Here is a 115,343-nt window from a genome sequence, read left to right on the forward strand (position 1 = left end):
CATCCCGAACGGCTTTTTGAAGCAGGTGACTCATCGGCCTTATCTCGCTCTTCCTACTCTTATTCTAATATTCTTTCACTATTTTGGGTTCAATCGCAATGTACGATGACTCATGTTTATTATTCCCCGTATTATCCGGACCTTTTGCTTTGGCCCCGATAGCGGGATCAGTAGGTCAGTTGCTGGATCTTTCCGCAGACGTCCGTGCAGGTGCTGATCTCCGTGACGAAGGACAGGGACCGCAAAGCCGCTTCCTGGGAAGCAATGGAGAAAGAGCCGCTACCGTCCTGGAGCAGTATCGTTTTGAAACTGCGGTTTTGTGCGTCGCGCAGCGAACTGGCCAGACCTTCGTTGGTCATCAGACCGCCAAATATCAGGGTATCGACCCCCAGTTTGCGAAGCAGCCATTCCAAGTGGGTCATATGAAAACAGGATTCACTGATCTTATTGATAGCGTAATCCGCGGGAGCGAGTTCTTCGACCAACTGGTGCCCCCAGCGACCGATCTGAAAATCACCGCGCGTGAGAAAGGGACAATCCTGTTTCAGTTCTTCGGAGATCAGGGGTTTGTTGTCCTTGTCGCAGATCAGGGAGAAATTTACCGTGATGATCTTTCCGCCGTTTTCCCGGAATGCATTCGTTACTTTGATCAGTTGCTCGATCACGGCCCGGTTGTTCGGCAACCGGATATGAGCCCTTCCGTAAGCACCGTCGGCATGCAGATAGTCGTTTTGCATTTCCGAAAGTATTAAAGCCGTCTTTCTGATGTTCATCAAGTTCTCGTTTTCTCTGTATTGTGAATATAGTAGATGTTGATCAATTGGAATCCCGGGAAGCTGAATAATTTGCAACTCCCCGGAAATCCAGGTCATTTACTTTTCAATACTTGTAGCTGCCTGCGCCTAAAATCCGGGCAGGATCATTACGGCGTTCTGCATCATCCGCGAAGGTCCACGCCAGAACATCCGATACTGGGTATTATCCGTCAGAAATACCACTTTGCCCTGCCCTACCGACATCACACCGGCAAAGGTATTACCGGCCAGATGTTTGAGGTTCTCTTCCGTTGCGTAGCCGGCCGCCAGCAGATCTTCCGCCGCCCGGTGGTAGTAGCCGACGGTTTGCAGGCCGGTACTCGGTTTCAGTGCATCGACACCGAACTTCAGGCTGTACAGCTCCGGTTTCAAACCAAATGCCAGGGGGTGACTAATATCAATATTAGCCCGCAGGGCAGAACCGGGAATTCTTTTTTTCCCGTAATAGTCTTGTCTTTCTTTGTAAGGTAGGTAAAGAGCAGTTTCACTGGAATCTTTCGGGGCTTCCGCCATTTTTACGTCGGTGATCTTTGATGCCTTGGCGGTGAAAAAATCAACAGCATCTTCGGTTGCGACCACTACTCCACCACTTCTAATCCAGGTTTTTAGTTGGTTGATCTCTTCTTTTCCGAAAACTTCCTTCAGGCTGTTTCCACCGCCGGGAAGGATGAGTACATCGTAATCGTTGAGATCCGCCAGGCCGTAGCGCTGGCCAAATTTAGGGACTGCTGTTTGCTGCAGTACTGATGTGCGTATACGTTGTACGGGCAATTTGGTTTCCCAATCGAAGAGAAAATATATCTGACCGGCCGTATAAGTGTCAAATGGCGGTTCTACCATGAGGGCAACCCGCGGCTGCTGGATGGGCCGGTTCCGGGAACTGGCCAGGTCGTAACCTTCCTGCATCCGGCCGGTATCATAGCCAACGATCTCGATCTGCTGATCTCCGGCCAGCGCGCGCATGTCCGCAACGATCTCGTCGGCTTTTTCCAAATTGCGTCCCCGTAAAATAACCAAGGTTCCCGCCGGGAACTCACGGCCTTCATCATCGGTAAAACCCTCGGTGGCCGACCGTACGCGGTACCCTTTCTCCCAAAGTGCGGCCAGAGCGGCGGGTGCACGCCGCTGACTCCAGTCGATCACGTAGGCATAATTGGCATCAGCCTTGGTAATGTTTTCCGCTGCATCCGCCGCAGTCAGCGGCTCGGAGGCCACATTGACCGCCAGTTCCGATGAATAGGCATCCAGATTGTACGCCAGAGGTGCCGACCAGGTGGCCATATCGTACATTACGGAATCTTCGATCTCCAGCGCCGGTTCCATGATCGCGTGGACGAGCAGGTGTAGCGGCTGATCGGCCGAAACGAGCAGATCGCCGGCCTTAAAATCCTGTCGGCCGGTGCGGCCCGTCCGGTAGTCCATGGCCGATACCGAAAAGTCGGCCGTCGCTCGTTCTACGGCAATGCCCTGACGCTGAAAAATGGCCAGTACATCTTCCAGATATCCGCCCTGCTCCGCGGGCAGAATGTAGGTTTTCACCCGGGACTTGGAACTGCCGGAATTCCAGGCATTGACGCTGTATTTCAGCAATTCCTGCCGACGGGCCGCCGAAGCTTTGATGGTCGCCAGCGAGGTGATGTAATGATCAAAGACCCGTTGGCGCAACAACAGTACATAGCCGTCATTGGTCTCGATCGCCCGGCCGGCACCAATACCGCCCTGCTCGGTAAGCATCCCAATCGCTCCCATTACGCTGGGATAACTGGACCCGTAGCCGGGGTAGAAAAAATCAAATGCATCCCGCGTGAAATAATTGATCCGGTGCTTGTTGAACTGCTCAATATTCGCCCGACCGAAATAATCCGCGTAGGGTTCGTAATCATCCGGCAGGAGCAAATTGCGGGGAGTGGTGCCGGGCGTGGTGAAATAGTTGCTGTTGTAGCCCTGCTCGTGGTAATCCACGTGCACTTGGGGCATCCATTTGCGATACTCCGCTACCTGCCCGCGGGATTCCGGATGCACGCCCCAGACCCAGTCCCGGTTGAGGTCGAACCAGTAGTGATTCGTCCGGCCGTTGGGCCAGGGAGCGTAGTGTTCGAGATCGCGGGGCTCCAGTCCGACCTGGCTGCGGACCATGCTATTGTACCAGTAGGTATAACGATCCCGCCCGTCCGGATTGATGCAGACGAACATAATGATCACCGACTGTTCCAGGACTTCGGCAATCTCCTGGTCCTGACCGGCGGCCAGGCGGTAGGCTACCTGCATGGCCGCTTCCGTCGAAGAAGCTTCATTACCGTGGATGTTGTAGCTAAAGGAGGTGAAAACCGGCATTTCTTCCACCATATCGTCAACCTGCGAAGTGCTCATGCCATCTGTATCCATCAGTTTATAATGGTCTTCGAGAATAGCATCCATCCGGTCGTGATTGGCCGGAGCTGTCACCACCAGATTGATCAGCGGTTTCCCTTCGTAGGTGGCTCCATATTGATTGATCGCAATGCGGTCACTGGCTGCGGCCAGCGCCCGGAAATAGGCTACTGCATTCGCGTACAGCGTAAACTGATCCCCCAGTTCGTAGCCCAGAAATGATTCCGGAGTAGGTATGGAGGCATCATAGGTAATATCGGGATCAAAATCGAAACGTTCGGGGGTAAGGTCCACCTGGGCCGAGAGGCTTCCACCCGCCATTAGCACCAGGCAAAGGAGTAGTTGAAATGTATTTTTCATGTCTTTGATTTAGAAATATGGGCCAGACCCGGGAGCTCCGGGAATAGGGAAATTATAAGCTAAGCATGATCAGCCTGTACCCTGATCTTCGGCAGAACCAAAGATCGCGGCATTTTGAGGTCTTATCTTCTGGGAATCAGCGTTTTGGGATAGACCACCAGACTTTCATTGCCGTCCTTACCTACGGAAGCGATGCCAAACAGATAGTTATCGATCACAATGTGCTCCAGTACCGTTTCGGTAGCATCTTTGCCGACGAACCGGCTGTACTGCCACTGCGGTGCCGTTGTATCGCGCCAGTAGATGCGGTAGCCCAGCAGGTCGGCGTCCTCTACCCCATCCCAGCGCAGCCGCGTGGACGGACTTACCGCTCCGCCGATCATTACATTCTGGGGCGGCGGGGGCGCTGCCGCCAGGCCGGCGAGGGTGATCGCATTTACGCCGGTCAGTTTGGCCGCGTATTCAAAATTTACACCTTCGATCACATCACCGTACTCGATGCCGTCCTCGGTACGCAGGTCCTGGTGCTGGCGATTGTAGTTCTCGTGGGTCTCCATGATCCGTACCCCGGCGAATCCTTCGTCGTTGAACGGCCGGTGGTGGCCACCGCGACCGAAACGGTCCAGGCGGTAGATCATGATCGCATCCAGATTGGTGGTATAGGTTTCGGTCAGGCGGTCTACATAACGGGCCAGCTGACGAGAAGGACCATCGACCTCACCGCCGTAGAAGCGGCGCCAGATGCGATCCCTTTCGTTCTCCCCTACCGGTACCGGTTCGGAAAACACCCGGAAAGTGGTATTGTCGATCACACCGTCGATCCCGTGGATATTGCCGATCATATCATTATTCAGAATACCGATGATGTCCCAGTTTTCTTCTTTTGCTTTCTTCGCCATGATGCGCCCACCGAAAAGGCCCTGCTCTTCACCGGACAGACCGGTGTAAATGATGCTGGTCGGGAATTCGTATTTACTGAGTATGCGGGCTGCTTCCAGCGTACCGGCGATCCCGGAGGCATTGTCGTTGGCACCGGGAGAATCGTCCGTAGCGTTCATCACGTCCGATACCCGGGAGTCAATATCTCCGGACATAATGATATAGCGATCGGGATAACGCGTACCACGCTGAATGGCTACTACATTGACGAGCCAGGTATCTTCCGGAATCCGGCGATTGCCTTCAGCCGGTACCAGTTCGCTCTGGAAAAACACCTCCAGGCAACCGTTACAATCTTCGGAGATCCGGTCGAACTCGGCCTTGATCCAGCGACGGGCCGCACCGATGCCGCGGGTTTCGGAAGTAGTGTCGGAAAGGGTATGACGGGTCCCAAAGCTGACGAGTTTTCGGATATCGGCCTCAATTCGTTCCGGAGAAGGTGCCGCGGCGATGTCGTACAGTCGCGGATCGGTTTCCGGCGGACTCTCCTGAGCGAATGCGGGAAAGCCGGCCAGCATTAAAATAAGCATAAAAAAGAGATGGCCAATGCGGAGGGGCCCGCAAGGCACAAGCTGCGAAAGGCGGTTATTCATACTAGTTGAGTGCTTGGTGATAAAATTGCAAGATAATAAACCTGAATCTTTCCAAAAGCAACAATAGATGAAATGCAAAATTTAAGCGGGCGGAATTGGATCGGATGCGACGATCACGGAGAGACACTATAGTGGAAAAAGAGGGTTATACCAACTTGCACCAACCATTGCGCATTGATAGGTGCAGCGCACCGTCATAGCTACCGAATAAAACGAGGCCGATGTTTTCAGGTGCAGCGCATCGTCCTGATGATTTCCATATCGGTTGATCAGGTCGCTACGCTGTAGCTCTAGATATTTCCATCCCTTTGGGCTGAAAATAGTACGGTGCGCTGCACCTACCCAGGTAATCAGTAGAAGGAGATGTGTCATAAGAATCAGCAGGGATTCAATGTGGAGGAAATGTGTCTTTAGGCACAAAATGTAGGTAGCCAAATGTCCATTTCCCGGCTTAGCATGCCGTAGGTATGCCATGTAAAAACAAATTGCGTATCGACAGCACGCAAATCTCCCAAATTATTGGACGGGCTACCTATAGTTCGTCCCTACGGGACTTTCCCCCCTGATTCACTTGTATCATATCAACTTGCACCAACCATTACGCATTTACTAGGTGCAGCGCACCGTCAGAGCTACAAAATAGAATGAGGCAGATGTTTTCAGGTACAGCCCACCGTCCTGATGATCTTCCATATCGGTTGATCAGGTCGCTACGCTGTAGCTCTAGATATTTTCATCCCTTTGGGCTGAAAATAGTACGGTGCGCTGCACCTACCCGGGCAATCAGTAGAAGAAGATGTGTCATAAGAATCAGCGGTTCAATGTGGAGGAAATGTGTCTTTAGGCACAAAATGTAGGTAGCCAAATGTCCATTTCCCGGCTTAGCATGCCGTAGGTATGCCATGTAAAAACAAATTGCGTATCGACAGCACGCAAATCTCCCAAATTATTGGACGGGCTACCTATAGTTCGTCCCTACGGGACGTGATGTCAAAAAAGGTAATAATCTTGTATTCAGCTAGTTACGTTTTGTTAGTGCATTTTTGCACGAAAAGTTGCACGAAGAATTTCAGCGTGAGGAGCATATCTCAAGATACAAATTAAGGTAATGCCTATGAGTTAAGTTGGCTACCCACGACCTGCGAAACAAAATCTGCTTAAGCGTTAAATTTTATTTAAACCTTGGAATTGAGGCCCTAAGATAATGACCTGGCCCGTTAGAATACTTCCCAAAAACAAAACTCTTTGACAATGAAATATTTACTAAAATCCTTACTAATAATAATTATGAGCTCCTTCGGCCTTTCTTTGGTGGCTCAGCCTCCTCATGTAGAGGAGATGAAACGACGGAAGGAGGCATTCAAAAAGGAGCAGGAGTACTACCGGGAAATGGATAAAGCAGATCGGGAATATTACCGGGAAATGCGGAAGGCCGAAGATGAGTACTACCGGGAGATGCTAAAAGCGGAGGAAGAATATTATCGCGAATTACTGAAAGCCGATGCGGAAGTCTATCGCGAATACATGAAGGCTCGGAAAGAAGCAATTAAAGAAGGCCGCCCGATCCCACCACCGCCTCCAGCTTATGGTCCTCCTTTTTCTCGGGAACGCTACGAAGAAGAGTATTATGAGGATTATGAATACGATGATGAATATGGAGATGGCGGATATGAGAGGCCCCGCAGACGACCAACCAACAGAAGGAGTAATGGAGAGATCGTGATCGAAGGAGAAGTAAAAATAAAGGGCAGAAAACGTATACCTCTTCCCGTTAACAGAAGGGGCGGTGGATATTGAGCATGGAGATCGCTATGCAATTAAATAAAAAATGGCATTTACCTTGAAAAGCGGTAAGTGCCATTTTTTACAAGAATCTTTTGTCAAGGCAGAAATTAGTTCAGTACATCGGTAGGACTTGAGCTGCTCCCTGGGTTCTGAACTCCGATAGGTCGGGATCTCCCCGGTACCAAAGTAGCGACTCACCTTCTCCTTTCCCGGAAAGCCGGTCGATCGCCCAGACCATAGCCTCCGAAGTACCCTCCAACTTGATGTTCAGATCGACCACCGGAGCAAACAGGGCATTTAAATAGGTCTTACCTTCCGTTTTAAAATCGGCCTGGGAAATGAAATAATATCTTTTTATGAAATCGCCGTAGACCGTCCAGTTCAAAGGACCAGTGCCTTCCAGGGCTATACTTTCGCCAATGATCAAAGAAGAATCATCAACCAGCAGAGTGGTATCATTTACCATAACCGCGTTTTCTTCAGGAATGATCAACGCTTCCTCGATCACTTCAAACCAGTTTTCCAGATGGAAGGTCGATTCAGCCTCCTGGACGGAAACCAGGTTGTCTACCCGTAGGCAGGCCAATTTTAATTCGCTGAATCCTTCTGTGACGACCCTTAAGTTTTCCTGGTCAAAAAAGCCAATAAGCTCCGCTTTTTGATTGCTCTGTAGGCGGATCTCATCTATTTCTAAAGCATTTAGATTGATAGTGACCTCATCCTCAAAAACGACATCCTCACCTACCGTAATGGTCAGTACGCCATCCTCATTGACGATCGTTATGTCTTTTCTTTGTTCTTCGGTAGAAGTAATTTCAACATAGTACTCATCCGGGCCAGTTTCTTTGTTAAAGAAGATCTTAACTTGTCCGTCAATTTTTATTTTAGAATATGGCTCAACGGCAAATTCCATAGGGAGCATGAAGTCGTCCGCATTATCACAGCCGGATCCCAGAAAGAGGATCGTACCGATCACAAATAGTAGGTAACTACTTTTCATATTAATTGAAGTTTTTAACGGATTAGCTCCGTTCATTCATCAAATTTACCTAAATGTGAATGGATGTTTTAAACTGCTGAGGCTATTGGTCTACATTGGAGGTAAATGAGGAGAGAAAATTATGGAAAGAACGTATGGGAGTTGATGGTTATTTTAATTCGATGTAAGAAACAATTGTGACAGAGCTAGTAGAAAATAGAAGAGGTCTTAATTGGAATTGTACAAATATTGCACGAAAAATCTTTGTGCAAATTTTATTTGCCTTTGTAATTAACTGCAAGTCAATTGTTTACATATGTGGCATTAAATCAAAAACCTTGTAAGTAATTGACTTACAAGGTTTTACATTTTTCAGCGGTCCGGACGGGACTTCCCCCCCTGATTCGCTTGTGTCATCCCAAATTGCACCAACCATTGCGCAGTGATAGGTGCAGCGCACCGTCATAGCTACAGAATAGATTGAGGCAGATGTTTTCAGGTGCAGCGCACCGTTCTGATGATCTTCCATATCGTTTGATCAGGTCGCTACGCTGTAGCTCTACACATTTTAGGATACTCCCTGGAAAAAGAAATGCCAGTCAGGAATTGAATTAATCCCCGACTGGCACATTATCAGGTTCGGTTAAGATCCTGCTACCGAAGGTAAAGCAGCATTACAGCCACTGTACCAGATTCAGGTCCTGACGGTGGGCCAGGAGCTCATTTTTCGGGAACAGGCGGAAACCGTATTCGTATACTCCGGATACTTGGGGGTCAACCTTACAGGCAAAGGTGGCCGTATGACCGTTCACCTTTTTAACCTCCAGTTCTTTAGTCAGTTGCGGTACCAGTTCATCTTCGCTTTTGCGCTTGAAGAATACCACTTCAATGCCTACATCCTCCGCCGAAAGACTACCCAGAAACAACTTGAAGGAAGCTTCGAAGGGTTTTCCGGTAGGCAGCGGATGGTTGTCCGTATCCATTACCTGGGAGTCGAGTACTTCGATCGCGTCCCAGGCGTGGATCACTTTCTCGCGCCATTTGTTCAGTTCGACGGTAGCGGCGTACTGCTTACTTCTCAGTTTCTGTCCACGTTCGTGCACTTTAACGTAGAAGCGGTCGTAGTAATCGTGCAACATACGCTGCATGGTGAACTCCGGAGCCACCTCGGCAATGATCTGCTTGATGTATTCCACCCAGCTGGTAGAGATCCCCCCGGCATCCCTATCGAAATAGGTCGGGATGATGCTCTGCTCCATGATATTGTAAATGCTCTCGGAATCAAGTTCATCCTGCATATTCTGTTCGGCGAAGGTCCGTTCTTCGGGCAGGGCCCAACCCGCGTTGTCGCGGAAACCTTCGGCCCACCAGCCGTCCAGTACGCTGAAGTTCATCACCCCGTTCATCGCTGCTTTCATACCACTGGTACCGGATGCCTCCTGCGGACGGGTCGGCGTATTCAGCCAGATATCCACGCCCTGAACCAAAGTTTTGGCCATTTCCATATTGTAATTCTGCAGGAAGATGATCTTACCCTGGAATTCCGGTTCCTTGGAAATGTTCACGATGTGGCGGATCAATCCCTGTCCGCCGCCATCAGCGGGGTGCGCCTTACCGGCAAACAGGAAGATAACCGGACGATCGGGATTATTCACCAGAGCCGCCAGACGCTCCTTGTTGGAGAACAGCAGGTGAGCCCGCTTATAAGTGGCAAAACGACGGGCGAAACCAAACACGAGCGCATCGTCGTTCAGTTTATTGGTGATGTCAAAGATGGTCCGTGGGCTCTCGCCGCGTTTGGTGAAATCCCGTTGGATCGTTTCGCGAACGTAATCCAGCAGTCGCTTTTTCAGCACCTTCCGGATCTCCATGATTTCCTGCGCGGGTACCTGGTGGATCTTGCGCCAATAGGTTTTATTGGCCTGATCTCGCAGGAATTTTGTACCGAAAGTCTTGGTATACAGGTCGTGCCACTCATCGGCGATCCAGGTCGGATAGTGTACACTGTTGGTAACGTAGCCGATATGTAGTTCCTGGGAGGTATAGCCCGGGAATAGTCCGTTAAACATTTTCTGGGAAACCAGACCGTGCAGTTTACTTACCCCGTTCACTTCCTGTGACAGCCGGATGGCCAGGTGGCTCATCGAAAACTGTTCGTGGTGATTCTCTTTATCTTTCCGCCCCAAGGCGATAAATTGATCCCAGGGGATTCCCAGTTCGGCGATGTAAGCGTACAGGTAAGGCCGCATCAGCTCTTCCGTGAAGTAATCGTGCCCGGCCGGTACCGGCGTGTGGGTGGTAAACAGCGAAGTAGCACGTACCATTTCCAGGGCTTCCGGATAGGAAAGGTTTTCCTGGTGGATATAATCACCGAGGCGTTCCAGACCGTTGAAGGCCGCGTGACCTTCATTACAGTGGTAGACATCCGCTTTGATGCCCAGTGCATTGAGCACGCGCACCCCACCGATCCCCAACAGGATCTCCTGTTTCAGGCGGTGTTCGTTATCGCCTCCGTACAGGTGGTGCGTCAGCGTACGATCCTCCCAGTTGTTTTCGTCGAAATCCGTGTCCAGCAGATAGAGGTCGATCCGGCCTACGGGCAGTTTCCAGACCTTGGCCTGGACGGTCCGTCCCGGCATATTGACGGAAATTTTCAACCAATCACCGGAACTGGTACGAACGGGTTCGATCGGAAGTTTGGTGAATTCCTGGGGTGGGTAGTTGTTGATCTGCTCGCCGTGCATGGAAATGCCCTGGGTAAAGTACCCGTAGCGGTACAGCAAACCAACCGCCGAGAGGTTGGAATTTTCGTCACTGGCCTCTTTGAGGTAGTCACCGGCCAGCACGCCCAGACCACCGGAGTACAACTTCAGCGAGATGTGCAGTCCGTACTCCATACTGAAGTAGGCGATGGAAGTTCCCTTTTGGGAGGACTTCTTGTCCATGTAGCGATCAAAATCCTGCACCACCTTTTTCAGTTTGGACATAAATCCCTTGTCCTCAAGCAGGCGCTGGCTCGTTGTAGCGTCGATCTCTTTCACCAGTGCTACCGGATTGTAATTCAGTTCCACGAACCGTTTCGGGTCAATGGATTCGATCAGATCAGTAGCATCCTTGTTCCAACTCCACCAGATATTATGGGCCAGCTTGTTGAGTGGCTCCAGAGCAGCAGGTAGTTTAGGCTCAATGAAGATCCGTTTTAGCTTGATGTTTGTATCCTTTAATTCTCCGATCATAGCTTTTTTCATTTAGTTAATATAGTCGTCCAATAAGTCTCCAAAGCCTATTCCAGCAATTGGCTAAATAGGCGCAAATTTAGAATAATTCTTAATCTGGCTAGGAAAAGATGAATTAAATAATGTCTAATTCTTCCATTAAGGAGTGGCGCTCCGGATAGGTTTTTCGCATTTCTTCAATTAAACGTTCCGCCATGGAAGAACGGCCCGTCTGGTACAAAAAATCTATTATGTTCTTTATTTTCTGAGATGTTATCCGTCCCAGGTGATCTTTCAGATACCCCATCACCAGTTTGCGGTAAATGGGGAAGAGTTTTTCCTGGTCTTTTTTCTGCCAATGGTGATCGTACTTTTGCAGTAGTAGCAGAGACTGGGAATGTTCCAGAAACTTTAACAGCTCATCCAGACGGTTTGTGCGCGACAGTACGGTGGCGATCGCTTCCTGGCGGGTTGCCCGCGGGGATTCCAGCACCAGTCTTTGCAACACTTCGTCCGATACCTGGGTACTGTCTTCGGTCTGCTCCAGGGCCAGATCGAAATAACGCGGCTGGCCGCTGTAAATGAACAATTCCATGGCCAGCGGCAGGATATCCTGCTTGGCGTCGCTCTCCTGAGCGACTTCCAGCGCGAGTTTCTGCCAAACCTGGCGGTCTTCGGCCGAATTATCCTGCTCCAGTGCGGTATTGATCCAGTGCCGGGCAGCGGTCCAGTCTTTCATTTTCCGGGCCCGGTCGATAGCTCTTTTCAGCAGTCGCGGCTGGCCGATCTGCTCCTTGAAAAACTGGTTGATCTTCTGCTGATCGCCCTTTTTTTCCAACAGGCGCAGTTTTAACAGCAACATCTCTTCCTCGGCCTCCGGTTGGGTGACCTTCATTTCGAGATGATCTTCGACCAGTTTGAGTAATTGGGTTTTGCGTTCGTCATCCACCGCCAGGCGGTAAAGCAGTTGAAAGAACTGCACATCCATCGACTGGTTGCGATAAAAGAGTTTACCACTCTCATCGAGGGCGTAGTCCCAGAGTTTGCGTTTTAGCGCCGGAGGGGCATCGCCGTCGGCCAGTTTCCCCAACAAGGCAAAAGCCTGCCGAAGGAAAACTTCCAGCTTTTCCCGTCCGCGATCCACTTTATTCAGGATCGGCGTGATCTTTTCCAGCATCATGCCGGCGGCATCCATAACTTCCTGGTAGTGGCCCGCGTAGAAATAACCTTCGGCCTGAAAAAGGACCTCTTCCAGTACTTTGGCCAGCTTCTGGACGCCCCGCAGGCTGATGCGCCGGTTGGCTTTTCTGGATACACTGATCGCGGTATTGAGCAGTTGCCCGTATTTTTCCCGACTCTGGATCTGATCGACCTGGGGCGTAAAACGCGCTTTCAGGGCCAGGGAAAACTGCCGGTGGTGCCGGGCATATTCGCGTATAAAGGCCAACAGTTCTCCGGGTGGAGCTTCTTCCAGGACTGCGTCCAGGGTCAGCCGTCTTTTGTTTTCACTTTTGCGGACTTCGGCCGCTTTCTTTTTGGCCTCCCGCTCGCGTTTGCGGTGCGCCATCAGGGCCCGGAGTTCAATCAGCACCGCTCCGATGTGCCCGCACATACCGTTCTCACGAAACGTACTACACTCGCAGGAAACCGATTTGACTTTGCTGGGTGTGATCTGTATCTCTACTTCGTATTTGCCGTCCGCCTCCACCCTGGCTACCCACAAATGACGCTCCACCTCGGTGAGGCCCTTTACGGCACCTCCAAGTTGCCAGTCTTCGCCTTCCAGCCATACGGCTTCTTCCAGATGGCGCTCTACATCCTGTAACTTAAATGGCGTCATGCTAAATTTCCACGTGTAATACCACAAAAGTCCGCTCGCTCTTTAGCCGGTGGTTATCAATTGCCGGTGGTCGGCCGATTTTAATTAAGCCGTTTCCGGAAATTGACGGTTTTGCGGCCGGGTCAATCAACTGGTTTTCAAACGATTGACTGACAACTCTGACCGCAGGGCCAAGAACTGCACGGAGTGCTGAAACATATAAAGTTATACCAAATAGGAGAAGTTCCCAAAGTCTGTAGTAAAATCTTGGCAAAATTCCCCATTTTTGCGGGCCAAAATCAATTAGCATGGGAATTTCAGCAGGCGACAATACGGCCATTCTTCTGATCCATTGCCCCGATCAAATGGGACTGGTAGCGGCCGTAACGGATTTTCTCCATAAGAACAACGGCAACGTTATCAGTCTTGACCAACACGTTGAGCAGGATATTCAACACTTCTTCATGCGGGTAGAGTGGGAACTGGAAGGTTTTTCCATCCCTCAGGAAAAGATTGATGAATTCTTCGGCACTTTAGTTGGTCGCAAATTTCAGATGCATTGGCAACTCCACTTCACTAATCGTAAACCGCGAATGGCCGTTTTTGTTTCAAAAATGTCCCATTGCCTGTACGATATTCTGCAGCGGTACGTATCCGGAGAGTGGGCCGTGGACATCCCCTGCATTATCAGTAATCACGATAACCTGCACTATATCGCCGAACGATTTGATATTCCCTTTCACGTCATCCCCATTAACAAAGAGAATAAAGCCGAACAGGAAGCTGCCGAATTGAAACTCCTGCTGGAACTGGATGTAGACTTCGTGGTACTGGCCCGCTACATGCAGATCCTCTCGGATGAATTTGTCAGTGCCCTGCCCAACCGGATCATCAATATCCACCACTCTTTCTTGCCCGCTTTCAAGGGCGCCCGCCCCTACCATTCTGCCTTCAATCGGGGGGTAAAGATCATCGGGGCCACCAGCCATTACGTAACCGCGGATCTGGATGAAGGGCCGATCATTGCCCAGGATGTAGTAGCGGTTTCTCACAAAGATTCGATCACCGACCTCACGCGCAAGGGCAAAAACCTGGAGAAGGTGGTGCTCGCGGAGGCCATCTGGCTGGAATTACAGCATAAGATCCTGCCCTACCGGAACAAGACGATCGTCTTTTAGGCCGGGGAGATAATCGGAAGTTCGGACGTTGGAAAATCCTAACGTCCAAACTTCCAAAACATACCACTCAATTTACTTCACCTTCAGTTTGTACTGGAAAGTGTTGCCTACTGATTTACCATCAAAATGGATGGAAATGAGGTATCCCTTCACTCCTTTGATGGTAAAGTTCCGTTTTTCATCGTGCTTTTTCTTCCGCTCACTGGTATCATTGAACCATTTGGTTGCCAGCGGGAAGTAGTTGTTGTTCTTATCGACTTTACAGATGACCACGCTGGTTTTTCCCTTGCCGTCCAGTTCATCAATGGACACCGTCAGTTCGTTCTTATTGGAAGGGATCGGGCTGATGAACATCCGGCCGCCGGTGCTGACGATCTTCCCGATGTGATCCTGGTTGAAGTCCAGTCGGCGGGGACCGATCGTAGCCCAACTCGTCGTTTTGGAGCGTTTATTCCAGTAGGCCACCATATCGCTGGTCATTTGAGCGTATTTCTGGGCATTGTCCAGGCATCCGGCCTGATTGGCGAGGGTGCATCCCAGGGTGGCGAGAATTTTGCCGTAATTGTTGAAGATATCGCTGACGACCGAGGTGGCCGACTTACAGCCCTGGGCCTGCAGTGTCGTCTGCTGGCTGAATCCCAGCAGAAAAATGGCTACAAAGGATAAGGTTTTAATAGTGTTTTTCATAATTCAATGGATTGTTTTGGTTTTGGAATACCCCGGGAAAAGCGGAGCTAAAAACGGGTATAGCGCGTCCGGGTCAACAGGATGCTGTTGGCGGATCACCACGCTCCAGCTCCGGGCGAGGTTTTCGATCAAACCTGGTTTAGAAAATGAGGTTACAGGGTCTGTCGGAAACTGCGTACCGCGTCCGGCAGAACATATTTTTGGGGATGTAGGACCAGCGCTAGTCCGGGCAGGCAATCTGCCGGACCTTTATCCGGCATTTCGCTTCGGGATTTTCCCCACAGCGACAGCGAAGTTCTCGTCGCGGATTGATGCGGCCGTCACCGTTGCGGTCTTTCCAGTACAGCTTACAATCCGGGCATTCGGTTCCGGCGGCGCAGCGAAAGGCGTAGCACTGGCCGTTCGTCGGATGTTGAAGCACCAGAGGCTGGGGGATCTCCGTCAGCCCGTCGGCAGCGGACGCAGGAATAGGGATTGCCGGCAGGTCGGCCGTGAAATTGACATCGATCACCGGATTATCCGGTTCGATCTCCTGCTGGGCAAAGGTGGGAAAGCTCAGGCCGGTACATAGCAGTACCAGGGCAATCGCTTGCATGAAAGTTTTCATAAAATCAGGTTTTTGGTGGTTAATCAGGTCCGGAGTTTTCATCCGGAGGAAATACTCAAATGAGTTCGCCAGTAGGGACGCAGGAAAAGATAAATTCCACAAAAAGATCTAAAATAATTTTCTCCCGGTCGGCAGAAAACCAATAAAGTCCTAATTTTACGGTACCCGCAGAACACGAAACCACTACCGGATCGAGTTCAAGCTATACAAACGAACCTACCGGAATGGTAAAACACAGATAGGCCGTTACCCAAACGAGCGAGGAAAGAGCCCCGTACTGCCGGCGGGCAAGATCCAGGCTTTCTTTCTGGTTGCCGCCAGCCAATGTGGGAAACACGCTACTCATTGCACAATTTTACGACAAAGCTAGATGGAGCAAAAACCCGTATCATACACGGACGAAGAACTGGTGAGCCTCTACACCAAAAAGCACAATCGCCGGGCCCTGGGTACGCTATTCCAGCGGTACTCGCATTTGGTGCTGGGGCTCTGTCTGGATTATCTGAAAAACCGCGAGGATGCCCGGGATGCCGTCATGGATATCTTCGAAAAGGTGGCCCGAAAACTACCCGACCACCCCGTTGATCAATTCCGACCCTGGCTCTTTTTTGTGAGCCGCAATCACTGTATCGATATCCTGCGCAAGCAGTTAAAAAAAGCATCTGCCGAATTTTCTGAAGGATTATTTGTGGAATCTGCTGGCGCAGACCGTCCTATAGATAAAGAGGAAAGACGGATAGAATTGCTGTCCGAGGCACTATCTTCCCTAAAACCGCACCAGCGAGATTGTATTACCTTGTTCTACCTGAAGGGACATTCCTATGATCAGGTAGCACAGCAGACCGGCTATTCGGAAAAAGAAGTAAAGAGCTATTTACAGAACGGTCGGCGCAATTTGCAGAACATTTTAACCAGGCTGGAGCATGAGCGAGCAAAATAAGGACAAACTGAGTCGAGAAGACTGGCTAAAAGACCAGCAGGAAACCGGAACCAACTTCCGGTCCGAATTTCCGGAAGAAAAATCCGCGGAAGACTGGGAAGCTATTGCCCGGCGCGGCAGAGCGCTGCTGAGTGACGAGGCGGAAGCCGATGATCTGCTGCGGGGTATCGATGAGGCCATCGACCAGCAATACGGTGGTCCGGATCCTCAACTCGAGCGGACGGCAAAACTAAGATCTTTCCGCTGGTTGGGCATTGCGGCCGGCGTACTGCTGGCCCTGGCGGCAGCCTGGTGGTTGTGGCCCGGGAAAGGCGGTCCTGACCAGTTGTACAACACCTATTTCTCCCACCTGGAAAATGACCTGAGCGTCAACCTGATGGGAGATGGCAATAAAGATGAACTAAACGCGATCCTTCGCCCCTATACCGCCCGCCGGTACGCCGAAGCCGCCCAGCGCATCGGTGCGTATCTGGAGGGCCACCAGGCTCCGGCAGCCCTGCGACTGTACTACGGGATCAGTCTGCTGGAAAGTGGAGCGGAGCGGGAAGCAATCGCCCAATTTAAACAGATTGACCCCAGCAACACCGATAGCAACTATAGCGCGGCTGCCGAATGGTACCTCGCCCTGGCTTACCTTAAAACTGAACAACTGGAGGAAGCCAGATCTCTTCTCCAAAATCTTGCCGATACACAAAACCCCTATCGGGACCAGGCTAAATCCCTTATGGGGGATCTTTAGACTGATCTGGTCTCTTTTTCAATTTTCTTACACCTAAAATTCAGTCCTCATGAAAACCCAAAGCAGGATGTTTTTCAATGCCTTAATGTTGACGCTGGCCGTATTGCTATCGGGCCTGCAGCTACACGCCCAGAACCGCCGGCCGGACCGTCGTCCCCTCCGCGAAACCTCCACATCAGACCAGGAACCCCAAAGTCAGGAGATCTACAATAAAGTAACCGCATCGCTCCGCCAGCTGGATTATCCCGTCAACCAGTTATCGACGGGTGCCTCTTATATCCCGGATCAGTTGATGGCCTGGTACACGCCCGAACAAATGAACAATATCGAACAGATCCGCGCCAGAGGCAGCAAGCTGTTCGGCAATAATTTTGAAGTGGTCAAAACCTGCGGCTGTAAAGGAAAATTTCAGATCGAGCTCTACGAAGTGCGGGGCATGGATGCCAAGGAAGAAGGAGATTCGGGCAGCAATAAGGCCGCTAAGGCAATGGGCATCAAAGAAGAAGATCAGCAGGATAATCTGTACGTTTTTCCGGATATCCCACAGGGGATCAACCAGTACGCGCAGGCTTTCGGTACCCTGAACAGCTTTTCGGTCAAAAAATCGCAAAAGACAGCTACGCCCATCCCCATTGCCATTCTGGATACCGGCATTGATCACCGTTACCAGGATCAAAGTGTGAACGGAGAACCTGCGCTGGTCTTCTGGGAAAACGATAAAGACCCCGTAGACGGCCAGGACGATCCGGATGATCCGTTCTGCCTGACGGATGACATCATCGGCTGGGATTTTGTCAACGACGATAACAATCCCATGGACGACCATTCCCACGGCACCCACCTGGCCGGGATCGTGGTCCGGGAACTCCGCCAGCATCAACCCGATATCAATTATCAGCTCATGGCCCTGAAAGTAATGGATGCCAACGGCGTAGGCAATACCTTTGACGCCGTCTGCTCCATTTTGTACGCTGCGGAAAAGGGCGCCCGGGTGATCAACGCCAGTTGGGGCTTCTACGGCGGATCGGAAAAACTGCTCCAGAGAGCCATTCGCTACGCGGCCTCCAAAGGGGCCGTATTCGTCAATGCCGCCGGCAACGAACGCGCCGATCTGGCCGTCACCAACTATTATCCCGCCGAATACGCGCTGACTACCCGCAATAGCATTCGCGGATTGATGTTTGTGGGGGCTCTGGGAAAAACGGGAGACCTCTGGTCAGACACCAATATTCGGACCGAAGGCATCAAGCAGGACGGTTTTGTAGCAACGCCCGGCGAAGACATCCGAAGCCTTATCCCCTTGCATTTGCGAGGGAAAGTATCGGCTACCAAAAGCGGCACCTCCATGGCCACTCCGGTGATGTCCGCCATTATGGCCAATTACATCCATACTTTTCCCAGTCACTCGCCGGCAAAGATCCGCAGTAGTATACTGAATGAAATACTCACGACGATCCCGTCCAAAACGATCACCCGTTACGGTAAGGTATATCCGTATTATCCGGTGGAGTGGTTGGATTTCAGCCCCTGACCGGCCGAAAACAGGACCTAATTCCTGACGATTTTTTTGTAAATTTTCCGGAGGCCGGTGTATAGCTCCATCGTCTGCATTGCGGCGGTAAGATGATCCACCGGCCCCTGAGCTTTATTTGATGGAATTGCTTTGATCCTGACGGTGCAAAACACGCCAGGATCAAAGCAATTTTACGTCATTTTATTTCCGAAAAAAACGCTAATCGTGCAGTATTCTAAGCAAGTTTTTTCCTCATCCATCCTGCGATTGGTCCTGTGTATTCTGGCTTTTACCGCCGTAAATCCTCTGGCCGCACAGGATGATTTCGAGGCGGAGATCGCCACCATTAAGGAACTGGACTGGCCGGAACAACGGGAACGTTTCGAAGCGGCCGTAGAGAGTCGGAAGGGAACGCCCCTGCAACGGGCACGTTACCACCACGAACTCGGCGTGGTCTATTTTGTACTGGATGATCTGTTCCAGGCCATTGAACAGACAGAAAAGGCGCTGGAGATCCGGCTCGACCACGAAGCGGAAGCCGGTGAAGAGGTGCTCTACAGCGCTTACAACCTGGGGAGCTTTTACCACAACCTGGGCAACTTTGACGAGGCCTTTGCCTACTTCCAGCTGATTGTGGACCGGGCGCCCAATTCCCGACTGGGTTACACCCTGTTCCGGCTGGGAAGCCTGTACCGGGATCTCGGTGAATTCAAGCTGAGCGAGCAGGCTTTTGCCGCCGCCTTAAAGGAAGCGCCCTACCCCGACGACCAGGCGGAGCGTACTACCCTACTGGCCGAATGGGCCGATCTGTACCTGAAGCAAGAAACACCGGAAGCTACCCGTTCGGCTATCGATCTCTTGGAAAAAGCCTATGCGAATTACGACGAGCTGGCGGCTTCGGACGGCTATTACGCTTCCCTGGCCGCCCTGAGCCTCAACCGGCTGGGACTGGCCTATACCAATGCCCGGGACCTACGCCGGGCCAGAAGCTATTTCCAGCAGGCGCTGGACTATAACGAACAGTGCTGTCAGGACGAAGATCTCGCCGCCAGCATCCACACCAATATGGGCATTGCCTACCGGCATCTGGGGCAGCCGTCGGCAGCCCTCGAATGGCACCGTAAGGCGCTGGATATCCGACTGGAGTCCGTCACCCCCGGGAAAACGGATATCACCCTGGCCCGGACCTTCGACAACCTGGCCAGCACCTACCTGGATCTGGGACGCCCGCGGGAAGGTCTGGACCATATCCAGCGGGCGCTTAGCTGGGGATTGCCCCAATTCAAACCTTCCGGCGCCGAAGACAACCCTTCCCTTACACTGCTGCGGGAATATCCCAACAAAAATTCCCTGTTGATCCACCTGCAGGATAAAGCCAGATTGTGGACTGCCCTGGCGGAAAAAGAGCAAAACGCAGATCATCTGCAACAGGCACTGGCTACTTATCGTACCTGCGACCAGCTGATCGATCTGATGCGGGAAAGCCATCTGGAAAAAAACACCAAACTCTACTGGCGGGAGCAGGCTCAGAAAATGTACCAATCCGCCGTAAAAGTGGCCCTGATGAGCGAGCGGGCGGATGCAGCTTTTTATTTTTTCGAGAAGAGCCGGGCCGTACTTTTACTGGACGGACTCCGGGAGCTTAATGCGAGTTCGCGACTGCCGGCCGCTACCCGGAAGCAACTGGCGCGCCTGGCGGCCAAGATCCAGTACCTGGAAAAAGCGGCTTATGAAGAAGCGGCGTCAGGCGAACCGGCACCTAATGATCAGCTGTCGCTTCTCCGGGAACAGTACCGGCATTTGCTGGATTCGGTGGAAGCGGGTTATCCCGATTACTACCGGCAGAAATACCGGCCCGGCATCCTTGGTCTTCAGGATCTACAGGACCAGCTGGCTCCCGGTGAGATCTGGGTTGAATACTTTCTGGCTAATGATTTCAGTTTGGGTTTTGTAGTTGAAAAAACGGGGGTCAACATGGTCGAACTGGCTGCTCCCGAATCCCTGGAACCGCACATCAATGCCTTGTTGCGCAATCTGAAACAATACGATGCCCCTTTTGATCCCGAACCCGCCCTGGCCTTGTACCGGTACCTCATCGAGCCCTTGCAATTGCGCGCCGGATCCCGGCTGACGATCGTTCCGGATGCCCGGCTGAGTTTGATCCCCTTCGAAGTACTGCTTACCGACCGTCCGGAAGGCGCCGATTACGGGCAATGGGATTTTCTGCTGCGGCAGCACGAGGTACACTACGCATTTTCGGCCAGTTCACACTATTTTCAGACGGGAAACCGGCCGGAGGCCAACGGCAAAGTGCTGGCCTTTGCGCCCATGGCCCAATTGGCCCCCGAACTCGGTGTAGATGAATCGCTGGAACTGCCCCGCACGCGTTTCACTACCGAGTACATTTCGAAGATCCTGCCGACGGACCTGTTCCTCGGCCGGGACGCCCGTCGGGAACGACTCCTGGAAATGGCTCCCCGGGCCAGCGTATTGCACCTGGCCACCCACGCTTACCTCGATCACGAGCAACCGGAATTCAGTTACTTTCTGGTTGCAGACCCCGATCCGGAACGCCGCCGCTTCTATGTCAATGAATTGTACCAACAGCAGTACAGTGCCGACCTGGCGGTGCTGAGTGCCTGTGAGACCGGCGCGGGGAAATTGTTCCGCGGGGAGGGTGTCGCGAGTATCGGCCGGGCTTTTGCCCAAAACGGATGCCCCAATCTGGCCATGAGCCTCTGGCCCGTTGACGAAGGCGCGACCAGTAGACTGCTGGAAAGTTTTTACGAAAAGCTCAAAGCCGGTAGTCCGAAAGGAGCCGCATTGCACCGGGCCAAACTCGATTATCTGGAACAGTTTGGCGACCCGCAACTGAAGCATCCTTTTCGCTGGTCCGGATTCGTTTATTACGGTCAGGATACGCCGCTGGAATTGAAGGCCGGCGGCCGCTCGACCTGGCCCTATTTGCTGGCAATCGGCTTGGTCGTGCTGGGCCTGATCAGCTTACGCTCCCGAAAAAAAGTATAGGAAAACGGCCATTTCATGTGACCGATCCGTGCCGCTTAGTCCATATTATACTTTTGACTACCAACCGGATAGGTTAAAAGTCTTTTAAGTAGTTCTCTTTTTCCTTTTTCAACATTTCTGATCAAATTATTCCTTCTTTTAAAGGGAAACTGCTTAACTGTAAATTTCGGGGAGCTGCCGGACATGGAGTGCTGGCAGTTTTCTTTTTTTCTGTTGCACATTCCATCAGAAGATTGTTCAGACCTATCGGTAAAAGGGCCGGGTAATTGACGTTCCTATTGCAGCGGTTGCCCGCCGAAAGTGTAGGGCTGTTCAGTTCTCAAATTATTGAATATAAAAGATGGCAATTTTAATGGCAATAGCAATTTCAATAACTCAAAATCAGGCGAAAAGGTCAAAATCGGAGTAGAAAGCTGCCTTTTGCTTGCTATTGCTATTGTGCTTGACATTGTAATTGAAAAATTCCCATTGCGTGTTTTTATAGAACTGAAAAGCCCTGCGCTGACAGTGGGCTTTTTGGGGTATTTCGGCCTTTTTCTCACCAATTATGTGACCAAAAGTTACCTCTTCGGTCTATATCCAAAGAAGGAACGAATAATTTGATGTCTGAGCAAGGAGCCGCCGAAAAACAGATCAGCGATTGGCCTGATGATGAGCTGGTAGCATTTATTATCCAGGAAAAACAAGCTCACCTGCGCCGGGAAGGGCAGGAAGAGATCTATCGCCGTTATAGCGGTAAAGTGTACCACAAGTGCATCAGCCTGATCAAGGACTCCGATACCGCGCGAGACCTCACCCACGACATCTTTATTAAGATCTTCTTCAACCTAGACCGCTTTAAAGCCAAGGGCCCCTTCTATTCCTGGGTATTTGCCATCACTTACAACCGGTGTTTCGACTATTTGAACAAACGAAAAAGATTCCAGACCGTCGATATCACCGAAGTCCCCCAACAGAACGAGATCGAGAATACCGAATTACAGTACAAACTTTTTAAAGAAGCTAAACTGGAGGCGCTCGAAGCGGCCTTCAAAAATCTAAAGGCCCAGGAACGCATGGTGCTGAGTATGTACTATCAGGACAAGATGTCGATAAAATCCATGGCCATCTTACTCAAAGCGGGCGAGAGTGCCGTGAAAATGCGGTTGAAACGCAGCCGTGAACATTTAGCCGAATTAATAAAAAGTAGTCACGATGAAAAATAAAGATCATACACCGGTGGATCAGATCCTGGAAGACCGGTTTGGGCAGCTCAATGCCTCCGTTTCGGCTCCGAAAGAAATTCGGGACGAAGTCTTTTCTACCATCGATACGCTGAGCTTTCTGGCGGAACTGGCGGATTTTTTCACCGTTCGGTTTACCGATTCCGAATGGTCCATGCTGGAAGCCGTTAGTGACGCCATGTTTGGCAATAACCACGAGTAAACAAGCCAATCTCAGGCGGGTCAGGATCGGAAAACCGCTTTCACCGGAAGGACTCAAATCCGGCATGGACGAAGTTCTCCTCCTTTCCGCCGGCAGATGATCTCCAGGTGAATGCCTTTTGACCGGCATAACACCTAAATTTTTCCGGGGCCCCAACACCCGGTTAAGCAAACACTTAACATTAATTACAATCAAAAGCGATGAGTGAATTATCTACATGGTCCGAACTATTTTTAGAGTCCCTTCAGATCTTCGGTCAAAAATTCATGGGCGCCATTCCCGGTGTTATCGGAGCCCTGCTGATCCTGCTGCTCGGCTGGCTTTTTGCCCGCCTGGTTTCCGGAGCTATCACGCGTTTGCTCGGTCTGATGCGGTTTGACCGGCTGGCGGAAAGTATCAAGGCGGACCAGTTCCTGCAGAAAGCCAACGTCAACATTCCCGCCAGCCGGGTAGTCGGAAAATTTGTCTACTGGATCCTGATCCTGCTGATCATCATGACCGCTTCGGAAACCCTGGGCTGGAATGCGCTTTCCGTAGAGATCTCCAATCTTCTCGGTATTCTGCCCAACCTTATGGTCTCTATTATCTTTTTTGTAGTGGGTACCTACATTGCCTCCTTTGTCCGGGATTTTATCAAAAGCACCACCCGTTCCCTGGGCATCAGCGCGGGCCGGCTGATCAGTTCTTTTGTCTTTTACCTCTTGATCGCCATTGTCACCCTTACCGCCCTGGAGCAGGCCGGTCTGGACACCAACATCATAACTTCCAACCTGTTGCTGATCATGGGGGCCATTCTGGCGGCCGCCGCGATCTCCTACAGCATTGCCTCCAAAGACCTGCTGGCCAATCTGCTCGCCGGTTTTTTCAGTCAGCGTACCTTCCACCTCGGTCAGGTGATCGAGATCGACGGGATCGCCGGTAAGATCGTGGAACAGAATAAGATCTCCGTAACGCTGCAGGTGAATGCGGAAGAAAAGGTAGTCATCCCTACCCATGAACTGATCACGAGTAAGGTGAAGATCTTACAATAGATGGAAACTGGTTTCGGTGAAGTGGCTCGGGCACGGCAGTAGTTGCACCCGATCTGCGGCACTTTAAGCCGGCCTAAGAAAATTGTCGGCCCCGGGACCAGCGTATGCTCCCGGGCCGGTCTCTAATCTTTCACACAGCGGAACCCCAGGTGGTTCAAACCACTGTCTTTGGGGGTAAACTGATGACTGTCCAGTTCATAGCCGGCGCAGTAGTTGTCGGCACAAAGGAAAGAACCGCCCTTGATCACCATTTCCGGATTCGGATTGGCCTGATCGCTCGGGTAACGCAGATCGTTGGTCCATTCCCAGACGTTACCGCCGATATCGTATAGCCCATTGGCATCCGGCGGAAAACTCTTCACCGGCGCTACGCCCAGAAAGCCGTCATCACCGGAATCTTCGTAGGGGAAAATGCCCTGCCACCAGTTACCCATGAACTTTCCTTCCGGGAGCAGTTCGTCCCCCCAGTTCAGAAACTTCTGCTCGCCACGCTGACTGGCCGCCCAGAGCCACTCCGTCTCGCTGGGCAGGCGTTTACCCGCCCATTTGGCGTAGGCGGTAGCATCATTCCAGGAAACCTGCGTAACCGGCTCATCTTCGGCCGCTTTCGGGCCGTCGGGGCCGATGGGATACTCCCAGTTGGCTCCATCAACGGGATCCCAGGTCTGGGTCTTCCGATTGAATACGCCGGACCAGCCGTAGGCATCCGCTTCGGTCTGGAAACCGGTAGCTTCGATAAATTCCCGGAATTCTTTTACCGTCACCTCGGTAGCGTCCACATAAAATCCCTGTAAATCGGCCGATCGGCCTTCCCGCTGAAGATGACCGCCCTGCATCCAGACCATTCCTTCGATCGGAGGCGGCGGAACTTCCGACTTTTCGGCCACTGCCTGCGATGCCGGGGCATCGTCCTGTGCTTCCATTGCCGGCTGGTCACTACAGCTCCAGAGGATACCGGCAAGCAGCAAGGCGATCGTTATTTTTCTCAAATCAGCAAATGTTATTGTCTGCATAGTAGTAAAATAGTTGAAGGATTCTTTGCGGAGTTCGGGGATTCGGTGCAGGTGGTATTTCGGATGATCAATATTCAAAAACACCAAAGGGTGATTCAATTCTCACTTCGGGACGTTCGGCGGCTTCCACACGGCCTACGATCTGCGCGTCGATCCCGAATGAGCGGGCCTGCTCGATCACGATTTCCGCATGTTCCGGGGCCAGATAGACCTCCATCCGGTTGCCCATATTGAAAACCTGGTACATTTCTTTCCAGCCCGTACCGGATTCCTCCTGGATCAGTTTGAATAAAGGCGGCAGATCAAAGAGATTGTCCTTGATCACCCGGACCGGACCGATGAATTTCTGGACCTTGGTCTGTCCGCCACCGGTGCAGTGGATCATCCCGTGGATCTTATCCCGGTGATTCTCGATCAGCGGCCGTAGTACCGGCAGGAAGGTACGCGTAGGCGACAGAATGAGCTTACCGACCGGAATGCTTCCGTGGCCCGGGATGTCTATCGTATCCGTCAGTTTTTTGCTTCCGGTAAAGATCACTTCCTCCGGTGTATTGGGATCGAAACTATCGGGGTATTTTCCGGCGTATTCCTTGGCCAGCACATCGTGACGGGCGGAAGTGAGGCCGTTGCTGCCCATACCGCCGTTGTACGTATCCTCGTAGCTCGCCTTTCCGTAGGAGGCCATTCCCACAATAACGTCGCCGGCTTTGATGTCATTGACGATCGTCTGATCGCGACGCATCCGGGCAAAAGCGGTGTAGCCGACATCAATGGTGCGTACAATGTCGCCCACATCAGCCGTTTCGCCGCCGGAAAGATGCAGGCGGATCCCCAGTTCGGCCAGCTGATCGGCCAGGGCCGAAGCGGATTGAATGATCTCGGAGATCACCTCTCCCGGGATCAGGTTTTTATTCCGGCCGATGGTGGAAGAGATCACGATATCCTGGTAACAGCCCACGCAGGCCATATCGTCCAGGTTCATCACCAGGGCGTCCTGAGCAATGCCGCGCCAGACGGAAAGATCGCCGGTTTCCTTCCAGTAGAGATAGGCCAGGCTTGTTTTGGTACCCGCAGTATCGGCGTGCATGATATTGCAGTATTCGGCATCGCCCCCGACGGCGTCGGGAATGATCTTGCAAAATGCTTTCGGGTACAATCCCTTATCCAGATCTTTGATGGCTGCGTGCACTTCATCCTTGGTTGCCGAAACGCCGCGCAGGTCATATTTCATCGTTTTGCTCATTGGCCTATGGTATCAGTTTGGGGCAAAAATAGGAAAGAATCGAGTAAATAATTAGGTGTATTCCAATTCGACAATTATATTTGTGCTGCCCGGTAATAAATTTCATAGTATTTTTCGATTATTTTTAACAGATTAGTATCAATACATAGATTTAGTTGACGTATTTATAAATTATTAGTTACCAGGGCCATATCTCTCAGTATAATCCCTCAGAACATTTAAAGATTACTTGTTTTCACTTGAAACAGGATTGGTTAACCCAAATTGGTTAAATAGTGGAATTACCATCGATTCGCAACACATTCAGTCGCCTAACGAAAAAACAGCTGTTCAAAGGGTATATTTTTTCCTTAATAGGACTTACACTCGCAGCCGGCGCTTATTACATGACGACCACTTCCTTCCGGGCCAAGGCACCGCAGGAGGTCAAATCACTATCTGAATTACACGCACTCCCCATTGTCGTTCCGAACGAACGCTATGGATTTGCGCTAGATACTTTCCAGGTTTTTGAAAGCCAGATCACGAATGGCTCTTTCCTCGGAGATATTCTGCTGAAATTTAACATTGACTACCCGTCTATCGAGCAATTGGTACGGAACGCCAAAGGAACCTTTGACGTTCGCCGTTTTCAGGCCGGGAAGCCCTACACGGTACTTACGAAAGACAGTACCCAGCGGGCCGACTACTTCATTTACGAACCCAATGCCTACGAGTACATCGTATTCCACCTGCAGGACAGTCTCCAGGTAGAAAAGGTAGAACGGGAGATCACCACCGAGATCCGGACCGCTTCCGGTAAGATCCCCCAGGGCGGGTCGCTCTGGAAAACCATGTCGGATCAGAACCTGAGCCCGGCACTGGCCGACAAAATGGAGGACGCCCTGCAGTGGAGCCTGGATTTCACAAGATTGCAGGCCGGAGACGAGTTCAAACTCGTTTACGAGCAGCGCTTTATTGAGGACCAGGAAGTAGGTATTGGTCGCGTGGAGGCCGCACTCTACAAAACGGGAGAAAATGAATTCTACGCCATCTATTATGACGACGGCGCCAAAAACGAGGGCTATTACGACCTGGAAGGGCACCCCATGAAGGGATCTTTCCTGAAAGCTCCCGTCCGGGCTTCGCGCATTTCTTCCTACTACAACCTGAATCGCCTGCATCCGATCCTGAAATACCGCCGGCCGCACTACGGTACGGATTACGCGGCGCCCTACGGTACGGAGATCCTGGCGGTGGGTAACGGCGTGATCCTCCAGTCCAGCTACACCAAGGGGAACGGCAATTTCGTAAAGATCAAGCACGACGATACGTATCAGACCCAATACCTGCACATGCAGCGTTTCGCCAAGGGTATTCACCCGGGCGCCCACGTCAAGCAGGGACAGGTTATCGGTTATGTGGGTTCTACCGGTCTGGCGACCGGCCCGCACGTTTGTTTCCGCTTCTGGAAAAACGGCAAACAGGTGAATCACCTGAACATGACCTTCCCGCCGGCTAATCCGTTACCGGATGAGCTGATGCCGGAATTCAACGTGCTGAAAGACGGTTATCTGTCCATGCTGAACAGCATCGATCAGCCTGCAGTTGCCGTAAAGAAAAAAGCAGAACAGGTGGCAGAAGCAGCGGGCAACCCGGTGGCGGGACAACCCTAAACTTTAGCAGTATCCATAAAAAAAGGCAGAAGATCTGACGGCACTGGTCCATCAGATCTTCTGCCTTTTTAAAGCTGACCGTTTCCGGGAGTTACTTACTTTTCTCCACGACGGCCATCATATCTTTCGCCCACTTTTGGAAGGTGGCGATCTCCTCATCCGTCAGGGCTTTTTCAGGACGGCTTTCCACGAAGCGGGAAGGCGGCATTTTGCGTTCGGAGGTCACCTCCATGATCTCATCCAGAATGTGTGCCTGCTCATCAGCGGTCATCGTCGGGACATTATCCCACATCAGAGCTTGCTTCGCCTTGTCCGAACGGCCGTCGGCACTATGGCATCCGTAGCATTTATCCTGAACGATACTGTTAACGGCTGCGGTGTACTCAAATTTTTCCATACTGGCCGTTTTGGAACTGGTTGCACAGCTCTGGATCATCCAAAAGAACATGCCCAGGGCCAAAAATAGGGTTAGCTGCTTATTCATTTTTTGTAAAGTTTGGTTAATTCGAAATAAAATAGTTCAAGTTATAATCTTATCCAAATATACACTTAGAATTTGGAAAATATCCAGAATGCTCGTCCCGGCAACCTGCACTGTGTTTTTATCTTGAACACCATTTCGGGGGGGGCTCGTTCACCAATTGCCCGCTTAAATTGAAAGTGGCTACCCGAAACACTTTCGGATAGCCACTTATATTTTTACGGAAAATGACGGTAGCCGGGGACCAGCGTCCGGCGGTTAGTTCCAGCTAAAATCTTCCGGTACCTGGGAGATGACCGTATATACATCTCCCTTATTGTACATCACCTGTTCCCAGAGGCGGGAAGGGATCGATTTAAACAGATAATTGGCGTCCATATTGGCGGAAACCCAGGAGCCGAGGTTCATCTCATCGGCAAGCTGGCCTTCCGACCAGCCGGAATAGCCGACAAAAAAACGGATATTCTCGGGCTGAATAAGTTTGGAAGAGATCAGAAACTTTAATTTGCTGAAGTCACCTCCCCAGTATACCCCGTCTACCACGTACCGGCTCTCGTCCAGCATTTCTCCCACATTGTGTACATAATGGATGGTATCCGTCTGGACCGGCCCGCCGAAGAACACTTCCGAATCGAATTCCGGAAAATCTTCGATGAGTTCATCGATACGCATCCGGAGCGGTTTGTTCATGATGAAGCCCACACTCCCCTCTTCGTTGTGTTCACACAGCAGAACCGCCGATCTACGGAAATTGGGATCTAACATAAAAGGTTCGGCCAGTAAAACCTTACCATTTTCAATTCCTTTTTCAATCATGCAAATTCTCTTTCATATGAGCGTCTTCCAATAATTTTCGGGTAACAACAAAATACCGAATCCCTATAAGACTTCCAACTTAGAGGTTGGAAAACGGCGATCAATTTTCTTTACTAACCCCTGAAGTACTTTGCCGGTTCCCCCAACTTCAATAAATTCCGTCACGCCGTCGGCCAGCATACGTTGCATGGTCTGGGTCCAGCGAACCGGGCCGGTAAGCTGCTTGATCAGGTTCTCCTGAATTCGCTCCGGATCGGTTTCCGGGGCCGCGGTAATATTCTGATAGACCGGGCACTTCGGGCTACCGAAATTCGTTTTTTCGATCGCATCTTTCAGTTGGTCCTGGGCGGGTTGCATCAGGGGGGAGTGGAATGCGCCTCCCACCGGCAGCAGGATCGCACGGGCGCCCTGCTCGGCAAAATAATCCACCACGGCCTGTACTCCGGCTACGGTACCCGAGATCACGAGTTGCCCCGGACTATTGTAGTTGGCCGGAATAACCAGATCACCCGCTTTGGCGCAGGCATCCTCTACATCTTCATCGCTCTGGCCCAGGATAGCCGCCATGGTGCCCGGCACCTGATCGCAGGCACTCTGCATGGCCAGTGCACGCTGTTGTACCAGTCGGAGGCCGTCGGCGAAGTCCAGGGCCCCGGCGGCAACCAGTGCGGAAAACTCGCCGAGCGAATGTCCAGCTACGGCTTCCGGAGCGAAATTATCACCGGCCACCATGGCGGTAATAATGGAGTGCAGGAAAATTGCGGGTTGAGTGATCTTGGTTTCCTTCAGATCCTCGGCACTGCCTTCAAACATCACATCGGTGATGGAGTGCCCCAGGATCTCATTAGCCTGATCGAACAGATCGCGGGCGGTTGCCGATTGTTCGTAGAGATCTTTTCCCATGCCTTCGAATTGGGCTCCCTGCCCCGGAAATACGTATGCTTTCATGTTTATATCCAGTTTCTTAAATAAAAAGTAGAGGCAAAAATACATTTGCCTCTACGTTCCTAAAAGTATATTGCAGTTAATTTTCAGTTGTACTTACGCCAGGCAGGCCATTAATGCAGTTTGCTGCCGATCAGCGTGAGGAACTCGGAGCGGGTTTCCGAATTCTTGAATTCTCCGGTAAAGGCGGATGTGGTAGTCACCGAATTTTGTTTCTGAACACCACGCATCATCATACACATGTGGCGGGCTTCGATCACCACGGCTACTCCCAGGGGTTGCAGGGTTTGGTGGATACACTGGAGGATCTGGTCCGTCAGTCGTTCCTGTACCTGCAGCCGGCGCGCGAATACATCGATCACCCGGGGGATCTTGCTCAAACCCACGATATGCCCGTTGGGGATATAGGCAACATGCGCTTTTCCAAAGAAAGGCAACATGTGATGTTCGCACAAAGAATACAGTTCGATATCCTTTACCAGTACCATTTCGCTATAGTCTTCCTTAAACATGGCCGAACGCAGAATAGCTTCGCCGTCCTGCTCGTAACCGGCCGTCAGGAATTGCATTGCTTTAGCAGCTCGCTCGGGCGTTTTAACCAGTCCCTCCCGATCCGGATCTTCTCCAACCAGGGTCAAAACGCCTTCATAATGCTCCTTTAGCTCCTCTAATGCTTCTAATTGAGATTTCTCTAATTCATTCATTACCATAACACCGTAAAATTATTGGGTTCAATACATCGTGCACCCAATAGAAACACAAATTGGCGGTAAGGGTTGAAAAATTTTACCGATTCGTAGCCCGGCGGACTTAGGGGCCAAAATATTCAGCGTAAATATTTTCGGTTTCATAGAGCTTGATACTGTGCAGCTCGCACTCCTCCAGGAGCGGTTCCAGTTGCTGCCAGAACAGGATCACTAGGTTTTCCGTAGTGGGCTGCATACCTTTCGGAATGAAGGGTACATCCATATTGAGGTTGCAGTGATCCACCTTATCCACAATACTTTCCTTGATCAGGCGGCTCAGCTTCTTGACGTCTATAATAAAGCCGGTAACCGGATCGGGCCGGCCCTTTACCGTTACGTAAAGCCAGTAGTTGTGCCCGTGCCAGTTCTTGTTGGCACATTTGCCGAAGGTAGCCAGATTCTGCTCCTCGGACCATTGATCAACCCAAAGCTTGTGCGCAGCGTTGAATCGCTCGCGCCGGGTTAAGTACACCATAGCCAGATTTTCATTTTTGTCGGCGCAAAAGTACAAAGATTTCTCATCCGCTTCAATGTTTGTACCCCAGGCTCCATTTTTCGGGTATTTCCTAGCATTAATCTAATATTTTGTACTTTTAAGACCACGAAAATTATTTTACCGATCGCAGCTTTTCGCAATACAATACACCGCATTTTGTGGGCTTCGGAATATTTCGATCCTTCCAGTATCCGGATCGAATTTTCTCCGGGCGCATAAAATTAAAGGTGCCGAAAACTGCTTTTTATGGAATATCGGAGTTCAGCGATGATTATGAATACGATTGCGCGCGTGGATATCAGAGCCAGACTGTACGAATGGCTGACCCAAAGGGTTGTTTATCATTCACTTTTCTGGCTGACGCTTTTAATGATACTTACTCTGCGGGAGTCTGTACTGGATGGTTTTTGGTTCTCCCTGAGCAATCAGATCATCAACGTATTTTTTTACGCGCTGATCGTTTATTTCAATCTGTTTTACCTGATCCCGAACTACCTGACGCGAAAAAAATTCCTGACCTACGGCGTGCTGCTGGTACTGTTCGCCATCATTGTGACCCCGCTCAAGGTGATCGTCTTTTATTTCAAATTCGGCGATCAGCCGTCCCTACAGGCCGACCTGATCGAGGATCAGAACCTCCATTTTCTGTTCACCTTCTTTATCGTCGGGGCGTCCACCATCGTCAAGATCGTGAAGGACTGGGCCCAGCATTTGCGGGAGATGCAGGAACTGGAAACACAAACCATGCAATCGGAGCTGAGGTTCCTGAAATCGCAGATCAATCCGCATTTTTTGTTCAACACCCTGAACAACCTCTACGCGCTGACGCTTAAAAAGTCGGATCAGGCGCCGGAGATCGTGATCAAGTTGTCCGAAATGATGCGATACATGCTTTACGAATGCAACGAAAAGCGCGTACCTCTGAGAAAAGAAGTAAATTACATACGGAATTATCTCGACCTGGAACAATTGCGTCAGGGTAAGAATATTGAGATCAATTTTATGGTAGAAGGCCAGGTCAGCGATCAGGAGATCGCACCGCTGATGTTTATTCCGTTTCTGGAGAATAGCTTTAAACACGGCCTAAGCAACCACATCACGAAAGGCTTTGTTAACATTAAACTATCGGTAAAGGAACAGTGCGTAGATTTTTATATCGAGAACAGTAAACCGGAAACGCCACCGGTACGGGACCCCAACCGGCGTAGCGGGGGGATCGGCCTGGTCAATATTCACCGGCGACTCAACCTGCTGTACCCCGACAATTATGAATTGAAAATAGAAGATATGCCCCATGCCTACGCCGTACATTTGAAAATTAAACTCATGTAAATCCGGCTTCCGGTCGGATGAAAATACCAAAAAGCCGGCTTACCGCCGCTACCGATAACCGACCGGAGGTCGGATATACTAAACACACACATATGATAAATGTAATTATCGTCGATGACGAACCCTTGGCTCAGGATGTGCTGGAAACTTACGTGGAAAAAGTGCCGGATCTCAATCTGATCGCCAAATGCAGCAATGCTTTCGAAGCAAATGAAGCGCTCAAAGAAAACGATATCGACCTCATGTTCCTCGACATTCAGATGCCACAGCTCACGGGGATCGATTTTCTGAAAACGCTCACTAAACCACCGCTGGTGGTGTTTACTACCGCTTACCCGAACTACGCGATCGAAGGTTTTGAACTCAACGCCATCGATTACCTGCTCAAACCGATCTCGGTTGACCGCTTTATGAAGGCTGTCAATAAGGCGATCGAACAAATAGAACTACAACGCAAAGACGACGGATCGGCCAAAGGAGGATCCACCGATGAGATCGGCCCGGATTACTTCTTCGTGAAAGCGGATAAGAAGCTGGTTAAGGTTCGTTTCAATGATATCATCTACATCGAAGGCCTGAAGGATTACGTGATCATCCGGATGGAGGACAGCCGGGTGATCACCCTGCAAACGATGAAATCACTGGAAGAAAAGCTGCCGAGCGAGATCTTCAAACGCATCCACCGTTCCTATATCGTGAACGTGGAAAAGATCAACGCCGTGGTCGGGAACATGATCGAGGTACTCGAAAAAGGAAAAGCCAAGCATCTGCCCATCGGTAAGAACTACCGGGAAGAATTGCTGGAGTTGATCAACCAGAACCGGATCTAGATTTGTATTATCTATCCGAAGTGGTTACCAATAAAATCGAAGCCCAACTCGGACAAAGCCTGATCGAGGTGAGTCCCGTCAGCGGCGGAGATATCAATGATGCCCGCCTGATCACCGTTCAGGACGGGCAGCAATTTTTTGTCAAGATCAACGAAGGCCCGCAGGCCTACCCCATGTTCCAGGCGGAAGCCAGAGGTCTGGAGATGCTGCGCTCCGCCGCCCCCGCAGAGATCCTTATCCCGGATTTCATTGCCTGCGAACCGGCCGGGGAGGCTGCTTTCCTGCTTTTGGAATACATACAGACCGGCACTCCGCTTAGCGGTTTCTGGCCGGCATTCGGCCGGGGCCTGGCCAAACTCCACCGGCAAAGCAACGATCAATTCGGGCTCGATCACGCCAATTTTATCGGACGGCTACCCCAATCCAACGGGGCACACGATGACTGGCCCGGTTTTTATACCCACGAAAGACTGCTTCCCCAGGGCAAAATGGCCTACGAACAGACTCTGCTGGACCTGAAGGATATGCAGTACCTGGAACGACTTTGTAAACAACTCGGGGACCTCTACCCTACCGAACCGCCGGCACTGATCCACGGCGACCTATGGAGCGGAAATTACCTCGTACATACCAACGGACAGGCCGTACTGATCGACCCGTCCGTTGCTTACAGTCACCGCGAAATGGACCTCGCCATGACCCGCCTTTTCGGCGGCTTCCCGGAGGAATTCTACCGTGCTTACCAGGAGAGCTATCCGCTGGATAGCGGCTGGGAGGACCGGCTGCCCCTCGGACAGCTCTACTACCTGCTGGTACACCTCAATATGTTCGGCACCAGCTATCTGCCCTCGGTCAAACGCATTCTCAAGCAGTTTTGATGAGCGGCCGGCTGCACTTATGCCAGGAAAATAAAAATTGCAATTTCAATCGCAATGGCAAATTCAATGGCCAAAATCAGGCAAAAGGTGAACGATGCGTATAAAGCTGCCTCTACCTTGATCTTGCAATTGAGATTGACATTGTGATTGGAAAGATGGTATAACTGAACCGCCTACCCCTCCGGGCCGGGTTTTCTTCCGGGCTTAAAATTTTTAAGTTTTGCCTCATAATACTCCGTAGAATACAGATTGACCTGAAAAACATGCTTCCCGTAATTCCTGGCGTTTTTTAGCAGGCGGCTCTGCAGATATACTGCGACTTCTTCCGACTTCATATTTTCCAGACGGCTATTGTCGATACGGGCACCATCCAGCCATACACCGTATTTTTTCGGGTCGGTCCATTCCCGGAGCTGGGCATCGGTAGGCGGATTTTTTTTGAAGCTATGATTGGGTGGTGGTGGCGGCGGTTCGGGCAGAGCGGCTTCATTGCCGACCTGAGATCGCTCCGACTCGACCGGTGGTGGAGGCGGTGGTTTAGTCGTATCTTTTTGCTGCGCATGCACGCTTACACTCAGGCCCAAAAATAAAAGCAACAGGGTCGTTACGGCCAGGGATTTCCCGGCCAGAATACGCCACTTAGGGTCATTTCGGTACATCATCAGGAGTCGTTTTTTGGTTAAAGAAAAATTTAAGGCACTCACCACGCTTTCCGGTTGTTGACCACCTATTTGTCCCAGCAACAGTCGCTGGTAGTGATGCCGGTCCGGATATTTGACCAGCGTATGTTGATCCGCCAGGAATTCGTGGTTTATTTTTAGCGCTTTCCGGTACAGGTACAGCAGAGGCTGCCACCAGAAAAAAGCGATCAGGATTTCAATGAAAATGATATCCCAGGAGTGTCGCTGGCGCAGGTGGCTCCGTTCGTGCTCCAGAATTTCTGCTCCCAGCTGTCCGGACCGGTATTGCTGCCGGTTGACGAATATGTATCCTAGGAAAGAATAAGGGCTGACCGGAGTATCCAACAGTACCAGCGTGCCTCCGGGCAGGGATAGATTGGGATTGCTGCGCACCAATCCCAACAGCCCCCAAACACTCTTTCCCAAACGGATTAGCCTTACGATAACCACCGCCAGGTAGATGCCGATCACGAGTAGTAGGAATGGCGATTCTCCGGCGACGGAAGCTTCTACCGGATCGAGATTTGGTACGGAATAATGCTCCATTAAATTTGTAGCTCCCAGACCGGTTGCGGTGGCCGGTATTTGAAATTCCAGGTCAACGAAAGGGATGATCAGTGCGGCCAGCAGGCTCCCCAGCAGGAAGAAACGATTGAACCCAAAGCTGGATAACGGATACAGTACCAGCCGGTATACCGTCCAAAGCACCAGCAGGCAGACCGTAAATTCCAGTACGTAGCCGATCATTCCTCCCGGTTTTTCAACTGCTGGTCAATGATCTCCCGGAGCGTCTCCAGTTCTTTCTGGGACATTTCGGCGGATTCGGCAAAAAAAGAAGCGAACTCCGTGGGAGAACCATCGAAGTAATTGCTGATCATCTCCCCCAGTTGCTTTTTGAAATAGACTGCTTTATTCACCAGCGGATAATATTCCCGGACACTCCCCCGCTTTTCGTAGCTGATAAATCCCTTATCGGTCATTCGCTTCAACAGGGTGGCCACAGTAGTGGGAGCCGGTTTCGGTTCCGGGTAGGCTTCGAGGATATCTTTCATATAAGCCCGCTTCATTTTCCAGAGCAGTTGCATCAATTTTTTTTCGGCTTTGGATAACTCCATTTCTATAACATTCGATTTATTTCTACAAATGTAGAATATTCAGAACAAAAAGTCAAGCGGTATGATCCGGGGAAGTTGATCCGACATTCGAAAAAATTGATAATTTTGGCTGCGCAATACCAAAAGCTGATCTTCTTCCGATCCGGTTTTTAATCGGACCATGATTCAGGCAACATAAATTACGCTCTATGAACTGGCGAACGCTAGTATCCAGGCTGGCTTCCGGCTTAAAAACCTCTTTGGCCGGAGAATCGGGTAAGCTCCGCCTTGCCCAACTGTTTATTGTCGTTAGTGCTTTGGTGGAACTGGGCATGTTGAGTTTCCTGAAAGGTACCTTTGATGCGTACACCAGCTCCTTTTTGATGTTACTGAGCGGTCTGGCGGTAGGTTTTGCTTTTCTGTACCTGTTCTACGGAAAAAAATATGCTTTACCTTCGCTATCTCCCGGCGGGCGGCCCGGATGGCAAAAGATTCTGCTATCCGCTACTTTCCTGATCGGTTTTGTGATCGCGGCCATACTGATCCAAAAGGAATTCGATCAGTTCGTCATTGAAGATTTCTATACGGTTACGGACGGCTCCGACGTAATCCCGCAGATCGGCATCCTCGTTGACCGGTTTCTATCCGGAGAATTTCCCTACCGCTGGATCTATGCGGACGATTGGGGTTTTAATCATCACCTCTTCCCCACTTATCTGCCGCTTACCTGGATGCCCTTTATCATTCCGGACCTGCTCGGCCTCGACTACCGCTGGTTCGCCTTTTTCGTACTGGCTGCTTCCTTTGCGGCCTGCAGTTATTACTTCGTTCGAAGAAGCACAGACCTTCTAAGCGCCTTATTCCTCACGGCGCTACCCTTTATTTTTCTGATCGCTTTAATTGTGTGGGATCACGAAGGCATGTTCAGTTACGCCGTCGAGACGCAGGTGGTGGGATTTTACTTATTCCTGAGTCTGGCCCTAATGTCCAGGTCCAATTGGCTGCGGGCGGTCAGTATGCTGTTGTGTCTGCTTTCCAGGTACGCGCTGGTGCTATGGATCCCGCTTTTTCTGGTGGTGGTACTCATCCGGGAGCCCCGAAAAAATGCATTCCTTATAGCCGGATTACTGGGGCTGGGGGTGGCGATCATCTACGGCCTGCCATTTTTAAGTCAGGACTGGACCATCTTCCAACAGGGCTACGATTACCACACCACGGCCGCTTTTGCATCCTGGGAACTCCAGCCCTGGCAGCAGCCCGACGAACGGCCTTTTGCCCTGTATAAAGGCCTGGGATTTGGCTGGTGGTTTTACGAACACCTGAGTGGCACCCTGGTGGAGAAAGTTAATGCCTACCGGCAGTTTCACGCGGCGGTAAGTCTCGGTATCGTATTGTTATCCGGAGTGTTTTTCTGGCTGAAGAAAGAAGAGATGGATTATCGGATCTTTCTGCTGGGTTCTTTTAAGATTTACCTGGTCATTTTTTACAACTTCATCCAGATCCCCTTTGGTTATATCTACATGGTACCGATCATTCTATCGCTGCCCATCATCGGTATCAGCCTGCTTTCCCGGCCGGCGACACAGCTGGAAAGATCCTAATTGAGGAAATAAATTATTTAGAAAGAGAAACCGAAAGGGGTAAAAAAAGCAAAGGGTGCAGACCAGCTACACCCTTCCTTACTAACAAACAAAACCAACTAAAAACCAATTAATCTTTACTGAGGTTATAGTAAATGTGAATAAATCCTTAATCGCCATATAAACGTTTCGGGTAATCAGAACGCTGTCTTTAACCCACACGAAAATGATAGAATTTTTTCATAATATAGTAAAATAACCGTATTTACTATCAAAAAAGTCCGCAATTAAACCAATCAGATGTCAGGGTCATTCCTATTGATTTCCATCATTTTAACGCTTCCGCTGGGTCTTTCGCTTTTGCCCAGAGGCAACGTTCTGCACGAAATTCTCCACCTGCCAAAATTTTGGCTAAGATTGTCGCGAATTGATACCAGTGGCATGCAATCCGAAAAGATCCGCTACGGCCGGCACTTCCGGCAATACCTGCTCTACGTACCTCCGCCCGATCAGGCTCCACCGACCGATAAGATCATTGTTTACTTTCACGGCGGCGGCTGGAAATTCGGTAAACCCGAACAATTTAAAGCCAGTATCAAAAGCTTTCATGATGCCGGATATCCGGTAATTCTCCCCTCCCTGCGCCGCACGCCCTACTACAATTACTTCGATATGCGGGAAGACCTCAACCAGATCCTGCTCCGGGTGCTGGAACTCCGGGAAGGGACCGGCAGGGACGAACAGCAGATCGTGCTGGGAGGTATGTCCGCCGGTGGGAATCTGGCCGCCCTGCTCTGTTTTGATCACCAGCAACTTACTCAAATATCGGTTTCCCCACGGATCTTTGCCGGCCTGCTGGCCCTCGGTGCGCCCCTCAATCTGGACCACATGCAGGACAACCTGGTTCTCCGTGCTTTTGCGGGCAGTAAGGGCAGTGAACAGTTCCGCCTTGCCAATCCGCTGGAACATATCCGGAAACATAATCCCGATACGCCCGTATTCTGTGTACACGGGGAGTGCGACGGGATGGTCCCCTACCAAAGCGCCGTCACCTTCGTCGAAACATTTGAAGGCATTCAACCGGAAAAAATACAGTTTGTTTCTTCTGAGACCGGCACTCACCTGGAGGCGGCATCCTGGGGTCATGCAGATGACAGCCTGAAAAGAGAAATTTTATCCTGGCTAAAAAATTTGTAGGGTAATATTACCTTTGCCCCACTTTGTACGCCAAGGAATTGTCCTGATCAGATAGCCACGAAACCACCAACCATCACACGAATGGGATACGAAGCGATTGCAACACTGGGAGTGATCACTATTGCCATTATTCTTTTTGCTACCGAGTGGTTATCCATCGACCTCGTCGCTATGCTGATCATGACCCTCCTGATCCTTTTGGGAGTGGTCAGCCCCGAAGAGGGGGTTTCCGGTTTTAGCAACAGCGCTACGCTCACGGTGGCTTTTATGTTTGTACTCAGTGCCGCCCTGCTAAAGACCGGAGCCCTGCAGTTTCTCGCGCACCGGCTTTCGGGTATTTTCCGCTACCACTACCGGCTGGGCGTGATGATCATGATGCTGCTGATCGCGGTCATTTCCGCGTTTGTGAATAATACGCCGGTGGTTGCCGTCTTTATTCCGGTGGTGATTCAGATCGCCCACGCCTCGGGCGTCTCTCCGACCAAATTACTGATCCCGCTCTCTTTCGCCTCTATTTTTGGTGGCACCTGTACCCTGATCGGTACGTCTACGAATATGCTGGTCAGCGGGATCGCCGAAAACCAGGGGCTGCCGGCTTTTACCGTCTTTCAGATGGCCCCGGTCGGGCTGATCCTGCTGGCGGCCGGTATCATCTTTATGGCCTGTATCGGTCTGCGGCTGCTACCCGATCGCCGGCAGGAAGGCGACCTGAAGGAAAAATTCGGCATGCGCGATTACCTGACCGAGATCGAACTCTTATCCGGTGCGGTATCCGTCGGGAAAAGGATCATGGATTCGCCACTGGTACAGGAACTGGAAATGGATATCATCCAGGTGCGCCGCTCGGGAAGCATCTTTACGCTCCCAGCCGGTGACTTCCGGCTGCAGGCCGGCGATATCCTGAAGATCCGGTGCAACGTGGACAAGATCAAAAACCTCAAGGACCGGGCCAAGATCCAGATCAGTTCCCCGATGAAGATGGCGGACGAACAGCTCAACGGAGACAATTCGGCCCTCGTTGAACTGGTGATCACCGCCAATTCCGAATTTGACCGGAAAACCCTGCGGGAACTCGATTTTCGCCGCCGGTTCCGTGCCATCCCGCTGGCCATCCGCCACCGCGAGGAGATCCTGCACGAACAGCTCTACAAACTGGAACTGAAAGCCGGCGATGTGATCCTGGCGGAAGTCAAAAAGCACTATGTCAAGGAATTAAAGAAATTGGAAGCCGAACAGGATGCACCTTTTGTACTTTTGTCCGAAGACTATTTGACCGATTTCCACGAGAAGCGCTTTTATATGGTACTTGGTATTATTTTTGCCGTGATCATTTCGGCTACCGCCGGTTGGGTATCGATCATGACCGGTACGATGCTGGGTGTGATCGCCCTGGTGTTGAGCAAGACCCTCAATATGAAAGAGGTGTACGAAGCCATCAACTGGAAGATCATCTTCTTGCTGGCGGGTGCACTCAGTCTGGGTATTGCCATGCACAACAGCGGCCTGGACAAAACCATAGCCAACGGTATGGTCGATCATCTCGGGCAATGGGGGCCGATAGCGGTACTATCGGGTCTGTATCTGACCACTTCCCTGCTCACCGAGATCATGTCCAATAACGCTACGGCGGCCCTGCTGGCTCCCATCGCCATCACGGCGGCGGAAAATATGGACGTCCAGCCTACCCCCTTTCTGATGGCGGTCACTTTTGCGGCCTCTTCGAGCTTTTCAACTCCGATCGGCTACCAGACCAATACCATGGTCTACAGCGCCGGACAATATAAATTTCGCGATTTTCTGAAAGTCGGGATCTTTCTAAACCTTTTGTTCTGGATCCTGGCGAGCTTACTAATTCCTCAGTTCTTTTCATTCATCTAAAGAGATAAGGGTAAACCAGAACGCCTGCGTCTTTTGAAAAAAAATGTTATGCCACACCAGACCCAAGTTGACTCACAAGTCGATACGTTTCTGAACGAAAACTTTTTGCTGTCTAACGAGACGGCAAGAGAGCTATACCATAACTACGCTGCCGATCTTCCTATCATCGATTATCACTGCCATCTCCCTCCCGATGAGATTGCCAGCGATAAGCAGTTTTCCAATATCACCAGCGTATGGTTGAACGGAGACCACTACAAATGGCGGGCCATGCGTACGAACGGCATTTCGGAAAAATTCATCACCGGATCGGCCAGCGACGAGGAAAAATTCCAGAAATGGGCGGAAACCGTTCCCTACACCATGCGGAATCCTTTGTACCATTGGACGCACCTGGAATTAAAACGCTATTTCGGCGTGGATGAGCTCCTGGACGGAAACTCCGCCAAAGCGATCTACGATCATTGTTCAACCTTGTTGAATTCCCCGGACTACAGCGTCCGCAGTCTGCTCGGCATGATGAAAGTGGAGATCGTTTGTACCACGGACGACCCGCTGGACGACCTGTCCGAGCACGCGGCGATCAAGGAGGATAACTGCCCCGTCATGGTGATCCCCGCCTTCCGGCCGGATAAAGCCATTCTGATCCAGGCGGATATCTTTCCGGACTATATTCGCAAACTCAGCGATCTGACCAATGTGGATACCGAAAGTTTTGCCGGACTGGTAGCCGCACTGGCCAAACGCGCGGAATACTTCCACAACCGCGGCTGCCGCCTGGCGGATCACGGCCTGGAACAGATCTACGCTGCCGACTACAGCGAGGCCGATCTGGATGCCATCCTCAAAAGAAGACTCAGCGGCGAAAAACTGTTCGACGGTGAAGCCCTGCTTTTCCAGTCGGCCGTCCTGTTCGAACTGGGACGCCTGTACCACAGCCTCGGCTGGACCCAGCAGTACCATCTCGGTGCCCTGCGCAACAACAACCGCCGCATGCTGGCGGAACTGGGCCCGGATACCGGCTTCGACAGTATCGGCGATTTCAGTCAGGCCCGGTCGCTTTCCCGCTTCCTGAACAATCTCGATGCCAACGACCAACTGGCAAAAACCATCCTGTACAATCTCAACCCACGGGATAACGAAGTAATGGCTACCATGATCGGTAACTACAATGACGGTACCGTTGCGGGTAAGATGCAGTTCGGATCGGCCTGGTGGTTCCTCGATCAACTCGACGGCATGGAAAAACAAATGAACGCCCTCTCCAATATGGGACTGCTCAGTCGCTTCGTCGGTATGCTGACGGATAGCCGGAGCTTCCTATCCTTCCCCCGTCACGAATACTTCCGCCGACTGTTGTGCGATATGTTCGGCCGCGACGTGGAAAACGGATTATTGCCCAATGATACGGCCTGGATCGGCAAGATCATCAGCGATATTTCCTACTACAATGCCAAAAACTATTTCGGTTTCGGCGAGCAAAGCTAAAATGGTGCCGATTGGTGATTGATGCATGGTAAATGATAAAAAATGAATCGTGCTTTTTAGACGGGCACCGGTACTTTGTTCCCGCATTTACCAGGCTTCAATGATCAGTTGAAAGCCCTTATTCATCACTTATCTTGCATGATAAATTTAACTGAACTATACCTATGAAAAAAGTTGTAACCTTCGGAGAAATTATGCTCCGTTTGACCCCTCCCGGATTCCAGCGCTTTTCCCAGGCAAACGTATTTGACGTGGTGTACGGAGGAGGAGAAAGCAACGTAGCTGTTTCTTTAGCCAATTACGGCATCCCCACTGAATTCGTTACCCGCCTACCCAAGAACGACATCGGAGACTGCGCGCTGATGGCCATGCGCAAGTACGGCGTAGGCACTCAACATATTGCCCGCGGCGGAGAGCGTCTGGGTATTTACTTCCTGGAAATGGGTGCCGTCAGTCGCGGCAGTAAAGTGATCTACGATCGCGCGCATTCTGCGATCTCCACCATTTCCAAAGGGAGTATCGACTGGGAAGAGGTTTTCCAGGACGCCCAGTGGTTCCACTGGACGGGGATCACTCCGGCTATTTCCCAGGCAGCTGCCGATGTTTGTCTCGAAGCCATCCAGGCCGCCAACCGGCTCGGCGTGACCGTATCTACGGACCTGAATTACCGGAAAAACCTCTGGAAATACGGCAAAGAACCCAATGAGGTCATGCCGGCTCTGGTAGAGGGTTGTGATGTGATCCTGGGTAATGAGGAAGATGCCGAAAAACACTTCGATATTCATCCGGAAGGGGTGGACGTCACCCAGGGCGACACCATCGATGCCCAGGCCTATGTATCCGTAGGTAAGCAACTGATGGCCCGCTTCCCGAGAGCGAAAAAAGTGATCGTTACCCTGCGCGGTTCGATCAGCGCCTCCCACAATACCTGGGCCGGCGTACTGTACAACGGCAAAGAGCTCCTGGAATCCCGCACTTACCAGATCACCCACATCGTGGACCGCGTAGGCGGCGGCGACAGTTTCATGGGCGGCCTGATCTACGGCCTGATCACCTGGCCGGAAGACGACCAGCAGGCACTGGATTTCGCAGTGGCGGCTTCCTGCCTGAAACACACGATCTACGGCGATGCCAACCTGGTAACGGTGGATGAGGTATCCAAGCTGATGAGCGGAGACGCCAGCGGCCGGGTAAGCCGGTAGAATGGGAAACGATGTTGGGATCTGGGGATAGGCCGGAGCCGGCAAAAGCTTTGGTAACGCATATCGCATCAAATCCCAACTCCTCATTGCTTATTTCAAAAAACAGACATGGCAAAATATACCAGATTACAAGTTGCACAGACCATGGCCGATAACGGCATGGTCCCTCTATTTTATCACCCGGACGTAGAACTGGGAAAGCAGGTGCTGAAAGCCTGCTACGATGGCGGTGCCCGTTTGCTGGAATTCACCAATCGCGGTGATTTCGCCCACGAGGTATTTGCCGAACTGAACAAGTATGCGCTCAAGGAATTGCCGGGCATGATGCTGGGCGTTGGCTCCATTGTGGATGCCGGTACCGCGGCACTCTATCTGCAGTTGGGCGCTAATTTTATCGTTAGCCCCATGCTGGTGGATGAGATTGCGGCCGTTTGCAACCGCCGGAAAGTCATGTGGTCTCCCGGATGCGGTACGCTGTCGGAGATCAATCGCGCCCACGAACTGGGTTGCGAAGTGGTCAAACTCTTCCCGGGTTCCAGCTACGGCCCCGGTTTTGTAAAAGCGATCAAAGGTCCCTGCCCCTGGTTGAGCATTATGCCGACCGGCGGCGTTACGCCCGAAGAAGCGAACCTGAGAGGCTGGTTCAATGCGGGCGTTACCTGTGTTGGTATGGGTTCCCAACTGATCAGCAGTGACATCCTGAAAAGCCGGGATTTTGCACTGCTGCAGAAAAATACCGAAGCGGCCCTGGCCCTGATCAAATCCATCCGTGGATGATCCGGCTCGGCTGCATAGCAATAGGCATTTCGATCCTGCTTAGTTCCTGTACGGGTGCCCGGAAGATCCGATCACTGGGTGCCGTGCCGGAACTGGGCATGATCGCCGATTGTCAGTACGCCGATGCGCCTACACGCGGCGTGCGGCATTACCAGCTATCTCCGGAAAAACTGCGGGCCTGTATCGCAGATTTCAATACGCTGGAACTTTCCCATATTTTCCATCTGGGTGATTTTATTGATATCGGAGGGATGGAGAGCGTAAATACCGTGATGCCCATTCTGCAAAGCGCCCGTGCGCCCCATACGCTCGTACTCGGAAATCACGATTTCGAGTTCCCGGATGAGCTGAAACCGGACGTTCCGAAGATCCTGGGACTATCCGACCGATACTTTTCCCTAAAAATGGACCATTGGCGATTTATCGTTGTGGATGGCAATGATGTGAGTCTCTACGCCTGGCCGGAAGGAAGCACCGCCCACCAGGAGGCAAAAAAGATCTACGATACGCAGTATCCGGGACGGCCCACCTACAACGGTGCCCTGGGTGAAGCCCAGATGAGCTGGCTGCAGGGGGAGTTACAAAAAGCGGAAAAGGCCGGAGAAAAGGTTATTCTATTCTGCCACTTCCCGCTCCTGCCGGTGGATAATCACGTACTCTGGAACTCGGAGGAAGTGGTCGAGCTGATCAGTCAGTATGACTGCGTTAAGGCCTGGATGAACGGGCACAATCACGCGGGCGGCTACGTGGAATATAAAGGCATTCACTTCCTGACTTTCAAAGGGATGGTTGATACCGAGGAAAATTCCTACGCCACGATGGAACTGCGGGAAAATACCATCATCATTCACGGCCGGGGACGCGAACCGGACCGTACGCTTCCCATTAAGCTTAGGGCAGTTCCGTCTGAATAATTCCCGTTTTTTCAATCGTAATATCAATTGCAATAGCATGGGAAAGGACAGCTTGCTGCTTCAATTTGACTTTTACGCTTGATTTTGAGTGATTGAAATTGCTATTGCTACAAAAAAAAAGGGGTGAGCAATGATTAGTGAATGGATCCCGAAGATCCCTTCACCCTTCATTACTCACCTATACACACACAAAACCTAATTATCTTTTTTGGGGCCTGGATAGTGCCGGTATAATGGCAATATCCAGGCCTTTGGTTTATTTACTAGTGGCTTAATTCTGCTTTACCCGTGACTGCTCGTCATCCGTAGCCGTGTTACGGCGGCGTGCGGGTTTCACTTCCGAATTACCGAAGCTGTAGTTGAAGGTCAAATTGATCCGGCGGCTCTCATTCTTGTTCACAAGATCCAGGTTCAGGTCCGCCTGGCGGATACGCGCCTCGAACTGCCGGGTATTGAAAATATCATTGACGTTCAGACTGATCTTACCCTTTCCGTCCAGAATGGTCTTATTCAGACCGAAATCAATACTGTACTGCGGACGTCCCTGGAAGATGCTGTAGATGAAAGCCGACTGGTAATATCCCGTAAGCTCCGCTTTAAAATCTCCCGGAAGGTTGAAGTTATTCGCTACGTAGAAATTGTAGGAAAACTGATCACTGTCCAGTTCACCGTCCATAAAGGGCGAGCGGTAGCTGTTCTGGTATCCGGTCACACTGAGTCGCAGCGTATACCATTCACTGAGGGTAAAGGGAGCCGACAGGTTCAGGCTGATGTTGTCGAAGTTGGCCAGGTTCCGGTAAGTCTGGAACGTAGCCTGGCTCTCGTTATCCTGTTCCAGTACCTCCGTCATTGCGTCTTTGGTATGGCTGTAACTCAGGCTGGCGACAAAGCGGTTATTCAGGCTGTAGTTGATGCTGTAGGAATCCGTATACTGCGGTTGCAGGAAGGGATTACCTTTTCCGAAGGTGAACTGATCCAGGAAGAAAATAAAGGGGTTCAGATCCTGGTAGGAAGGACGGTCGATCCGGCGACTGTAAGCGTAGCTCAGATTGTGGGCCTTACCAACGGAGTGAGACAGACTCACACTCGGGAATAGATCCAGATAATCGCGTTTCACCCGTTCGTCCAGGGTCACGGACATACCGTCCGAGATGGTGTATTCCGAACGCAGGCCCAGTTGCAGCATCAGCCCTTTGAACTGGTGACTGAAATTGGCGTAGGCCGCGTGGATGGTCTCTTCGTACTGGAACTGGTTGGTGCGGCTGTCGTCGATCACCCAGTCACCATCTTCCTGTTTTTGGAATTCGATGCCGTTGTCCGTGCTGACGATACTACTCTTGGCTCCCAGTTCGATCTTGGTCTTTTCTCCGATCGGCTGGGTATAATCCACCTTGGCCGCCTTGATGCTCACGTCCGAGAAGTTGTTGGCCTGCAACAGATTAGGCGCTGCAACTTCTTCCTGATTGTCGTTGAGGAAATAATTGAAATAATCGGAATTGCTGCCATTGATAAAATCCGAGTAGTCAATATCCACGGTCAGTTCCTTGCCATTATCGTCAAAGGCGTGCTTGAAATTGATGTTGTAAGTATAGTTATCCCAGTTGTCCTTGTGGTAACTGCCGGCATCGATCAGGGAATAATCCCAGGGGCTGGGGCCCGAAATGGCGGTGGAGTTGTTCCCTTTCTGTTTCCAGGTGCCGAAGCGTCCGTTAAACAGGGCGCCGATGGTCGTTTTTTCTCCGAGGAACCAGTCCCAGCCCAGTTGCACCCGATGGCTGCCGTACTCCCGGATGGAGTGGTTGAACTGGTCGAAGGAAGTCAGTCCGCCGTCGTAAGGGACCGTCCGGTCAATGTCGAGGTCCTGGAAACTGCGGTTGAAATAATAATCGTAGTTGCCATAGAGATTATAGTCTTTCTGGCGATAGTTGAAGCGCAGTCCGCCGTTGGCCTTGGGGAAAGATCCCACCCCGCCGCCTACCCGCAGGTTGGCGTTAAATCCGAGGTTCTTATCTTTTTTCATCTGAATATTGATGATCCCGGCGTTCCCGGACGCATCGTATTTGGCGGAGGGGTTGAGCATGATCTCGATCCGCTCGATGGCATCCGCCGGGGTGCTTTCCAGCATCCGCACCACTTCCTCGTTCGACAGATAACTCTGTTTGCCGTTGATCAGGATCAGTACGCCCTGCTTACCTTTCAGGCTGATGTTGTTGTTCTGGTCCAGCACTACCCCCGGCGCTTTGGACAGTAGTTCCAGCGCATTGTTACCCGCCGCAACGGGGCTACTTTCCACGTTGACGACCAGTTTGTCCGCCCGCAATTCAATGAACGGCTTCTGCGCGGAAACGACTACTTCCGACAACTGCGCCGCGTCGGTATTCAACTGCAGCGTGGGCAGGCGAAATTTTGGGTTGGCGGCATTCAATTCGATAACGGCACTGAACACCGGTTTGTAACCGATCAGATTGGCCTGAATGAGGTACTGGCCGCTGGCCAGGTCTTCAAATGCAAAGTAACCGGTAGAGTCGGTGATGGCGCCCTTGATGAGGCTGCTGTCCGACGGTTGTAAGAGCAGCACATTGGCAAAGTCTACCGCTTCCGAGCGTTCGTTCTGAACGAAGCCGTCCACAATAGCTTTGCCGTTGGATTGTGCCGACAGTTGGGTGAAAACTAACAAGAGTACATACAGTAGGGTGATCTCCTTTTTCATAATTACAGTCTAAGATTTCGTGTGATTGATTTTGTAGAGGAGACGGGTGGCCATAAGGAGATGTTACAGATAAATCGGCAAGTCCGACGAAAAGGCCCATATCTTCGATGAATGAATGGCCATGGTGGACAGAAAAATGAAAATAAAGCGCACCGCACTTACCAATTTTTCGTCGGCGCGTTTATTTTTACGCCAAATTGAAACCTATGCAACTGGATCCGGAATATTTACCTATAGTTTATGCGATCGGGATTATAATTATCACTTTTATAGTCTCTTACGTATTCAACAGAGTCTTCAGGCGCTTCATCCTGAAGTCCTCGCTGATCCTGAAGAACGACCCCACCAATTACCAGTTCCTGCGGCACGCCGTTACCGCCGTGATCTACACCATCGGTATCGGTATGGCGATCTTCCAGATCGATTCGCTGAAAGCCGTAGCCGGCTCCCTGCTGGCCGGTGCGGGTATTCTGGCGGTGGCGGTTGGTTTTGCCTCCCAGCACGCCTTGAGCAATGTGATCAGCGGTCTGTTCATCATCCTGTTCAAACCCTACCGGATCAACGACCGGATCACGGTGAAAGACACCATGTCGGGTGTCGTGGAAGATATTACCCTGCGCCATACGGTGATCCGGGATTTCCAGAATAAACGCATCGTTATTCCCAATTCGGTGATCAGTAATGAGACCATTGTGAATGCAGACATGACCGACGAAAAGGTCTGTCGGTTTGTGGAGATCGGTATCAGTTACGATTCCGATTTCAAACGGGCGAAAGAGATCCTGCGGGAAGAGGCCATGAAGCACCCGCTGCATATCGACAATCGCACCGAAGAAGCCATTGCTGAAGGTAAAGACGAAATTGTGGTGCGGGTGGTCAGTTTCGGTGATTCTTCCGTCAATCTACGGGCCTGGGTCTGGGCCAGCGATCAAGCCAAGGGCTTTGAGATGCACTGTGATCTCCTGGAAAGCATTAAAGAACGCTTTGATGCCGAAGGGATTGAGATCCCATTCCCCTACCGGACCCTGGTTTTTAAAAATAGTATGCCAAATAACTAGTGATTTCCTTATGTTTGGAATTATTTCATCATTTGAGTTGCCGGGCAACTGGAATGCTAACTACTCCCACACATGACCCAGAGAAAAGTAACCTTAGGACCGCTGCTGAGATATTTGCGCATTTTCCTGAAGGATCGTTTCAATCTGGAGGAAGATAAAGCTTCCGAAAAAGCGACGATCGAGGATATTAAAAGAGGGGTTGTTTTCCGGGGAGCCAACCTCTGGATCCTGATCTTTGCCATAATGGTCGCTTCGGTCGGTCTGAACGTGAACAGCCCGGCGGTCATCATCGGGGCCATGTTGATCTCCCCCCTGATGGGTCCCATCATGGGGATCGGCCTGGGCGTGGGCATCAACGATTTCGAACTGATCATTAAGGCCTTCCGCAACCTCGCCATCGCTGCGGGTATCAGTGTACTTACGTCCGCACTTTACTTCTGGATCTCTCCGCTGAACGACGCGCAGTCCGAGCTCCTGGCCCGGACCACCCCTACCCTGTGGGACGTCCTTATCGCCCTGTTCGGCGGTTTGTCGGGTATCGTGGCCGGTAGCCGGAAGGAGAAAAGCAACGCCATTCCGGGAGTAGCCATTGCCACGGCCCTGATGCCGCCCCTATGTACGGCCGGTTTCGGTCTGGCTACCGGGCAGTGGAATTATTTCTTCGGTGCCTTTTACCTCTTCTTCATCAATAGCGTTTTCATCAGCTTTTCCACTTATCTGATCGTTCGCCTGCTGGGTTACAAATCCAAAGAATTTGTGGACGAAAAACGCGAGCGAACGGTTAAGCGCTACATTTATATCCTGGTCATTCTCACCGTTATTCCGAGTATCTATACGGCCTATAATGTGGTCACGCGCAGCATCTTCGAACAAAATGCGAACCTGTTCGTCAGCCGCGAGCTGCAGTTCGATAATTGCCAGGTGATCAATAAGCACTACCATTTTGACAACGAGCAGAACCGCATCGAGGTCACTCTGTTCGGCCAGCCGGTCCCTCCCGAAGAGATCCAGCGCGTGGAAGCCAAGATGGCCGAGTATCACCTGGGGAATGCCAACCTGCTCGTTCGTCAGGGCTACACGGCGGAAGAAGGCATAGACCTTGCCACCGTCGAACAGATGAACCAGCAGATGCGCACCGGCATCATTGAAGAACTTTACAAAAAGAATGAGGAAGCCCTGCGCGGCAAGGACGCCCAGATCAAATTACTGGAAGCAGAGATCCTGCGCATGCGGGCCAAGGAGATGCCGATCGTGGACCTCGCTCAGGAAGCAAAGGCCATCAACAAGAACATCCGCGAACTGAGCGTGGTGGAATCCATCGTATCCAATATCCAGGACAGCCTGACTTACGATACGGTCTATCTGGCGTACGCAAAATTTGCCTGGCGTCCGCGCCGGGTAGAAAGGGAGCAGATCGAAGAGTGGCTGAAGGCGCGCACGAAGGCTGCATCCATAAAGCTGGTGATCAACTAGCTTGGAATACACCGATATGCGGACACTCCATCTGTCATCTCATTGTAAAAAATTGGGATTGCGGAGGACTGCAGTAGCTACGACCGTTTCTTGATCCCCGCATTTATGCTGCGAAAACCGCTAGTCGGGTGGGTACAGCAAAGGGGAAGAAAATTCACCTTATTTGCCTAAATCTCAATTTTTTAAGATACATTTATGTCAAATTTAGGTTTGGGTAACTTCCTAAAAGCTAAATTTGTATCAGAGCCCAATATAATCTTAGACCATAAAATTAACTCAGTACCTATTACCAAGGTCTGGTTGAAAGCAAGAACTGCAGCTATCTGGAGTTCGCAGTGACTTGCTATTCGCGATTTCTCCGCAGGACGGAAAAATCCCAGATGTTGATTATTTTCTGCAGGAAGGGGATCACTGAGTTTTACTACCCTGAAACATTCAGCGTAGTCGGTTTATAAGATCAACGGGTTTTGAGCTTACGTGTCATCCTGTAAGCCGGTAGGCATGCTTTCTTCCAATTCTCCTGCATGCTGAAAACTGCCATTCTCGCAGATCTTACTCAATTTTTTTCTCGTGTCATGGTTTTGGGCCAGAGCCCAATACTTTCCTAAAATCCAATCTTTGAAAGAGGTAAAAGCTTTAGACGCTTTCATAGTTTAAAACTGATATAAGCGACTATGAATCAAAACAAGGATCACTTTTTGATCGTCGGTATCGGCGCATCAGCGGGAGGACTAGCGGTATTGAAGAAACTGGTTAAAGCTCTTCCGGAGCATCCGGGCATGGGTTTCGTGATCGTGCAACATCTCGATCCGAACCATAAAAGCCTGTTGGTGGAGCTATTGGCTAAAGAAAGCCCTTTACCCGTAAAGGAAGCCGAAGACAATGAGCCTATCCACCCGGATCATATCTATGTGATCCCTCCCAATACATATCTCGAACTGCACCGCGGTATCATTAAGGTGAGTAACCCCCAGGTAGCCCGCGGCCAACGAAAAGCCATTGATCATTTTTTCCGATCGCTGGCCAGGGATCGCGGGAGTTCCTGTGCGGGTATTGTGCTTTCCGGTTCGGGCAGTGACGGTACCGCCGGTCTGCGGGAGATCAAAGCGGCGGGCGGGCTGACTCTCGCCCAGGATCCGGAAGAAGCCGAACACGACAGTATGCCCCGGAGCGCCATTCAGGCCAATGTGATCGACGAAGTAATCGAGGTGACGGCTATTCCGGACAAGCTGAAACAGTTTAAGGAACATCCCGTCATTTTCGAAAAACAAAAAAAGACGACCAGATCCAAAAACGGAGAAAACCTCAGTGAGATCTCCGCCATATTGAAAACCCACGAAGATTTCAACCTGAAGCAATACAAACCCAGTACGGTTTTGCGCCGTATAGCCCGGCGGATGAGCCTGACGAATGTCGAGGAGTACGAAGAATACCTGGAAATTTTGCGCACCCATTCCGAGGAGCGAAAAAATCTGACCAAGGACTTACTGATCAATGTGACCGACTTTTTCCGGGATCCGGCGGCCTTTGAGGTCCTGGACTCCAAAGTGATCCCGGATATATTGAAAAAATTGAACCCCGACCAGGATATCCGGGTCTGGATAGCGGGCTGCGCCAGTGGAGAGGAAGCGTATTCCGTCGCTATTTTGCTGCTGGAAGCAGTCGAACAGATGAACCTTACCAATGAGATCAAGATCTTTGCCACCGATATTAACGAACACGCTATAAAAATTGCCCGGAAGGGCGTTTATCCGGAAAGCATTACGGGAGAAGTACCTAAGAAATTGCTCGACAAATACTTCATCAAACAGAGCAAATCTCCGGGACAATACCGGATCAGGGGAGGGGTTAGGGATGTGATCTCCTTCGCCCTGCAAAATGTAGCTACCGACCCTCCCTTCCACCATATGCACCTCATTTGTTGCCGGAATTTGCTGATCTATTTCCGAAAGGAGATCCAGGAAAAAGTGATGAGTTCCTTTTATTTTGCCCTGAACGATGGATTCTACCTCTTTCTGGGTAGCTCAGAAACTACCGGTAAAAGAACCGAACTGTTCAAAACCATTGCCAAAAAATGGCGGATTTACCAGAAAACCCCGGTATCCGATGATAAGCAGGTCATGCTGCATCATCTGCAAACCCGAAATACCCCATCCTACAGCAGGAAATCAGATAACATGAGCGGTTCGGAAGATAACCGAAAATCCCTGACCCGAAGCGATCTGCTCCGACGCTCCCTGCTGGAAACTTTCCTGCCTCCGGGAGTGATCGTGGATCGAGAAGGGAATATCCAATACAACCACGGCAATTGGAAAGACTACCTCAGCATTCCCAGCGGTGAACCCCGCAATGAGATCACTCAACTCGTATTGCCGGCCCTGCGCTCCAGAATACGGAGCGCCTTATACAAAATAAAGAAAACCAACGAGCCGCTAAATTTTCGCTGCGTCCTACCGAAAGAAGAGACCGGTAACGAGACCCGAACGGTCCAGGTAGAGCTCTCCCCTATCCATAACCCGGCATTATCCGATGAATATATGATCGGTATTATTTTCCGGGAGGGACGGGAACTGGAAGAGGATGAAAAAGTCCTGCTCACCAAAGACGACGAGAATAAGGCCAATCAAAGTCTGGAACAGGAACTGTCCGAAACCAAGGAGGAACTGCAAAACACCATTGAGGAACTGGAAACCAGTACTGAGGAGTTGAAAGCTTCCCACGAAGAAGCCCTCTCGACAAACGAAGAACTGCAGTCCGCCAACGAGGAACTGGAGGCTAGCGCCGAAGAAATGCGTTCGCTTAACGAAGAGCTGAGCACGGTCAACGCCCAGTTGAAGGATAAGATCGATCAGTTGCAGAATGCCAACGACGATGTGGAGAATTTCTTTGCGAGCACCAACCTGCCGACCATATTTCTGGATCCCGATCTGACCATCCAGCGGTATACCAATGCCGCCGAACAATTGCTGAAAATGGGCCCACGGGATATCGGGCGGCCGATCAACTCCATCGGCCGCGAACTGGTGGATGAAAATCTGATGGAGGAGTGTCAGAAGGTACTGCTCAATTTCCAGCCCATCCGCCGGGAAAAACGTTCCTACGACGGGCGCTGGTATATCCGGCAGATCACGCCCTACCGCACCGAAGATCGCAGGATAGAAGGCGTGGTGCTGGTTTTTCAGGACGTAACCGAGATCAAGGAATTGTCCAAGAGGGCCGAAGAAAGGGAAAATCAGCAGGCCGTGGTGGCCAAGCTGGGGATGATTGCATTGTCCGGAGCACAGCCGGAAGAGTTGATCCATCAGGCAGTACGCCAGGTAGCGCATACCCTGAAAGCCGATTTTTGCAAGATCCTGAAGTACCGGGCCGAAAGCTCGGATTTTCTGCTGCTGGCCGGGATCGGCTGGGACAACGGCCTGGTCGGTAATGCGGTTATACCCGCCGCTCAGGATTCCCAGGCCGGCTACACCATGATCTCCCAGGAACCCATCATTGTGCATAACCTCAGTAAGGAAAAACGCTTTACCGGTCCGGCGCTGCTGCAGAACCACCAGGTAGTGAGCGGGATCAGTTGCCTGATCAACCATTCCGATCCTCCCTTCGGGGTTATGGGTGTCCACACGAAAAGCTACCGGGAATTTACGCACGACGACAGCAACTTTCTGCTTTCGGTCTCCAATCTGCTGTCTACCGCTCTACGCACCAAGGATACCCAGGATAAACTAAAAGTCAGCCAGGAACGACTGGCCATGGCCCGGGAAGCGGCCAAGATCGGTATCCACGATCACGACATTGCTACCAACACGGTCATGTGGGATAATCTGATCCGCGAGATCTGGGGTGTATCGCCGAAAGTTGAGACCATTACCTTCGACATATTTAGGAATGGACTGCATCCCGATGACATATTACCAACCCTTCAGGCCATCGAAGCGGCCCAGAACGGTGTCAATGGAGGAGAACTTCGCATCCAATACCGGGTAATTAATAGAAGCGAAGAAAAAATAAAATGGGTAGAAGCCACCGCCAAAACGATCTTTCAAAACGGAAAGGCCGTCCGCATGGTAGGTACGGTACAGGATATCACCGACCGGATCGAAGCCCAGCAACGACTGGCCTTCAGTGAGCAGAAACTAAGGATGGCCCTGCAGACCAACCGCTTCGGGTCTTTTGAATTCTATATCCAGCGAGAACAGACCGAATGGGACGATCTCCTGAAAGAGGTCTGGGGACTTACCCCGGGAGAATCCCCTACCCAGAAGGTCTTTTGGGAAGGGATCCATCCTGAGGATAAGGAGCAGGTAAGAATAAACCTGAACGAGGCTATTGATCCGAAAGGTGACGGATATTACCACGTCGTCTATCGTGTTATCAACCGGCAGAACAACAATTTGAGTTGGGTAGAAGCCAGCGGCCAGACCGTATTTCAGAGAAATGAGGCCGTTAAGATGGTCGGCATGATCATCGATATCACCGAACGTAAGCAGCTGGAACAGTCCCTGCAGAAAGCCATCCATGAATTGCAGGAAACGGACCTGAAAAAGAATAACTTTTTAGCTATTTTAGGACACGAATTGCGCAATCCGCTCACCGCGCTGAAAGCAGCGTTAGAGATCCTGAAAGAAGGCCCGGAAAGAGCCGAAAAGATCTTTCCGATCATGGAAAGAAGTCTCGGTTCCATGGCCAAGCTGCTCGACGATCTGCTGGATCTCAACCGGGTTTCCCAGAACGAGATCAGACTGGACCTGCAAATGGTGGATCTCCAGGAAATTCTGGAATACGCCGTATCGATCACGCAGAATCTGCTGCAGGATAAAGGTCAGTCCATAGAGGTGGAAATTGAAAACGGGATTACGACCAAGGGAGATCCGACCCGGCTGGAGCAGGTTTTCAGCAATTTGCTGATCAATGCCTCCAAATATACGCCCGACGGCGGGCTCATTCAACTGGCCGCAAAAATTCAAAACGGTCAGATCCGGGTACAGATCCGGGACAATGGTGTCGGGATCGCTCCCGATATACTGGAAAAAATATTCGATCCGTTCTTCCAGGTAAAACAGGAAGGAAAAGCGATCACCGGCCTGGGGATCGGCCTGGCCCTTTCCCGCAAGCTGGTAGAACTACACGGAGGCATAATCACGGCGGAAAGTGCCGGAACCGATCAGGGCGCTACCTTTACCGTCATCCTGCCGGCTCACCGGCAGCTGGTGGAAATATCTACAGAGGAGACTTCAAATAACCCTCAGGTTAAAGCAGGCCTTAAGGTATTGTTGATCGAAGACAACGAAGATCTTTCTTTTATGATGCCACTGCTTATGAAGCCATTAAATTGTGCAATTGAAACGGCCAGAACCGGAAAAGAAGGTATTACACTGGCTGAATCCTTTCAGCCGGAAGCCATGCTGGTGGACCTTGGATTACCGGATATCAACGGTTATCTGGTTGCCAGTCAGTTACGGGAGCAGGGCTATTCCGGGAAATTGATCGCGCTATCCGGTTACAGCCATAAGGAGGCCCGCGACAAATCCAAGGAAGCCGGCTTTGATCATCATTTGGCAAAACCCGCCGACCTGTGGGAAATTGCCGCCATTTTAGCCGAAATTGATTAGTGAACTATTTTGAAAAAAATTTACTCATGAGTAAAAAACAGGTGCTCATTTGTGATGATAATCAGGACTTACTGCAAATTTTGAGCATGGGCTTGAATCAGCTGCCCCAGGTCCAGGTGGTATCGCTTTCCAACGGAAAGGGGATCATGAAATACCTCGATCAAACGCATAACATACCCGATCTGCTGATTGTAGACCTCATGCTGCCGGACCTGGAAGGAGATGATGTCATCGTCTTACTCCGCAAGAAGGAGAAATTTGCACAACTCCCGATCATATTGATGTCCGGAGTGATCTACAATATCGAGAACCGGGCCAAAGCGGTAGGCGCCAATGACTTTCTGCTCAAACCTTTTTCCATAAAGGACCTGAAAGAAAAAGTCGCTAATTATCTGACTGATTAATGGATCAGCCGGCGAGGTCGGTCGGATGGGAAGATCCTGTACCGGCCGGAACCCGATAGACTGCTCACCCTAAATAATACTGCACCGAATTCCCATACGACTAACACCTCCAACATGCTTGATCAGATCCTGTTGCTGGGCGATCCCCGGCTCTACGAAAAATGCGAACCGGTCCGCGCCGAAGAAGTTGCCGATCTACAACCCACGGTAGATAAAATGGCCGCCTGCATTCTCGCTTTTCGGGAAAAATACGGGGCAGGACGTGCTATCGCTGCGCCCCAGATCGGCGTTATGAAGCGGCTGGTGGTGATGAATGTTGACCGGCCGGTTGCCTTTTACAATCCGGAACTGGTAGCCACCAGTGATGAAATGATGGAACTCTGGGACGATTGCATGAGCTTCCCCAATCTCCTGGTCCGTCTGCAACGCCATCGCCGCTGTACCATGCGTTTCCGTGACGCCGCCTGGGAGGAACAGACCTGGGAACTGGAAGACGACCTCTCCGAATTGATGCAACACGAGCTGGATCACCTGGACGGTATCCTGGCCACTATGCGGGCCGAGAACGAGCGGGCCCTGCGCTGGCGATCGTAAAGCGCCCGCCTATGCGCAAAAAAAATAAGGCATCCTACCCGGAGGTAAGATGCCTATTCTCATATTCATCGATCTAAATTCTTATGGTCAAAGCTTGAGTTTGCCTTCTACACTATCGTCCATGGTCTTGCCGGTGACCATGGAAGCCATCATTTTGGCAAAGGCAACCATTTTGCCGTTTTTGGTATCCCAGTAAAAACCCTCGCTCGGGCGAAACCGGATCAGGCTCAGGTTGGGGTCGGTCGGTCCTTCCGGAAACCAGACCTTCGCAAAGGAGGTCCAGAGTTCTTCCGCCTTTTGGCGATCGTTCAAAACCTCGGCTTTTCCGTAGATGCTCAGGTAATCCTGACTGCCGGTATCGCTGTACAGTACCTGTACGCGGGGATCCCGCTTGACATATTTATTGCGGTCACTGTCTTTGGTGCTGAAAAACCAGATGGTCCCGTCATCATCCACCGCCTGGGTGGACATCGGTGTAGCGTCAAAAGGTTGTTCGTCTAAATTGCAGCAAAAAAGAACGATGTTGCCGTCTCCGGTCATTTCCCGGATCTTTTCTACCGCATCACTATTGAATAAAGGTTTGATCTCTCCCATTTGGTTTTACATTTTTATTCTCAAACTGCCGAAAAAAACCAAATGTTCGGTGGAAGGAAAAGATTTCGGGAGATCGTCCGAACTGACTTATTATATTTGTTTTCGCCAAACTATTGGCAGTATTGTAAAAATAGCTATCTTTGCGCCTCGAAAAGCCCGCCGTCCCTTGATGGGAGTACGCGGGTATGGTTTAACCAATAAGAATTTATATTCGATGCCTGTAAAAATGAGATTACAGCGGAAAGGCCGCAAAAAACGTCCTTTCTACCACATTGTTGTTGCTGATGCCAGAGCCCCACGCGATGGCCGCTTCATTGAAAAACTGGGTGTTTACAACCCGATGACCGTTCCGGCAACTATCGAGCTGGACCGCGAAAAAGCATACGACTGGCTGACCAAAGGTGCTCAACCCACCGATACGGTTCGCGCTATCCTGCGCTTCAAAGGCGTATTGTACAAGAAGCACCTGATGCGCGGTGTGAAGAAAGGCGCCATGACGGCCGAAGAAGCTGAAACGAAATTCGGAGAATGGGTAGAAGCTAAAGAATCTAAAGTTGCGGCGCGTAAAGCCAAAGCAGTAGAGGAAAAAGCTGAATTCTACGCCAAGCTCTCCGGTACTCCTCCGGTAATTAAAGAGGAAGTCGAAGAGATCCCACCGGTGGAAGTGGATTCCGAAGAAGAAGGCGCCAGCGCCGAAGTTACGGAAGAAACCGCCGAAGCTACTGCCGAAGCACCCGCTGAAACTGCTGAAGAGACGACCGAAGCAACGGAAGAAACTCCAGCGGAAGAACCGGCTGCCGAAGCTGCGGAAGAAGCCTCCGAGGAAGAAAAGTAATTACTCGAGACTTATTCGAAGTACAGAAATAAATACTCCCGATTTTCCTTTAACCGGAAAATCGGGATTTTTTTTTCCGTGCACTTGCTTGGCAAATGAATTTCTGCCTATATTTGTAAGCACAAATTGGCTATACTTTATTCTAAAAATAAATTGGTGAACCTGGTAGTGCTTTAAATTGCACTATCAGGTTTACGTTTAAAATGCGGTAATATTATGTACGAATTAGATGCTGATTATCTGGATCAGTTAGAAGTGATCGCGGGTGAGATCCAGGACTCCGAAGAACTGGCCAGCTACCTGGATGAAGAGGAAGAAGAGCATTATTTGCGACTGAAAGAGATGTTCGAACCGAAGATCGGCATGGTGTACGATGAAGTGGCAGCTAAAGACCCCCTGCAACTTATCGCGTTGGAAACCGTACTGCTCAACCCCCTGTTTGAAGGACTATACCTGCCCAAGATCCTGGGCTACTCCGTACAACGCGGTGAGATCAACGATCGCTACAAATACGTGCGACCGCAGGACCACTTCAAAGAAGTGCTGCTGGCGATCTGCAATTCCGCTAATTTCGATATTCTGAAGAAACGCATCGGCCAGTCTATCCAGATGGGCTTTGCGCTGAGTAGCGATATCTGGGTGACCAACCTGATCAACAGTATTTCCAACAAGCGGGTACGTTACTACCTACAGGGACAAAAGCTGGATCGCTACCGTCCGCTGGACGCGCGCCAGGTGGGCTACCATCGCTACCAGAAACAGTTCAAGAGCGACAACTTCCACTCCACGGAATTCCCGGAGACCATCTCAGAACTGAAAGTACTGTTCTCCCCGCTGAAGAATTTCCTGATCTACCGCATTGGTTCCCGCTGGGACAACACTTCCCTGATCGAACCGCTGAAGAATTTCCTCGAAAACAAAGCATTCCAGGAAACGGAAGAATACCTGCAGATCGCTTTTCTGTACGGTTCCTTCTTCGACCTGGACGAAGAGAATAGCAAGCACCTGTCCAAACACCTGAATAAGGTACGGACCGGCCTGACCGAGTTTGACGCCAAATGGCTGGATTTCATTCTGGAACTGCACAAACGGGAGGATATCGAACTGGATCCCCAGGCCGACCTGCGCATTTCCGCCCTGCTGGACAAAAAAGTGAAGGACGAGCTGACCGAGTTCTACAACCTCACCGATCTGATCCACAACGAAGGCTATATGAACGAGGAGGTCCAGGATGCCGTGCGCGTTTTTTACAGCCGCCACCAGGGCCTTTCCGTGATCAACGAATGCGTGCGCGCCGTGATCTACGGTTACTTCGCCCGTCTGATCGGCAATCTGGAAGAAAAATCCTATCCGGATTTCTTCGAAGAGACCAAACTCTTCCCCGTGTACATGAGCATTTTCGCCAACCAGAAGTTCAATCAGGACCTGAAGGATCTGTCTATGGCCTACGTGAAAAAACTGCTCAAGAAATTCACGGATAAGCGCGGTAAGGACTACCAGGATGTGAAAAAATTCGTTTCCACGGCTTTCGTCGACTTCAAATTCCTGAAAGAGAAGGAGGTGGTCGAACTCTTCAAAACAAGACGCAAACGCAAGAAGAAGCAGGAAGCTTAGGAATGAGCTGATGATTAAATGATTTGATGATCTGATGATGCAAAGAACATCATCAGATCATCTTATAATCAGATAATCGGATCATCAAACGATCAGATCATCACTATTCGCTTCGCAAACTCTTCACCGGATTCGCCAGCGCAGCTTTCACACTCTGCAGACTCACCGTTAAAAAGGCGATCCCGATGGCAATGATCCCCGCCAGAACGAAGACCCACCACTCGATCGATACCCGGTAGGCAAAATCCTGCAACCACTCCCGCATCGTCCACCAGGCGAAGGGAGAAGCGATGACAATCGACAGCAGTACCAGTTTCAGGAAATCCCGGGACAGCAATCCGATGATACCGCCCGTAGTGGCGCCGAGCACTTTGCGGATCCCGATCTCTTTGGTCCGGGTTTCCACGGTGTAGGCCGCCAGGGCCAGTAGTCCCAGGCAGGCGATAAAGATCGCCAGCAGGCTGAATACACTGTATACCTGCTGCATATTCTGCTCCTTTTCGTACAACTGCGCCCATTCCTGATCCAGAAATTGGTAGTTGAACGGCATATCCGGCAGGAATTGTTTCCACAATCCTTCGATACCAGCGATGGTCTGCTGCAGGTCCGTAGCGCCCAGCCTGACCGTAATCAGGGGATCTACGCCGGCGGTAAAACTCCGTTGGTTGTGCACCAGGAAAAGGGGTGACACCACATTGTGCAGGGACTGAAAGTGAAAGTCCTTCACCACGCCGATGATCGTGTAGACCGAGGGCTCGTTCTCATCCGGGTTCAGAAAAGCATCGCTGCTGACGAGGCGGGTGCCGACCGCATCGGTGGTTCCCAATTCCATTTCCCGGACGGCAGCTTCGTTGACCACTATGGATAGGGTATCCATAAATTCGCGGGAGAAGGTCCGGCCGGCCACCATTTCCATTTCCATACATTCGATGTAGTCCTCGTCCACAATAAGGCCGCTGCCCGTGGTCGATTCTTCTCCACCAGGCGGGCGGAAAGACATTCCGAAGTACTGTTGCCCCGGTTGGGAACTACAGCCACTGACCATCTCTACCCCACTCAGCTTACGCAATTCCTCCTTAAAGGTCTCTTCCTGCTGAGCGGTCAGGCTGCCGGCATTCTGCACGGTCAGCAGCTGGGATTTGTTAAAGCCCAGCGCTTTGTTCTGAGCGAAGGACATCTGACGGTAGACCATAATGGTACTGATGATCAGAAAGACCGATACGCCGAACTGGAAGACCACCAGCACCCGTCTCAAACCGGCTCCTTTCTTGGTGGCGTACAAACGCCCCCGCAGTACCTCCATGGGTTTAAAGCGGGAAAGGAAAAAGGCCGGATAGGTACCCGATAGCAATCCGGTCAATACCGCAATACCCGGGATCAGCAGTAAGTACCGCCAGTCCAGCAGGCTGGAGATCGGCAGATCCTTGCCGGTGAGCGCATTGAACGGTTGCAGCAGGGCCAGCGCCAGGCCGTAGGCGAGGACGGTGCTCACCAGGCTGTTCAGGAAGGCCTCGGTCAGGAACTGAAAGGTGAGCTGGTGGCGTCCGGAACCCAGGGTTTTCCGGATCCCCACTTCCCGGGCCCGGCCCGCCGACCGGGCGGTCGACAGGTTCATAAAATTGATGCAGGCGATCAACAGGATCAGGCCCGCGATGAGCACAAAGAACTTAATGCGTTCCATACTGCCCGGAGGTTTGATCTCCGCTTCCAGATTGGACGTCAGATAGATATCCGGCAAGGCCTGCAGGGTGTAGATGTAGCCGTTGCCCTGCTTTTGGTAGGCTTCGTAATTGACGCCAAACTGCTGCATTACCTGGCCGGAAGCGTATTTGGTAACGAGGTCCGGCAGTTTTGCCTCCACCTGTGCGGGATCGGCATTAGGGGACAGCAACAAATAGGTATAGGCCGAAAAGTTGATGTAATTGGGCTGTTGCAAAAATCCCAGCGTACTGGAAGAGATCAGCATATTGAAAGCGAGGTGGGTCTGATCGGGCAGATCCGCACACACGCCGGTCACTTCCAGGTCCTGATTGTTCTGGGCGATGTCCAGCACTTTACCAATCGGATTTTCGGAACCGAAGAATTTTTCGGCCTGGCTTTCCGTCAGTACTACGGTGTTGGGTTTTACCAGGGCCGTCGATTCGTCGCCCGCCAGCAGCGGCACATTAAAGAGCTGGAAGAAATTGCTGTCGGCCCACATCAGCTGGTTTTCTTCGAAGGTCTGCGAGCCCTGTTTGATCACCATATTGGCACCCTGGAAATAGAACAGCCGGCAAAAATCTTCTACCTCGGGAAATTCGTCCTTGATGGTAGCGCCGTAGGATTGGGGAATAATGGCGTAATTTCTCGAACGACCGGGATACTTGCGTTCGAGGGCCATGCGGTAGATGCGATCGCCGTCGTCGTGCCACTTATCGTAGCTCAGTTCATCCTGTACGTAGATCAGGATCAGGAGGCAACAGGCGATACCTACGGTAAGCCCCAGCAGATTGATGAAGGTGTAAGACCGATTCTTCCACAAGTGGCGGCTAACGATCTTAAAATAGCTTTTCCACATAATTGATTCTTTACAGTCAGGTTAAACAAAAATGGTCTCGTCCATAGGTGAGACGAGGAAAGATGGGAATCCGGTGGCAGTTGGAATACTTCTGGAAATAAAAATGGTTACGTTAATTTAGCTTTTTCTGCTGAATAATAAATTATTTTCGGGCATTTTCATCATGACCTTCCTTCCTGACGATCTTCGGTTTAACGGTTTTTATGACCAACAAGGCGGATACTATGCTTAGAAACTATCATTGGATGTTTATATTTCTTTTGCTCGCGGGCGGCTGCAGCGAAACCACCGAAAGCAGGTCCGAACAGGAACGGCTCTACGTCGGCACCTTCAGCGTGCGCGGCAGTAAAGGGGTGTACGTCTATGCTTTTGACCGGGAAAACCGCCGTTTTAGCCCGCAGCAAACCGTCACCGGCCCGGATAGCCCGAGTTTTCTGGATATCAGTCCGGACGGAAAATTCCTGTACACTGCCAACCGGCAGGGTATCGGATCGGACACCATCTCCGGTTCGGTCAGCGCATACGGCATCGATCCCGATTTGGGGCAATTATCCCCGCTCAATGAATTTTCCTCTTTTGGTATCAGTCCCTGCCACATCTATGCGGATGGCCGTTATCTTTACCTGTCTCACTACGCCGGCGGTTCCATCAGTGTCTTATCGGTTGGTGAGGACGGGCAGATCGACCATTTGATCGATACGGTACAGCACCACGGCAACGGCCCAAATGCCGCCCGGCAGGAAGCTGCTCATTTGCACTCCATTCAGCCGGTGCCCCACACGCCCTATTTTCTGGCGGCCGATCTCGGTACGGATCAGCTCACTTTTTACGAAGTCGGATCGGATACCGTGACACCGGCGCCGCTACCCGCCATCCGCACGGAAGCCGGAGCGGGTCCCCGGCATTTCACTTTCTCTCCCGACGGGCGACTCCTTTACGTAGCTGAAGAACTCACTTCCAATGTGAGTGTCTATGAAATTGATGCGGATCGGCAGCAGACGCGTTTCCTCCAGCGGATCTCTACCCTACCCGAAGATTTTCGGGAACAGAACACCGTGGCCGATATCCACCTGAGCCCGGACGGTCGTTTTCTCTACGTCTCCAACCGGGGGCACGAAAGCCTGGCCATTTTTGCAGTCGGGCCGGAAGATGATCAGCTGAGCTTTAAAGCCCACCAGGAAGTATTCGGGAAAACGCCCCGCAACTTTATGATCGATCCCCGGGGAACCTTCCTACTGGTCGCCAATGAGGCTACGGATGAGATCGTGCTTTTCGAGCGGGATCAGGAAACCGGACTGTTGCGGGACTCCGGCGTGCGTATTGCAGTACCCAGTCCGGTAACTTTGGCCTGGAAAGCGTTCTAGCCGGGAAGATATTTCTCATTACCGGGTACATTTTCCCGCTTCGCGACACTTATCGGTGAACCTATTTATTCACCAAAAGTGTCCGTCATGAAACAGTACGCATTTTTCCTCTTTGCTTTTCTGCTTACCTCCACCGGTTTTGCCCAAAGACAAGCAGCCCGTGTGCAGGTGCAACAACAGCCGACTTTAATGCAGCACGCTGCCAACCGGCAGGTGATCAAGGCCATTGCGGCGGACCTGCTCCCCCACCCTCCGGCCATTTTGGGTTCCGGCGGCAAACGGTACATCAAGGCCTTTACCGTCAACCAGGGGAAAAGCAAATCCAAGGCCTGTTACCTGAAAGTCACCTACAAGTGGAAATACGATTACGAACTGTTCACCCAGAAAGAACTGGTAAAAACCTATTCCATTCAGGCACTCGATCCCAACGAAGCGACTTCGGTAATCTTTGAAGTACCCGACAATCAGATCAAGAGCAATCCTACTTTCGGATCGAAATACGTATCCATCAAACTGGAGGTAGACGGCACCCATATCGTTTTTGAACAGGATGAGAATAACAATATAAAACAGTTGTCCCTGCCCATTATCCATTGACAAATGCTCCCGAAAGTTTAACTTTATTCCCGGATTGCAGGCACACGGGAAACGAAGAGTGGCATCGACTTGATATTCACTGAAATAACCGTAGTCCTATGCCTAAACTGGGAGATCTGATCAAAAGAAATGCCCTGCTGGCCAATCGATTCCAGCGTAAACACCTGAAACCCAAAACCCAGCAGAAAAGGGTACTCCGCCGGCTGTTGCGCCGGGCTGCGCCGACCTCTTTCGGGCAGTATTATCATTTCAAAAAAATTCTTCATTCCGATAAGTTCATTGCCGAATTTCAGCGGCAGGTCCCGCTTTTTGATTACGACAGCATGTATAACAAGTGGTGGGACCTGACGCTGAACGGCGTGGAAAATGTAAGCTGGCCGGGTAAGATCAAATATTTTGCCTTGAGCTCGGGCACTTCCGGGGCACCCAGTAAGCAGATCCCCGTTTCGGAAGACGCGATCCGCGTGATGAAAAAAGGGGCCATGCGCCTGTTTTTCACCCTGCCCCGCTTTAAAGCGGAGATAGACCTTTTCACCCGTGGCATGCTGATGCTGGGTGGAAGTACCGATCTGGAGATCCAGAATGGCCATTTCCAGGGAGATCTCAGCGGGATCAATGCCGGGAAGCTCCCGCTCTGGCTCCGGCCCTACTACAAACCCGGTACGAAGATCTCGCGGATACGCAACTGGAACGAGCGCATCGAGGAGATCGCCAAAAATGCTCCGCAATGGGATGTCGGTATCATTGTGGGCATTCCCGCCTGGCTGCAACTGGTGATGGAAAAGATCATTGACTACCACCAGGCAGACACCATCCATGATATCTGGCCCAACTTAAAAATGTGTATTCACGGCGGGGTCCATTTTGAACCCTACCGGAAGGGTTTTGCCAAGCTGACCGCGCGACCGCTGATCTATGTCGATACCTATCTGGCCTCGGAGGGTTTCTTTGCTTTCCAGGCCCGCCCGGATCATCCCGCCATGCGGCTGCTGACCAATCACGGCATCTTTTACGAGTTCATCCCATTTACCGAGGAAAATTTCGATCCGGACGGTCAGCTCATCGGGCAGCCCCGGGCCTTACCGCTCAGCAAGGTGAAGGAAGGCGTCAACTACGCGCTGGTGATCAGTAGTTGCAGTGGCGCCTGGCGTTATCTGATCGGAGATACGGTACAGTTTACGGATAAGCAGAACGCGGAGATCATCATCACCGGCCGCACCAAGCACTATCTCAGTATCTGCGGAGAACACCTGACCGTCGATAATATGAACCAGGGCATCCAGACGGTGGAAAAGCAACTCGATATCAGCATTCCGGAATACACCGTAGCCGCCGTTCACCACGGCAACTTTTACGCCCACCAGTGGTATATCGGTTCCGACCGACCAATTGGGGCCGAAAAGATCCGGGCGGTACTGGATGCAAGTCTGCAGACGGTCAATGCGGACTACGCCACCGAACGAACTTCCGTACTTCGGGAAGTTTTCGTGCAGGTGTTGCCGGTAGCATACTTCTACCAATTTCTGGCCAGGCACGGTAAGCTGGGGGGACAGCACAAGTTTCCCCGGGTACTAAAAAAAGATCAGTACCGGGAATGGTGTGATTTCGTGGAAGAACAGAAGACGTCCCGGAATCCCGGCCACCGGCCCCGCATCACTTGAGGTCCGCTTTTAAAGGTTCCAGCGCCAGAGCGGTCACCGGACCGATCACAATGATGCCCGGCGCGGCGAACTGACCGGCTTCGGCTTTTTCACAGATATCCTGCAGTTGCCCGGTGATGATCCGGGAATCGGGCAGGCTTCCCTTTTCCAACAGGGCTACCGACTCGGAAGCCGGACGGTAGCGAAGAAAGACTTCGGTAATGGCCGGCAGCTTGCGAGTGCCCATCAGGATGACGACCGTAGCTGAGGATTGTGCCGCCAGTTCCAGGTCCCGGCTCAATTCGTGTTTCCGGGTAGTACCGGTGATCACCCAGAAGCTTTCCGCTACTCCGCGGTGGGTCAGGGGAATACCGGCCAGGCCCGGCGCAGCGATCGCGCTGCTGATACCGGGGATCACGTCCGTCGTGACGCCGTTGGCACGCGCGTAATCAATTTCTTCCTGCCCCCGGCCAAACACGAATGGATCACCTCCTTTCAGTCGTACCACCGCACCGTACTGCCTGGCGTAGCTGACCAGAAGGTGGTTGATGTCTTCCTGCCGAACGCTATGCCGCCCACAGCGCTTACCGACATAGACCTTCAGCGCGTGCTCCGCCTCTTCGACCAGATCCGGATGTACCAGTGCATCGTAAAATACCACCTGGGCGCGGCGCAGGGCCTTTAGTCCTTTTACACTGATCAGATCGGGATCACCGGGACCGGCTCCGATCAAAGTGATGTGCGGGTTGGAGGATGATGGAAGCATAGCATTTCTTTTGTTGGAATGACCGATTTCGATGAAAACGATCATCCGGTTGGATAATCAAAATTAGTGGATTCACCTGATCTATCTATCAGTTGCCGGATAGTTTATAGCTGATTTAACAGTACGTATTGTCTATAGCCTAATCCTACCACAGTAGCAAAATTAAGTATTTTTTCATTTTTTAAGTAAAAAATTAAGTGTTTTTACTTATTTTTAAATACATTTGCTAGCAGATTACTTAGTCTAAATAATACGCCAATGAAAAAGGTCATCGTTATCGGTAATGGAATGGTAGGTTATAAGTTTTGTGAAAAACTGATCGCCAAGGCTCCGGCCGGCAGTATCCTGCTTACTGTATTCGGTGAGGAAATACGCCCCGCCTACGACCGGGTCCACCTCAGTGAATATTTCTCCGGAAAAACCGCTGAAGAACTGAGCCTCGCTCCCCGGAGCTGGTACCATGAGAAAGGTATCAGACTATTTACCGGAGAACTGGTAACGGAGATCCGTCCGGATAAAAAAACGATCATTACCCATCGCGGGCAGTCCTTTGCCTACGATGCCTTGGTGATCGCAACCGGTTCCCGGCCCTTCGTACCGCCCATTGACGGAGTCAATAAATCCGGTGTTTTCGTCTACCGAACCATTGAAGATCTGGAAGCGATAACGGCCTACGGTCAGAAGATCGCCGGTGGTAAACGCCCGAAAGCGGCCGTGATGGGTGGCGGTTTACTCGGCCTGGAAGCCGCTAAGGCTCTCGTTGATATGGAACTGGAAACCCACGTAATCGAATTTGCGCCACGCCTGATGCCCCGCCAACTGGACGAGGCCGGTGCGGACCTGCTGCGGGAAACCATCGAAAAGATGGGCATCCAGGTACACACCTCCAAACAGACTACCCTCATTGGCGGTAATGGCCGGATCCAGGAGTTACAGTTTGCCGACGGCAGCTCGCTGGATCTGGAGATGCTCGTGATCTCCGCCGGTATCCGGCCCCGCGACGAGTTGGCCAAAAACAGCGGACTGACCACCGGCCCCCGCGGCGGTATTCTGATTGACGGTACCTGCCGAACCTCCCACCGCGATATTTTTGCCATTGGCGAGGTGGCCCTGTATCAGGAGCAGATCTACGGCCTGGTGGCTCCGGGTTACGATATGGCCGAAGTAACGGCGGAACAGATCCTGGGTGGAGATAAAAATATGGTGGATCAGATCGATATGTCCACCAAACTTAAACTCATGGGCGTTGAGGTGGCCAGTTTCGGTGAGCATTTTGCCCCGTCCCCGGCCCGGAGTATCGTATTCGAAGATAAATACGCCGGTATCTACAAGCGCATCAACATTTCGGAAGACGGCAGTAAACTGCTGGGCGGGATCCTGGTGGGCGATGCCGGTGATTACAATATGTTATTGCAGATCGCGCAGAACGGCATGACACTTCCGCCCAATCCGGAAGACCTCATCCTGGGTAGCCGGGGTGGAGACAGCCAGGCTTTCGGCAGTGTACTCGACCTGCCGGACAGCGCCCAGATCTGCGCCTGTGAATCCGTAACGAAGGGAGACATCTGTTCCGCAATTGTGGACCAGAACTGTGAAAGTGTCAAATCCATCACCAAATGTACCAAAGCGACCAGCGGTTGCGGCGGTTGTAAACCGATGGTGGCCGATTTGCTGGACGCGACTTTGAAATCGATGGGTAAAACCGTCAAACAAACGATCTGCGAGCACTTCCCCTACAGTCGCCAGGAACTATTCGACCTCATCTTGGTGAAGGAGATCAAGGATTACGATACGGCGCTGGATGAGATCGGACACGGGCACGGTTGTGAGACCTGCAAGCCGGCTCTGGCGTCCGTTTTTGCCAGTGTTTATAACGAAACGGCAACCGTGCAGGAAGCGATTCAGGATACCAACGACCGCTTCCTGGCCAATATACAGCGCAACGGTTCCTATTCCGTGGTACCGAGGATCCCGGGTGGAGAGATCACCCCCGACAAATTGATCGTGATCGGTCAGGTGGCCAAAAAATACGATCTCTATTCCAAGATCACCGGCGGGCAGCGCATCGACCTCTTCGGAGCCAAACTGCACGAGCTTCCCGAGATCTGGGCCGAGCTGATCGCCGCCGGTTTCGAAAGTGGTCACGCCTACGGCAAGGCCCTGCGTACCGTGAAAAGTTGCGTAGGTTCCACCTGGTGCCGCTTCGGTATGGATGAGAGTGTCAGCTTTGCGATCGATTTGGAAAACCGTTACAAAGGCATTCGGGCTCCGCACAAGATCAAGGGCGGCGTATCCGGTTGTATCCGGGAATGCGCCGAAGCCCGCTGTAAGGATTTCGGCGTGATCGCTACCGAAAACGGATGGAATCTGTACGTCTGCGGCAACGGCGGGGCCAAGCCCGTACACGCACAGTTGCTGGCCGAAAGCATTAATCGCGAGGATTGTATCCGCTATATCGACCGCTTCCTGATATATTACATCAAAACGGCCGCTCCGCTCACCCGTACGGCCGCCTGGCTGGAGAAACTGGAAGGGGGCATCGATTACCTCCGGCAGATCGTGGTGGAAGATCGCCTGGGCATCGCCGGGGAACTGGAAGAACAAATGAATGGCCTGATCGATACCTATAGCTGCGAATGGAAAGAAGTGGTGGATAATCCGGAGTTGAAGCGCCGGTTCGCGCACTTTGTTAATTCGGACAACGAAGACGACAATATGGCCTTCGTAGGTATGCGTGACCAAAAAATGCCCCGACCCTGGTAGGGGTAGCTGTTCAGTTCTAAGTAATTGGCGTGCGTTTTTTCAATGGCAATGTCAATGGGAAATACAATAGCAAGTGGCCGGGAGTGATTGGTGCATTCTTCATCCGTACGTCTTGCCCTGACGGATAGTTGATACCATTGAATTCGCCATTTTCTAAACGCTATAATTCAAGGACTGAAGGCCCCCGCTCCGGTTGGAGCCCCAACTGAAATATCTGTTAATTTCCGAACCGGGAAACGGTCTGCCGAATGCAGGCACTAAGCCTTCCCGGTCCGGTTAAATGCAAAAAAATTAATACGATGGAAGCTATTCTGGAACAATATAAGCAGGTGACCGAAGCGCAGGTTAAGGTCTGGTTCAAAGCGGCGGCGGTAGAGGCTTTTCCCAAAAACGCCGGAGCCTGCATTAAATACCGCGATAAGCAAATTGCCGTATTCAACTTTGCCCGCAAAAATAAGTGGTACGCCTGCCAAAACCTCTGTCCCCACAAAATGGAGATGGTACTGGCCCGGGGACTGACCGGTGCGGAAGGCGATATTCCGAAAGTCGCCTGTCCGTTGCACAAGCGAACCTTCTCCCTCGAAACCGGAGAAAACCTGAATGCGGACCTGCCGCCGATTGCCACTTATCCCGTAAAGATCCAGGACGGGTTTGTGTATGTAGGTTTTGCGGAGTAAATTAGTGCCACAAAATTTTTCGGAATGCGCAATGGGAATGGCCGTTCTCCTTTAGATATTACCACTTTCAACAAGCTCAGCCGCCTGTACATTCTGGCTCTGAGTGCCATTGCGCTTTCCATCATTTTCAGTCAGTTCCTGGTACAGGGACACCTCAATAATCAACTCAGCGACTCCCGCGTCATCAACGTAGCCGGCCGGCAAAGAATGCTGAGCCAGAAGATCAGTAAAGAGCTTTTATTACTTTACGGCGGACCGGTAAACCAGGACTCCCTGACCCGGGAACTGGAAAAGACGCTGGAGCTCTGGACCGCCTCCCACCGGGGGCTGCAGCACGGCAGTGATTCCCTCGAACTTCCCGCTGGTAATAGTGATCGTATTCAACAGATGTTTGGGATCATTAATCCTCACCACGAAGCAATAGTCCGGAGTACCGAACAGATCCTCGACAGTATTCAACAGACCGGGAGAATCTCCACTGACTGGCTAGGATCGCTGCGCGATACCGTGCTGGCCAACGAAGCAAAGTTCCTCCAGGGTATGGATTCCATTGTTTTCCAATACGATGCCGAAGCCCGTACCAAATTACAGACCCTCAAACGCACCGAACTTATTTTGCTGGCGGTCGCCCTGCTGATCCTGCTGCTTGAGATCTTGTTCTTTTTCCGGCCGGCGGCCATTTATGTGCGCAATAACATTCGCCAGCTGATCGGAGCGGAGCAGGAAGCCCGGGATATGACTTCCGAGATCGAGGAATTGTACAAAACCCGGGAGCAATCCATGCAGGAACTGCGCGCCCTCAATTTTGCGATGGATCAGACGGCCCTGTTCGCCAGCGCAAAAACGAGCGGACAGATCGTCTACATGAGCGATAAGTTTCGCAAATTACTGGGACTGAGTGAAAACCAGCTCCGCGGTACGCTGCCCGAACTGATGAGTACCCAGGAAGGCGAACAGCAATACATTCAGGAACTGATCTCCGCCGCACGCTCCGGTATCCGCACCGCCGAAGTAAGGCTGACCAATCGTGAGGGGGAAAAGATCTGGCTCGATATGTCCATCGTGCCGGTCAACCGCAGTGGCGTCAAACAGGATATGCTGATCCTCTGTTCCGATATCACCTCCCGCAAGATCGCCCAGCAAAAACTGGAGCGCATGACCAAAGAGCGCTTCGATCAGGAGATCCAGCAACAAAAACTGCGTTCCGTACAGGTGATCGAGGCCCAGGAGGAAGAACGCAAACGCATCGCCCGGGATATGCACGACGGCATCGGCCAGATGCTGACAGCCCTGAAATTTAACCTGGAAGCGGTAAGCCTGAAAAACCTGGACCGGGCCAAAACCAAACTCGAGGAACTCAAAGGACTGACGACCAAACTAATTAAGGGGGTACGCATCGCTACGTTCAATCTGACGCCACCGGAACTGAGCGATTACGGGATCGCCACCGGACTCGGCAAACTCGCTTCCGAGCTCAGTAAGCTGACCGGACAGAACATTCTGTTCGAGAACCGAACCGATTTTAGCGGTCGCTTTAATTCCATCGTGGAAACGAACCTGTACCGCATTACCCAGGAGGCCGTCAATAATGCCATCAAATATGCCCGCTCCGATTATATCCTCATCACCCTCACGCACAGTCCATCACTGCTGAGTATTGTGATCGATGACAACGGGCAGGGCTTTGATCAGGAGGACCTCCAACAACAAACACCCGATGACGGAAGCGGGATGGGCCTGGCTTTCATGCAGGAACGGATCCGCTACATCAATGGGCGCTTGTTTATCCGGTCCCGGCCGGGAGAAGGCACCCGGATCACAATTAATATTCCGATGAAAAATGGTGAGTTGATCTAAATTACGTACTTTTACGCAAAATAATAGCCCGCATGCCAACAACAGAACAATCCGATAAGATCCGGATCATCCTCGCCGATGATCACGCCCTGGTCCGAGACGGGATCAAATCCCTGCTCGAAGACGAAGAAGACCTCATCGTGATCGATGAAGCCAACGACGGTCAGGAAGCGCTCGAAAAGTCGGCCGAAAAACAACCGGACCTGCTCATTATCGATATTCGCATGCCGGGTATGACGGGCATAGAAGCTGCCGGCAAGCTTAGTCATTACAGTCAACACACCAAGGCGCTGGTACTTTCCATGCACGATTCCGATGAATATGTCCTTCAATCCATCGAAGCCGGTGCCAAAGGTTACCTGCTCAAGGACACTTCCAGAGATGAATTTCTGAAAGCTATCCATACCGTTCACTCCGGAGGTCAGTATTTCAGCGGCGATATTTCTACCATTTTGGTGAGGAAATATATGGAAAACCGCAGTGGTGGCTCCGCATCGGCAGCAGAGAGCGGTCCCGCTTCTACCCTGCCGGGCAACGCTCCGCTCGATCTTTCCCTCACTCGCCGGGAAAGACAGATCTTCGATCTGGTCTTACTCGGAAAAAGCAACAAGGAGATTGCCGACGAGCTCAAAAAGAGTGTGCGTACCATCGAAGCGCACCGCTACAAACTCATGAAAAAACTGGATGTAAAAAACCTGGCGGAGCTTACCCAAAAAGCACGAAGCCTGGGTTTGATCTGATCTGCTGTCCGTTGGCCGGCACCACCAAAGTCCGGCGGCGGTCCCAATGGGGCCAGTTTCCTGATCTCCGTCCCGATCTTCCCCTTTATGAAATCCACACATCCCCCGCCACTCCACATTCCAAAGTGCGTACCCGATGCACTTTACGTAAAGAATACGTACTTTTTCAAAAAATTAAGTATTTTTTACGTATTATTACTTTGTTTATAAGTAATAACCCCTTATCTTGTGCTCAGAAATTAACACTAATTCATTTACCAGTGAAAGTTTACGCTTTCCGGGTAGATCCAGGCAAGTAAAGCATAGCGCCGATTATCGCAGGGATTAGTCCCCCTTACACTATTCAGCGATCGGTCACCGGCTATGCCTTACCTCCTGTTCACTACCTCTAACTAACTACCATCATGAAGCGATCCGTACTCATTCGAGCATTGCTCGGGCTGGCATGCTATGTGCTGCTGGTTCCGGAAACTACAGCCCAATTTACCCTTAGCGCTGAAGTACGTCCACGGTCTGAATACCGCCATGGCTTTAAAAAACTATTTGATACGGACAGCCAGGACGCTGCTTTTTTTGTCGAACAACGTACTCGTTTAGTAACCAGTTACCAGGATAGTAAAACGGAGTTTCTCGTATCCCTGCAGGATGTTCGTATCTGGGGCAGTGAACGCCAGATCTACAAACCCAACACGGGCGTTTCCAGCAATTTCTCCTCCGTTCATCAGGCCTGGGGACGTTATCATCTGTCGAATAGCTTTGCCGTCAAGGCCGGCCGGATGGAACTGGACTACGACAACGCCCGCTTCCTCGGCAATCTGGCCTGGGCCCAGCAGGCGCGCAGTCACGATGCGCTGATATTCGAATACCGCGACTCTACGTCCAGTCTGGATATCGGGGCGGCTTTCAACCAGGATGCCAATACGCCCGAATTTGCCAAACTGACGAATACCTTTTACAACCAGACGGGCAACTACAAGACCATGCAGTACGCCCATTTTCATAAGAATTTCAACAAAGGCGGATTATCCGCCCTCTTCCTGAACAATGGCCTGCAGGGCCCACAGGACAGTCTGGGCAATGCCGAAACCCGCTTCTCCCAAACCCTGGGGCTCATCGGTACTTTAAACGTTTCCAAGATCAAACTGGAACTGGAAGGGTACTACCAATTTGGGAAAGATGGCGCCAACCGCGAGATCAGTGCTTTTCTGCTCGGGGCATCGGCCACGACCAATATCACCGGCAAGACCAGTCTGACGCTGGGTGGCGATTATCTCTCCGGCACCAGCCTGAGCGATACCAAGAACCGGTCCTTCAATCCACTATACGGTACCAACCACAAGTTCTACGGTTTTATGGATTATTTCTACGTGGGTAATGCCAGTGCGCAAATGGGCAAAACGATCGGCCTGATCAATCCCTACGCGAAGTTTAAGTTTGGAATAGGCAAAGGCAAGGCCCTGCTGGCGCACATCCACCACTTCCTGTCTCCGGTGACCATCTACAGCGATCCCGAAGCGCGATCCGGAGATCTGAGTTCTTCTCTCGGTACGGAAGTTGACCTGGTATTCAACGCCAACCTGTCCGAGACCACCAACCTGAAAGTGGGGTACTCTCAGCTTTTCGCCACGGAAAGCATGCAGCAGATCAAAGGTGGGAATCCCGATAATACCCAGAACTGGTTTTGGGTGATGATGACCTTCAAACCGACCTTGTTCAAATCGAAATAATCCATCCAATCCTTACACGCTTATAAATTCAAAAAAATGAAGAGCTATTCTATCATTTCGAGCCTGGTATTAGCCGCTATACTGGTAGCCTGCGGCGGAAGCAACTACAAGAACGTGGTAGACCAGGAACTGGCGGACACCGACCAGGTGAAAGGTACGACCCTGGCGATCGAAAAGCCGCAACTGACCTTTGGTTTCATCAAACTGACCGATATGGCTCCCCTCGCCATCGCTAAAGAACTCGGTTTCTTCGAAGATGAGGGTCTTTACGTCACCATCGAAGCCCAGTCCAACTGGAAAAACGTGCTGGACCGCGTGATCGACGGCCAACTGGATGGCTCCCACATGCTGGCCGGCCAGCCTATCGCCGCCGGTGCCGGTTTTGGTCGCCAGGCAGAGCTCGTTACACCTTTTTCCATGGACCTCAACGGGAACGGTATCACCGTATCCAACGAAGTCTGGGAAAAAATGAAGCCAAACGTCCCCCAGGATGGTTCCGGCAAACCCGTGCACCCGATCAAGGCCGATGCCCTGAAACCAGTAGTGGCGTCTTTCAAAAAAGACGGCCGCCCCTTTAAGATGGGGATGGTATTCCCGGTGTCTACGCACAACTACGAGATCCGCTACTGGCTGGCCGCAGCGGGTATCAATCCCGGCTATTATACCAAGGATAACATTCAGGGGCAGGTAGATGCGGATGTATTGCTGTCCGTTACGCCGCCGCCGCAAATGCCGGCTACCCTGGAAGCGGGTACCATTTACGGCTACTGTGTGGGTGAGCCCTGGAATCAGCAGGCTGTTTTCAAAGGCATCGGCGTACCGGTAACGACCAACTACGATATTTGGAAAAACAACCCGGAGAAAGTATTCGTGATGACGAAATCCTTCGTGGAGCAATACCCGAACACCGCCCTGGCGGTAACCAAGGCGCTGATCCGCGCCGGAAAATGGCTGGATGAGGCCGACAACCGCGCCAAAGCCGTGGGTATCCTGTCCCAGTCAGCCTACGTTGGCGCCGATTCCATCGTGATCGCCAACTCCATGACCGGTACTTTTGAATTCGAAAAAGGCGACAAGCGGGAAATGCCGGATTTCAACGTATTCTTCCGCTACCACGCTACCTATCCTTTCTATTCGGACGGTATCTGGTTCCTGACGCAGATGAGAAGATGGGGACAGATCCCGGATTCCAAACCGGCCGACTGGTACCACGAAACGATCAAAAACATCTACCGTCCGGATATCTGGGAAAAAGCGGCCAATCTGCTGGTGGAAGAGGGGCACCTGTCTACGGAAGATATCCCGACTACGGATGGATATAAAGCGGCTACTGCGGATTTCATCGACGGTACGACCTACGATGGTCGCGATCCGGTCGGTTACATCAACAGTTTCTCCATTGGGAATAAAGATGAAGTTCAATAATAAAGCTTAATGTATGTTACTGGGTCGGCAGTCTTCAGAAAGCAGTTGACTGCCGGCTTAAATTTTCCGGTTGTAACCGAAGCGGAATTATCCCGAGAACAGCCACCGGCAGATCGGGTAAAAAAATAAAATCATGAAAGACAACAGCATGGTTGCCATCAAGCAGCCGATCCATAAAAACGGTACCTCACCGAAAAAAGAAGTGAAACCTGCAGCAACGGTATCTGACAAGGATCCCTGGTGGAAGTCATACGTTCCCCGGATCGACGGAAAATTGTTGCTGAAAAAATCGCTGGTTTCCCTGGCTTCCATCCTGGTGTTCTTGTTAGCCTGGCACCTGGGTGCCGCTAAACTGTACGATATTGAAGCTACCGAAAAGGTACAAAAGGTACTGAACGAACAGGGAGAAGTAGCCGCCCGGGAAATGATCGACTGCATTAGCTCCGGGGAAGTGAGCTGCCAACCCAATACCCTGCCTTCCCCCTACCAGGTATTCATTGCTGCGGAAAATCTATTGAAAGACCACCGGGAGATCAGCTCCAAAAAGGCCGAGTTCCGGCAAAAAGTAGCGGCTACCAACGCCGACCGGAAAGCTCAGGGGCTCTCCCCCATTACCTACACCGGCCGGCCTTCTTTCCTGGATCAGATCTTGACGAGTATCAAAACCGTTCTGGCCGGATTTCTGCTGTCCATGTTCATCGCCATCCCGATCGGTATCATTACCGGTCTGAACCAGAACCTGCGTATGGCTTTCAACTGGCTTATTCAGATCTTCAAACCGGTTTCCCCGGTAGTCTGGCTGTTGCTGGTCTTTATGATCGTCAAAACCGTCATTCGCGATCCCGAAATGGATAAATCCTTCATTATTTCCTTCATCAGCGTCGGTCTTTGTGCCATGTGGGCCACCCTGGTCAATACCAGCGTTGGCGTTTCTTCAGTTCAGAAAGACTACATCAATGTGGCCAAAGTACTGCAGCTGAATGTAGGTAAGAAGATCTTTAAAGTCATCATCCCTTCATCTATCCCTCTGATCTTCACCGGCTTACGGATCACCGTATCCGTTGCCTGGATGGTACTGATCGCGATCGAACTATTGGCACAAAGCCCCGGTCTGGGTTCCTTCGTCTGGGAAGAGTTCCAGAACGGTGCCAACGATTCCAATGCGAAGATCATCGTTGCCATGTTCGTCATCGGGGTGATTGGTTTCCTGCTGGATCGTATCATGGTATTTGTACAACACTCCGTTTCCTTTGACAAAGCAAGAATTGCTTAAAACCCATTTGATCATGACCAATATTATAGCTGAATTCAAAGGGGTCCATAAAGGGTACGGAAGTGGTGCCAACCGCACCGAAGTCCTCCAGGATATCAATCTCAGTATCCGCGAAGGAGAATTTCTGGCCATTGTCGGCTTTACCGGCAGCGGGAAAACCACCCTGATCAATCTGCTCACGGGCCTGTTGCAACCCGACGAGGGAGAGGTACTCTTCAAGGGAGCGCCCATCAAGGGTCCCGGACACGAACGCGGAGTGATCTTCCAGAACTATTCCCTCCTGCCCTGGCTGACGGTCTACCAGAACGTGGCCCTGGCCGTAGACGAAGTATACCCCAACTGGAGCAAAGAGGAGAGGGACCAGCATATCCGCAAGTTTGTAGAAATGGTTAACCTGAGCCCGGCCCTGAACAAACGGCCGGCGGAGCTGTCCGGCGGTATGCGCCAGCGGGTAGCCGTAGCGCGGGCACTATCCATGGACCCGGAACTGCTGTTGATGGATGAACCGCTGGGTGCACTCGATGCGCTTACCCGCGGCAACCTGCAAACGGAGATCCTGAAGATCTGGAGCGCCAACCAACGAACGGCCCTGCTCATCACCAACGATGTCGACGAAGGCATTTTGATGGCCGACCGCATTATTCCTTTACGACCGGGTCCCAATGCCACGCTCGGACCGGAATTCATCATCGATGTGGAGCGCCCCCGGGATAAGACCCAACTCAACGATCATCCGGAATTTAAAAAAGTGCGGAATGAGGTGATGAGTTACCTGATGGACCTGGGCGATGCCTCCAAACTGCAACAGAGTAAGACTTACGAGTTACCGGATCTGCAGCCCATCATGCCCGGTACCCGGAGTTTCCCCTTCATGAAAGCGGGGTAGTTTTCATTCAAGCGGCCGGCAGCGGGCAACCGCAACGGCCATCATACAAAAAACAAGATCCATGACCACCAGCATCCATACCACCGTTGAGCCGGGAGCAACCGCCGTACAACCGACCTCTCTGCGCGACGTTATGCTCAACATCAAAGATCTGACCAAGATCTATCCCACGCCCACGGGCGGCTATACTGTTCTGGAAAATCTGAACCTGCAGATCAAGAAAGAGGAATTCGTATCCATTATCGGCCATTCCGGTTGCGGTAAAACGACCCTGCTGACCATGATCGCCGGCCTGAACAATATCTCCGGCGGCCAGATCCTGCTCAACGAATTGCCCATAACCGGCCCGGGGCCCGACCGGGGAGTGATCTTCCAGTCGCCGAGTCTGTTACCCTGGATGACCGCCCTGGAGAATGTGCTGATTGGTGTCAAACAGGTGTTCCCCCAGGCTACCAAAAATCAGCAGCTCGATATCTGCAAATATTATCTCAGCAAAGTCGGCCTGGAAAGCGCTTTCCACAAAAAGGCGACGGAGTTGTCTCAGGGGATGCAGCAACGGGTGGGGATCGCCCGGGCTTTTGCCCTCAAACCCAAGGTACTGCTCCTGGACGAACCCTTCGGTATGCTGGATTCACTAACCCGTTCCGAATTGCAGGACGTGCTGCTGGAAGTGTGGAACCGCGAGAAGATCACCGCCATCCAGATCACCCACGATGTGGACGAAGCGATCTTCCTGGCCGATCGGGTGATCATGATGACCTCCGGCCCCAAAGCGCAGATCGGCGACATTCTGAAGATCGGTTTCGAGCGTCCGCGCAACCGGAAAGCCCTCCTGGACCATCCGGATTACTACCACTACCGGAAGCACCTGATCGATTTTCTGGAGCATTAAGAATGAGAAGCACCAAAATTTAACATATTCAAAAATGGTGCTTTTATTAAGCCGTCCGGAGTTTCTCAAAAATTTAATTTCCGTGCTTTAACTGCTAAGTACAAGAAATTTCAAGGCCTTACTCCCTGGAGCATTCACCCAATTTTCCGGCTTCAAGGTGTTGACCAAAAAGGTTATTTTTAGTTATGCGATACCAAACTTTTAAGTCAACTTGTTCTTATTGCGGGGTCGGTTGCGGCGTGGTGGTCAAAAAAGACCACAAGGGCAGACTGCAGTTGGAGGGGGATAAGGACCACCCCGTCAACCGGGGAATGTTGTGCTCGAAAGGCAGGAATCTGCACTACGTCGTTCAGGATAAGTCCGACCGGCTGCTGTTCCCCGAAATGCGCGGCGCCCGCCAACATCCCCGGCAACGCGTCAGCTGGGATGCTGCACTAACCCGGGCAGCGGCTGTCTTCCAGTCCATGATCCGGAAATACGGTCCGGATTCTGTTGGGTTCTACGTCTCCGGACAATGTCTGACCGAAGAGTATTATCTCGTCAACAAACTGGCCAAGGGCTTCCTCGGCACCAATAATATCGACACCAATTCCCGGCTCTGTATGAGTTCGGCCGTAGCCGCCTACACCAAAACCCTGGGCGAAGATGCCGTACCGATCAGTTACGAAGACATTGAGCTGGCGGATTGTTTTCTCATCGCCGGCGCCAATCCCGCCTGGTGCCATCCTATCCTTTTTCGCCGACTGGAAAAACACAAGGAAGAAAATCCCAATGTAAAGATCGTTGTCGTAGACCCCCGCAAGACCCAAACCTGCAGTATCGCCGACCTGCACCTGCAGATCCTTCCCGGCACCGATGTAGTATTGTACAACGCCATCGCCCGTCGCCTCCTGGAAACGGGCCAGGTAGACGTGGATTTTATCGCCAAACACACGGAAGGCCTGAAGAACTACCGCATGCTGCTGGCCGGCACTTCGCTGAAAAAAGCCGCAAAGATCTGTGGGATTGAAGTAAATGACATCAAACTAGCTGCCCAGTACATTGGTAATGCCGAAGGTTTTATCAGTATGTGGGCCATGGGCCTGAACCAAAGTGTGATCGGGACAGATAAAAATTTCGCACTGCTCAACCTTTCCCTGCTCACCGGCCAGATCGGCAAACCCGGTTCAGGTCCATTCTCACTTACCGGACAACCCAATGCCATGGGCGGACGGGAAGTGGGTGGCATGGCCAGTCTGCTGGCCGCCCATCGGATCCAGTCCAATCCGGAACACCGCCGGGAAGTTGCCGATTTCTGGGGGGTGGATACCCTACCGGATAAACCGGGACTTACCGCCACTAAAATGTTTGAAGCCCTGGAAAGCGGGAAAATGAAAGCCGTATGGATCATCTGTACCAATCCGCTAACCAGCCTGCCGAATTCCCGACGTATCGAAAAAGCGCTGGAAAAAGCCCGCTTCGTGATCGTGCAGGATATTTCCCGGCGTTCGGATACCGCGGCCTACGCGGACCTGCTGCTACCGGCGGCCGGCTGGCTGGAAAAGGACGGAACTATGACGAATTCGGACCGGCGGATCAGCTATCTCTCCAAAGTGGTAGATCCACCGGGCGAAGCACTCCCGGACGCGGAGATCCTCTGGCGGTTTGCCCAGAAAATGGGTTTTCGCGGATTCGATTATCAGGATGCCAGTGAAGTGTACGACGAACACTGCCGGTTGACCAAAAATACCAATATCGACATATCCGGACTGAGCCACAAGCGGCTGCAGGAGGAAGGTACTTTCCAGTGGCCCGTGCCCTTTGATAACCATCCCGGCACGCCGCGCCTGTTCGTCGATAAACAGTTCTACACCATTAGCGGCAAGGCGCAGTTCAATACGCCGGTCTATACCGAAAACCGCTCCGAACCGACGGATAAGCAACACCCGCTCGTATTGATGACGGGCCGGATCCGGGATCAGTGGCACACCATGACCCGCACCGGAAAAGTGAACCGTTTAAACAGTCACATCCCGGAACCTTACCTGGAGATCAACTACTTCGACGCCATGGAGCGCGACCTGAAGAACGGTGATCTGGCGGTAGTTCGCAATGGCCGGGGACAGGTACGGGTGAAAGTCAAGATCAGTACCGATATCAAAAGCGGGGTGGTCTTTTTGCCCATGCACTGGGGGAAGATCCTCAACCGGGATTTCGCCCGCGCCAACAACCTGACCCAGGGCCTGATCGATCCGGTGTCCAAACAGCCGGATTTCAAATACAGCGCCGTACAGGTAGAGCGCTATCGCAAACCCCGGCAGAAAATATGCGTGATCGGGGCCGGCGCGGCCGCCTACCGCTTCATCCAGACCTACCGCGAAAAAAATACCGAGGACGAGATCCAGGTGTTCTCCAAGGAACCCTATCCGTTCTACAACCGGGTATTGCTCCCCGAATACGTCAGTGAAGAACTGACCTGGGATCAACTCGTAAAGATCAAGACCCGGGAGCTGGAAAACCTACGGGTGCAAATGCACGCCGGGGTCAGTATCACTTCCATCAACCGAAAGGAAAAAACCATTCTGGACAGCGAGGGCTGGGAACACGACTACGACCTGCTTATCATGGCCACCGGTAGCCGGGCTTTCGTACCCCGCGAGGTGCCGACCCACCTGGAAGGCGTATTCACCATGCGTTGCCGCCGGGATGCGGATAAGCTTAAACAGTTCCTGGGAGCTACCGGGCTTCCGACCCCGGAACAACACGTTCTGATCATCGGTGGCGGCCTGCTGGGACTGGAACTGGCGGCTGCCCTGCGCAAAACCGCCATCCAGATCACCATCGTACAGCGGGGGTCCCGCCTGATGGAACGCCAACTCGATCCCATAGCGAGTAAACTCCTGGCCGAAGATGTGATGGAAAGGGATATCAATATCTATTTTGACAATGAGGTAAGCACGATATTCCAGGAAGAGGAGGCCAATAGCCTGCACGTTTCGCTGAAAAGTGGCAAATCCATCCAGTGTCACGCCGTGGTGTACGCTATCGGTACCCGACCGAATATCGAACTGGGCAAGGCTATTGGTCTGGATATCGCCCGCGGCATTATCGTCAACGATTATCTGCAATCCAGCGATCCGGACATTTTTGCTATTGGTGAGATCGCCGAATTTAAACAGGAATTGTACGGTATCACGGCCGCCGCCGAACAACAGGCGGACATTCTGGCCCGCTTCATCGCCGGGGACGGCAGCAGCACCTACCGGGGATCCGTACCGATGAATATTCTCAAATTTGAGGACCTCTCGCTCTGTAGTATCGGCCGCATCAGTGTTCCGGCCAACGATCCGGCCTACGAAGAAGTGATCATGATGGACGTCAGCCGGCGCTATTACAAAAAATGTATCGTCTACCAGGATCGCCTGATCGGCGCGTTGTTGCTGGGCGACAAATCGGAATTTGCCGAATTCAAAGGTCTGATCGAGGATAAGATCGAACTCTCGGAAAAACGCAACGAACTGCTGCGCGGGGGCAACGAGGCCCCGCCGGTGAAGGGCAGGCTGGTCTGTTCCTGCAACAATGTCGGCGTAGGCAACCTGCAGGAAGCGATCCGCGGCGGCTGTACGGACTTTAATGACCTTTGTAAAAATACCGGAGCGGGCCTGGGTTGCGGAAGTTGCAAACCCGAAGTAAAAACTATTCTGCAAGCCACCCGCAAGCACGAATCCGGAGCGATCCATACAACCCTTGCTCAAAGATAAATTGAAATGAAAAAGGACCTGCTCAGAGTAATGGTAAAAGGTGGCATCTGTTCACCGAGTGAGCTCAAACAGATCGTAGAAGCGGCGGAGGCCATGAAACTTTCCTCCATTCTGCTGGGATCCCGGCAGGATATTCTGATCCCATCCAAGCTGTCGGTCAAGGAGATTAATGATCAGTTACCGAATTTTAATATCGAATACGTATCCAACCGGAAATACCAGAATATTGTCAGTTCTTACGTCAGCGCCGACATTCTGCCGGGTACGCCCTGGCTGAACGGTGCTACTTATCTCTATATCCTGGAACAGTTCCGCTACCATCCGAAAATAGAGATCAATATTACCGATCCGCGGCAGCGACTGGTGCCACTTTTTACCGGACAACTCAATTTTATCGCCTCCGAACAGGAGGATTACTGGTATCTCTACCTGCGTCTGCCCGGTAGTGATAAACTGCAACGGTACCCGGTATGGGTGCACTCCTGGGACATTTCCAAACTGGCCCGGCTGATCGAGGATTACTGGGAAGATATCGATGATCTGGAAGAGATGTTCTTCATCGCCAACGAAAAACTGGAACTGAATAACCGGACGATCAGTAAACCGCTACAGATCCCGTTTACGCCCTTCCCCTACTACGAAGGCATGAACAAAATGGGACTCGGTCAGTACTGGCTGGGATTGTACTGGCGCAACAATTGCTACGATCTCAACTTCCTGAAAGCCATCAGTGACCTTTGTCTGGAATGCCGGATCGGGAAGATCTGCCTGACGCCTTGGAAATCCCTGATCATCAAGGGGATCCCCGGGGAACAGAAGCTGCTCTGGGAAAAATTGCTGGGTAATTTCGGGATCAACGTACGGCATTCCTCGCTGGAACTGAACTGGCATTTGCCCGTTGCCAACGAAGAAGCCCTCGAACTGAAACGCTATCTGGTGCGCAACTTTGACCAGAATGACATCAGTACTTACGGTCTTACTTTTGGGATCACCAGCGGCTACGGGCCTTACTTCACTTCCATCGTGATCGAGAAGAACCCACCGCCGAAAGTGGTTCGGGAATTTGAGATCCGTCCGACCTATAATGTCCTTTACTGCGAGGATTTCGATCCCAATAAACTGGAATACCAGAACTACGCGCAGGATGTGGACAAGATAGAACTGCCGGGGCTACTCATGGAACTCAGCCGGCTGTATTTCAGTCAGTTGGGAGAACACCGGGCCAGCACGACCGCACCGGCCAGTCCGGACCCATCCCGCAATCAGGTCAGGATCAATGCTTTCCAGTGCCCGGATTGTCTGACCATTTACGACAGTCGCTACGGGGACGAAGCAGCGGATGTTGCACCGGGCACTCCTTTTGAGCAGGTGCCGGATTCCTACGAATGTCCGGTCTGCGAATGCCCGAAAAGCGCTTTTCGGATCATGGTGATCGAACCTACGGCCTGATCCGCTCTTAGCGGTTTCTGGGATCGGCGGGATCTCGTTGAAAATTGCCGTCGATCTCCCGACCTACAGTCGTGTAATTGCCCTTGAATATGCAATCCTCCACTTTGGCATTACAGACGCCGGTCTTATCCCGGTGATTGTAGATCACGCTTCCTTTGACCAGGGCTTTGTTCTTGTAAAACTCACAGGCCAGTACCTGCACCATGGTAAGTCCGTAGCGGGCCCGGTTCATAATGCCGGCACCGTAAGTGGCAATGTTGTTTTCGAAAATGCAATGCTCTAGTTGCGGACGGCAAATGCCCTCATCGCCATTGTTGTAGAGGCAGCCTCCGTCCAGATCGGCCTGATTGTCAGCAAACCGGCAGTTGGAGATCCGGGGACTGGCGGTCCCGTTTTTTCCGGCAAAATTATACATGGCGCCACCGAGCCGTGCATTATTCGCTTCGAAGCGGCAATTTCGGATCGTGGGAGAGGCATTATGGTTGAACCAGGCGCCACCGCAGGTACTTTTGGTCACCCCGGGAGCGACGCCATCCGCCCGGCCGCCACGGATCACAAAACCGTCTACAACCGTCAGGGCACTAAGTCTTTCGGCCAGTACGACCGTATGGGAATCATCCAGGCTGTCGGCGGTACCGATCTCTCCGCTCAGTACGGTACGGTGTTTTTCCGGATCGCGTTCTTCCTTCCGGGTTTCCGATCCCAGGAAACCACCGAACAGGCTTACCGCTTCCACCAGAACGAAAGAGAGATCCCGGTTGCCGTCGTAAGTAGGTTTGTAGGTACCGGTGGCCACCCAGATCTGATCACCCTTTTTGGCTGATCTCAGGGCGGGCTGCAAATCATCAAAAGCTTTATCCCAGGACTTTCCGGTGCCTCCGGCGGGACTACCGGACTTCACGTAGATGATCTTACCGGATCGGGAAAATAGAGAAAAGAGTTCGGGGCTGTAGCGGGGGGTAAATTTCCAAAACCCGTACAGCACGACCAGCACGGCACCAACTACCAGGAGGGGTACCGGCCGCCGGGGTTCCAGCCACTGGGGAAAACGGCCGGAATTGAGCGGCCAGATCATTCGATCCGGCCGCAACAAGGTTTTAATTTTCATGGCGGGGGTGTAAGGGAGTTAAGTGCTCTTTAGGACCGTGTCTTGGACTTTGACCGAAAAAGGTCTCTAAGCAACTGAACCATAGGTCTATATCTGGAATAATTTCCAGTTGCAATTTGTTCGATCCTCTTACTGATCAATAGTCCAAATGGAGGGATTTCCTTAGAACACGACATCAAATTCAAGTTCTTTATCGCCTCTTTTCACTTTCACTTTAGCCTTATCGCCGGATTTATAATGGCTCAGGCCTTCCATATAACCGTAAATATCTTTCACTTCCATATCGCCGATCCGGATCACTACATCTCCGTCCTGGATCCCTGCTTTCTGGGCGGGTTTATCATCCAGTACGGCATCGATCCGCATACCGGTACCGCTGTGCACGTAATCCGGCATAACGCCGAGCGTCACTTTGAATTTGGAAACCTTCTGATCGTCTTCACTTTCATCCTTGGTTTTGGAAAACGCCAGTTTGGCATCATCATCCAGTTGCTCGAGCAGGGCCATGATGTAATCGGTCACTTCCATCAGGCCGTTGTAGTTGATCAGGCCCGAATCATCGGCCGGCTTGTGGTATTCCCGGTGCTGTCCGGTAAAGAAATGCAGTACCGGCAGATCCTTCAGGTAAAATGAGGTATGATCGGAAGGGCCTACGCCCGAATCCGAAGTGGTGATCTTAATGCCGCCGATGCGAATATTTTCCAGTACGGAACGGAAGGCCGGAGACGTACCGACGCCGTAAACGGCCAGAACCTTTTCCTCATTGAGCCGGCCAACCATATCCATATTGATCATGTAGTTGACCGTTCCCAGATTGATGGTCGGATTGTTGACGAAGTATTTAGAACCGAACAGTCCGAGTTCTTCGCCGGAAAAAGCGATGAAAAGGTAGTTATTACCGGATGCTTTTCCTTCTTTCAGTTCGGTGGCCAGACGCAGCATGGCGGCTATACCGCTGGCGTTGTCATCCGCGCCGTTGTGAATGGCCCGCTCGCCGGCGTGCAGGGAACTGAAATTGCCCTGCCCCAAATGGTCGTAATGAGCGCCGATCACGATGGTATTGGCCGCACCGTTATCCAGAAAGGCCACCACATTGTTTCCCGTACGGGCTTCGCCGGAGGCAGCGTGCGGATTGGTTTTAAAGTCGAAGTCAAAAGACTGGTACCAACCACCATTATCCCCCTTGGGGCTCAAACCGATACCGGAAAAGCGGTGAACGATGTATTCGGCGGCGAGTTTTTCTCCCGCAGTTCCCGTTTCACGGCCTTCCAGATAATCGGAAGCCAGGTAAACGACGTCGATCTTGGCCTGCTGCAATGCAGTATTGGTCATCTGCATCTGGCCAAAAACCGTAGAGGTTCCCATCATCAGGGCGAGTACGAACAGTGAGTGAAGTTTATTCATTATCTAAATGGTTTTATTAGGCAAATCCTTTGTACCCCTAAAATTCTGATTCTATCGCCATTTTAACAAGTAGCTGGACGTATTTTGACGGTATTTCTACGCAAAAACGAGGAATCACCGAAAATGGGCGCCCAACAGGTAGTAATCGAAGATGCGGCCCGGTTTCAATTTGTACCGCCCGAATACCTGCAAACCCCGCGCGGTAAGCAGCTCTTCGTAGCCGGCCAGCGTGTACTGGTGGGGATGCAGAATATCCGCCGGGATTTTCCGGAAGATCCACTGCAGGCCGGGATGCCGGTGGGCATCGATCGATATCCAGAGCGTACCGTCCGCTGACATGCTCTCTACCAGACGATCCATGGCCCGGTCGATATCCGCGACGTGGTTGATGGCGTTGAGGCAAAAGATGTAGTCGTAGGGAGCAGCAGCCCGGTAGTTTTCCAGACTTTCCGTTATAAAATCCACCCGGGGATAATCCGCCGGATTAAAATGGGGTAACTCCTCCGCGTATCGCTCCAACAAGGGATCAACCGCATCGACCTCTTGCCCGTCGAGTACGGTGAAAATGCCCGCCGGACCGCAACCGGCATCCAGTACGCCGGCCCCGGGCGGCAGAACGATCTCCGCTTCCCGCATCACCCGCCGCCAGTAGGCCTTTTTGTCCCGTAAATAGTCCTCCGGTGTTTTCCCGGACAGGTAGGACCGCCACCAGCGGATCTCGGCAGCTTGTGCCAATTTCCATTTCCAGTTCATCGCGGCAAAAATAGCGATTTCATCAGGATAGCCGGGTTTTGTTCCCGGAATTGTAAATTACAGCTTGAAAGCAGCAAAGCCATTTGCATTTCGCCGCCGGGATTTTCATTTCAGAAAACAAAAAACCTTATTTTCACGCCAAAGCCAAGAACGTGTTATTTGCCATTGGTACCAAAGTGCGGCTCAAGCACAGTGGCGACATCGGAGAAGTCACTGAGCAACTGGATGATCAAATGGTCAATGTCTACCTTTTGGAGGACGACATGGTGATCCCCGCTTTCATTGAAGACCTGGAACGCATCGAAGATGACCTGCGCCACACCGCCCTGAAAGCCAGGGTGGTTCCCGGCAAAAAGGAAAAGCAACCGGCGGCACCTCCTCCGCGGGAAGCGCCGATGATCCAGTACAACATTTTAAAAAGTAAAGGTATCCAACTGGCTTTCGATCCGATCTACAATTCCGACGGCAGCCCGCGGGAATACGATATGGTACTGATCAACGATACCCGCAGCGACTGGCATTTTGCCTTCGTCCTTTCGTTCCGGGACCGGGAAGGCCTGACCAAGAATGGTAAATTGCCGGCCTACTCTTTCCAGTCGATCGGTACGCTCTTATTCGATGAACTGAATGACGGCCCCGTGATCGATGTGGACTGTTCGCGGATCACGACCATGGGTTCGGATTCCAAACAGCACAAGATCCTGAAGATCAAGCCGAAGAGCTTTTTCAATAAACAGCTTACCGCTCCCCTGCTCAATCGCAAAGTCCATCTCTACCTGCTGTTTCCCGCCAAAGGAACCGATCAGGGCCAGTCGGGAACCAGAGAAGAAGACATCAAGTCCTATACCCGCCGCAAGGTGCGCCCGGTAGAGAAGCAGGAGCCGGATGAGTACAATCCCTTTCACGAGGTGCAGGCGCTGGCCGAATTCGAGACCGAGATCGATCTCCACATCGAAAAACTTGTGGCCAATCCCAAAAAGATCAAACCCAACGAGATCCTTCGCGTCCAGTTGAGTCATTTTGACGAATATATCGAACAGGCCATTCGGCTGGGAGTACCCCGGGTATTCGTCATCCACGGTGTCGGCACGGGAAAACTGAAAAATGCGATCGCTACCCGTCTTCGACGTCTACCGGAGGTGGTAGAATTCAAAAATGAGTATCACTATCAATATGGTTACGGGGCGACAGAGGTGATCTTTTGATCGCCTGCCGGGCCACCCGTTCCAGCTTACAACAGAATCTCGAGCGGCACGACAGGCAACCGATAGCGGTTATTTCGTTCCTACGGGAAGCGGGTGCAGAATGGTTTCCACCATCGCATCAATATCCTGCAGGTGATACTGCACAATCCCTTCTTTATACTGTCCAGCGGCATTTTTGGCCAGGCGCTGGATGGCTTTCAATTCCGCCCGAACTACGGCGCTGATATCCGAACGCTCCGCCTGATCATCCTTCATCAGTTTTTCCAGACGCGCCACGTGGGAGCGTTGCAGGTTGCGCCGGAAGGCATCGATGGGTTCTTTTTTCGCAACTTCCGACCACAGTCCGGCGCGCAGGTCCTTCATCATCGTGGTCATCGTGTAGGCCTTCGTCCGGTTCAGGGCTTCGTTCTCTACCATCCGCTTGAGGCGATCCTCCCGCAACAGATTGTTGATCTGCCGGGTCTGCAGGCTGCGGATGCGATCGATCGAACCGCTGGCGCTGATGTTGCTGATGATCTCCGGCTGTAACAGCCATTCGGGGGTCGTAAATACATTTTCGAGTAGAAAATCCAGCGCTTCTTCCTGTTCGGCTTTGTCCAGGTGCTGGTAAGTCACGCCCTCTTCATCCGTCGTCTTAAAGCGTTCGTACACGCCCCCGATATTGGCAACTACGTGGCTCGAAAAACGCGACCACACGCCCAGCAGTTCGCCGTAAAGTTCTTCCAGGTCTTCGTAGCCTTCCCCGTCGGTAGTGGTCCAGCGGGCGAGATTCGGCGCTACGATCTTCAGGTTTTTCAGACCGTAGGTGCTGGCCAGTATCGGATCGTCTCCCACACATTCCGTTTGGGAACTCGGATCGTACGGATTGCCGGAACCGAACAGGTACATCGGATCGCCGGCTTTGTCACTGATCCACTGGTTGAGCGTTGTCTTCTCGGCTTCGGGAGAATCCGCTCCGGGAATGTAGCGGTATCCCCAGTTGATCGCATAATTGTCGTAGGGCCCCAACATCCGTACCCAGCGGACGCCCTTATCTTCCGGTTGCGCCACGTAGTTGTAGCGGGTATAATCCATGATGGTGGCCGCCAGTCCCCATTTCTGGGTAAAGCTGGCCGAGCGCAGAGAATCCGTCGGATAGGCGTAACTGGCCTTCATATTGTGCGGCAGTCCCAGCGCATGACCAACTTCGTGGGAGATCACCCGGCGCATCATTTCGCCGATCTCCGCTTCGGGGGTATTCAGGGTGCGCGCCGACGGATTGGCCGCTCCCGTTTCCAGCAGGTAGCGGTTGCGGTAGGAACGCAGGTGGTTGTGGTACCAGATGATATCACTCTCGATAATCTCCCCGGAGCGCGGATCGGAGACACTGGGTCCCACGGCGTTCCGGGTTGTAGAAGCAACGTAACGCACCGTAGAGTAGCGGGCATCTTCCGGGCTCCAGTCCGGATCGTCCGTAGGCGCTTCGCGCGCAATAATTGCATTTTTGAAACCGGCCGCCTCAAAGGCTACCTGCCAGTCTTCGATCCCCTGCTTGAAATAAGGCCGCCATTTTTTCGGCGTGGCGGGGTCCAGGTAGTAGATGATGGGTTTGACGGGCTCTACCAGTTCTCCTCTGGCGTAGGCCGCCGGATCTTTGGGAACGAGTTTCCACCTCCGGATGTAGGTTTTCTGATCGGCTTTCAGGGCTTCCGAACCGTAATCGATCTGCCGCATGGTAAACCAGCCCACCCGTTTATCGAACAATCTGGCCTGCATGGGCTGCTCCGGCAGCAGGTACATCGACTGGCTCATTTCGAGCGAGATCGTTCCCGTCCGGGAATTGGCCGGTGGTTCGGAGGCCGAGAAGGTCATATCGTGCCGGACTTCCACATTTTCCGGATAACTGGACATCCGGCTGATGAAACTCCGCTTTTTATCCAGGCTTTTGACTTTGTATGCTTTGCGCAAACGATCGGACAAGCCGCTGATGGCGGTTACATCCGTCAGGAACAGATCGCTCACCTCAATGAGGGCAGCGCTGGAATCGGGATTAAAGCCTTCGATCTTGAAGGCCATGATGATCGGCTGGTAGTTATTATCCTGCACCGAAATGTAGATCGGCAGACTGTCGTTGGCAACACTATTGTAAGAGACCGCTTTGAGATGAATATTGTTGTTCATCCTTTTCCAGCGGATCAGTTGCTCATTGGTCTTCGATCCGGCGTTTACATAACCTCCGCCCAAACCGGGGGCGATCTTGGAAATGCGGCTCACCAGTAACATATCCTGATCCAACAGGGAGAACGGGATCTCGTAGTAGTATTTCTCATCCACCTGGTGGACCTTGAAGAGACCGTCATCGGTAATCGCGTCCTTGGTGATCAGGTCGGCGTAATCTTTGAAACCTCCCTTCTTTTTTCCTTTTTCCTGTTCGGCCTTTTCGGGCGTTTTTTCCTCATCCTGAGCCGAGGCCGGATGAACGGCCAGTACAAACAGGAGGGCCATTAAAGAGAGGCGAATGAAATGCTGATACATAGTCTTAAAATGATTGGTATTTAAAGCTGCTCAAAATAAGGGAATTTGCGAAAGGATAAAACGCATGCTCCCATTCCGGGCACCAGCATTGAGGACGGCCAGGATTCAAGGAATACCTAAAAGCTTCCAGGCTTCAAAGGAGATCAGACGGGCCGTTCCTCCCAGGCTGGTTAATGCAATGTGCTTCCCTTTAAGATGGTCTTCCTGCACCTGGCGGGAAATGCAGTATTTGCCTCCATTGACAAATACCTCTACGAACTTTTTGTCGACAAAGATCTGCATCTCCAGGGGCTGCCCCGGTTCCCATTCGCGGATCGGCACCGGCACGCCGTCGACATTCAACACATCGCCGTGCCAGATGATGGGCAATCCACCCTGGCCATCCGCGTTGGACAGGACGTTGATGCCGCAAAAACTGGCGTACTGCAGATCCAGACTGATGTGGATCTCCAGTTGGTCTCCCGTAAAGCCGTCTACCACTTCGATGGCCGTTACCGCATTGCTTACCGGTAAGGTTCTCGGTTCCAGTTGAAAATGCTCCGTACGCAACTGCTTCAGCGCTTCTACCGGTCGCTGCACCAGCCGTCCGTCTTCCAGACTCAGCTTGCGGGGAAGTGCGAAACAACCGTTCCAGAGTGGATTGCTGTTTTTTAATGGATGGTTCATGTAGGTAGGCAGCCATTCCCGGTCCCAACCGGGGAGCCAGCCCATCAGGAACAGATCACCGGCCTCATCGGCAATGGTTTCCTGTGCGTAGTAGTGACCACTGTAATCCACCGGAGCTTCGATCTCGGGTTGGAAGCGAAGTTGTTCCAGATCAAATTCCCCGATAAAATAGTTGACCCGGTCCACCGGAGCATCCGTGGAAGCCATAAAGATCCACTGGTCTCCCAGGGGCCTAAATTCCGGCACTTCCAAATTGCGGTAGCGATGTTTGGGAACGGTGAACAGATTGCCCTTGTAGATCCATTCAGTCAGCGCTTCGTTCGTTGCTTCGAAAATGGGCACCGCTACGTAGTTCTCTTCAAACAGATCGGCACAGGCGATGAGAAAGGTCCGCCCCCCGGCGGAAAAAACGAAGGGATCACGCCAAAAGCCGTCAAAAGGAGGCAAACCCGGATGATCCAGGGTGAGTACCGGATTTTTGCCGCGGTGCTCCCATTCGGAGAGTTCTGCGTCGGTAAAGGTGGTCCGCCAGAATTCCAGGGCGCCCCCTCCCCTGCTTTGGGAATGAAATGCCAGTCTTTCGCCCTGCTCGGTCACAATAGTCGAGCCGGAACCTACCGCGTTCAGTCCCAGTTCGAAGCCCGGGGTAAGTCCCGTTGGCATCGGTTCCCAGTGCAGCAGATCCTTACTTCTGGCGTGCGCCCAGTACCAGCCGCCCGGATGGTGCGCGAAGGGATACAGTCCGTAAAAGATGTGGTACCATCCATCGTGATAAATACCGCCGTTCGGATCACCCATACAACCGGCCGGAGGGGTCAGGTGAAAGGCGGGGCGCAGGGTATCCCGTTCCAATTTAGGGGTAGCTACCCTGATCGCGCTATCGATGTTTTCGGATGTCAATTTGCGACTCTGGGCCGCCACCGAAAGGGTACAGCACCAGAGGGCAAAGATGAATGACCAGCGCTTAGGTAAGCATTGCAGGCGGCTATTCTTCATGGTGGATCTTGCTTTTCCGCTAAAGATATACCGTCCCACTGGCCCCGCTATCCTGGGGAGGAGGGCCGGACGATTCCATCAGGGCTGGAACTTTTCAAATTCCTGTCCGGTAAAGCGGAATACACCGTTTTGCGACGAAGCCAACCAGATAACGTCCTGTAGATCAGCATAAATGGAAAAGAGTGGCACCTGCTTCCCACCCACCTGCACCGGATGATGGATGAACTGTGCTCCGTCCGTTTGCCAGACCCCGCCATCGTAGGTGAGCAACCACAGCGTTCCTTGCTGGTCCGCCGTCATGGACATGAAATAGGGGAAGTCGTAGCCGGGGATGTCACCGCCCATTCCCTCCATTCGCCGGTAAGGGACCTGCCCTTCGTTGGTGGCGGACGTATCTTCGGACAGTACCTGGTAGCGATAGCGCGTATTGCAGAACCAGAAATCGCCATCCGGATCTTCCAAAATAGAGCGTATCCCAAATTCACCACCGGCGGGGGTCTCGGTCAGGTGTTTTTCGTACAGCCAGCCGATCGATGTTCCATCGAAGCGGCAAATGCCAAACGAGACCGTCCCAAACCACATGGCTCCCGACCGGTCCTGGTACATGGAGTAGATCCCGTACGGATTGTAGGCGGGGTTGAGATAGCGGGAATAAAATTCATCCGCCAGTTTGCTCGGGGGAAACTTCAGCTGGTATAGATATTTGCCGTCGTAGCGATATGGGCCGCTTTTGTCCCAGCCCATTCGAAACCACAGATCGTTCGGTTCCAGCTTCCACTCCCGGGCGGCAATATCGGTGGTATTGATTTCCAGATCGGTGAATTGCTGCCCGTTGAATTTACAGACGCCTTCGAGAGTATCGAAAAAGATATTCCCCGCTGCGTCTTCCTGGATGCCGATCACCTGGTGACTGCACAGGCCGTCCTGCTTTGTGTAGATGGACAGTTGCTTACCGTTGTAGCGATATACACCCTGCTCGCCGCCGCCGAACCAATAATCGCCCCGACTGTCCTGAAAGATCACCCTGACGCCCCCTTCGATCGAAGTGGCCAGGCGGTTGGCAGTGGAAGTATCGGAGGTAACATCGATTGGTTTGGATTGGTCCGGCGCCTGCTGGCCGGAACAGGAAAAGCAGCAACTAATGATCAGGAGTAATCGAAGACTTTGGGACCAAAAGAAAGAAGTATACATTGGAGCTTTTCTCCCAAATGTAAGCGCCGGTTCTTTTTTCCGGGCGGCTCAATTGTAAATAGTTGTAAACGGAATTAAAAATATGCTGAAGGAACTGCCGGGCTCCCGCTTGGCCCGGTCCCCCGGAAAGCACATTGCAAGCCGGACAGTAGGGCAATCGCATATAATTCCTTTGGTACTTTTTGCGCAAAAAAGTACCCAAAATGCCGGGCAAAATTATCCCTCCCACGAACCTGGCTCCCGAGAGGTACGAACCCGTATGGGCTCCCACCCCCAGTACGGGCCCTTATGGGCATTTTGCCCGCTTCCCAGCCCGCCTACCGACCAATCATTACCCTAAATTGAGCATCTTGGAAAATGCGACGCCTTTCTATCGCCTATTTCAGCCGGTTTTTATATCCTCCCATTTTTAATGCGATTGCCCTACCGGACAGCGTACATTTATATTCTTTTAAACAGATCCCTTATTTTGCGGATAAAGCTTTTCTTCTCCGCTGCTTTCCGACCGGCACGCTGCTCCTGCTTCATCTGGTACCGGATCTCCCCGTAATCGTCCGGACTCAGGAAGATCAGTTGCCGGTCCGATAATTCCAGCAGCAGCGAAGGTTCTACGTACAGCCCACAGCAATCAAAATCGGGGCCCGACAGTGCGAAGAACCTTCGCCGCTCATCCGGTTTAAATTTCGCCAGCACTTCATTACATAGGTCGGCAATTTCCTCACTGTAACCGCTAAAATGGTCAATGGTACATTCCATCTGCTGCTGATTGATCGTCAACCGAAGTTTCAGCCCACGGCCGTGTTGCATTTTTTGCAGTTTGTTCAGGGTCAATTGTCCGTCCGTTAGTGCAAAATACCGGCCAATCAGATCGCCGTAATGCTCGACTTCCGGGCTGCATTCAAAGTATTTACCTTCCGGTACGATCCCTGCGAAATGATTTTCCATTGACCGGTGTGTGTTTTATTTCAGCATTGGCGTATCGTCACATTCCAGATCACCTAAAGCGTACTGCAGGCCATCAAGGTAGAATTTCAGCATCCGCTCGTCCTCGAAGCTCTGGGCGTTATGCGAGGGCGATACGTAGAATACCCGCCCTTTACCGTGTTTTTTAATCCAGGAAACGTAGCGGATATTATCTTCGATGGGACTTTTTTTACCGGTCAGCTCGTCGGTATCGATGTACAGCAGCGGCTTGAAGTTCTTTTGCACATAGGCATTGTTGAAGAGATAGGGTTCATCAACGTGTACAAAAGGTTTTCCGTCAAAAGCCTTGACCAGCGGATGATCCGGCTCTACCAACTGCAGCGTCAGTTTCTGCTGCGGAGGGTGGTAATCAAAACTGCCGCCGACCAGTTCACTGAAAGCCATCGAAGTGTTCTGCATGGTGACGCCACCGTGGGAGACCATCAGGCCACCGCCTTTTTTCACGTATTTGATCAGATTGGCTTCCAGTTTGGCGGCCATTTTCTGCTTTTGCTTTTCGCTGAGACTTTCGTCCTTATCCAAAACATCCAGGAAGATATTGCGCCGCGGATTAACCGAGCAGTTGTTGTTGAGCACCACGGCGTCGTATTGCTTCAGGTTTTTGCTATCCAGGCTAAAAATATCCTTGGTAATCTCCGCTTCGTAGGCACCCGATCTTTCGCCCAGCGTTTTGATCACTGCACTGGTATGCGGGATCACCCAGTGCTTGAATCCGGTGTGCAGATCGAAGATCAGTACCTTTCGTGGCGCATCGGGTCGGGCTTCGGGCTGGGCAGGTGCGGTACTGCTTATCTTCTGGATCCACTCGTCGGTTAGCTCAAACGGTTTTTCCTGGGCTTTTGCGTAAAAGCTGAGGGCTACAATGATTATAACAAATCTTAATCTGATCATGATACTATTTAAGTTTAACGATTATTCTAAAACGATACCGCAATCCGCTTTTCATCCAGGAGCGATTAAAGCGCAATTACTGAATAATAGTAGACATTTCCGCGGAAGCGCGCCATTCCATAACTTGCGGCTTTCGGAAATAAAGACGTTGTCCCAGCCTTCCTCACTGTCCGATGTGTCCGTTTTTTTCTTTCGCAGAGAGGAAACCGGACCAGCAAACCCTGAAAATCACCGATCGGCGGTGCGTTAATTTTTTTATCAAAACTTGAAACGGGTTCAGACCACAAAAGAACATTTAAAATGACCACATCCGGATATTCACTAAAAAGTTTACTGCTCCTATTCCTGCTGACCGCCGGCTACTGGCAACTACAAGGGCAGGAAATTCCCAGCCCGCTTCGCGTCATTTCCTACAATATCTGGAACGGTTTCGACTGGGGCAAGGATAGCCTACGGCACCAAAAATTCCTCGACTGGACTACTTTTCAAAAACCGGATATCCTGGCGCTTCAGGAGTTGTGCGGCTATACCCAGGGCCGACTGGAACAGGACGCCCGCAGTTGGGGCCACGAGCACGCCCTCATCCTGAAGGAAGACGGCTACCCGGTAGGGATCACCTCCCGTTGGCCCATTAAACTGATCGGAAAATACCGGGAAGGCATGTGGCACGGGGTACTGCACGTTCAAACTGCCGGTATGGATATTTTCGTGGTCCATCTGAGTCCGGCCGACTGGCAGTTCCGGAAACGGGAAGCCGGCTCGATTGCCGGTAAGCTCGATTCCCTGTCGACCGATCATTATCTCGTGCTGGGGGATTTTAACGCCCATTCTCCGATGGATGCCGATCTCGACCGGGACCGGAAGGCGCTGCTGGCAAAGTATAAGGCCGGGGATGCCCGGAGCGAAAAGCACCAAAATCTTCGTCACGGTTACTGGGATTACACCACCCTTTCGACTTTTTTAAGACAGGGGCTCACCGACCTCAGCATGCCGTTTATCACCCCGGCCGAACGCTATAGTTTTCCCACACCGGCCTTGACCAATATCTGGCAAACCGCTTCCGAGATCCCGCGCAACCGGGAACGGATCGACTTCATCCTGGCCAGTCCGGAACTCGCCAAACGCTGCGTCTACTCCCGCATCCTGAACGGGCCGGAAACGGCGGAACTCTCCGATCACTATCCGGTGGTGGCGGATTTCATCTAGTTTTCCACCCGCTGCAGCGGACTGATCGTCACTTTGCCCAACAGACCGGAAGGCATTGGATCCCATTTGGTTGCATCGAATGGCTGATAGTCCTTGTTCACCATATTGATCTCGTGGAAGATCTTCCATTCTTCGCCCCTCATTTCCTTGGCCCGAACGCGATTCGCCGCCAGATTGGTCACCTGGATCACCAACTTGTTCTTGTCTAGCAGGGGCCCCGTCTTTAAGGTGAACGGTACGGACCAGGCCGTACCTAGATAGGTATCATTGAGCCAGACTCGCGCGCTTTCCCGCACATCGCCGAGGTCCAGTTGCCAGTTATCGGCTGCTGTGTCCGGGCGGTCAAAGTGTAGCGTGTACTGCGCCGTTCCCGAAAAGTACTCGGCGTCCTGGCTGATCTCGGTCCAGGATCCCAGTTCGGTCACCGTAGTCTTTGCCGGTAAGCTAGGTCCACCCTCCAGGAAGTTCACTTCCCACTCCCCTGCCAACGGCACGGCATCGCCGGTAGTTTCGTAATAAGCCCAATCGGAGCGTTCGGCCGTTTTACCGGTACTCAGGAACAGGGACCGCCCGGAGGGAATGTTGACCTTCACCCAGGTAGTGGAGCCGTCTTTCCGGATGGCCGCGCGGCCCGATCTACCGGTGAGGGGATCGTGGACCGTCACGGCATCGGTCGTCCATGCCAGCGGTATGGAGGTATCCACCGTCCGGGGAGTGTGATTAACCAGATAGTAGATCTTTTCACCGTCGTGGGACCGGCGGATGAATTTCAGACCCGATTCCACCAGAGCTTCCGGATAAATACCGGCAGCATTCAGGGCCGTAAGGGGATCGGCTGCAACCTGGGTCTGATCGCGATTATCCGAGATTAGCTTTGTCAAGGTCTCATTCTGTTCCTGGTACCGGTTAAAACCCGGCACGGATTCCGGCAATCCCGCAAAAATGATATTGGCGCCCGCCCGTTTCAGCGCTACTAATTTTTCGAGTGTGGCCAGCGGCATTTTATCACTATCGGGGATCACCATGCTCTTGTAAGTGCCCCCCGGCAGTACCAGCAGGCCATTTTCCACCTTTGCCTGGCTGATAAAATCATCCGAAATAAAATCGACACTGTAGCCTTTGCCCATCAGCCGGTTGGCGGTTTCGTAGAATTTCGTATGGAGTAACCACTCGTCCAATGAATGGATCTTAAACTGGAAAAATAGACTGCCTTTGAGATAATCGTCCCAGACATCATAAACCGGCCAGTACAGCAGCACCTCATTGTCCGGCGTGCCGAGCTGGAGCAGGGACTGGCAGTTGGCGATATAAGAGAATAGGCCGGGTACATCCGCCCAGATCGTATTATTCGGATGGAAATTGACGGAAGCGTAGAATTTCCAGCCCGGCCAGGCGGCCCGGTCGGGAGAATAGGTGGAACCGTGCAGAAAGATGTGGTTCACCCCGTTCAGGAAAAGGTCTTCCAGTTCCGGTTTGCACTGGGACAAGGCCGTCTTAAAATGATCGCGCAGCCAGGTGAAGGTTTCGGAAGAAGTCAGCGGCTTGCCGGCGATATGAGCGGCGGAAGAGGAAAATTTCAGCATCACGGCATCTGCGTCGCCCGCCCGGATATCCGCCGCTTCCCTCCGCAGGCCCGGAATATCGTAGGGCATGGAACCGAAGGTCTCACATTCGGGGATATCGGCCGAAGCGTACAGATCGATAAGATTGCCCGGCGAGCCGTGGGCCTGGAGTCGGGTTTTGAACTGCCGGTGGTTGGCCCAGTCCGTCCAGGGTCGGTTAAATTCGGTCAGCAGCAGATCCGACAGGGTTTGCCGGTAATCACTGCGGATGCGGTTGCCGATCTCTTCGTCCCCGGTACTGACCAACTCTTTTAAGTGCGGTTTCAGGTCGTATCCTCTCCGTTCCCGGAATGCCTGAAAAAATTCGGGTGTAAAGTCCGTCCCGTACACCTCGTAGCTGTCGTTGAAAATAGCACGCGGCTTGCCCCCCAGGCTCGCAAAAGCCGAGTCGAAACGCTGCACATAGCTATTCAGTGCGGCCGTGGAATAGTGATCCAGGGTAAATCCTTTACCGCCGGGGGCCGCCCGTTTGACCTGCTGCCGCGTTTTGCCGGTAAAGACCGAATAGAGCGTATAATCGGTTTTGCGGGCTTTCCAGCGCAGCACGCCGTCTTTTAGTTTATTAGTGAGGTCCACATACCGGCCGTCGTCCCCGAAAGCCAGTACATGATCGAGTTGGGCGCTGCCGCGATTTTTTTCCTCCTGCGGCACTATTTGCAGTTTTAGCTTCTCGCCCTTGCGCACTTGCTGCTGATCGACGATCAGTTTGGTCGCGGCATATTCCGGACTTACCTGCGGACCACCAAAGGGCCAGCCCGTTCCCAAGTTCATGTCTACCTGCATGCCCAGGCTGTCGGCCGTGGCGATGGTGTAAGCCAGCATGTTCATCCATTGGGGCGACAGATAGTCCAGGAAGTTCGCTTCCTCCCCTTTCACGCCGTAGATCGGTGTGATCTCCACGCCGCCCAGGCCCGCTTTGTCGTAGGCGATCAGGGTATTGCGAATGTTCTTTTGGTCGATCGCGCTGCCCATCCACCACCAGCGGGTCCACGGTTTGGTGGTACTGGTGATCTCCGCGGCGGGCGGAAATGCCGGCTGGGCGATTACTTGACTGAGCGGAAAAAGCAAAAAGATCAGTGCGATTATAAGGGTTACGGGCGAGTCGTTTTTCATGGATAATCAGCTTTAAAGACAGCAATTCCAATTACCGTTAAGTCCCTGCGGTAGGCAACTGAAGGTTTGGAAATATAATTGAATTGATTGATTGCTTTTTAAAGACGCAATTCGATCGGATCCGGCTTACAGGAGGCCCCTCCGAATTTGTCCCTTGCTGTTGGCCTGCAGGTATTCGTTCGTTTCTACATTCAGACAGGTCAGCCACTGCCCTCCGTAGGCATAAGTATCGATACAGATCGTATGGCCAAAATCGGCAATTTTGCCATTTTTTCGGGAAGTATGCCCACAGATCACTTTTTGTTCCGGGCTGTAGGGTTCGGGTATTTCGAACTTTTTCCAGAATAAATGGTGATCATCTTGAGCCTCGAGAGATCTGCCGGGTTCCAATCCGGCGTGCACGAACAGGAATTGATCGTATTCCAGGTAAGGTTTGCAGGAGGCTATGAAATCCCAATGGGAACGGTCGATATGGTCCGCCCAATCCGGGGCGTCGCCGATGCCGTAAGAATCCAGCGTAGCTGTGCCTCCGAAGTACATCCAACTCATGAGGTGTTGGCGGGAATTTCTGGACCGGGCCATCATTATTTCGTGGTTCCCCAGGATGAACTCAAACCGATATTCCCGGCGCTGCTCGATCAACCAGTCGATCACTCCTTTGGAATCGGGCCCGCGATCCACATAATCACCGAGAAAAACCACCAAATCATCCCGACCGATAAAGGATTGGTCAAAAATTGTCCGGAGTGCCGCCAGGCAACCGTGTATGTCACCAATCGCAAAGGTGGCCATTATAAGCGGTCGATCTCCCCCGTAAACACCAGTTCCGCCGGTCCGCAGAGCCAGATCTCGCTGAAACCGTCGGTCCCTGCCTGAAAGCGCACTTCCAGTTCACCGCCTTTGACTTTAATCGGCACCTTATCCACTCCCTTCCCGTACTGCAGGTGGTAAGCGATCGCTGCTGCCGTCACACCCGTACCGCAGGACAGGGTCTCATCCTCCACCCCGCGTTCGTAAGTAGCTACCGTAATGCCGTTCTCCTGCGTTTGCACAAAGTTGACGTTCGTGCCTTCGGCCCGGAAGCGGTCGGAATAACGGATCGCCCGGCCGGCCTGAAAGACATCCAGGTCCGCCAGATCATCCCGGAAGGTGACGTAATGCGGCGACCCGGTATTGAGGTAATAAAAATCGCTGCCTTGCTCGATGTCCTGTACATCGATCATCTTCAGTTCCACCCAGCCATCTTCGCGCACCACGGCATCGTGGGCACCGTCGATCGCCCAAAAACGGCAGGTGTCGCTAAAAACGCCGAGGCGATGGGCAAAGGCGGTAATGCAGCGTCCACCGTTGCCGCACATGCTGCTTTCCCGGCCGTCGGAATTGAAATACACCATTTCAAAATCGTAGCCCTCTTTCTGCTGCAGCAGCATCAATCCATCCGCACCGATGCCAAAGCGGCGATCGCACAGGCGCTCGATGATCTCCTGATCGGTTCGTTGTAAATATTGCCGGTCCCGTTGATCGATGATCACGAAATCATTGCCGGTTCCCTGGTATTTGAAGAAAGGTATTTGCATAAGTTTATCGTCGTAGGTCAGTAGGTGGCAGGTCGCAGGTCCGTCTGAAATCGACAGTGACTTGCGGCCGGTCAACTTACAAATAAATCACTTATTCTATCGTATCCAATGGTACTTCGTTGATCTCAATTTTTTCCTGTACCGGCTGCTCCTGGCCGAATGGTACTCCCAGTTTCCAGTGTCGATACGCCATCAGCGCCAGTAATAACAAGATGAGCGCCAGGCCGATAAAACTAAATTTCCAGCCCCAGATATTTCCGATGTACTCCCCGTCAAACGGGTCTTTTTTGTCTTCCGCCATCGTTTTTTTCGCAAAATTGCATTTTTTTGGGCGTACTTCCTGATTATCGTTAAATTTGTAGTAGCCACCCTATTCCTCCTATCGTTCTGTTAATAACCATTTGTCGAAGAAATTAAATTTCCTACATAGGCGTTAATGTCTTCGGGAAATTGTATTTTAACATTTTGGTTTAAGCCAGACGAATTGATTACAAAAACTATCGAAACACGGGCATCTCGAAATTTCGCCTGCTAGGGAAAGTTATATTCCTGAAATTCACGATACCCGGGTGTAAAAGCTGAAAATCGCCCATGAAGTATTATGGTACTATAATCGGATCTTCGCTGCTGAGCGCGCTGTTGGCCATCTTGGGTTATCATGCTTTTGTCGGCCCGCAGGAAGTCATTATCCGGGAAACGCACCCCAGCCGGTACACGGCCTACGCGGAAGACATCATCGAGGAGATCCAGCCCCGTACTTTCCTGTCCGCTGCTCCGACGGATTTCAGTAAAGCCGCCATGGCGGTTACCCCGGCGGTAGTCAATATCCGGGCGATTCAGACCGGTTTCATCGATCGCTGGCGCGGTTCCCGTACCTACGGATCCGCCTCCTCCGGCTCGGGCGTGGTGATCTCTCCCGACGGTTATATTGTGACCAATCACCACGTGGTGGAAGAAGGCAATTTCATCCTCGTCAACTTCAGCGATAAGCGCGAAATGAAGGCTAAAGTGGTCGGCACCGATCCTTCAACTGACATGGCGCTGATCAAGGTGAATGCCGAAGACCTCTCCTATCTGGCATTCGGTAACAGTGATTCGCTCAATATCGGCGAATGGGTACTGGCCGTAGGTAATCCCTTCGACCTATCCTCCACCGTGACCGCGGGCATCGTCAGCGCCAAAGGCCGCAGTATCGATATCCTGGAAGGCACCGACCGGATCGAATCCTTTATCCAGACGGATGCTGCCGTCAATCCCGGCAACAGTGGCGGAGCGCTGGTGAATACCAACGGAGAACTGATCGGCATCAATACCGCCATCATTACCCAATCCGGCCGCTACGAAGGCTACTCCTTCGCCATTCCCGCCAATCTGGCGCGCAAGGTGGTCAAAGACCTCAAAGAATACGGCGTTGTGCAGCGTGGCGTACTGGGCGTTTTTATTGATAATGTGGATCACGACATTGCCGAAGAACTCGGCCTTCCCACCGTGGAAGGGGTATTCGTTACCCGGGTCACTCCGGGCAGCGGCGCCGATGAGGCCGGCATGCAGAAAGGCGATGTGATCCTGAGTATCAACGATATCAAAACCAAATCCCTGCCCGAGATGCAGGAACAACTGGGGCGTTACCGCCCCGGCAATACGGTCCGGGTGGTATATTTCCGCCGGGGTAAATCGTATACCAAAGATATTTTGCTGAAGAATAAAACGAATAATACGGCCATCATTACCGCCGACGAACAGAACACTTTACTGCGATTAGGGTTTGATATTAGAGAACTCACCAAACAGGAGCGCAAAGTACTGGAAGTAGATGGCGTTAAGGTCGTCAGCATTGTGCGCGGCAGCGTTGTTGCTGATACCAAAATGGATCAGGGCTTCATTATCACCCACGTCAACGAACGGCGGGTTTCCGACGTCAAGCAGTTCATGCGTTTACTGGAACGGGCCCGCGGGCAGGTCATGCTCTCGGGAGTCTATGAAGAATTCGAAGGAGAATATTATTACGTTTTTGAAAAATAACTGATGACGAAAAAGGAATTGGACCATAACCGCAATGAAGACAGTCTTAAATTATTAATCTCGCAATTACGCCGTTACGAAGAACGCATTAGCCTGGGAGGTGGTCCAAAGCGAATAGAAAAACTCCACAAAAAGGGCAAACTCACCGCCCGCGAAAGAATCGATAAATTAATAGATCCCGATCAGCCATTTCTGGAGATCGGCATATTTGCCGGCCAGGATATGTATCCCGAATACGGAGGATGTCCGGCCGGAGGCGTGATCGTCGGCATCGGCTACGTCAGCGGCCGCCAGTGTATGATCGTGGCCAACGACGCTACGGTAAAAGCCGGCGCCTGGTTTCCGATCACCGGCAAGAAAAACCTACGCGCCCAGGAGATCGCTATGGAGAACCGGCTGCCGATCATCTATCTGGTAGACAGCGCCGGCATTTTCCTGCCCATGCAGGACGAGATCTTTGCCGATAAAGAACATTTCGGACGCATCTTCCGCAACAACGCCAAAATGTCCAGTGCGGGTATCCCTCAGATCTCCGCCATTATGGGCAGTTGCGTGGCCGGCGGGGCTTACCTGCCGATCATGTCGGATGAAGCCCTGATCGTAGAAGGTACCGGTTCCATTTTTTTGGCCGGCCCCTACCTCGTAAAAGCGGCCATCGGAGAAGATGTAGACGCTGAAACCCTCGGTGGCGCTACCACCCAGTCGGAGATCTCCGGGGTGACGGACTATAAAGTGCCCGATGATGAGACCTGTCTGGAGACGATCCGCGGACTGGTGGATAAGATGGGCCACTTCGAAAAAGCCGGTTTTGACCGCGCCGAGCCCAAACCACCGGCCAAGGATACGACGGAAATCCTCGGCCTCTTTCCGGATGATCCCGGCAAACCCTACCATACCAAAGATATACTCGAACGTCTGGTGGATGATTCCGAACTCATCTACTACAAGGACGGTTACGGACAAACCATGATCTGTGCCTACGCCCGTATCGACGGCTGGTCCGTGGGCATTGTGGCCAACAATCGCGAAGTGATCCGCAATGCCAAGGGCGAAATGCAGTTCGGCGGTGTGATCTATTCGGATAGCGCCGATAAAGCGACCCGCTTTATTCTTAATTGCAACCAGAAAAAGATACCGCTGCTCTTTATGCACGACGTGACCGGCTTTATGGTCGGCACCCGCTCCGAACACGGTGGGATCATTAAAGACGGCGCGAAGATGGTCAATGCCGTTTCCAACTCTACCGTTCCGAAATTCACAGTGGTAATGGGCAACTCCTACGGGGCCGGCAACTACGCCATGTGTGGCAAAGCCTATGACCCGCGCCTGATCGTGGCCTGGCCGACGGCCCGTATTGCAGTGATGGGTGGCGCCCAGGCCGCCAAAACCCTGCTACAGATCCAGGTATCCGGCCGGAAAGCCAAAGGAGAAGAGATCAGTACGGAGGAGGAAGAAAAGTTGCTCAACGAAATCCAGGACCGCTACGACCGCCAGACTTCGCCGTATTACGCCGCCGCCCGCCTCTGGGTGGATGCCATCATCGATCCGCTGGAAACGCGTAAGTGGATCTCCGAAGGGATCAAAGCGGCGAATAACGCACCGGTGGAGCGCTTTAATCCGGGGGTTATTCAGACCTGATGGCAGAATCAGCCGGAGCTAATGTTCAAAGCTGTCGGTCAACCGGACCTGGCTGTTACCATCCAGTAGCTCCACATCATCAATATAACCCGGTCCGCGGAAGAAATAGGAGATCTCTTTAAGCGCACCGATGTCTTCCCGGTAAGTAGTCTCAAAGATAGCGCTGCCGTTGAGGAAAAGCTGCAGCTGCTTTGCACGCACCCTCACTTCCACCCTTTGCCAGTCGGTCATATTGGTACCAAAAGCCGTAAGATCGTGATTTTTTCCACTGAAGGTCTGCTCACTGCACCGCAGGCCGAGTTCGCTTTCGCAACCCTTCGGCCCAAAAGTGATCCAGAAGTACCGCTGGGTCCCCTTGATCAACAGGCTGAGGTCCGGACACTGCATAGATGGGGTATGGTCCATCCGGAAGCGGGAAGAATAGGTGAAATTATCGCCATCTGCTTCAAAGTTCCGTACGTTGTAAAAGCCCAGTTGAAAGGGCTGTTGCTCATCGATATGCTGTTCCGCGAGTGCATTTGGCCGAAGCCCCAGAAAGGGTCCTTCCGCGTAGTCGGTAGAGTCAAAAGTAACGATATTTTCCAGGGGCTGGCGCGCCGAGACAAACCAATCCGGATAGGTGATATGAACGGGAATTTCCCGGATCACTTGATCATCGGCCAGCAAGCTGGCGGTGAAATAACCGGGAATGTAATAGATATCGGTCTGGGTGGTGTATTTCGGCGACAATTTTACCCGGCGGCTGATGTCCCAACTCTGTTGCAGGAAAAAGCTATCGGCCACTACTCCGCTGACATCGTAAGAGAAAACCACGGTATTCGGGACCTGCTCCTCCACTGAGGTCTGACAGGAAAATTGTACGTTCGTCAGTTCCTCCGGTGATATGCCCCTCTTCTCTTCTCGCTTAAGCGCAATACTGGCGGCCAGCAATCCCCCGGCCAATACTATTGCAAATCCCCACCGGGCAAAGGCGGGTATAGACCGCTTTTCAAGACGTTCCGGAGCTTTTCCTCCCTCCACCACCGGACCGGGTGATCTTTCAAGTCGGGATTTTTTTAATACGTTCCAATCCTGACCGTACGCCAGTTGTGACAACGCATTACGGGTGGCTGCGTGCGGTAAGCGCTGGTACTGATTGCTCCAGATCCGCTTAATGGTCGATAAACTCAAAGTCGTTCCCGTTTTTTCCTCAATGTAAAAAACCAGGAATTCGTAGTCTTTCTGCGTCCACTCCGCCGGGTTTCCCAGTTCGGCGGCGTCTCCGATCCTGATCTTCACTTCTTCCAGAAGCTGCTCATCTACACCCTTTAAATCATTCATTTACAAGTCGGTATAATTTGATCGAAAAATGCGGCTATAATGAACGGGAAATGCTACCCTTTTCCTCTTTCGCTTTTTCCACCTTGTCGCTCATTGCTAACAAAATGAACAGCGACATGAACAAAAAGAAGATCATGCTATCCATTAGTTTTCTTTTCTTAATGAGTATGCTATTCGGTCAGCAAGCCGTTTTCGACCGAACCAAAAGTACCGTTTTATCGGATCAGAACAAAGTTGTGCAATTTCCGGATACCGTTTTTGCGGGGAGATCCTGCCTGAAACTGGACAGCCGGGAACAGGCGATCATCTGGCAAAAAGATCTGGACCTTCGAAATTTTCGATTGGAGATCGACATTGCCGGAGCAGTGATGTCCGGACTTGGATTCCGCGTCAAAGACGAGCAGAACTATCACTTCCTTTACTTCCGCCCCGGATACGGAGGTACCCGGGAGGCGATCCAGTACATTCCGGTTTATAACGGAACCCTTAATTGGGTATTTTTCAACTATCCGGTATACGAAACGGCTACCGATATCCAATCACTGACGTGGTTTCACGCGGCCATCGAAGTGATGGGAGACCGTCTGCGGGTATTTGTCGATCACAAAGAAGAGCCGGATATGGATATCGAACTTCCGGAAACGGGCAACGAGCGGGGAAGCCTTTTGCTACGCAGTATGTTCGGAGTCTCCTACTTCGCCAATGCGGTCCTCTATGAATTACCCGAGGCCCTCCGGCAGTGGGAAATATCGAAACAGTTTCCTCGGGACCGGAAGTATGCGTACGCCGATACGAAGTCAGTTCGGAGCTGGAATGAAATAAGTCCCGGTCCCGGGGAAGTGGTCAACCTAAGTCCTCACTTTACCCATCCCAACGGCGTGGTCTTTGCGCGCCATAACATTGTGTCTGACGAAAATGCCAAGCGGTTACTCCATTTTGACTTTGCCGGAAAGCTCCAGATGTACCTGAATGGGAAGCGACTGTTCGAGTACGAAAAATACCAGGTGAACCGGAATGGAGAGCACGGGTTCACCATTGAATTACCATTACAAAAAGGGAACAATGAACTGGTGCTGATCTCCGAGGGAGATGGCTTTATCTTCGGGGAAGGCTTTAACGCGATGGGACGGCCTCAGCATCAGAACTGGGGCTTCAGCGCTTTTTTAGCAAATTAGAGGCCTGTAGCGGAGAGCCGGATCTTGACCGCTTTACAACATTTGTAAAACAGGCTATCCGGTTCTCCGTTGGTTTCGCTACGTCTTTGTTGGTCTACTGCTTCACGATCTTCTGGATCTGCCGGATCCCATTCCCGGTAAGTTGCAGCAGATAAACACCGCCCGGTAAAGTACCCAGATCGATCGGCAGGCGATGTTTACCCGCTTCGAATCTTTGCTGCACCAGCGTCCGGAGTAGTCTTCCGTCCATGCTTCTCAGTTCAACCGTGAAGATATCATCGAGATTGGTGTCCAGCAGTAACTGCGCCGAGTGACGCACCGGATTCGGGATCAGTTGAAAATGGACCTGTTCCACGAAATATTCAACATGAAGCGGCTGCGGATCGAGCACGGCCCCGATCAGCCCGTTCGGCACAAATCCGGTAGCTTCGCGGATATTCAGTTCCTCGCCGGTGCGGGTGTTGCGCAGGCGATAGCGAATGATCTTTCCGGCATCCTCCGGCTGACCGTACACCAGGAGAAATGCCCGCTGCTCGTTGAGCACATCGATATCGCTAAAATCGGTAAACCCGCGACAAACACCGTCCACAAAGGCGCCCAGTATCCATTCTTCGCCCAATCTTTTGGGCAGTACAGCATCTTCGATCGTGGCCGTCACCACCATATTGTGTTCCCAGGCGTGCGGGTCCAGTTCCCATCCGCCCCGGTAAGTGAGCGTACCCGAGCTGCCGAGCTGGAGTTTGTAGCCTTTGCCCGGATTCATGGTCGCCAGACTTCCCGTCCAGCCGGAGACGGCCTGATAAGTGGCAAACTCAGTTTGCGACTTGATCAGGTCGCCATCCGCTGGGGTGAGGTCCTGGAGGGTGGTTTCGGTAGTGGCCGGATCCTGACCGGCGTAACCGATCCAGTTCCAACCGCCGGCAACATCGAGGTCATAAGGTAGCGGTAAGGCATTACCCACTATCCGGAGGGTATCGGCGTGGTCGGACAGATAAAGCATGTAGCCCATTGCCGGGTCCACATTTTTCAAATTGCCCTGCCAGCCGGTGGTAGCGGTATACTCCGAACTGCTTTTCAGTGATTTCAAAACAAGACGATTGCTGGTGTTCATAATGCTTTTCAAGACCTCGGACCGGTCGGTACTCACCGGATTGACATTGAGGGAGACAAAATTCCATCCCTGACGCAGTGGAATGACCTGGAAGTTCCCGGCCGGATGCAGGATAAAGGGCGCAGCGACGCTGCCCGTTACGGCATCTTCGGAAAAGGATACGGATTCAATGGCACCGTATTCCCGGCCGTCCAGTGCCGTCCAGAAACGGAATTCTATAGCTTCGGACTGATTACCACCCGCTCCGTACACCGTCATAAATGCCCGGTATACCTGAGCCGATTCCACGTATTCGATCGGAGCCACGCCCCGGATCTCTCCGTTGACAAAGGCGGCGATCAGGTCGCGGGTATCGGTGGACAGTTTATTGGAGCCCGGCAACACTTCAAACTGCATCACCAGGTTCATGCTGTTTTCGTAAGCAGCGGTATTGACGGACCAGTTGATGCGTTCCGCCAGGTATTCGATGGTAATGTTCAGAGACATCGGTTTGTTGTCCACCAGGGCCACTACCTCACCCTGGTAAATACCGGGAGGCAAAGACGTATCAAAGGCGAAATCAATCTTCGCTTCGCCGTAAGGCAGGATAACGCCTTCGGTCACCGCCGGACTTAACCATTCGGGTACCTTGATAACCGCCGGATCGAAATTTTCGTCCAGTGAAAAGGTTTTCGGGATATGGCTTAGGTTTTTCAAATTGGCGGTAAAGGAGAAATCACTATTGGCGGGCGCTACCAGGTTAATGATCTCCGGATCCCAGAATACGGGTTTGGCATTTACCGTAAAGGTCCAGTCTACTGCATATTTCTGAACGTTTCCGGACTCTGCACTTTTCAAATAGTGCACACGGGCCGCCAGTTCCACGCCTTCGTAAGCCGCGGAAAAGAGGTCAATATTTTCGTCCAGTTCAAACAAGAATACATTGCCATTGACCTTACCGTTGACCACCAGATCGATGCCGGTATCCAGGCGTTTCAGGCTATATTCCACCCCCGCCAGGTTCTCGCTGATCTCCTGATCGAATACGACCATGATCTGTTCGCCCTGTTCCAGAAAGCCGTCCGCCGGACTGGGATAACCGAAAGGTGCCAGCGAACTGCGATCGATCACCCCGCTGATCTCATTGGAATAACTGATCAGACTGCCACCGTTGCAATTGGCGCTGACTTTGACCGTGTAGTTCCCGTCTGAGTAAGCGCTCAGGTCCAGGTCCAGATCATGGTAAGGGAAGGTCAGCGAGGCTTTGGGCACTTCCTGCAGCAGTGTGAAACCTTCATTGCCCTTTTTGATCCATGCGGATACCGATTCAAAAGCCGCATTATTGGGGTCAAAACCACCAATAGTGATCGGCAGTACATTATTGCTGGCCTGATTGACGATCCAGTTATTGCCCGGAGACACCAGTGATACCTGAGAACACTGGCTTTCAAAATTCGCGCTGATGGAGATCGTATCGGCGTGCACCAGATTACCGCCATCCTGCCAGAGTTCGTATTCACAGGGAGGATACACCATCACCTGGATATCCTGATAAGTATCGGCAACGGGGCCACGTTCTACCGTCAGCACCAGATCCGCGTAATTATTGGGACCGACAAATACAGAGACCGGAGAATTATTGATGATGTTCCCGGCGAGCCGCACGATCGCACCGTCCGGATTGGAAGTACCGATCACCCGGACGTGGTATTCCCGGGATTCCCCGGTTTGGCTGTTGTTCTGGATCCGGCAACTGTACAGTCCCGAACCGTCAAAAGGAATATTGTTGACGACCGTCGGGCTGATACTAAGCGCCGGCAGATCCCGTGCTGCGGTATTGGGTTCATAGGGGCAACTGGTACTGCCGGATAACAATCGGAAGATCGGCGTATCATAATCCGGATCCTGGTATACATTAAAGGTCACCGCATCTCCGATGTCATTATCCTCAATGACGTAGCCGATGGTACGCAGCACTTCTTCACTTTCGCTCTGGAATTCACTGAATTCATAGCTGGAAGTGATCATGGATCCGTTTTGAGTATCCAGATACAAGCCAATGGTGGATACGCTGACATCGACGGACTCTGTCATTTCGTCTTCCAGATAAACATCGTACTGATAACTGGTTTCGATACCCTCCAGCACGGTATAGGATTTCGACAGCGTGGCGCCGGCGCTGATACTTACATTCTCGTCGCTTAGGAACTGCTCGGTAGCATTATCCCGATTGCTGGCGTTGGCTTCCAGGATGACGACCCAGGAATTGTAATCCGCCAGGTAATCATTGTACTGTCTCCTTCCGGCTTCGGTGGTGGTATCACTGAGCGACATCAGGGTTTGGAGCTGCGGTAGCAGGGCATTTTTGATGTGGCTTTCCGTGTAGATGAAAGTAGTGGCGAAGTCGTACAATCCAAAGATCAGGGAAGAGTCTATCTCCACTGCGCAATTGTTGAAGGAAACCTCCGTGGCAATGTCGTAGGTTTGGTTAAGGGCAGCGCCAATGTACACGTCGCCGCCTTCTCCCGTAAAATTTTCCAGGGAGGAGGTAGCAAAGTTCTCGGTAAAAGTGATGGTACTGATCAGGCCCTCTTCTTCGGATTCGTTCGTGCCCTGCGTCAGGCTCATTTCTACGGAAGATCCGGCCTTAGCGCTCGAAGGGCCCAGATCTATCTGCCCTCCTACGCTCAGGTCGGTAAAACTGCCTTCGGAGGTTCCACTCAGAATACTATTTTTGATAAAGGTGGAAATGGTCGTTCCCTTTTCGACAAATGCGTAGCTGTTGTCACCCGGAGGATCGTGCAGGATCAGTTGTGGGATCTCCGGGGTGGTCGTTACAAAATTGGGAGCGACGTTGACAAAACCTTCCAAGATCAGCCAGTGCGTAGTGGGGGCACCGTTGGCGAAGTCGGCTGTCGGTTCTACGGCGAAGTATTTTTGGTAATCCTTACCAGAATTACCCGTTGTAGCGTTGGGCTCCCCGGCTACCATATCGTATCGGGCTATACCATTAACGATTGGGATCTCCTCGACGGAATTTTCGCGATCGCTGACTTCATCCTGGACGAGCAATACGCCCTCCAGTACCGGGCAATCCTGATCTCCCAATTCTTCAAACACTTTAATTTCGAGCGGATACTTTACGTTTTTCTGGACGATAGGCAAGTCAAAGTAAGGCGTTCCTGCACTACAGTCGGCCAGTTCGGCGCCGGCGGCGACAAAATCAATTTCGGTAGTAATAACTCCGCGGTAGATGAATTTCAGCGTGGGAAAATCTTCGGTGATGGTATCCACCGTAGTGCCGGTTCCCGTATTTTCAACATTTAGTTTTTCGTAGGTGCCGGGAGCTTTTACATCAAACGAGATACCGGCGGAAAACTGGTCCAGGATACTCTGCTCACTGAGTACCGGCGCTTCGATCTTAGTCACCAGTAATTTATAACCGTCGCGCGGCGGCAGATCCGTCAGTACCAGTCGTCCGTCACTGCCGACCGTAAGATTGCGGGTGGTAAAACATCCATCGGTATTCGTTAAACTTACTTCCACGGAAGTCCCCAGTGGAGTGGCACACCCACTCTGCACGAGTATTTCTATTTGGCGATTGGTCAGTACGGTGAAATCCAGATCATTTGCATCTTCATCCACAAAGATGCTGATCACCGATTCGGTCTCACCATCCTGGAATTCCAGATCCTCGTAGCGCGGCTCGAAACGGTACTGTCCACTGCCCACTACCACGTAAGACCAGGTACCGTCCGCGGCCGAACGTACGCCTTCATCCTGGCCGTTGACCATCATGGTAACGTTGGACACCCCACAACCGCTGTCCTGGTAAGTGATGGTACCGGATAAGGTGTGGGCGGAAAGATCGATGAAGTCAACATCGGAGGCGGTCCGGTTATCCATGGTGAGTTTCCGGGTAATGGAGGCGGGTTCGTATTGCTGAGAGCCATCCGATATCGGGCTGATCACAAATTCACCAGAGGCGTGGTAATAGATCTCGTCAATCTCAAAATAGCCGGCCCCGTCGGTAGTAGCACAGTAGCTCGATCCCGAGCAGTTGGTGCCCGGTCCGCCTCCGATATTTCCGGCAGCAGGGGTTACCTCAATCTCCACGTTCGGAATGCCAACGCCCTGCAGGGTTTTTACCGTTCCACGGATTACGCCATTCGGCTTGGAATATCCGCTTTCGGTTAGGATATAATTGCTGCCGTCAGGCATGAAATAAGTAAGATAATAAGTGTATTTCAACCCGGGTATACCCGTATAATCGTTATAGCTGGTAGCGTTTACATCTAGCAGAGCAATTTCTTCCAGTGCCCCGGTTCCATCCCAGCGCTCCACTTTTACGTAATCGGCAAACTTACTGGAATTGGCAAATGTCAGTGCTGTTCTTCCGTAATAATCTCCATCAGATGCATTGAAAAAAACGGTGCTTCCAAAGTCGGAGATTAATGGAGACTCTTCGCTCGTATCGTGTTTGTATACGGTACTTACCGAGTATTCGTAATCAGCACCGGGTGACAGAGAATTACCATCTACAAAACGATATTCATTACCTTCCACCGTAGCAATATGTACACCGTCCCGGTAGATGTAATATTCTACATCCGTTTCAGCCAGATCAGTACCTTTATTCCAGGTGATCTCTATACTGTAAGGGCTATAACCCTCTGATGCCAGAACATTTTTGGGCGGGAAGATGGGTTGGGTAACGATCGTTTCGCCGATGGAACTACATTCTTCATAATCTCCACCGCTATTAATGCAGTTGTAGACCTGTTGTCCTTGAATGATAAAATTATGATTGGGGCCGAATGCCAGATTTCTTGTGCCCGTAGAACTTTCATTGATCAACTCCAGTACAACAAATACTGTAGTATTTTCACACCTGTCTTTAAATACGATTTCGTCAATTGGACAATCATCGGCTTCGGAATAATCCCAGGTAATTTCCACAAAATTATCACTATCCAGATTTTTGGTAGTTATTGCCTGAAAGGGATAGACCTGAGCGGATAAGGTCACGGGATGAAGCAGGCAAAATGTGGTCATCAGCAACAACGGGAATAGCCATCTTTTCATAAGGGATTACATTATAGGTTAATGAATAGCATGCATTAATTAGCCGCCCGACGGCGTTAAATCAGGATGCCGAAGCGTCCTGAAAACCTGGTCGGTTTCGGTAAACAGGTTTATAACCGGGTATTGGGTATGAGAACAATGCAGACAGGCTGCTACGGGCATCTTTTCCGGATGCCCAGGCAGCAAAAGAGGGAGACAATAGCGTGGATACGATTTGGGAAGGCATAGGTCCGGTCAGTTCGTCCGAAGCTATACGCATTCGCCTGAAGATTGTGTGTATTGTAATGGTTGTATCTAAATTTGGCTGGTAAAATCAGCCGCAGCAAAAGTAAGGGCTATAACACTCCGGCGGTATAGCATCTTTGGGTGAGGGCGGTCCCCCACCCCATTAGATCTCGCCTTTGAGTTTTTTGCTAATTAGTTCGGCTTTAGAGTGGATGTGCAGCTTTTTGTAGACATTCCGGATATGACTGCGGACGGTATTCATGGAGATCTGCATACGGTCGGCCACCATCTTGTAGGAGAGGCCGTCGGTGAGGAGCTGGACGACCATATTCTCTTTCTCCGTGAGCGGGGCATTCGTCGGAGTGGGACGAAAATAATCGATCACCATTTTGGCAATAGAGGGCGACATGGCGGCCTGACCTTCGTAGATATTCACCACCGCTTTTTGGATCTCATCCAGGCGGGTATTTTTGAGCAAGTAGCCCGAAGCCCCCGCGCAAAAGGCCTTAAAAACCCGGTCGGCATCGTCGTAGATGGAGAACATCAGGATATCCACCTCGGGAAAACGCTGTTTGACCAGACTGATGGCCTCCAGTCCGCTCTTTCCCGGCAGACCGATGTCCTGGATCAGTACGTGCAGGGTCGTTTGGGGCGTAATGATCTCGAAAAAGTGTTCGACGGAATCGCCCAGAACCGAACATTTGATCCGGGGTTGCTGATTGAGGTAATCGGCCACCATCTCCCGAATGTGCGGGTCGTCCTCAATGATCCCTACTTGAATCCAGTCTTTCATCTTACAAATAAACGGGAAGATCTGCATATTTTACATAGCACGTTTGGGTGAGCGACTGTCTTCCCTTTAAAGCAGCTCACAATTTTCCCGGCACCCGTAATGTAACTTTAAATCCGCCCGGATCTCCGAAACCGTGGGTTAAAGTCCCGCCCAGGCGTTCCGCCCGTCGACGCAGGTTATCCAGGCCGTGCCCTTTCTTGACGACTTCTGGCGGATGACCATCGTCCACAATGGACATCGTAAAGTAGTTGCCT

87 protein-coding genes (1 of these 87 running past the window's edge) are annotated in these 115,343 nt (G+C 51.8%); 47 read left to right on the forward strand and 40 right to left on the reverse strand.

The window, feature by feature from the left end; genetic code table 11:
- Nucleotides 1-167 precede the first annotated feature (167 nt).
- The 3 genes from CRP01_RS24460 to CRP01_RS24470 all read right to left on the reverse strand — a co-directional run bounded on the left by CRP01_RS24460 (nucleotide 168) and on the right by CRP01_RS24470 (nucleotide 5,014).
- A complete protein-coding gene (locus CRP01_RS24460; protein ID WP_170110521.1) occupies nucleotides 168-773 on the reverse strand; it encodes a cysteine hydrolase family protein in 606 nt (201 codons plus the stop codon).
- Nucleotides 774-902: 129 nt separating this feature from the next.
- Complete coding sequence (locus CRP01_RS24465) at nucleotides 903-3,545, reverse strand: M14 family zinc carboxypeptidase (protein ID WP_233752746.1); 2,643 nt, start codon at nucleotides 3,543-3,545, stop codon at nucleotides 903-905.
- A 122-nt stretch (nucleotides 3,546-3,667) separates the two neighbouring features.
- Nucleotides 3,668-5,014, reverse strand: coding sequence for a M28 family peptidase (locus CRP01_RS24470; RefSeq protein ID WP_099152887.1), 1,347 nt, complete (start codon nucleotides 5,012-5,014; stop codon nucleotides 3,668-3,670).
- 1,314 nt (nucleotides 5,015-6,328) lie between these two features.
- Here CRP01_RS24470 and CRP01_RS24475 point away from each other — a divergent pair.
- Nucleotides 6,329-6,874, forward strand: coding sequence for a hypothetical protein (locus CRP01_RS24475; RefSeq protein WP_099152750.1), 546 nt, complete (start codon nucleotides 6,329-6,331; stop codon nucleotides 6,872-6,874).
- A gap of 100 nt (nucleotides 6,875-6,974) precedes the next feature.
- On the opposite strand, the gene CRP01_RS24480 is transcribed toward CRP01_RS24475, so the two are convergent.
- The 4 genes from CRP01_RS24480 to CRP01_RS24490 all read right to left on the reverse strand — a co-directional run bounded on the left by CRP01_RS24480 (nucleotide 6,975) and on the right by CRP01_RS24490 (nucleotide 12,896).
- Nucleotides 6,975-7,862 carry a GIN domain-containing protein gene (locus CRP01_RS24480; protein WP_099152751.1) on the reverse strand — a complete coding sequence of 296 codons (888 nt, stop codon included), beginning with the start codon at nucleotides 7,860-7,862 and terminating at the stop codon, nucleotides 6,975-6,977.
- A gap of 289 nt (nucleotides 7,863-8,151) precedes the next feature.
- Nucleotides 8,152-8,370, reverse strand: a complete 219-nt coding sequence (locus CRP01_RS42430) for a hypothetical protein (RefSeq protein WP_170110522.1) — start codon at nucleotides 8,368-8,370, stop codon at nucleotides 8,152-8,154.
- 145 nt (nucleotides 8,371-8,515) lie between these two features.
- Nucleotides 8,516-11,089 (reverse strand): alpha-glucan family phosphorylase, encoded by a 2,574-nt coding sequence (gene glgP, locus CRP01_RS24485; protein ID WP_233752747.1) that lies wholly within the window; start codon nucleotides 11,087-11,089, stop codon nucleotides 8,516-8,518.
- Between the two features lie 103 nt (nucleotides 11,090-11,192).
- Nucleotides 11,193-12,896, reverse strand: coding sequence for an SWIM zinc finger family protein (locus CRP01_RS24490; protein WP_099152753.1), 1,704 nt, complete (start codon nucleotides 12,894-12,896; stop codon nucleotides 11,193-11,195).
- 287 nt (nucleotides 12,897-13,183) lie between these two features.
- On the opposite strand from CRP01_RS24490, the gene purU reads away from it, so the two are divergent.
- A complete protein-coding gene (gene purU, locus CRP01_RS24500; protein ID WP_099152755.1) occupies nucleotides 13,184-14,053 on the forward strand; it encodes a formyltetrahydrofolate deformylase in 870 nt (289 codons plus the stop codon).
- Between the two features lie 72 nt (nucleotides 14,054-14,125).
- Here purU and CRP01_RS24505 read toward each other — a convergent pair whose 3' ends face one another.
- The 3 genes from CRP01_RS24505 to CRP01_RS42435 all read right to left on the reverse strand — a co-directional run bounded on the left by CRP01_RS24505 (nucleotide 14,126) and on the right by CRP01_RS42435 (nucleotide 15,693).
- Entirely contained in the window at nucleotides 14,126-14,740 is a 615-nt protein-coding gene (locus CRP01_RS24505) for a hypothetical protein (protein WP_099152756.1), read from the reverse strand.
- 220 nt (nucleotides 14,741-14,960) lie between these two features.
- The gene (locus tag CRP01_RS24510; RefSeq protein ID WP_099152757.1) at nucleotides 14,961-15,347 is read right to left on the reverse strand and encodes a hypothetical protein; all 387 of its coding nucleotides are present in this window, start codon (nucleotides 15,345-15,347) and stop codon (nucleotides 14,961-14,963) included.
- A 202-nt stretch (nucleotides 15,348-15,549) separates the two neighbouring features.
- A complete protein-coding gene (locus CRP01_RS42435) occupies nucleotides 15,550-15,693 on the reverse strand; it encodes a hypothetical protein (protein ID WP_170110523.1) in 144 nt (47 codons plus the stop codon).
- A gap of 24 nt (nucleotides 15,694-15,717) precedes the next feature.
- Here CRP01_RS42435 and CRP01_RS24515 point away from each other — a divergent pair, with 24 nt between their 5' ends.
- The 8 genes from CRP01_RS24515 (at nucleotide 15,718) to CRP01_RS24550 (ending at nucleotide 24,022) form a co-directional block, all read left to right on the forward strand.
- Nucleotides 15,718-16,287 (forward strand): RNA polymerase sigma factor, encoded by a 570-nt coding sequence (locus CRP01_RS24515; protein WP_099152758.1) that lies wholly within the window; start codon nucleotides 15,718-15,720, stop codon nucleotides 16,285-16,287.
- The gene (locus CRP01_RS24520) at nucleotides 16,271-17,026 is read left to right on the forward strand and encodes a tetratricopeptide repeat protein (RefSeq protein ID WP_099152759.1); all 756 of its coding nucleotides are present in this window, start codon (nucleotides 16,271-16,273) and stop codon (nucleotides 17,024-17,026) included. The genes CRP01_RS24515 and CRP01_RS24520 overlap by 17 nt, the downstream gene beginning before the upstream one ends.
- Nucleotides 17,027-17,075: 49 nt before the next feature.
- Entirely contained in the window at nucleotides 17,076-18,557 is a 1,482-nt protein-coding gene (locus tag CRP01_RS24525; protein ID WP_099152760.1) for a S8 family serine peptidase, read from the forward strand.
- A 207-nt stretch (nucleotides 18,558-18,764) separates the two neighbouring features.
- Nucleotides 18,765-21,566, forward strand: coding sequence for a CHAT domain-containing protein (locus tag CRP01_RS24530; protein ID WP_143473518.1), 2,802 nt, complete (start codon nucleotides 18,765-18,767; stop codon nucleotides 21,564-21,566).
- 327 nt (nucleotides 21,567-21,893) lie between these two features.
- Nucleotides 21,894-22,169 carry a hypothetical protein gene (locus tag CRP01_RS24535; RefSeq protein WP_099152762.1) on the forward strand — a complete coding sequence of 92 codons (276 nt, stop codon included), beginning with the start codon at nucleotides 21,894-21,896 and terminating at the stop codon, nucleotides 22,167-22,169.
- Nucleotides 22,169-22,771 carry an RNA polymerase sigma factor gene (locus CRP01_RS24540; RefSeq protein ID WP_099152763.1) on the forward strand — a complete coding sequence of 201 codons (603 nt, stop codon included), beginning with the start codon at nucleotides 22,169-22,171 and terminating at the stop codon, nucleotides 22,769-22,771. Before CRP01_RS24535 ends, CRP01_RS24540 begins: the two co-directional genes overlap by 1 nt.
- Entirely contained in the window at nucleotides 22,761-22,991 is a 231-nt protein-coding gene (locus tag CRP01_RS24545) for a hypothetical protein (protein ID WP_099152764.1), read from the forward strand. The genes CRP01_RS24540 and CRP01_RS24545 overlap by 11 nt, the downstream gene beginning before the upstream one ends.
- 200 nt (nucleotides 22,992-23,191) lie before the next feature.
- The gene (locus CRP01_RS24550; RefSeq protein WP_099152765.1) at nucleotides 23,192-24,022 is read left to right on the forward strand and encodes a mechanosensitive ion channel family protein; all 831 of its coding nucleotides are present in this window, start codon (nucleotides 23,192-23,194) and stop codon (nucleotides 24,020-24,022) included.
- Between the two features lie 122 nt (nucleotides 24,023-24,144).
- Here the strand turns inward: CRP01_RS24550 and CRP01_RS24555 are convergent, their stop codons facing one another.
- Together CRP01_RS24555 and CRP01_RS24560 are read right to left on the reverse strand one after the other, a co-directional pair.
- Nucleotides 24,145-25,011 (reverse strand): SUMF1/EgtB/PvdO family nonheme iron enzyme, encoded by an 867-nt coding sequence (locus CRP01_RS24555; RefSeq protein WP_170110524.1) that lies wholly within the window; start codon nucleotides 25,009-25,011, stop codon nucleotides 24,145-24,147.
- A gap of 91 nt (nucleotides 25,012-25,102) precedes the next feature.
- Nucleotides 25,103-26,278, reverse strand: coding sequence for an AIR synthase related protein (locus CRP01_RS24560; RefSeq protein ID WP_099152767.1), 1,176 nt, complete (start codon nucleotides 26,276-26,278; stop codon nucleotides 25,103-25,105).
- Nucleotides 26,279-26,553: 275 nt separating this feature from the next.
- Between CRP01_RS24560 and CRP01_RS24565 the strand changes: the two genes are divergently transcribed.
- Nucleotides 26,554-27,933, forward strand: coding sequence for a M23 family metallopeptidase (locus CRP01_RS24565; RefSeq protein ID WP_143473520.1), 1,380 nt, complete (start codon nucleotides 26,554-26,556; stop codon nucleotides 27,931-27,933).
- 91 nt (nucleotides 27,934-28,024) lie between these two features.
- On the opposite strand, the gene CRP01_RS24570 is transcribed toward CRP01_RS24565, so the two are convergent.
- From CRP01_RS24570 to CRP01_RS24590, 5 genes are all read right to left on the reverse strand, one after another.
- On the reverse strand, nucleotides 28,025-28,417 hold the full coding sequence (locus CRP01_RS24570) for a heme-binding domain-containing protein (RefSeq protein WP_099152769.1): 393 nt from the start codon (nucleotides 28,415-28,417) through the stop codon (nucleotides 28,025-28,027).
- A gap of 255 nt (nucleotides 28,418-28,672) precedes the next feature.
- Nucleotides 28,673-29,230 (reverse strand): YqgE/AlgH family protein, encoded by a 558-nt coding sequence (locus CRP01_RS24575; RefSeq protein ID WP_099152770.1) that lies wholly within the window; start codon nucleotides 29,228-29,230, stop codon nucleotides 28,673-28,675.
- Between the two features lie 63 nt (nucleotides 29,231-29,293).
- A complete protein-coding gene (fabD, locus tag CRP01_RS24580; RefSeq protein WP_099152888.1) occupies nucleotides 29,294-30,178 on the reverse strand; it encodes an ACP S-malonyltransferase in 885 nt (294 codons plus the stop codon).
- 110 nt (nucleotides 30,179-30,288) lie between these two features.
- Nucleotides 30,289-30,885 (reverse strand): GTP cyclohydrolase I FolE, encoded by a 597-nt coding sequence (gene folE, locus CRP01_RS24585; RefSeq protein ID WP_099152771.1) that lies wholly within the window; start codon nucleotides 30,883-30,885, stop codon nucleotides 30,289-30,291.
- A gap of 100 nt (nucleotides 30,886-30,985) precedes the next feature.
- The gene (locus tag CRP01_RS24590) at nucleotides 30,986-31,396 is read right to left on the reverse strand and encodes a 6-pyruvoyl trahydropterin synthase family protein (RefSeq protein WP_099152889.1); all 411 of its coding nucleotides are present in this window, start codon (nucleotides 31,394-31,396) and stop codon (nucleotides 30,986-30,988) included.
- A 294-nt stretch (nucleotides 31,397-31,690) separates the two neighbouring features.
- On the opposite strand from CRP01_RS24590, the gene CRP01_RS24595 reads away from it, so the two are divergent.
- The 3 genes from CRP01_RS24595 (at nucleotide 31,691) to CRP01_RS24605 (ending at nucleotide 34,457) form a co-directional block, all read left to right on the forward strand.
- A complete protein-coding gene (locus tag CRP01_RS24595; RefSeq protein ID WP_233752749.1) occupies nucleotides 31,691-32,749 on the forward strand; it encodes a sensor histidine kinase in 1,059 nt (352 codons plus the stop codon).
- A gap of 92 nt (nucleotides 32,750-32,841) precedes the next feature.
- Complete coding sequence (locus CRP01_RS24600) at nucleotides 32,842-33,579, forward strand: LytR/AlgR family response regulator transcription factor (protein WP_185154574.1); 738 nt, start codon at nucleotides 32,842-32,844, stop codon at nucleotides 33,577-33,579.
- 2 nt (nucleotides 33,580-33,581) lie between these two features.
- Nucleotides 33,582-34,457, forward strand: coding sequence for a fructosamine kinase family protein (locus CRP01_RS24605; RefSeq protein ID WP_170110525.1), 876 nt, complete (start codon nucleotides 33,582-33,584; stop codon nucleotides 34,455-34,457).
- A 173-nt stretch (nucleotides 34,458-34,630) separates the two neighbouring features.
- Here CRP01_RS24605 and CRP01_RS24610 read toward each other — a convergent pair whose 3' ends face one another.
- Together CRP01_RS24610 and CRP01_RS24615 are read right to left on the reverse strand one after the other, a co-directional pair.
- The gene (locus tag CRP01_RS24610) at nucleotides 34,631-35,884 is read right to left on the reverse strand and encodes a M56 family metallopeptidase (RefSeq protein WP_099152773.1); all 1,254 of its coding nucleotides are present in this window, start codon (nucleotides 35,882-35,884) and stop codon (nucleotides 34,631-34,633) included.
- Nucleotides 35,881-36,252 carry a BlaI/MecI/CopY family transcriptional regulator gene (locus CRP01_RS24615; protein ID WP_099152774.1) on the reverse strand — a complete coding sequence of 124 codons (372 nt, stop codon included), beginning with the start codon at nucleotides 36,250-36,252 and terminating at the stop codon, nucleotides 35,881-35,883. The genes CRP01_RS24610 and CRP01_RS24615 overlap by 4 nt, the downstream gene beginning before the upstream one ends.
- Before the next feature lie 188 nt (nucleotides 36,253-36,440).
- Here CRP01_RS24615 and CRP01_RS24620 point away from each other — a divergent pair, with 188 nt between their 5' ends.
- The 7 genes from CRP01_RS24620 (at nucleotide 36,441) to CRP01_RS24650 (ending at nucleotide 45,267) form a co-directional block, all read left to right on the forward strand.
- Nucleotides 36,441-37,832, forward strand: a complete 1,392-nt coding sequence (locus CRP01_RS24620) for a hypothetical protein (protein ID WP_099152775.1) — start codon at nucleotides 36,441-36,443, stop codon at nucleotides 37,830-37,832.
- 396 nt (nucleotides 37,833-38,228) lie between these two features.
- On the forward strand, nucleotides 38,229-39,008 hold the full coding sequence (locus tag CRP01_RS24625) for an alpha/beta hydrolase (protein ID WP_170110526.1): 780 nt from the start codon (nucleotides 38,229-38,231) through the stop codon (nucleotides 39,006-39,008).
- An 81-nt stretch (nucleotides 39,009-39,089) separates the two neighbouring features.
- A complete protein-coding gene (locus CRP01_RS24630) occupies nucleotides 39,090-40,886 on the forward strand; it encodes an SLC13 family permease (protein WP_099152777.1) in 1,797 nt (598 codons plus the stop codon).
- 48 nt (nucleotides 40,887-40,934) lie between these two features.
- Nucleotides 40,935-42,374, forward strand: a complete 1,440-nt coding sequence (gene uxaC, locus CRP01_RS24635) for a glucuronate isomerase (protein WP_099152778.1) — start codon at nucleotides 40,935-40,937, stop codon at nucleotides 42,372-42,374.
- A gap of 164 nt (nucleotides 42,375-42,538) precedes the next feature.
- On the forward strand, nucleotides 42,539-43,576 hold the full coding sequence (locus CRP01_RS24640; RefSeq protein WP_099152779.1) for a sugar kinase: 1,038 nt from the start codon (nucleotides 42,539-42,541) through the stop codon (nucleotides 43,574-43,576).
- Between the two features lie 108 nt (nucleotides 43,577-43,684).
- Nucleotides 43,685-44,353 carry a bifunctional 4-hydroxy-2-oxoglutarate aldolase/2-dehydro-3-deoxy-phosphogluconate aldolase gene (locus CRP01_RS24645; protein WP_099152780.1) on the forward strand — a complete coding sequence of 223 codons (669 nt, stop codon included), beginning with the start codon at nucleotides 43,685-43,687 and terminating at the stop codon, nucleotides 44,351-44,353.
- Complete coding sequence (locus CRP01_RS24650) at nucleotides 44,350-45,267, forward strand: metallophosphoesterase (protein ID WP_099152781.1); 918 nt, start codon at nucleotides 44,350-44,352, stop codon at nucleotides 45,265-45,267. Before CRP01_RS24645 ends, CRP01_RS24650 begins: the two co-directional genes overlap by 4 nt.
- A 271-nt stretch (nucleotides 45,268-45,538) precedes the next feature.
- Here the strand turns inward: CRP01_RS24650 and CRP01_RS24655 are convergent, their stop codons facing one another.
- Nucleotides 45,539-47,977: an outer membrane beta-barrel family protein gene (locus CRP01_RS24655; protein WP_099152782.1), complete on the reverse strand. Its 2,439-nt coding sequence runs from the start codon at nucleotides 47,975-47,977 to the stop codon at nucleotides 45,539-45,541.
- Nucleotides 47,978-48,183: 206 nt separating this feature from the next.
- Here CRP01_RS24655 and CRP01_RS24660 point away from each other — a divergent pair, with 206 nt between their 5' ends.
- Nucleotides 48,184-49,035, forward strand: coding sequence for a mechanosensitive ion channel family protein (locus CRP01_RS24660; RefSeq protein WP_099152783.1), 852 nt, complete (start codon nucleotides 48,184-48,186; stop codon nucleotides 49,033-49,035).
- 72 nt (nucleotides 49,036-49,107) lie between these two features.
- Complete coding sequence (locus CRP01_RS24665) at nucleotides 49,108-50,508, forward strand: TIGR00341 family protein (RefSeq protein ID WP_099152784.1); 1,401 nt, start codon at nucleotides 49,108-49,110, stop codon at nucleotides 50,506-50,508.
- 473 nt (nucleotides 50,509-50,981) lie between these two features.
- On the opposite strand, the gene CRP01_RS42440 is transcribed toward CRP01_RS24665, so the two are convergent.
- Nucleotides 50,982-51,158 carry a hypothetical protein gene (locus tag CRP01_RS42440; protein WP_170110527.1) on the reverse strand — a complete coding sequence of 59 codons (177 nt, stop codon included), beginning with the start codon at nucleotides 51,156-51,158 and terminating at the stop codon, nucleotides 50,982-50,984.
- A gap of 24 nt (nucleotides 51,159-51,182) precedes the next feature.
- Between CRP01_RS42440 and CRP01_RS24670 the strand changes: the two genes are divergently transcribed.
- From CRP01_RS24670 to CRP01_RS24680, 3 genes are all read left to right on the forward strand, one after another.
- Nucleotides 51,183-56,117 carry a chemotaxis protein CheB gene (locus tag CRP01_RS24670; RefSeq protein WP_099152785.1) on the forward strand — a complete coding sequence of 1,645 codons (4,935 nt, stop codon included), beginning with the start codon at nucleotides 51,183-51,185 and terminating at the stop codon, nucleotides 56,115-56,117.
- A gap of 26 nt (nucleotides 56,118-56,143) precedes the next feature.
- Entirely contained in the window at nucleotides 56,144-56,521 is a 378-nt protein-coding gene (locus CRP01_RS24675; RefSeq protein ID WP_143473521.1) for a response regulator, read from the forward strand.
- Between the two features lie 114 nt (nucleotides 56,522-56,635).
- Nucleotides 56,636-57,115: a peptide deformylase gene (locus CRP01_RS24680; RefSeq protein ID WP_099152787.1), complete on the forward strand. Its 480-nt coding sequence runs from the start codon at nucleotides 56,636-56,638 to the stop codon at nucleotides 57,113-57,115.
- 87 nt (nucleotides 57,116-57,202) lie between these two features.
- On the opposite strand, the gene CRP01_RS24685 is transcribed toward CRP01_RS24680, so the two are convergent.
- Nucleotides 57,203-57,709 carry a pyridoxamine 5'-phosphate oxidase family protein gene (locus tag CRP01_RS24685; RefSeq protein ID WP_099152788.1) on the reverse strand — a complete coding sequence of 169 codons (507 nt, stop codon included), beginning with the start codon at nucleotides 57,707-57,709 and terminating at the stop codon, nucleotides 57,203-57,205.
- Nucleotides 57,710-57,935: 226 nt separating this feature from the next.
- On the opposite strand from CRP01_RS24685, the gene rpsP reads away from it, so the two are divergent.
- Both rpsP and CRP01_RS24695 read left to right on the forward strand, forming a co-directional pair.
- Nucleotides 57,936-58,544, forward strand: coding sequence for a 30S ribosomal protein S16 (gene rpsP / locus CRP01_RS43345; protein WP_317048820.1), 609 nt, complete (start codon nucleotides 57,936-57,938; stop codon nucleotides 58,542-58,544).
- Between the two features lie 216 nt (nucleotides 58,545-58,760).
- The gene (locus CRP01_RS24695) at nucleotides 58,761-60,158 is read left to right on the forward strand and encodes a hypothetical protein (RefSeq protein ID WP_099152789.1); all 1,398 of its coding nucleotides are present in this window, start codon (nucleotides 58,761-58,763) and stop codon (nucleotides 60,156-60,158) included.
- Between the two features lie 103 nt (nucleotides 60,159-60,261).
- Here CRP01_RS24695 and CRP01_RS24700 read toward each other — a convergent pair whose 3' ends face one another.
- Nucleotides 60,262-62,715 carry an ABC transporter permease gene (locus CRP01_RS24700; RefSeq protein WP_099152790.1) on the reverse strand — a complete coding sequence of 818 codons (2,454 nt, stop codon included), beginning with the start codon at nucleotides 62,713-62,715 and terminating at the stop codon, nucleotides 60,262-60,264.
- A gap of 245 nt (nucleotides 62,716-62,960) precedes the next feature.
- Here CRP01_RS24700 and CRP01_RS24705 point away from each other — a divergent pair, with 245 nt between their 5' ends.
- The 3 genes from CRP01_RS24705 (at nucleotide 62,961) to CRP01_RS24715 (ending at nucleotide 66,337) form a co-directional block, all read left to right on the forward strand.
- Complete coding sequence (locus CRP01_RS24705) at nucleotides 62,961-64,079, forward strand: lactonase family protein (protein ID WP_170110528.1); 1,119 nt, start codon at nucleotides 62,961-62,963, stop codon at nucleotides 64,077-64,079.
- Between the two features lie 87 nt (nucleotides 64,080-64,166).
- Entirely contained in the window at nucleotides 64,167-64,676 is a 510-nt protein-coding gene (locus CRP01_RS24710) for a CARDB domain-containing protein (RefSeq protein WP_099152792.1), read from the forward strand.
- Between the two features lie 98 nt (nucleotides 64,677-64,774).
- Complete coding sequence (locus tag CRP01_RS24715) at nucleotides 64,775-66,337, forward strand: GH3 family domain-containing protein (protein ID WP_099152793.1); 1,563 nt, start codon at nucleotides 64,775-64,777, stop codon at nucleotides 66,335-66,337.
- Here CRP01_RS24715 and cobA read toward each other — a convergent pair.
- Entirely contained in the window at nucleotides 66,330-67,082 is a 753-nt protein-coding gene (gene cobA, locus CRP01_RS24720; protein WP_099152893.1) for a uroporphyrinogen-III C-methyltransferase, read from the reverse strand. The genes CRP01_RS24715 and cobA overlap by 8 nt on opposite strands.
- 258 nt (nucleotides 67,083-67,340) lie before the next feature.
- Here cobA and nirB point away from each other — a divergent pair, with 258 nt between their 5' ends.
- From nirB to CRP01_RS24775, 11 genes are all read left to right on the forward strand, one after another.
- Nucleotides 67,341-69,845, forward strand: a complete 2,505-nt coding sequence (gene nirB / locus CRP01_RS24725; protein WP_099152794.1) for a nitrite reductase large subunit NirB — start codon at nucleotides 67,341-67,343, stop codon at nucleotides 69,843-69,845.
- Nucleotides 69,846-70,144: 299 nt separating this feature from the next.
- On the forward strand, nucleotides 70,145-70,522 hold the full coding sequence (gene nirD, locus CRP01_RS24730) for a nitrite reductase small subunit NirD (protein WP_099152894.1): 378 nt from the start codon (nucleotides 70,145-70,147) through the stop codon (nucleotides 70,520-70,522).
- A gap of 24 nt (nucleotides 70,523-70,546) precedes the next feature.
- Complete coding sequence (locus tag CRP01_RS24735) at nucleotides 70,547-72,379, forward strand: sensor histidine kinase (RefSeq protein ID WP_099152795.1); 1,833 nt, start codon at nucleotides 70,547-70,549, stop codon at nucleotides 72,377-72,379.
- A gap of 32 nt (nucleotides 72,380-72,411) precedes the next feature.
- Entirely contained in the window at nucleotides 72,412-73,119 is a 708-nt protein-coding gene (locus CRP01_RS24740) for a response regulator transcription factor (RefSeq protein WP_099152796.1), read from the forward strand.
- 404 nt (nucleotides 73,120-73,523) lie between these two features.
- A complete protein-coding gene (locus CRP01_RS24745; RefSeq protein ID WP_099152797.1) occupies nucleotides 73,524-74,846 on the forward strand; it encodes an alginate export family protein in 1,323 nt (440 codons plus the stop codon).
- 36 nt (nucleotides 74,847-74,882) lie between these two features.
- The gene (locus CRP01_RS24750; RefSeq protein WP_099152798.1) at nucleotides 74,883-76,271 is read left to right on the forward strand and encodes a CmpA/NrtA family ABC transporter substrate-binding protein; all 1,389 of its coding nucleotides are present in this window, start codon (nucleotides 74,883-74,885) and stop codon (nucleotides 76,269-76,271) included.
- A gap of 133 nt (nucleotides 76,272-76,404) precedes the next feature.
- A complete protein-coding gene (locus tag CRP01_RS24755; protein WP_222845804.1) occupies nucleotides 76,405-77,544 on the forward strand; it encodes an ABC transporter permease in 1,140 nt (379 codons plus the stop codon).
- Nucleotides 77,545-77,557: 13 nt separating this feature from the next.
- The gene (locus CRP01_RS24760; protein WP_099152799.1) at nucleotides 77,558-78,430 is read left to right on the forward strand and encodes an ABC transporter ATP-binding protein; all 873 of its coding nucleotides are present in this window, start codon (nucleotides 77,558-77,560) and stop codon (nucleotides 78,428-78,430) included.
- A 133-nt stretch (nucleotides 78,431-78,563) separates the two neighbouring features.
- Nucleotides 78,564-79,322 carry an ABC transporter ATP-binding protein gene (locus tag CRP01_RS24765; RefSeq protein ID WP_394337770.1) on the forward strand — a complete coding sequence of 253 codons (759 nt, stop codon included), beginning with the start codon at nucleotides 78,564-78,566 and terminating at the stop codon, nucleotides 79,320-79,322.
- 185 nt (nucleotides 79,323-79,507) lie between these two features.
- Nucleotides 79,508-83,062, forward strand: a complete 3,555-nt coding sequence (locus CRP01_RS24770; RefSeq protein WP_099152801.1) for a nitrate reductase — start codon at nucleotides 79,508-79,510, stop codon at nucleotides 83,060-83,062.
- A gap of 6 nt (nucleotides 83,063-83,068) precedes the next feature.
- Nucleotides 83,069-84,511 carry a rubredoxin gene (locus CRP01_RS24775; RefSeq protein ID WP_099152802.1) on the forward strand — a complete coding sequence of 481 codons (1,443 nt, stop codon included), beginning with the start codon at nucleotides 83,069-83,071 and terminating at the stop codon, nucleotides 84,509-84,511.
- Between the two features lie 7 nt (nucleotides 84,512-84,518).
- Here the strand turns inward: CRP01_RS24775 and CRP01_RS24780 are convergent, their stop codons facing one another.
- The 3 genes from CRP01_RS24780 to CRP01_RS24790 all read right to left on the reverse strand — a co-directional run bounded on the left by CRP01_RS24780 (nucleotide 84,519) and on the right by CRP01_RS24790 (nucleotide 87,758).
- A complete protein-coding gene (locus CRP01_RS24780) occupies nucleotides 84,519-85,619 on the reverse strand; it encodes a right-handed parallel beta-helix repeat-containing protein (protein ID WP_143473522.1) in 1,101 nt (366 codons plus the stop codon).
- Between the two features lie 162 nt (nucleotides 85,620-85,781).
- Nucleotides 85,782-87,023, reverse strand: a complete 1,242-nt coding sequence (locus CRP01_RS24785; protein WP_233752750.1) for a M20/M25/M40 family metallo-hydrolase — start codon at nucleotides 87,021-87,023, stop codon at nucleotides 85,782-85,784.
- Nucleotides 87,024-87,137: 114 nt separating this feature from the next.
- Entirely contained in the window at nucleotides 87,138-87,758 is a 621-nt protein-coding gene (locus CRP01_RS24790; protein ID WP_170110529.1) for a class I SAM-dependent methyltransferase, read from the reverse strand.
- 170 nt (nucleotides 87,759-87,928) lie between these two features.
- On the opposite strand from CRP01_RS24790, the gene CRP01_RS24795 reads away from it, so the two are divergent.
- Nucleotides 87,929-88,981 (forward strand): Smr/MutS family protein, encoded by a 1,053-nt coding sequence (locus CRP01_RS24795; RefSeq protein WP_143473523.1) that lies wholly within the window; start codon nucleotides 87,929-87,931, stop codon nucleotides 88,979-88,981.
- A gap of 69 nt (nucleotides 88,982-89,050) precedes the next feature.
- On the opposite strand, the gene CRP01_RS24800 is transcribed toward CRP01_RS24795, so the two are convergent.
- From CRP01_RS24800 to CRP01_RS24820, 5 genes are all read right to left on the reverse strand, one after another.
- Nucleotides 89,051-91,495 (reverse strand): zinc-dependent metalloprotease, encoded by a 2,445-nt coding sequence (locus tag CRP01_RS24800; protein WP_099152806.1) that lies wholly within the window; start codon nucleotides 91,493-91,495, stop codon nucleotides 89,051-89,053.
- A gap of 105 nt (nucleotides 91,496-91,600) precedes the next feature.
- Entirely contained in the window at nucleotides 91,601-93,157 is a 1,557-nt protein-coding gene (locus tag CRP01_RS24805) for a glycoside hydrolase family 32 protein (RefSeq protein ID WP_099152807.1), read from the reverse strand.
- Between the two features lie 78 nt (nucleotides 93,158-93,235).
- Entirely contained in the window at nucleotides 93,236-94,348 is a 1,113-nt protein-coding gene (locus CRP01_RS24810; protein ID WP_099152808.1) for a ligand-binding sensor domain-containing protein, read from the reverse strand.
- A 441-nt stretch (nucleotides 94,349-94,789) separates the two neighbouring features.
- Nucleotides 94,790-95,293, reverse strand: a complete 504-nt coding sequence (locus CRP01_RS24815; protein WP_099152809.1) for a hypothetical protein — start codon at nucleotides 95,291-95,293, stop codon at nucleotides 94,790-94,792.
- Between the two features lie 15 nt (nucleotides 95,294-95,308).
- Nucleotides 95,309-96,223, reverse strand: coding sequence for a ThuA domain-containing protein (locus CRP01_RS24820; RefSeq protein WP_099152810.1), 915 nt, complete (start codon nucleotides 96,221-96,223; stop codon nucleotides 95,309-95,311).
- A gap of 300 nt (nucleotides 96,224-96,523) precedes the next feature.
- Here CRP01_RS24820 and CRP01_RS24825 point away from each other — a divergent pair, with 300 nt between their 5' ends.
- Nucleotides 96,524-97,429, forward strand: coding sequence for an endonuclease/exonuclease/phosphatase family protein (locus CRP01_RS24825; RefSeq protein ID WP_099152811.1), 906 nt, complete (start codon nucleotides 96,524-96,526; stop codon nucleotides 97,427-97,429).
- On the opposite strand, the gene CRP01_RS24830 is transcribed toward CRP01_RS24825, so the two are convergent.
- The 4 genes from CRP01_RS24830 to CRP01_RS24845 form a co-directional block, all read right to left on the reverse strand.
- Nucleotides 97,426-100,164 carry a glycosyl hydrolase gene (locus CRP01_RS24830; RefSeq protein WP_099152812.1) on the reverse strand — a complete coding sequence of 913 codons (2,739 nt, stop codon included), beginning with the start codon at nucleotides 100,162-100,164 and terminating at the stop codon, nucleotides 97,426-97,428. The genes CRP01_RS24825 and CRP01_RS24830 overlap by 4 nt on opposite strands.
- A 126-nt stretch (nucleotides 100,165-100,290) precedes the next feature.
- Nucleotides 100,291-100,956: a metallophosphoesterase family protein gene (locus CRP01_RS24835; protein ID WP_099152813.1), complete on the reverse strand. Its 666-nt coding sequence runs from the start codon at nucleotides 100,954-100,956 to the stop codon at nucleotides 100,291-100,293.
- Complete coding sequence (gene dapF / locus CRP01_RS24840) at nucleotides 100,956-101,741, reverse strand: diaminopimelate epimerase (RefSeq protein ID WP_099152814.1); 786 nt, start codon at nucleotides 101,739-101,741, stop codon at nucleotides 100,956-100,958. Before dapF ends, CRP01_RS24835 begins: the two co-directional genes overlap by 1 nt.
- A gap of 91 nt (nucleotides 101,742-101,832) precedes the next feature.
- A complete protein-coding gene (locus CRP01_RS24845; RefSeq protein WP_099152815.1) occupies nucleotides 101,833-102,042 on the reverse strand; it encodes a hypothetical protein in 210 nt (69 codons plus the stop codon).
- A 290-nt stretch (nucleotides 102,043-102,332) separates the two neighbouring features.
- On the opposite strand from CRP01_RS24845, the gene CRP01_RS24850 reads away from it, so the two are divergent.
- Together CRP01_RS24850 and CRP01_RS24855 are read left to right on the forward strand one after the other, a co-directional pair.
- Nucleotides 102,333-103,763 carry a trypsin-like peptidase domain-containing protein gene (locus CRP01_RS24850; protein ID WP_099152816.1) on the forward strand — a complete coding sequence of 477 codons (1,431 nt, stop codon included), beginning with the start codon at nucleotides 102,333-102,335 and terminating at the stop codon, nucleotides 103,761-103,763.
- A gap of 3 nt (nucleotides 103,764-103,766) precedes the next feature.
- Complete coding sequence (locus tag CRP01_RS24855; RefSeq protein WP_099152817.1) at nucleotides 103,767-105,401, forward strand: acyl-CoA carboxylase subunit beta; 1,635 nt, start codon at nucleotides 103,767-103,769, stop codon at nucleotides 105,399-105,401.
- Nucleotides 105,402-105,419: 18 nt separating this feature from the next.
- Here CRP01_RS24855 and CRP01_RS24860 read toward each other — a convergent pair whose 3' ends face one another.
- Complete coding sequence (locus CRP01_RS24860; protein ID WP_099152818.1) at nucleotides 105,420-106,721, reverse strand: hypothetical protein; 1,302 nt, start codon at nucleotides 106,719-106,721, stop codon at nucleotides 105,420-105,422.
- A gap of 116 nt (nucleotides 106,722-106,837) precedes the next feature.
- Between CRP01_RS24860 and CRP01_RS24865 the strand changes: the two genes are divergently transcribed.
- Complete coding sequence (locus CRP01_RS24865; protein ID WP_143473524.1) at nucleotides 106,838-107,896, forward strand: hypothetical protein; 1,059 nt, start codon at nucleotides 106,838-106,840, stop codon at nucleotides 107,894-107,896.
- A gap of 94 nt (nucleotides 107,897-107,990) precedes the next feature.
- Here CRP01_RS24865 and CRP01_RS24870 read toward each other — a convergent pair whose 3' ends face one another.
- The 3 genes from CRP01_RS24870 to CRP01_RS24880 form a co-directional block, all read right to left on the reverse strand.
- Nucleotides 107,991-114,071 (reverse strand): T9SS type A sorting domain-containing protein, encoded by a 6,081-nt coding sequence (locus CRP01_RS24870; protein ID WP_099152820.1) that lies wholly within the window; start codon nucleotides 114,069-114,071, stop codon nucleotides 107,991-107,993.
- A gap of 388 nt (nucleotides 114,072-114,459) precedes the next feature.
- A complete protein-coding gene (locus CRP01_RS24875; protein WP_170110530.1) occupies nucleotides 114,460-115,089 on the reverse strand; it encodes a response regulator in 630 nt (209 codons plus the stop codon).
- A gap of 76 nt (nucleotides 115,090-115,165) precedes the next feature.
- Nucleotides 115,166-115,343: the final stretch of a sensor histidine kinase gene (locus CRP01_RS24880; RefSeq protein WP_099152822.1), read on the reverse strand. It continues 2,840 nt past the right edge of the window; only the last 178 of its 3,018 coding nucleotides appear in the window; its start codon lies beyond the right edge, outside the window — the gene reads right to left on this strand; it ends in the stop codon at nucleotides 115,166-115,168.

The organism is Flavilitoribacter nigricans DSM 23189 = NBRC 102662, assembly GCF_002646595.1.
Classification (GTDB): domain Bacteria; phylum Bacteroidota; class Bacteroidia; order Chitinophagales; family Saprospiraceae; genus Flavilitoribacter; species Flavilitoribacter nigricans.

Coding starts and splice junctions, on each gene's coding strand:
- CRP01_RS24460 (WP_170110521.1), bottom strand. CDS start 773: ATGAACATCAGAAAGACGGCTTTAATACTTTCGGAAATGCAAAACGAC.
- CRP01_RS24465 (WP_233752746.1), bottom strand. CDS start 3,545: ATGAAAAATACATTTCAACTACTCCTTTGCCTGGTGCTAATGGCGGGT.
- CRP01_RS24470 (WP_099152887.1), bottom strand. CDS start 5,014: ATGCTTATTTTAATGCTGGCCGGCTTTCCCGCATTCGCTCAGGAGAGT.
- CRP01_RS24475 (WP_099152750.1), top strand. CDS start 6,329: ATGAAATATTTACTAAAATCCTTACTAATAATAATTATGAGCTCCTTC.
- CRP01_RS24480 (WP_099152751.1), bottom strand. CDS start 7,862: ATGAAAAGTAGTTACCTACTATTTGTGATCGGTACGATCCTCTTTCTG.
- CRP01_RS42430 (WP_170110522.1), bottom strand. CDS start 8,370: ATGGAAGATCATCAGAACGGTGCGCTGCACCTGAAAACATCTGCCTCA.
- glgP (WP_233752747.1), bottom strand. CDS start 11,089: ATGAAAAAAGCTATGATCGGAGAATTAAAGGATACAAACATCAAGCTA.
- CRP01_RS24490 (WP_099152753.1), bottom strand. CDS start 12,896: ATGACGCCATTTAAGTTACAGGATGTAGAGCGCCATCTGGAAGAAGCC.
- purU (WP_099152755.1), top strand. CDS start 13,184: ATGGGAATTTCAGCAGGCGACAATACGGCCATTCTTCTGATCCATTGC.
- CRP01_RS24505 (WP_099152756.1), bottom strand. CDS start 14,740: ATGAAAAACACTATTAAAACCTTATCCTTTGTAGCCATTTTTCTGCTG.
- CRP01_RS24510 (WP_099152757.1), bottom strand. CDS start 15,347: ATGAAAACTTTCATGCAAGCGATTGCCCTGGTACTGCTATGTACCGGC.
- CRP01_RS42435 (WP_170110523.1), bottom strand. CDS start 15,693: ATGAGTAGCGTGTTTCCCACATTGGCTGGCGGCAACCAGAAAGAAAGC.
- CRP01_RS24515 (WP_099152758.1), top strand. CDS start 15,718: ATGGAGCAAAAACCCGTATCATACACGGACGAAGAACTGGTGAGCCTC.
- CRP01_RS24520 (WP_099152759.1), top strand. CDS start 16,271: ATGAGCGAGCAAAATAAGGACAAACTGAGTCGAGAAGACTGGCTAAAA.
- CRP01_RS24525 (WP_099152760.1), top strand. CDS start 17,076: ATGAAAACCCAAAGCAGGATGTTTTTCAATGCCTTAATGTTGACGCTG.
- CRP01_RS24540 (WP_099152763.1), top strand. CDS start 22,169: ATGTCTGAGCAAGGAGCCGCCGAAAAACAGATCAGCGATTGGCCTGAT.
- CRP01_RS24545 (WP_099152764.1), top strand. CDS start 22,761: ATGAAAAATAAAGATCATACACCGGTGGATCAGATCCTGGAAGACCGG.
- CRP01_RS24550 (WP_099152765.1), top strand. CDS start 23,192: ATGAGTGAATTATCTACATGGTCCGAACTATTTTTAGAGTCCCTTCAG.
- CRP01_RS24560 (WP_099152767.1), bottom strand. CDS start 26,278: ATGAGCAAAACGATGAAATATGACCTGCGCGGCGTTTCGGCAACCAAG.
- CRP01_RS24570 (WP_099152769.1), bottom strand. CDS start 28,417: ATGAATAAGCAGCTAACCCTATTTTTGGCCCTGGGCATGTTCTTTTGG.
- CRP01_RS24575 (WP_099152770.1), bottom strand. CDS start 29,230: ATGATTGAAAAAGGAATTGAAAATGGTAAGGTTTTACTGGCCGAACCT.
- fabD (WP_099152888.1), bottom strand. CDS start 30,178: ATGAAAGCATACGTATTTCCGGGGCAGGGAGCCCAATTCGAAGGCATG.
- folE (WP_099152771.1), bottom strand. CDS start 30,885: ATGGTAATGAATGAATTAGAGAAATCTCAATTAGAAGCATTAGAGGAG.
- CRP01_RS24590 (WP_099152889.1), bottom strand. CDS start 31,396: ATGGTGTACTTAACCCGGCGCGAGCGATTCAACGCTGCGCACAAGCTT.
- CRP01_RS24595 (WP_233752749.1), top strand. CDS start 31,691: ATGAATACGATTGCGCGCGTGGATATCAGAGCCAGACTGTACGAATGG.
- CRP01_RS24600 (WP_185154574.1), top strand. CDS start 32,842: ATGATAAATGTAATTATCGTCGATGACGAACCCTTGGCTCAGGATGTG.
- CRP01_RS24610 (WP_099152773.1), bottom strand. CDS start 35,884: ATGATCGGCTACGTACTGGAATTTACGGTCTGCCTGCTGGTGCTTTGG.
- CRP01_RS24615 (WP_099152774.1), bottom strand. CDS start 36,252: ATGGAGTTATCCAAAGCCGAAAAAAAATTGATGCAACTGCTCTGGAAA.
- CRP01_RS24620 (WP_099152775.1), top strand. CDS start 36,441: ATGAACTGGCGAACGCTAGTATCCAGGCTGGCTTCCGGCTTAAAAACC.
- CRP01_RS24630 (WP_099152777.1), top strand. CDS start 39,090: ATGGGATACGAAGCGATTGCAACACTGGGAGTGATCACTATTGCCATT.
- uxaC (WP_099152778.1), top strand. CDS start 40,935: ATGCCACACCAGACCCAAGTTGACTCACAAGTCGATACGTTTCTGAAC.
- CRP01_RS24640 (WP_099152779.1), top strand. CDS start 42,539: ATGAAAAAAGTTGTAACCTTCGGAGAAATTATGCTCCGTTTGACCCCT.
- CRP01_RS24645 (WP_099152780.1), top strand. CDS start 43,685: ATGGCAAAATATACCAGATTACAAGTTGCACAGACCATGGCCGATAAC.
- CRP01_RS24650 (WP_099152781.1), top strand. CDS start 44,350: ATGATCCGGCTCGGCTGCATAGCAATAGGCATTTCGATCCTGCTTAGT.
- CRP01_RS24655 (WP_099152782.1), bottom strand. CDS start 47,977: ATGAAAAAGGAGATCACCCTACTGTATGTACTCTTGTTAGTTTTCACC.
- CRP01_RS24660 (WP_099152783.1), top strand. CDS start 48,184: ATGCAACTGGATCCGGAATATTTACCTATAGTTTATGCGATCGGGATT.
- CRP01_RS24665 (WP_099152784.1), top strand. CDS start 49,108: ATGACCCAGAGAAAAGTAACCTTAGGACCGCTGCTGAGATATTTGCGC.
- CRP01_RS42440 (WP_170110527.1), bottom strand. CDS start 51,158: ATGAAAGCGTCTAAAGCTTTTACCTCTTTCAAAGATTGGATTTTAGGA.
- CRP01_RS24670 (WP_099152785.1), top strand. CDS start 51,183: ATGAATCAAAACAAGGATCACTTTTTGATCGTCGGTATCGGCGCATCA.
- CRP01_RS24675 (WP_143473521.1), top strand. CDS start 56,144: ATGAGTAAAAAACAGGTGCTCATTTGTGATGATAATCAGGACTTACTG.
- CRP01_RS24680 (WP_099152787.1), top strand. CDS start 56,636: ATGCTTGATCAGATCCTGTTGCTGGGCGATCCCCGGCTCTACGAAAAA.
- CRP01_RS24685 (WP_099152788.1), bottom strand. CDS start 57,709: ATGGGAGAGATCAAACCTTTATTCAATAGTGATGCGGTAGAAAAGATC.
- rpsP (WP_317048820.1), top strand. CDS start 57,936: ATGAGATTACAGCGGAAAGGCCGCAAAAAACGTCCTTTCTACCACATT.
- CRP01_RS24695 (WP_099152789.1), top strand. CDS start 58,761: ATGTACGAATTAGATGCTGATTATCTGGATCAGTTAGAAGTGATCGCG.
- CRP01_RS24700 (WP_099152790.1), bottom strand. CDS start 62,715: ATGTGGAAAAGCTATTTTAAGATCGTTAGCCGCCACTTGTGGAAGAAT.
- CRP01_RS24705 (WP_170110528.1), top strand. CDS start 62,961: ATGTTTATATTTCTTTTGCTCGCGGGCGGCTGCAGCGAAACCACCGAA.
- CRP01_RS24710 (WP_099152792.1), top strand. CDS start 64,167: ATGAAACAGTACGCATTTTTCCTCTTTGCTTTTCTGCTTACCTCCACC.
- CRP01_RS24715 (WP_099152793.1), top strand. CDS start 64,775: ATGCCTAAACTGGGAGATCTGATCAAAAGAAATGCCCTGCTGGCCAAT.
- cobA (WP_099152893.1), bottom strand. CDS start 67,082: ATGCTTCCATCATCCTCCAACCCGCACATCACTTTGATCGGAGCCGGT.
- nirB (WP_099152794.1), top strand. CDS start 67,341: ATGAAAAAGGTCATCGTTATCGGTAATGGAATGGTAGGTTATAAGTTT.
- nirD (WP_099152894.1), top strand. CDS start 70,145: ATGGAAGCTATTCTGGAACAATATAAGCAGGTGACCGAAGCGCAGGTT.
- CRP01_RS24735 (WP_099152795.1), top strand. CDS start 70,547: ATGCGCAATGGGAATGGCCGTTCTCCTTTAGATATTACCACTTTCAAC.
- CRP01_RS24740 (WP_099152796.1), top strand. CDS start 72,412: ATGCCAACAACAGAACAATCCGATAAGATCCGGATCATCCTCGCCGAT.
- CRP01_RS24745 (WP_099152797.1), top strand. CDS start 73,524: ATGAAGCGATCCGTACTCATTCGAGCATTGCTCGGGCTGGCATGCTAT.
- CRP01_RS24750 (WP_099152798.1), top strand. CDS start 74,883: ATGAAGAGCTATTCTATCATTTCGAGCCTGGTATTAGCCGCTATACTG.
- CRP01_RS24755 (WP_222845804.1), top strand. CDS start 76,405: ATGAAAGACAACAGCATGGTTGCCATCAAGCAGCCGATCCATAAAAAC.
- CRP01_RS24760 (WP_099152799.1), top strand. CDS start 77,558: ATGACCAATATTATAGCTGAATTCAAAGGGGTCCATAAAGGGTACGGA.
- CRP01_RS24765 (WP_394337770.1), top strand. CDS start 78,564: ATGCTCAACATCAAAGATCTGACCAAGATCTATCCCACGCCCACGGGC.
- CRP01_RS24770 (WP_099152801.1), top strand. CDS start 79,508: ATGCGATACCAAACTTTTAAGTCAACTTGTTCTTATTGCGGGGTCGGT.
- CRP01_RS24775 (WP_099152802.1), top strand. CDS start 83,069: ATGAAAAAGGACCTGCTCAGAGTAATGGTAAAAGGTGGCATCTGTTCA.
- CRP01_RS24780 (WP_143473522.1), bottom strand. CDS start 85,619: ATGAAAATTAAAACCTTGTTGCGGCCGGATCGAATGATCTGGCCGCTC.
- CRP01_RS24785 (WP_233752750.1), bottom strand. CDS start 87,023: ATGAATAAACTTCACTCACTGTTCGTACTCGCCCTGATGATGGGAACC.
- CRP01_RS24800 (WP_099152806.1), bottom strand. CDS start 91,495: ATGTATCAGCATTTCATTCGCCTCTCTTTAATGGCCCTCCTGTTTGTA.
- CRP01_RS24805 (WP_099152807.1), bottom strand. CDS start 93,157: ATGAAGAATAGCCGCCTGCAATGCTTACCTAAGCGCTGGTCATTCATC.
- CRP01_RS24810 (WP_099152808.1), bottom strand. CDS start 94,348: ATGTATACTTCTTTCTTTTGGTCCCAAAGTCTTCGATTACTCCTGATC.
- CRP01_RS24815 (WP_099152809.1), bottom strand. CDS start 95,293: ATGGAAAATCATTTCGCAGGGATCGTACCGGAAGGTAAATACTTTGAA.
- CRP01_RS24820 (WP_099152810.1), bottom strand. CDS start 96,223: ATGATCAGATTAAGATTTGTTATAATCATTGTAGCCCTCAGCTTTTAC.
- CRP01_RS24825 (WP_099152811.1), top strand. CDS start 96,524: ATGACCACATCCGGATATTCACTAAAAAGTTTACTGCTCCTATTCCTG.
- CRP01_RS24830 (WP_099152812.1), bottom strand. CDS start 100,164: ATGAAAAACGACTCGCCCGTAACCCTTATAATCGCACTGATCTTTTTG.
- CRP01_RS24835 (WP_099152813.1), bottom strand. CDS start 100,956: ATGGCCACCTTTGCGATTGGTGACATACACGGTTGCCTGGCGGCACTC.
- dapF (WP_099152814.1), bottom strand. CDS start 101,741: ATGCAAATACCTTTCTTCAAATACCAGGGAACCGGCAATGATTTCGTG.
- CRP01_RS24845 (WP_099152815.1), bottom strand. CDS start 102,042: ATGGCGGAAGACAAAAAAGACCCGTTTGACGGGGAGTACATCGGAAAT.
- CRP01_RS24850 (WP_099152816.1), top strand. CDS start 102,333: ATGAAGTATTATGGTACTATAATCGGATCTTCGCTGCTGAGCGCGCTG.
- CRP01_RS24855 (WP_099152817.1), top strand. CDS start 103,767: ATGACGAAAAAGGAATTGGACCATAACCGCAATGAAGACAGTCTTAAA.
- CRP01_RS24860 (WP_099152818.1), bottom strand. CDS start 106,721: ATGAATGATTTAAAGGGTGTAGATGAGCAGCTTCTGGAAGAAGTGAAG.
- CRP01_RS24865 (WP_143473524.1), top strand. CDS start 106,838: ATGAACAAAAAGAAGATCATGCTATCCATTAGTTTTCTTTTCTTAATG.
- CRP01_RS24870 (WP_099152820.1), bottom strand. CDS start 114,071: ATGAAAAGATGGCTATTCCCGTTGTTGCTGATGACCACATTTTGCCTG.
- CRP01_RS24875 (WP_170110530.1), bottom strand. CDS start 115,089: ATGAAAGACTGGATTCAAGTAGGGATCATTGAGGACGACCCGCACATT.